111 protein-coding genes, 4 tRNA genes, 1 pseudogene and 1 riboswitch (2 of these 117 running past the window's edge) are annotated in these 110,916 nt (G+C 65.3%); of the genes and pseudogenes, 75 read left to right on the top strand and 41 right to left on the bottom strand.

The annotated features are described in order from the left end of the window. From QE393_RS17980 to QE393_RS17970, 3 genes are all read right to left on the bottom strand, one after another. Window positions 1-3,822 carry the 5' portion of a PAS domain S-box protein gene (locus tag QE393_RS17980; RefSeq protein WP_273806798.1) on the bottom strand. The gene continues 525 nt to the left of window position 1, outside the view, so only the first 3,822 of its 4,347 coding nucleotides appear in the window; the start codon lies at window positions 3,820-3,822; the stop codon falls past the left edge of the window. A gap of 39 nt (window positions 3,823-3,861) precedes the next feature. Then, window positions 3,862-5,643 (bottom strand): GspE/PulE family protein, encoded by a 1,782-nt coding sequence (locus QE393_RS17975; RefSeq protein ID WP_158895185.1) that lies wholly within the window; start codon window positions 5,641-5,643, stop codon window positions 3,862-3,864. A 188-nt stretch (window positions 5,644-5,831) separates the two neighbouring features. Next, window positions 5,832-7,181 carry an inorganic triphosphatase gene (locus QE393_RS17970; RefSeq protein ID WP_310044906.1) on the bottom strand — a complete coding sequence of 450 codons (1,350 nt, stop codon included), beginning with the start codon at window positions 7,179-7,181 and terminating at the stop codon, window positions 5,832-5,834. Between the two features lie 171 nt (window positions 7,182-7,352). On the opposite strand from QE393_RS17970, the gene argE reads away from it, so the two are divergent. Beyond that, window positions 7,353-8,513: an acetylornithine deacetylase gene (gene argE / locus QE393_RS17965; RefSeq protein ID WP_273806796.1), complete on the top strand. Its 1,161-nt coding sequence runs from the start codon at window positions 7,353-7,355 to the stop codon at window positions 8,511-8,513. Window positions 8,514-8,676: 163 nt separating this feature from the next. Next, window positions 8,677-9,975 carry an amino-acid N-acetyltransferase gene (gene argA / locus QE393_RS17960; protein WP_133860543.1) on the top strand — a complete coding sequence of 433 codons (1,299 nt, stop codon included), beginning with the start codon at window positions 8,677-8,679 and terminating at the stop codon, window positions 9,973-9,975. A 797-nt stretch (window positions 9,976-10,772) separates the two neighbouring features. Here argA and gshA read toward each other — a convergent pair. The 3 genes from gshA to QE393_RS17945 form a co-directional block, all read right to left on the bottom strand. After that, entirely contained in the window at window positions 10,773-12,350 is a 1,578-nt protein-coding gene (gene gshA, locus QE393_RS17955; RefSeq protein ID WP_273806795.1) for a glutamate--cysteine ligase, read from the bottom strand. Between the two features lie 210 nt (window positions 12,351-12,560). Beyond that, the gene (locus tag QE393_RS17950; RefSeq protein ID WP_273806794.1) at window positions 12,561-12,944 is read right to left on the bottom strand and encodes a PaaI family thioesterase; all 384 of its coding nucleotides are present in this window, start codon (window positions 12,942-12,944) and stop codon (window positions 12,561-12,563) included. Between the two features lie 2 nt (window positions 12,945-12,946). Beyond that, a complete protein-coding gene (locus QE393_RS17945; RefSeq protein ID WP_273806793.1) occupies window positions 12,947-15,265 on the bottom strand; it encodes a Tex family protein in 2,319 nt (772 codons plus the stop codon). Window positions 15,266-15,440: 175 nt separating this feature from the next. On the opposite strand from QE393_RS17945, the gene ompR reads away from it, so the two are divergent. Continuing rightward, the gene (gene ompR / locus QE393_RS17940) at window positions 15,441-16,175 is read left to right on the top strand and encodes a two-component system response regulator OmpR (RefSeq protein WP_027598251.1); all 735 of its coding nucleotides are present in this window, start codon (window positions 15,441-15,443) and stop codon (window positions 16,173-16,175) included. Between the two features lie 40 nt (window positions 16,176-16,215). On the opposite strand, the gene QE393_RS17935 is transcribed toward ompR, so the two are convergent. Next, window positions 16,216-17,088, bottom strand: coding sequence for an undecaprenyl-diphosphate phosphatase (locus QE393_RS17935; protein WP_158895309.1), 873 nt, complete (start codon window positions 17,086-17,088; stop codon window positions 16,216-16,218). A gap of 137 nt (window positions 17,089-17,225) precedes the next feature. On the opposite strand from QE393_RS17935, the gene QE393_RS17930 reads away from it, so the two are divergent. After that, window positions 17,226-18,545, top strand: coding sequence for an ATP-binding protein (locus QE393_RS17930; RefSeq protein WP_273806791.1), 1,320 nt, complete (start codon window positions 17,226-17,228; stop codon window positions 18,543-18,545). Between the two features lie 90 nt (window positions 18,546-18,635). Here QE393_RS17930 and rimK read toward each other — a convergent pair whose 3' ends face one another. Genes rimK through QE393_RS17915 form a run of 3 tightly spaced genes read right to left on the bottom strand, consistent with a single transcriptional unit; the run spans window position 18,636 to window position 20,806 of the window. Beyond that, window positions 18,636-19,541 (bottom strand): 30S ribosomal protein S6--L-glutamate ligase, encoded by a 906-nt coding sequence (rimK, locus tag QE393_RS17925; protein ID WP_027598254.1) that lies wholly within the window; start codon window positions 19,539-19,541, stop codon window positions 18,636-18,638. Further along, complete coding sequence (locus tag QE393_RS17920) at window positions 19,538-20,014, bottom strand: ATP-dependent zinc protease (RefSeq protein ID WP_145151788.1); 477 nt, start codon at window positions 20,012-20,014, stop codon at window positions 19,538-19,540. Before QE393_RS17920 ends, rimK begins: the two co-directional genes overlap by 4 nt. Window positions 20,015-20,029: 15 nt before the next feature. Beyond that, a complete protein-coding gene (locus QE393_RS17915) occupies window positions 20,030-20,806 on the bottom strand; it encodes an EAL domain-containing protein (protein WP_273806790.1) in 777 nt (258 codons plus the stop codon). Window positions 20,807-20,894: 88 nt separating this feature from the next. On the opposite strand from QE393_RS17915, the gene QE393_RS17910 reads away from it, so the two are divergent. From QE393_RS17910 to QE393_RS17655, 52 genes and pseudogenes are all read left to right on the top strand, one after another. After that, window positions 20,895-21,308, top strand: a complete 414-nt coding sequence (locus tag QE393_RS17910) for an RNA-binding S4 domain-containing protein (protein WP_273806789.1) — start codon at window positions 20,895-20,897, stop codon at window positions 21,306-21,308. A gap of 107 nt (window positions 21,309-21,415) precedes the next feature. Next, complete coding sequence (hslO, locus tag QE393_RS17905) at window positions 21,416-22,309, top strand: Hsp33 family molecular chaperone HslO (protein WP_273806788.1); 894 nt, start codon at window positions 21,416-21,418, stop codon at window positions 22,307-22,309. Window positions 22,310-22,413: 104 nt separating this feature from the next. Next, the gene (locus QE393_RS17900; RefSeq protein ID WP_310044901.1) at window positions 22,414-23,955 is read left to right on the top strand and encodes a phosphoenolpyruvate carboxykinase; all 1,542 of its coding nucleotides are present in this window, start codon (window positions 22,414-22,416) and stop codon (window positions 23,953-23,955) included. 220 nt (window positions 23,956-24,175) lie between these two features. Continuing rightward, a tRNA-Tyr gene (locus tag QE393_RS17895) sits at window positions 24,176-24,260 on the top strand. A gap of 23 nt (window positions 24,261-24,283) precedes the next feature. After that, a tRNA-Gly gene (locus QE393_RS17890) sits at window positions 24,284-24,357 on the top strand. Window positions 24,358-24,377: 20 nt separating this feature from the next. Further along, a tRNA-Thr gene (locus QE393_RS17885) sits at window positions 24,378-24,453 on the top strand. A gap of 84 nt (window positions 24,454-24,537) precedes the next feature. Beyond that, window positions 24,538-25,731 carry an elongation factor Tu gene (tuf, locus tag QE393_RS17880; protein ID WP_133860552.1) on the top strand — a complete coding sequence of 398 codons (1,194 nt, stop codon included), beginning with the start codon at window positions 24,538-24,540 and terminating at the stop codon, window positions 25,729-25,731. 54 nt (window positions 25,732-25,785) lie between these two features. Then, window positions 25,786-25,861: transfer RNA gene (locus QE393_RS17875), tRNA-Trp, on the top strand. A gap of 35 nt (window positions 25,862-25,896) precedes the next feature. Then, a complete protein-coding gene (gene secE, locus QE393_RS17870) occupies window positions 25,897-26,265 on the top strand; it encodes a preprotein translocase subunit SecE (RefSeq protein WP_183634094.1) in 369 nt (122 codons plus the stop codon). A gap of 11 nt (window positions 26,266-26,276) precedes the next feature. Continuing rightward, the gene (nusG, locus tag QE393_RS17865) at window positions 26,277-26,810 is read left to right on the top strand and encodes a transcription termination/antitermination protein NusG (protein WP_026083932.1); all 534 of its coding nucleotides are present in this window, start codon (window positions 26,277-26,279) and stop codon (window positions 26,808-26,810) included. A 112-nt stretch (window positions 26,811-26,922) separates the two neighbouring features. Next, window positions 26,923-27,354 carry a 50S ribosomal protein L11 gene (rplK, locus tag QE393_RS17860; protein WP_133860554.1) on the top strand — a complete coding sequence of 144 codons (432 nt, stop codon included), beginning with the start codon at window positions 26,923-26,925 and terminating at the stop codon, window positions 27,352-27,354. Then, the gene (gene rplA / locus QE393_RS17855; protein ID WP_133860555.1) at window positions 27,354-28,049 is read left to right on the top strand and encodes a 50S ribosomal protein L1; all 696 of its coding nucleotides are present in this window, start codon (window positions 27,354-27,356) and stop codon (window positions 28,047-28,049) included. The genes rplK and rplA overlap by 1 nt, the downstream gene beginning before the upstream one ends. A gap of 208 nt (window positions 28,050-28,257) precedes the next feature. After that, on the top strand, window positions 28,258-28,758 hold the full coding sequence (gene rplJ, locus QE393_RS17850) for a 50S ribosomal protein L10 (RefSeq protein ID WP_017641868.1): 501 nt from the start codon (window positions 28,258-28,260) through the stop codon (window positions 28,756-28,758). A 79-nt stretch (window positions 28,759-28,837) separates the two neighbouring features. Then, the gene (rplL, locus tag QE393_RS17845) at window positions 28,838-29,206 is read left to right on the top strand and encodes a 50S ribosomal protein L7/L12 (protein WP_059316466.1); all 369 of its coding nucleotides are present in this window, start codon (window positions 28,838-28,840) and stop codon (window positions 29,204-29,206) included. Window positions 29,207-29,430: 224 nt separating this feature from the next. Next, a complete protein-coding gene (gene rpoB, locus QE393_RS17840; RefSeq protein ID WP_273806961.1) occupies window positions 29,431-33,504 on the top strand; it encodes a DNA-directed RNA polymerase subunit beta in 4,074 nt (1,357 codons plus the stop codon). Window positions 33,505-33,566: 62 nt separating this feature from the next. Then, window positions 33,567-37,766 (top strand): DNA-directed RNA polymerase subunit beta', encoded by a 4,200-nt coding sequence (gene rpoC / locus QE393_RS17835; RefSeq protein WP_133860557.1) that lies wholly within the window; start codon window positions 33,567-33,569, stop codon window positions 37,764-37,766. 165 nt (window positions 37,767-37,931) lie between these two features. Further along, on the top strand, window positions 37,932-38,303 hold the full coding sequence (gene rpsL / locus QE393_RS17830; protein ID WP_007163089.1) for a 30S ribosomal protein S12: 372 nt from the start codon (window positions 37,932-37,934) through the stop codon (window positions 38,301-38,303). Window positions 38,304-38,389: 86 nt separating this feature from the next. Continuing rightward, window positions 38,390-38,863 (top strand): 30S ribosomal protein S7, encoded by a 474-nt coding sequence (gene rpsG, locus QE393_RS17825; protein ID WP_007163088.1) that lies wholly within the window; start codon window positions 38,390-38,392, stop codon window positions 38,861-38,863. A gap of 30 nt (window positions 38,864-38,893) precedes the next feature. After that, window positions 38,894-40,996 (top strand): elongation factor G, encoded by a 2,103-nt coding sequence (fusA, locus tag QE393_RS17820; protein ID WP_133860558.1) that lies wholly within the window; start codon window positions 38,894-38,896, stop codon window positions 40,994-40,996. 28 nt (window positions 40,997-41,024) lie between these two features. After that, complete coding sequence (tuf, locus tag QE393_RS17815) at window positions 41,025-42,218, top strand: elongation factor Tu (RefSeq protein WP_133860552.1); 1,194 nt, start codon at window positions 41,025-41,027, stop codon at window positions 42,216-42,218. 171 nt (window positions 42,219-42,389) lie between these two features. Beyond that, window positions 42,390-42,701 (top strand): 30S ribosomal protein S10, encoded by a 312-nt coding sequence (rpsJ, locus tag QE393_RS17810; RefSeq protein ID WP_003243886.1) that lies wholly within the window; start codon window positions 42,390-42,392, stop codon window positions 42,699-42,701. An 84-nt stretch (window positions 42,702-42,785) separates the two neighbouring features. Continuing rightward, entirely contained in the window at window positions 42,786-43,421 is a 636-nt protein-coding gene (rplC, locus tag QE393_RS17805; protein WP_007161251.1) for a 50S ribosomal protein L3, read from the top strand. Window positions 43,422-43,434: 13 nt separating this feature from the next. After that, window positions 43,435-44,037 (top strand): 50S ribosomal protein L4, encoded by a 603-nt coding sequence (rplD, locus tag QE393_RS17800; RefSeq protein ID WP_017640279.1) that lies wholly within the window; start codon window positions 43,435-43,437, stop codon window positions 44,035-44,037. Next, window positions 44,034-44,333: a 50S ribosomal protein L23 gene (gene rplW / locus QE393_RS17795; protein WP_007161249.1), complete on the top strand. Its 300-nt coding sequence runs from the start codon at window positions 44,034-44,036 to the stop codon at window positions 44,331-44,333. The genes rplD and rplW overlap by 4 nt, the downstream gene beginning before the upstream one ends. Window positions 44,334-44,345: 12 nt before the next feature. After that, window positions 44,346-45,167, top strand: a complete 822-nt coding sequence (gene rplB / locus QE393_RS17790; protein WP_007161248.1) for a 50S ribosomal protein L2 — start codon at window positions 44,346-44,348, stop codon at window positions 45,165-45,167. Between the two features lie 18 nt (window positions 45,168-45,185). Beyond that, complete coding sequence (gene rpsS, locus QE393_RS17785) at window positions 45,186-45,461, top strand: 30S ribosomal protein S19 (RefSeq protein ID WP_007161247.1); 276 nt, start codon at window positions 45,186-45,188, stop codon at window positions 45,459-45,461. 12 nt (window positions 45,462-45,473) lie between these two features. Next, window positions 45,474-45,806, top strand: a complete 333-nt coding sequence (gene rplV / locus QE393_RS17780; RefSeq protein ID WP_007161246.1) for a 50S ribosomal protein L22 — start codon at window positions 45,474-45,476, stop codon at window positions 45,804-45,806. 13 nt (window positions 45,807-45,819) lie between these two features. Next, complete coding sequence (gene rpsC, locus QE393_RS17775; RefSeq protein WP_007161245.1) at window positions 45,820-46,509, top strand: 30S ribosomal protein S3; 690 nt, start codon at window positions 45,820-45,822, stop codon at window positions 46,507-46,509. A 12-nt stretch (window positions 46,510-46,521) separates the two neighbouring features. Continuing rightward, window positions 46,522-46,935, top strand: coding sequence for a 50S ribosomal protein L16 (rplP, locus tag QE393_RS17770; RefSeq protein ID WP_017640282.1), 414 nt, complete (start codon window positions 46,522-46,524; stop codon window positions 46,933-46,935). After that, on the top strand, window positions 46,935-47,126 hold the full coding sequence (gene rpmC, locus QE393_RS17765; RefSeq protein ID WP_007161243.1) for a 50S ribosomal protein L29: 192 nt from the start codon (window positions 46,935-46,937) through the stop codon (window positions 47,124-47,126). Before rplP ends, rpmC begins: the two co-directional genes overlap by 1 nt. A 2-nt stretch (window positions 47,127-47,128) precedes the next feature. Next, window positions 47,129-47,395: a 30S ribosomal protein S17 gene (gene rpsQ / locus QE393_RS17760; protein WP_007161242.1), complete on the top strand. Its 267-nt coding sequence runs from the start codon at window positions 47,129-47,131 to the stop codon at window positions 47,393-47,395. 12 nt (window positions 47,396-47,407) lie between these two features. Continuing rightward, window positions 47,408-47,776 (top strand): 50S ribosomal protein L14, encoded by a 369-nt coding sequence (gene rplN, locus QE393_RS17755; RefSeq protein WP_007161241.1) that lies wholly within the window; start codon window positions 47,408-47,410, stop codon window positions 47,774-47,776. Window positions 47,777-47,788: 12 nt separating this feature from the next. Continuing rightward, window positions 47,789-48,103, top strand: coding sequence for a 50S ribosomal protein L24 (gene rplX, locus QE393_RS17750; protein ID WP_017640283.1), 315 nt, complete (start codon window positions 47,789-47,791; stop codon window positions 48,101-48,103). A gap of 19 nt (window positions 48,104-48,122) precedes the next feature. Further along, a complete protein-coding gene (gene rplE / locus QE393_RS17745; RefSeq protein ID WP_007161239.1) occupies window positions 48,123-48,662 on the top strand; it encodes a 50S ribosomal protein L5 in 540 nt (179 codons plus the stop codon). A gap of 13 nt (window positions 48,663-48,675) precedes the next feature. Then, on the top strand, window positions 48,676-48,981 hold the full coding sequence (gene rpsN / locus QE393_RS17740; protein WP_017640284.1) for a 30S ribosomal protein S14: 306 nt from the start codon (window positions 48,676-48,678) through the stop codon (window positions 48,979-48,981). Between the two features lie 162 nt (window positions 48,982-49,143). Then, complete coding sequence (gene rpsH, locus QE393_RS17735; RefSeq protein WP_017640285.1) at window positions 49,144-49,536, top strand: 30S ribosomal protein S8; 393 nt, start codon at window positions 49,144-49,146, stop codon at window positions 49,534-49,536. A gap of 11 nt (window positions 49,537-49,547) precedes the next feature. Further along, entirely contained in the window at window positions 49,548-50,081 is a 534-nt protein-coding gene (gene rplF / locus QE393_RS17730) for a 50S ribosomal protein L6 (protein ID WP_017640286.1), read from the top strand. A gap of 10 nt (window positions 50,082-50,091) precedes the next feature. Then, complete coding sequence (rplR, locus tag QE393_RS17725; RefSeq protein ID WP_007161235.1) at window positions 50,092-50,442, top strand: 50S ribosomal protein L18; 351 nt, start codon at window positions 50,092-50,094, stop codon at window positions 50,440-50,442. 3 nt (window positions 50,443-50,445) lie between these two features. Further along, entirely contained in the window at window positions 50,446-50,946 is a 501-nt protein-coding gene (gene rpsE / locus QE393_RS17720; RefSeq protein WP_007161234.1) for a 30S ribosomal protein S5, read from the top strand. Between the two features lie 2 nt (window positions 50,947-50,948). After that, entirely contained in the window at window positions 50,949-51,131 is a 183-nt protein-coding gene (rpmD, locus tag QE393_RS17715; protein ID WP_007161233.1) for a 50S ribosomal protein L30, read from the top strand. A 3-nt stretch (window positions 51,132-51,134) separates the two neighbouring features. Further along, window positions 51,135-51,569, top strand: coding sequence for a 50S ribosomal protein L15 (rplO, locus tag QE393_RS17710; protein ID WP_133860559.1), 435 nt, complete (start codon window positions 51,135-51,137; stop codon window positions 51,567-51,569). After that, window positions 51,570-52,901, top strand: a complete 1,332-nt coding sequence (gene secY, locus QE393_RS17705; protein ID WP_273806713.1) for a preprotein translocase subunit SecY — start codon at window positions 51,570-51,572, stop codon at window positions 52,899-52,901. 30 nt (window positions 52,902-52,931) lie between these two features. Next, window positions 52,932-53,048 (top strand): 50S ribosomal protein L36, encoded by a 117-nt coding sequence (gene rpmJ, locus QE393_RS17700; protein WP_002555468.1) that lies wholly within the window; start codon window positions 52,932-52,934, stop codon window positions 53,046-53,048. A 130-nt stretch (window positions 53,049-53,178) separates the two neighbouring features. Further along, window positions 53,179-53,535: a 30S ribosomal protein S13 gene (gene rpsM / locus QE393_RS17695; RefSeq protein ID WP_017640288.1), complete on the top strand. Its 357-nt coding sequence runs from the start codon at window positions 53,179-53,181 to the stop codon at window positions 53,533-53,535. 30 nt (window positions 53,536-53,565) lie between these two features. Next, window positions 53,566-53,955, top strand: coding sequence for a 30S ribosomal protein S11 (rpsK, locus tag QE393_RS17690; RefSeq protein ID WP_003281811.1), 390 nt, complete (start codon window positions 53,566-53,568; stop codon window positions 53,953-53,955). Between the two features lie 16 nt (window positions 53,956-53,971). Next, the gene (gene rpsD, locus QE393_RS17685) at window positions 53,972-54,592 is read left to right on the top strand and encodes a 30S ribosomal protein S4 (RefSeq protein ID WP_017640289.1); all 621 of its coding nucleotides are present in this window, start codon (window positions 53,972-53,974) and stop codon (window positions 54,590-54,592) included. Window positions 54,593-54,614: 22 nt separating this feature from the next. Continuing rightward, window positions 54,615-55,616 (top strand): DNA-directed RNA polymerase subunit alpha, encoded by a 1,002-nt coding sequence (locus tag QE393_RS17680; RefSeq protein ID WP_017640290.1) that lies wholly within the window; start codon window positions 54,615-54,617, stop codon window positions 55,614-55,616. A gap of 44 nt (window positions 55,617-55,660) precedes the next feature. Then, window positions 55,661-56,050, top strand: a complete 390-nt coding sequence (gene rplQ / locus QE393_RS17675) for a 50S ribosomal protein L17 (RefSeq protein ID WP_007161227.1) — start codon at window positions 55,661-55,663, stop codon at window positions 56,048-56,050. A gap of 192 nt (window positions 56,051-56,242) precedes the next feature. Beyond that, a pseudogene (locus tag QE393_RS17670) lies at window positions 56,243-57,701 on the top strand (catalase). 145 nt (window positions 57,702-57,846) lie between these two features. Continuing rightward, window positions 57,847-60,051, top strand: a complete 2,205-nt coding sequence (yccS, locus tag QE393_RS17665) for a YccS family putative transporter (RefSeq protein WP_310044893.1) — start codon at window positions 57,847-57,849, stop codon at window positions 60,049-60,051. Between the two features lie 93 nt (window positions 60,052-60,144). Beyond that, complete coding sequence (locus tag QE393_RS17660; RefSeq protein ID WP_310044891.1) at window positions 60,145-61,038, top strand: sugar nucleotide-binding protein; 894 nt, start codon at window positions 60,145-60,147, stop codon at window positions 61,036-61,038. Further along, the gene (locus QE393_RS17655) at window positions 61,031-61,960 is read left to right on the top strand and encodes an NAD-dependent epimerase/dehydratase family protein (protein ID WP_310044890.1); all 930 of its coding nucleotides are present in this window, start codon (window positions 61,031-61,033) and stop codon (window positions 61,958-61,960) included. Before QE393_RS17660 ends, QE393_RS17655 begins: the two co-directional genes overlap by 8 nt. Before the next feature lie 91 nt (window positions 61,961-62,051). Here QE393_RS17655 and QE393_RS17650 read toward each other — a convergent pair whose 3' ends face one another. From QE393_RS17650 to QE393_RS17630, 5 genes are all read right to left on the bottom strand, one after another. Further along, a complete protein-coding gene (locus QE393_RS17650) occupies window positions 62,052-62,741 on the bottom strand; it encodes an OmpW family protein (protein WP_273806764.1) in 690 nt (229 codons plus the stop codon). A 96-nt stretch (window positions 62,742-62,837) separates the two neighbouring features. Further along, window positions 62,838-63,332, bottom strand: a complete 495-nt coding sequence (locus QE393_RS17645; RefSeq protein WP_187980955.1) for a DUF3299 domain-containing protein — start codon at window positions 63,330-63,332, stop codon at window positions 62,838-62,840. Between the two features lie 13 nt (window positions 63,333-63,345). Further along, complete coding sequence (locus QE393_RS17640) at window positions 63,346-64,599, bottom strand: ABC transporter permease (RefSeq protein ID WP_310044888.1); 1,254 nt, start codon at window positions 64,597-64,599, stop codon at window positions 63,346-63,348. 1 nt (window position 64,600) lies between these two features. Further along, window positions 64,601-65,308, bottom strand: a complete 708-nt coding sequence (locus QE393_RS17635; RefSeq protein ID WP_273806767.1) for an ABC transporter ATP-binding protein — start codon at window positions 65,306-65,308, stop codon at window positions 64,601-64,603. A 7-nt stretch (window positions 65,309-65,315) separates the two neighbouring features. Then, entirely contained in the window at window positions 65,316-65,867 is a 552-nt protein-coding gene (locus tag QE393_RS17630) for a DUF2796 domain-containing protein (protein ID WP_310044886.1), read from the bottom strand. Between the two features lie 122 nt (window positions 65,868-65,989). On the opposite strand from QE393_RS17630, the gene QE393_RS17625 reads away from it, so the two are divergent. Next, window positions 65,990-66,346 carry a hypothetical protein gene (locus tag QE393_RS17625; RefSeq protein WP_310044883.1) on the top strand — a complete coding sequence of 119 codons (357 nt, stop codon included), beginning with the start codon at window positions 65,990-65,992 and terminating at the stop codon, window positions 66,344-66,346. A gap of 126 nt (window positions 66,347-66,472) precedes the next feature. Here the strand turns inward: QE393_RS17625 and trxA are convergent, their stop codons facing one another. The 3 genes from trxA to QE393_RS17610 all read right to left on the bottom strand — a co-directional run bounded on the left by trxA (window position 66,473) and on the right by QE393_RS17610 (window position 68,519). Further along, on the bottom strand, window positions 66,473-67,342 hold the full coding sequence (trxA, locus tag QE393_RS17620) for a thioredoxin (RefSeq protein WP_208693018.1): 870 nt from the start codon (window positions 67,340-67,342) through the stop codon (window positions 66,473-66,475). Window positions 67,343-67,410: 68 nt separating this feature from the next. Further along, window positions 67,411-68,058, bottom strand: a complete 648-nt coding sequence (locus QE393_RS17615) for a 50S ribosomal protein L11 methyltransferase (protein WP_310044881.1) — start codon at window positions 68,056-68,058, stop codon at window positions 67,411-67,413. Further along, window positions 68,055-68,519, bottom strand: coding sequence for a YbaY family lipoprotein (locus QE393_RS17610; protein WP_282288174.1), 465 nt, complete (start codon window positions 68,517-68,519; stop codon window positions 68,055-68,057). The genes QE393_RS17615 and QE393_RS17610 overlap by 4 nt, the downstream gene beginning before the upstream one ends. 179 nt (window positions 68,520-68,698) lie before the next feature. Here QE393_RS17610 and nrdR point away from each other — a divergent pair, with 179 nt between their 5' ends. The 10 genes from nrdR to ribA all read left to right on the top strand — a co-directional run bounded on the left by nrdR (window position 68,699) and on the right by ribA (window position 76,359). After that, on the top strand, window positions 68,699-69,169 hold the full coding sequence (gene nrdR, locus QE393_RS17605) for a transcriptional regulator NrdR (protein ID WP_007161213.1): 471 nt from the start codon (window positions 68,699-68,701) through the stop codon (window positions 69,167-69,169). Beyond that, window positions 69,166-70,284: a bifunctional diaminohydroxyphosphoribosylaminopyrimidine deaminase/5-amino-6-(5-phosphoribosylamino)uracil reductase RibD gene (gene ribD, locus QE393_RS17600; protein ID WP_310044879.1), complete on the top strand. Its 1,119-nt coding sequence runs from the start codon at window positions 69,166-69,168 to the stop codon at window positions 70,282-70,284. Before nrdR ends, ribD begins: the two co-directional genes overlap by 4 nt. A 56-nt stretch (window positions 70,285-70,340) precedes the next feature. Then, window positions 70,341-70,499: riboswitch (FMN riboswitch) on the top strand. A 142-nt stretch (window positions 70,500-70,641) separates the two neighbouring features. Then, on the top strand, window positions 70,642-71,304 hold the full coding sequence (locus tag QE393_RS17595) for a riboflavin synthase (RefSeq protein WP_273806775.1): 663 nt from the start codon (window positions 70,642-70,644) through the stop codon (window positions 71,302-71,304). 10 nt (window positions 71,305-71,314) lie between these two features. Further along, a complete protein-coding gene (gene ribBA, locus QE393_RS17590; protein WP_273806776.1) occupies window positions 71,315-72,403 on the top strand; it encodes a bifunctional 3,4-dihydroxy-2-butanone-4-phosphate synthase/GTP cyclohydrolase II in 1,089 nt (362 codons plus the stop codon). A 109-nt stretch (window positions 72,404-72,512) separates the two neighbouring features. Further along, entirely contained in the window at window positions 72,513-72,989 is a 477-nt protein-coding gene (gene ribE / locus QE393_RS17585; RefSeq protein ID WP_007161209.1) for a 6,7-dimethyl-8-ribityllumazine synthase, read from the top strand. Then, window positions 72,986-73,477, top strand: a complete 492-nt coding sequence (nusB, locus tag QE393_RS17580; protein ID WP_133860576.1) for a transcription antitermination factor NusB — start codon at window positions 72,986-72,988, stop codon at window positions 73,475-73,477. The genes ribE and nusB overlap by 4 nt, the downstream gene beginning before the upstream one ends. A gap of 14 nt (window positions 73,478-73,491) precedes the next feature. After that, window positions 73,492-74,448: a thiamine-phosphate kinase gene (gene thiL, locus QE393_RS17575; protein WP_310044874.1), complete on the top strand. Its 957-nt coding sequence runs from the start codon at window positions 73,492-73,494 to the stop codon at window positions 74,446-74,448. 22 nt (window positions 74,449-74,470) lie between these two features. After that, on the top strand, window positions 74,471-74,980 hold the full coding sequence (locus QE393_RS17570) for a phosphatidylglycerophosphatase A (protein WP_273806779.1): 510 nt from the start codon (window positions 74,471-74,473) through the stop codon (window positions 74,978-74,980). Window positions 74,981-75,007: 27 nt separating this feature from the next. Continuing rightward, window positions 75,008-75,640: a TIGR02281 family clan AA aspartic protease gene (locus tag QE393_RS17565; RefSeq protein ID WP_310044872.1), complete on the top strand. Its 633-nt coding sequence runs from the start codon at window positions 75,008-75,010 to the stop codon at window positions 75,638-75,640. Window positions 75,641-75,735: 95 nt separating this feature from the next. After that, entirely contained in the window at window positions 75,736-76,359 is a 624-nt protein-coding gene (gene ribA / locus QE393_RS17560; RefSeq protein WP_310044871.1) for a GTP cyclohydrolase II, read from the top strand. A gap of 33 nt (window positions 76,360-76,392) precedes the next feature. On the opposite strand, the gene dxs is transcribed toward ribA, so the two are convergent. From dxs to QE393_RS17545, 3 genes are all read right to left on the bottom strand, one after another. Next, window positions 76,393-78,324, bottom strand: coding sequence for a 1-deoxy-D-xylulose-5-phosphate synthase (dxs, locus tag QE393_RS17555; RefSeq protein ID WP_310044869.1), 1,932 nt, complete (start codon window positions 78,322-78,324; stop codon window positions 76,393-76,395). 150 nt (window positions 78,325-78,474) lie between these two features. Further along, the gene (locus QE393_RS17550) at window positions 78,475-79,353 is read right to left on the bottom strand and encodes a farnesyl diphosphate synthase (protein WP_310044867.1); all 879 of its coding nucleotides are present in this window, start codon (window positions 79,351-79,353) and stop codon (window positions 78,475-78,477) included. After that, the gene (locus QE393_RS17545) at window positions 79,350-79,592 is read right to left on the bottom strand and encodes an exodeoxyribonuclease VII small subunit (RefSeq protein WP_064308488.1); all 243 of its coding nucleotides are present in this window, start codon (window positions 79,590-79,592) and stop codon (window positions 79,350-79,352) included. The genes QE393_RS17550 and QE393_RS17545 overlap by 4 nt, the downstream gene beginning before the upstream one ends. A 263-nt stretch (window positions 79,593-79,855) precedes the next feature. Here QE393_RS17545 and ilvA point away from each other — a divergent pair, with 263 nt between their 5' ends. Further along, complete coding sequence (ilvA, locus tag QE393_RS17540; RefSeq protein WP_310044865.1) at window positions 79,856-81,397, top strand: threonine ammonia-lyase, biosynthetic; 1,542 nt, start codon at window positions 79,856-79,858, stop codon at window positions 81,395-81,397. A 221-nt stretch (window positions 81,398-81,618) separates the two neighbouring features. Here the strand turns inward: ilvA and QE393_RS17535 are convergent, their stop codons facing one another. The 6 genes from QE393_RS17535 to QE393_RS17510 form a co-directional block, all read right to left on the bottom strand. After that, window positions 81,619-82,680, bottom strand: coding sequence for a DUF748 domain-containing protein (locus tag QE393_RS17535; protein ID WP_310044863.1), 1,062 nt, complete (start codon window positions 82,678-82,680; stop codon window positions 81,619-81,621). A 454-nt stretch (window positions 82,681-83,134) separates the two neighbouring features. Then, window positions 83,135-83,662 (bottom strand): inorganic diphosphatase, encoded by a 528-nt coding sequence (ppa, locus tag QE393_RS17530; RefSeq protein WP_007161198.1) that lies wholly within the window; start codon window positions 83,660-83,662, stop codon window positions 83,135-83,137. Window positions 83,663-83,713: 51 nt separating this feature from the next. Next, window positions 83,714-84,550 carry a zinc-dependent peptidase gene (locus QE393_RS17525; RefSeq protein WP_310044861.1) on the bottom strand — a complete coding sequence of 279 codons (837 nt, stop codon included), beginning with the start codon at window positions 84,548-84,550 and terminating at the stop codon, window positions 83,714-83,716. 4 nt (window positions 84,551-84,554) lie between these two features. Then, window positions 84,555-85,202 carry a DedA family protein gene (locus QE393_RS17520; protein WP_273808215.1) on the bottom strand — a complete coding sequence of 216 codons (648 nt, stop codon included), beginning with the start codon at window positions 85,200-85,202 and terminating at the stop codon, window positions 84,555-84,557. Window positions 85,203-85,377: 175 nt separating this feature from the next. Further along, the gene (adhP, locus tag QE393_RS17515; RefSeq protein ID WP_273808214.1) at window positions 85,378-86,409 is read right to left on the bottom strand and encodes an alcohol dehydrogenase AdhP; all 1,032 of its coding nucleotides are present in this window, start codon (window positions 86,407-86,409) and stop codon (window positions 85,378-85,380) included. A gap of 253 nt (window positions 86,410-86,662) precedes the next feature. Continuing rightward, a complete protein-coding gene (locus QE393_RS17510; protein WP_133862354.1) occupies window positions 86,663-88,183 on the bottom strand; it encodes an aldehyde dehydrogenase family protein in 1,521 nt (506 codons plus the stop codon). A 248-nt stretch (window positions 88,184-88,431) separates the two neighbouring features. On the opposite strand from QE393_RS17510, the gene QE393_RS17505 reads away from it, so the two are divergent. Then, entirely contained in the window at window positions 88,432-90,324 is a 1,893-nt protein-coding gene (locus QE393_RS17505; RefSeq protein WP_310044858.1) for a sigma-54-dependent Fis family transcriptional regulator, read from the top strand. Between the two features lie 185 nt (window positions 90,325-90,509). On the opposite strand, the gene QE393_RS17500 is transcribed toward QE393_RS17505, so the two are convergent. Together QE393_RS17500 and QE393_RS17495 are read right to left on the bottom strand one after the other, a co-directional pair. Further along, window positions 90,510-91,670, bottom strand: coding sequence for a TDT family transporter (locus QE393_RS17500; RefSeq protein ID WP_310044857.1), 1,161 nt, complete (start codon window positions 91,668-91,670; stop codon window positions 90,510-90,512). A 129-nt stretch (window positions 91,671-91,799) separates the two neighbouring features. Continuing rightward, window positions 91,800-92,174: a hypothetical protein gene (locus QE393_RS17495; protein WP_208695053.1), complete on the bottom strand. Its 375-nt coding sequence runs from the start codon at window positions 92,172-92,174 to the stop codon at window positions 91,800-91,802. Window positions 92,175-92,379: 205 nt separating this feature from the next. Here QE393_RS17495 and mpl point away from each other — a divergent pair, with 205 nt between their 5' ends. From mpl to QE393_RS17480, 3 genes are all read left to right on the top strand, one after another. Beyond that, a complete protein-coding gene (gene mpl, locus QE393_RS17490; RefSeq protein WP_310044854.1) occupies window positions 92,380-93,735 on the top strand; it encodes a UDP-N-acetylmuramate:L-alanyl-gamma-D-glutamyl-meso-diaminopimelate ligase in 1,356 nt (451 codons plus the stop codon). Next, window positions 93,735-94,367, top strand: a complete 633-nt coding sequence (ubiX, locus tag QE393_RS17485) for a flavin prenyltransferase UbiX (RefSeq protein WP_026084064.1) — start codon at window positions 93,735-93,737, stop codon at window positions 94,365-94,367. The genes mpl and ubiX overlap by 1 nt, the downstream gene beginning before the upstream one ends. A 178-nt stretch (window positions 94,368-94,545) precedes the next feature. Further along, entirely contained in the window at window positions 94,546-94,818 is a 273-nt protein-coding gene (locus QE393_RS17480; RefSeq protein ID WP_310045647.1) for a YceK/YidQ family lipoprotein, read from the top strand. Here QE393_RS17480 and QE393_RS17475 read toward each other — a convergent pair. Continuing rightward, complete coding sequence (locus QE393_RS17475; RefSeq protein WP_273808209.1) at window positions 94,815-96,218, bottom strand: PLP-dependent aminotransferase family protein; 1,404 nt, start codon at window positions 96,216-96,218, stop codon at window positions 94,815-94,817. The genes QE393_RS17480 and QE393_RS17475 overlap by 4 nt on opposite strands. Before the next feature lie 145 nt (window positions 96,219-96,363). On the opposite strand from QE393_RS17475, the gene QE393_RS17470 reads away from it, so the two are divergent. Beyond that, the gene (locus QE393_RS17470; RefSeq protein WP_007161186.1) at window positions 96,364-96,492 is read left to right on the top strand and encodes a hypothetical protein; all 129 of its coding nucleotides are present in this window, start codon (window positions 96,364-96,366) and stop codon (window positions 96,490-96,492) included. Here the strand turns inward: QE393_RS17470 and QE393_RS17465 are convergent. From QE393_RS17465 to QE393_RS17450, 4 genes are all read right to left on the bottom strand, one after another. After that, window positions 96,480-96,956, bottom strand: a complete 477-nt coding sequence (locus QE393_RS17465; RefSeq protein ID WP_273808208.1) for a YbaK/EbsC family protein — start codon at window positions 96,954-96,956, stop codon at window positions 96,480-96,482. The two genes, QE393_RS17470 and QE393_RS17465, sit on opposite strands and share 13 nt — an antisense overlap. Window positions 96,957-96,996: 40 nt before the next feature. Beyond that, complete coding sequence (locus QE393_RS17460; RefSeq protein WP_310044852.1) at window positions 96,997-97,410, bottom strand: type II toxin-antitoxin system VapC family toxin; 414 nt, start codon at window positions 97,408-97,410, stop codon at window positions 96,997-96,999. Then, a complete protein-coding gene (locus QE393_RS17455; RefSeq protein ID WP_273808206.1) occupies window positions 97,410-97,634 on the bottom strand; it encodes an antitoxin in 225 nt (74 codons plus the stop codon). The genes QE393_RS17460 and QE393_RS17455 overlap by 1 nt, the downstream gene beginning before the upstream one ends. Before the next feature lie 65 nt (window positions 97,635-97,699). Then, window positions 97,700-99,076, bottom strand: a complete 1,377-nt coding sequence (locus QE393_RS17450; RefSeq protein WP_273808205.1) for an L-serine ammonia-lyase — start codon at window positions 99,074-99,076, stop codon at window positions 97,700-97,702. A 126-nt stretch (window positions 99,077-99,202) separates the two neighbouring features. On the opposite strand from QE393_RS17450, the gene QE393_RS17445 reads away from it, so the two are divergent. Then, window positions 99,203-100,138 (top strand): LysR substrate-binding domain-containing protein, encoded by a 936-nt coding sequence (locus tag QE393_RS17445; protein ID WP_273808204.1) that lies wholly within the window; start codon window positions 99,203-99,205, stop codon window positions 100,136-100,138. 173 nt (window positions 100,139-100,311) lie between these two features. Here QE393_RS17445 and QE393_RS17440 read toward each other — a convergent pair whose 3' ends face one another. From QE393_RS17440 to QE393_RS17430, 3 genes are all read right to left on the bottom strand, one after another. After that, complete coding sequence (locus QE393_RS17440; protein WP_007161182.1) at window positions 100,312-100,953, bottom strand: oxidoreductase; 642 nt, start codon at window positions 100,951-100,953, stop codon at window positions 100,312-100,314. A gap of 88 nt (window positions 100,954-101,041) precedes the next feature. After that, window positions 101,042-102,580, bottom strand: a complete 1,539-nt coding sequence (locus tag QE393_RS17435) for a C13 family peptidase (protein WP_310044850.1) — start codon at window positions 102,578-102,580, stop codon at window positions 101,042-101,044. A gap of 20 nt (window positions 102,581-102,600) precedes the next feature. Continuing rightward, a complete protein-coding gene (locus QE393_RS17430; RefSeq protein ID WP_273808202.1) occupies window positions 102,601-104,100 on the bottom strand; it encodes an AhpA/YtjB family protein in 1,500 nt (499 codons plus the stop codon). Window positions 104,101-104,289: 189 nt separating this feature from the next. Between QE393_RS17430 and serB the strand changes: the two genes are divergently transcribed. After that, complete coding sequence (gene serB, locus QE393_RS17425; RefSeq protein ID WP_310044847.1) at window positions 104,290-105,444, top strand: phosphoserine phosphatase SerB; 1,155 nt, start codon at window positions 104,290-104,292, stop codon at window positions 105,442-105,444. A gap of 90 nt (window positions 105,445-105,534) precedes the next feature. Here serB and QE393_RS17420 read toward each other — a convergent pair whose 3' ends face one another. The 4 genes from QE393_RS17420 to QE393_RS17405 form a co-directional block, all read right to left on the bottom strand. Beyond that, window positions 105,535-107,610, bottom strand: coding sequence for an EAL domain-containing protein (locus QE393_RS17420; RefSeq protein ID WP_310044846.1), 2,076 nt, complete (start codon window positions 107,608-107,610; stop codon window positions 105,535-105,537). Window positions 107,611-107,650: 40 nt separating this feature from the next. Continuing rightward, a complete protein-coding gene (locus QE393_RS17415; RefSeq protein WP_310044843.1) occupies window positions 107,651-109,411 on the bottom strand; it encodes a molecular chaperone in 1,761 nt (586 codons plus the stop codon). Window positions 109,412-109,478: 67 nt separating this feature from the next. Then, entirely contained in the window at window positions 109,479-110,387 is a 909-nt protein-coding gene (asd, locus tag QE393_RS17410) for an archaetidylserine decarboxylase (protein ID WP_310044841.1), read from the bottom strand. Between the two features lie 16 nt (window positions 110,388-110,403). Then, window positions 110,404-110,916, bottom strand: partial view of a rhodanese-like domain-containing protein gene (locus tag QE393_RS17405; RefSeq protein ID WP_310044839.1) — the 3' portion only. It continues 297 nt past the right edge of the window; only the last 513 of its 810 coding nucleotides appear in the window; its start codon lies off the right edge, out of view — the gene reads right to left on this strand; the stop codon is at window positions 110,404-110,406.

Below are 110,916 nucleotides of genomic sequence, written 5' to 3'. Positions count from 1 at the left end.
CAGGCCAAGCCCTGTGCCCTGGCCGGCCGGCTTGGTGGTGAAGAAGGGCTCGAAGGCCTTGGCCTTGACCTCCGGCGGCATGCCGGTGCCGGTGTCGGCCACGCTCAGGCGTACGTAGTCGCCGGGTGTCAGGGATTCGCGCGCGGCGGCCTCGGCGTCCAGGCTGAGGTTGGCGGTGGCGATGCACAGCTCGCCGCCGGCGGGCATGGCGTCGCGGCCGTTGATGACCAGGTTGAGCAGGGCGTTTTCCAGCTGGTGGGTATCGCTGTGGGCGAGCCAGGCGATCGGTGCGAGATCCAGGCGCAGGGCGACGTTTTCGCCCACGGTGCGTACCAGCAGGTCTTGCAGCGAGGCGACCAGCTGGTGCACGTCCACCGGCTGCGGATCCAGGGTCTGACGGCGGGCGAAGGCCAGCAGACGATGGGTGAGGGCGGCGGCGCGGTCGGCCGAATTGACCGCGGCGTTGATGTAGCGATCCAGGTCCTGGGTGCGGCCGTTGGCGATGCGCAGGCGGATCAGGTCGAGGGCGCCGACGATGCCGGTGAGCATGTTGTTGAAGTCGTGGGCGATGCCGCCGGTGAGCTGGCCGATGGCTTCCATCTTCTGCGACTGGCGCAGGGCTTCCTCGGTGCGCTCGCGCTCGTAGATCTCGGCGATCAGCCGCGCGTGGCTGCGTCCCAGCTCCTGGGTACGTTCGGCGATGCGCTGCTCCAGCTGGTCGGTGGTCTGCCGCGCTTCGGTGACGTCCACGCCACAGCCCACCAGGCCGTGGAATTCGCCGTCGAGCTCCAGTCGCGGGGTGCCCTCCAGGCGCAGCCAGCGCCATTCACCCTGGGCATTGCGCACCCGCACCTCGGCGCGCAGTGCGCTGTGGGTGGCGACGGCCTGCTTGAAGGCGCCCTCGAAGGCCGGGCATTCGCTGTCCGGGAGCAGGGCGCTCCAGCCCTGGTCGTGCAGATCGGCGTCGTGCAGATCGAATTCGCTGGCGAAGCGCTGGTTGACGAATTGCAGCTGGCCGTCGGCATCGCAGGCCCAGATCAGTACCGGGGCACTGTCGGCCATGAGGCGGAAGCGGCCCTCGCTCTCGCGCTGGGCGTCCTGGGAGCGCTGCCGGCAGATGGCCGACCAGAGCCGGTCGGTAACGTCGCGCAGGAATTGCACCTCACCTTCCGTCCACAGCCGGGCGCGCTGGTCGTGGGCGACGAACAGCGCGCGCAGGCGGCCATCCTCGTAGAGCGGGATATCGACCAGCGCCGCGATCTCCAGATCGAGCAGGCGCTGGGCATTAGCCTGGGCGCGCGGATCCTGGCTGACGTCGTCGATGACCAGGGGCGCTGCGCCGTCCTGGTTGCCCAGGCTGTCGGAGGCGAGCAGCGGATAGGCCAGGGCCTGGTCGAAGCTGCCGTTGGGCGTCCACATCTGCTGCGGGACGAAGGCGCCGCTGCTCTCGTCCAGACGGGCATAGCCGACCCGGCGCAGGCCCAGCCGCGTACCGACCAGTTCCAGGGCGGCGGCGACCCCGGCGCTTTCCGGATCGCCCTCGCGCAGGCGATCGCCCAGCTCGATCAGGGCATGCTGGCGGGCCTCCGCCTCGCGGCGCTCCTCGATCTGCCGGCGCAGCTGGCGATTGGTCTCGCTGATGCGATCGGCGTCGTGGCGTTCGCGGGTGATGTCGCGCGCGATACCCACCAGTCGGCGGCGCCCACCGGGCTCCAGGCGTTCACGCCCGCGGATGCTCAGCCATACAGGCTCGCCCTGGCGCGAACCGCGTACCCGAAAGGTCAGCCGCAGGTCATAGGCATTGCCACCGCCCTGGATGGCGGCCGTCACATAGGCGCGTACCCGGGGCGCATCGGCCGGATGCAGGGCGTGCAACAGGGCCGCGCCGCGCATCGTGCAACGGCGCTCGCCCGCTCCGACCAGATGGGCGAGGCGGGTATCCCAACTGATCAGGTCGCGGTCGATGTCATAGTCCCAGACACCGAGGTCGGCGACGTCCATGGCCAGGGCAATGCGCTGCTCGGCCAGGCGCAGGGCGTCGGCCGCGGCGGTGCGCTCGATGACGATGCGGATGCGCTCGGCCACCTCACGCACCAGGGCCACGTCGCCGATGGTCCAGTGACGCGGCGTATCGGCATAGAGGAACAGCAGACCGACCAGCTGTTCCTCGGCAAGCAGGGGCACCACCAGGCCGGCGCGTACGCCATGGTCCACCAGTTGGGCGCGCATCTCGCCCAGGCGGCTGTCCTGGGCGCTGTCTTCCACGCTGACGATGATGCCGCGGCGCAATTCCTGCACCGCCGAGGTGTGCCAGTGACCGAGGCTGGGCAGGTTGAGACGATGGGTTCGCCCCTGTTCGAGCCAGTCGCTGTCGATGGTCAGGCTGCCGTCGCGACCGACCCGGGCATAGCCGATGCGCTGCACGGCCAGCAGATGGCCGAGGCTGTCGCCCAGCACCGAGGCGACTTCGCCGGTGTGGGTCACGCCATGCAGCAGGTCGCCCAGTTCGAGCAGGAAGCGCTGGCGATCGTGGCTACGGATACGTTCGCTGAGATCGACGAAGGTGCAGATGGCGCCCTGGACCTCGCCGTCGCGCCAGAGCGGCTGGGCACGCCATTCCACTGGCAGCAGACTGCCGTCCTCACGCAGCAGGGCGTCGGCGGACAGGTGCAGGGTGGCGCCGGCGCTGGCGGCGCGCTGCAGGGCTCGGGCGCCATCCTCGCTGCGGGCGGAGCTGAGGCGGGTGTCCAGGCGTTCGCCGAGGATGTCGCGCTCCTCGGGCAGGCCGAGCATCTGCCGGAAGGCGCGGTTGCAGAGGGTGGCGCGCCCCTCGCGATCCAGGGCGCAAAAGCCCTCGTGGGTCGATTCGAGGAGCAGATGGGCAAAGGCCTCGCTCTCCCGCAGCGCCGTTTCCGCCCGCTTGCGGCTGTCGATGTCCTGGGCCACGCCGACCCAGTGCTCGATCTCGCCGCTGGCGTTGGTGAATGGCATGGTGCGGGTTTCGAACCAGCGGTAGCGGCCCTCGGCATCGCGCAGCTGCAATTCGAGGCTGCCGGCAACTCTCTGCTCGCGCACCTCGCGCCAGCGCAGCAGCAGCTGCGGACGCTGCTGGGGATGGATGGCATCGGTCCAGAGATCGGGATCGGCGACCACGTTGGCCGGACTCAGGCCGCTGTATTCGTACCAGTAGCGATTGGCGTATTCGAAGCTGCCATCGGGCCGCGCGAACCAGATGATCTGCGGATTGACGTCCATCAGGGCGCGGTAGTGGGTTTCGTCGAGGGTGCTGTGCCGCGCCGGCGACGCCGTCTGCAGCCGGGCCTCGAACAGGCGCAGCACCTGGCGCGCCAGGCGTTCGAGGCCGGTCAGGCGCGCGGCGCTCAGTTCGCGCGGTTGCCAGTCGAGCACGCAGAGCGTGCCGAGAAAGACGCCTTCGGCCGTTCGCAGGGGAGCCCCGGCATAGAATCTCAGTCCGGCCGGATCCCTTACCAGGGGGTTGTCGGTGAAGCGCGGGTCCTGGCTCAGGTCTTCGATCTGCCGCGCTTCCCGGGCAGCGTGCAGGTACTGGCAGAAGGACAGGGCCAGGGGGATTTCCGCCACGCCCAGGCCGCGTTCGGCGATGAACAGCTGCTGCTCCTCGCCCAGCAAGTTGATCGCGACGATGGGGGTTTCGCAGAGGGTGGCGGCCAATTCCACCAGATCGTCGAGCGCCGGCTCCGGCTGGCCGTCGAGCAGGCCATAAGCCGCCAGGACCTCCTGGCGACGGCGTCGCTGCTCGGCGTCCTCGGCACCCACGGCAGGGTTCACGACGGTTGTCTGCACGGCTGGCTATCCTTGTTCCGCTCGCGGGCTGCTAGGGCCTTAACGTTCGCTCTGGGGCGTGACGCGCAGGACTTCTTCCACGGTGGTGAAGCCGGCGGCGATCTTTTGCGCGCCGGACAGTCGCAGGCTGCGCATGCCTTCCTTGAACGCCTGTCGCCGCAGCGCGGTGATGTCGGTATCCGCCGTCACCAGTTCGCGCAGACTATCGGAGAGGGTGAGGATTTCGTATACCCCGGCACGACCGCGATAGCCGGTGTCGCGACACTCCGGACAACCCACCGGCTGCATGGCGCCAGTGGGCAGCGGCGCGTTCCAGGGCTTGGTCAGTTCCTGCCAGGTGGCCGGGTCCAGCTCGGTGGGCGTCTTGCAGGCCGGGCAGAGGGTGCGCACCAGGCGCTGGGCCATGACGCCCAGCACCGTGGCGCGGATCAGGTAGTAGGGCACGCCCAATTCGATCAGCCGGCTCACCGAGCTGGGGGCGTCGTTGGTGTGCAGGGTGGAAAGCACCAAGTGCCCGGTCAGCGCCGCCTGGATGGCCATCTCGGCGGTTTCCAGGTCGCGGATCTCGCCGATCATGATGATGTCCGGGTCCTGCCGCATCAGCGCCCTGACGCCACTGGCGAAGGTCACCTCGATGTTGTGCTGCACCTGCATCTGGTTGAAGGCGTCTTCCACCATCTCGATGGGGTCTTCAATGGTGCAGACGTTCACCTCGGGCGTGGCCAGCTGCTTGAGGGTGGTGTACAGCGTGGTGGTCTTGCCCGAACCGGTGGGGCCGGTGACCAAGATGATGCCGTTGGGCTGCCCGGTCATGCCGGCCCAGCGGCGCAAGTCGTCGGCGGAGAAGCCGAGCTGGTCGAAGCTCTTGAGCAGCACGTCCGGGTCGAAGATCCGCATCACCAGCTTTTCGCCGAAGGCGGTGGGCATGGTCGACAGGCGCAGTTCGACCTCCTTCTCGCCGGCCATGCGCGTCTTGATCCGGCCGTCCTGGGGCTTGCGCTTCTCGGCGACGTTCATGCGGCCGAGGTTCTTGATCCGGCTGACCACCGCCAGGGTGACCTGGGCGGGGAACTGGTAGACGGTGTGCAGCACCCCGTCGATGCGAAAGCGCACCGCACCCTGTTCGCGGCGCGGCTCGACGTGGATATCACTGGCGCGCTGCTGGAAGGCGTACTGGAACAGCCAGTCGACGATGTTGACGATGTGGGCATCGTTGGCATCCGGCTCGCCATCGGCGGCGCCGAGATTGACCAGTTGCTCGAAGTTGCCGACGCCGCTGGTCTTCTGCTCCACCGCCGAGGCGCCGGTGACCGAGCGGGCCAGGCGAAAGAATTCCTGGGTATAGCGGGTGATGTCGGCGGGGCTGGCCACCACGCGCTTGATCGGCCGCTGCAGCACATGGGTGAGGTTGCTTTCCCAGCTGTGCACGAAGGGCTGGGCGCTGGCCACCGTCACCTCGTCCGGACTCACCGCCACGGCGAGGATCTTGTTGCGCTGGGCGAAGGCGTAGGACATCAGCGGGGTGACCGAGGCCACGTCCACCTTGAGCGGATCGATGCGATAGAAGGGCTGGCCCGAATACTCGGCGAGCCAGCGGGTGAGGCTGTCCAGATCCAGCTTGCGCCCTGGGCGACTAAGGTCGTCCACGCTCTGCGCCGCGAGGAATTCCAGCGGATGCTGCTGCGGATTGGCCGAGCCACGGCGCAAGAGCAGGCACTGCTCGGCGGTCTGCTGATCGATCCGCTGCTGGCTGACCAGCTCGCGCAGGATGTCGCCCAGGTCGAGCCAACGATCAGCGGAAGGGGAAGCTATGGCGGACATCTGGACTCCTTGGAAAGGTGGTCGCACCGGGGTGACACCCGGCGCCTGACCGGGGACGACCCGCCTGCCGTACCCGCCAGGTTGGTCGCCTCCTCCAGCATAGCGATTTTGTATTAAGGAATCGCTCGCGGCCTTGTGCCATCAGGATGGACGGCCGGATGCACCAGGCGTTCCCGCCGTCCGGCGGCTCAGGCCAGGGCTTTCCAGGGCGCCAGGCCATAGACCAGGCGCGCCTGTTCGGCGACGCCGGCGAGGTCGCCATGGGCGCTCAGCGGCGCCAGCTTGCCCAGCTCGCCATACAGCCGATCGGCTTCGGGCAGGTCCAGGGCGCCACGCGCCAGGTGCAGCCAGACCTGCATCCGCTCCAGCCGCGGCAGCTGCTGCTGGATTAGCTCGGGCTCGGTGATGGCGCGCGGCAGCGGCAACTCGGCCGCTTCCTGGGCCAGGAAGCGCGGCAACCATTGGCCGAGGGGCGTCACGCCCTGGCGTTCGCCACGGCCGGTACGGCCCTGGATCCAGGCGCGCTGATGCAGCCAGCGCGCGGCGCGCAGGGAGAACAGGCCCCAGCGCGGCTGTTCCAGCTCGGCGGCGAAGCGCTGCGGTGCCTGGCGGCGGGCCTCCTCGTCGTCCTGGCCGATGGCGGCCAGCGGTCGCCAGTCGGCGAGCAACTCGTCGAGGGCCTGGCGCAGGTCGCGGCTGGTGGCCCGCGGGGCGGCCTGGCCGAGACTGCCGAGTAGGGCGCGCAGGTCGATCAGCTGGTGCACCCAGTCCACCAGCAGGCGCCAGTGGCCGTTCCAGCGATACTGCTCGGCCAGGCGCTGGCTGCCGGCCAGCAGGTGCCAGCCGAGGCGGGCGACGGCCTCGTCCAGCGGCGTCTCGGCGTCCAGTTCCGGCGCGGACAGATAGAGGGTGTAGCTCGATGCATCGTGCAGCCGATAGCCGCGCTCGGCCTTGCTGATGTCGCAGGGCATCAGCGGGAATTCGGCGGCCAGTTGCTCGGCCAGTTCCAGCAGCGCGGCCGGTTCACCCTGACGCAATTCCAGCTCGACCTCGGCGATGGCCTCGCGCTGGTCACCGGCACGCACCTCGCCCTGGTCGAGGGCGACCTCGATGATGGTCCGCGCCTTGCCCCGGCCCCAGGCGATCTCCGCGGCGTCGCGGACGAAGTCGGTGTCGAACACCGGCTGCAGGCGGCGCAGGTCCAGGTCGGCCAGCTCCGCCGGCCAGCAGCTGTCGTCGAACAGCGCGGTGTCCAGGGTGGCATCGGCCAGCGGCCACTCCCATTCATTGCGCTCGGACAGCCCAGCCAGGCTCTGGCCACGACTCTTGAGTGTCTGGATGAAGCGCTCGCCATCACGCCGCACGCGCAGGGCGACCTTGGCATGGGCCAGGTCGCGGGTGTCGGTGTCGTAATAGCAGTTGGAGAGTTCGTGGCGCTGCCAGCCCTCCTTGCAACGCTTCTTCAACAACGGATGAGCGCGCAGGGCGTCGAGGGTGGCCGCACTGGCGCGCAGCTTGATTTCGGTTTCTTTGGCCATTGGAGGATCCTGGCGCCGGAAGAGAACGGTCCGGCTCCGTGCCGAGCGCGTCATGACAACGGACGGCGAGAACGTGGCCGCTAGTTTAGCCGGTCCGCGTCGCCAAGGCCCATGAAGGTTTCATCGCGCGGCGGATGGCGCCATGATGGAGGCGTGACCAGGAGGCCCCGCATGACCCTGCCCGCGCTGAAAGCAATGTTCTCCACCCTCATCGCCGAAAGCTCGGTGAGCTGCACCCAGCCGGCGCTGGACCAGTCCAATGCCGGCGTCATCGCCCGCCTGAGCGACTGGTTCGGCGCCCTGGGCTTCGCCTGCGAGACCCAGGAGGTGACCCCGGGCAAGTTCAACCTGATCGCCACCTTGGGCAGCGGGCCGGGCGGCCTGGTGCTGGCCGGCCATACCGATACCGTGCCCTACGACGCCGCGCTCTGGCAGGCCGACCCCCTGCGTCTGCGTGAAGCCGACGATCGCTGGTACGGCCTGGGCAGCTGCGACATGAAGGGCTTCTTCGCGCTGATCCTCGAGGCGGTGCGCGAGCTGGATCCGCGCCAGTTGCGCCAGCCGCTGATCGTGCTCGCCACCTGCGACGAGGAATCCTCCATGGACGGCGCCCGGGTGCTGGCCGAGGCCGGCCGCCCCCTGGGCCGCGCCGCGGTGATCGGCGAGCCGACCGGACTGCGGCCGATCCGCTTGCACAAGGGCATCCTCATGGAGCGCATCGACATCCTCGGCCAGAGCGGCCACTCCTCCGATCCGAGTCTAGGCCACAGCGCCCTGGACGCCATGCAGGCGGTAATGGGCGAGCTGCTCGATCTGCGCGCTCAGTGGCAGCGCGAATACCGCAATCCGCTGTTCCTGGTGCCGCAGCCGACCCTCAACCTGGGCTGCATCCATGGCGGCGACAACCCCAACCGTATCTGCGGCCAGTGCGCCCTGGAATTCGACCTGCGCCCGTTGCCGGGCATGCAGCCCGAAGCCTTGCGCCAGGCCATCCGCGGGCGGCTGCTGCCGGTCGCCGAGCGCTTCGGGGTGCGGATCGACTACCAGCCGCTGTTTCCCGCCGTGCCGCCCTTCGAGCAACCGGCCGAGGCCGAGCTGGTGCGCCTGGCCGAACGCCTGACCGGTCACCAAGCCGAGGCCGTGGCCTTCGCTACCGAGGCACCCTATCTGCAGGCGATCACCCAGGAGGTGCTGGTACTCGGCCCCGGCGACATCAGTTGCGCACACCAGCCCGAGGAGCACCTGGCGCTGGCGCGGATCGCGCCTACCGTCACGCTGCTGCAGCAACTGATCGGCCACTACTGCCGGGGCGAGGCCGCGGCTGTCCGATGAACAGACCCATGCGCCCGGCGTGACTTTTTGTAAACTTCAGGCGGTCTACTGACGCTGCCTGCCCATCCGCTCCCTGTCGAGGAACCTCCGTGCTGCGACGACGCTGAACGCCCTGCCTGCCCTCGTTCACCCTCCCGCCTATCCACCAAGGGTCTTCGTCTCGATGCACGATTACGTCAACTGGCTCCGCCACGCCTCGCCCTATATCAACGCCCACCGTGACGCCACCTTCGTCGTCATGCTGCCCGGTGACGGCGTCGCCCATCCCAACTTCGGCAACATCGTCCACGACCTGGTGCTGCTGCACAGCCTGGGTGTGCGCCTGGTGCTGGTGCACGGTTCGCGCCCGCAGATCGAATCGCGCCTGGCCGCCCGTGGCATCGAACCGCGCTTCTACAACGACCTGCGCATCACCGACGGCCCGACCCTGGAAGCGGTGATCGACGCCGTCGGCAGCCTGCGCAGCGCCATCGAGGCGCGGCTGTCCATGGACATGGCCGCCTCGCCCATGCAGGGCTCGCGCCTGCGGGTCGCCAGCGGCAACCTGGTCACCGCGCGCCCGGTCGGGGTGCAGGACGGCGTCGACTTCCACCACACCGGCGAAGTCCGTCGCATCGACCGCCGCGGCATCGGTCGCCTGCTCGACGAGCGCACCATCGTGCTGCTTTCGCCCCTGGGCTATTCCCCCACCGGCGAGACCTTCAACCTGGCCTGCGAAGACGTCGCCATGCGCGCCGCCATCGACCTGGGCGCCGACAAGCTGGTGCTCTACGGTGCCGAACCGGGCCTGCTGGACGAACACGGCGCCCTGATCCGCGAAATCGGCCCGCAGCAGATCCCCACCCATCTGGCACGCCTGGGCAGCTCCTACCAGGCCGAGTTGCTCGACGCCGCCGCCCAGGCCACCCGTGGTGGTGTGCGGCGCTGCCATATCGTCGGTTACGCCGAAGACGGCGCCCTGCTCACCGAGCTCTTCACCCGCGCCGGCAGCGGCACCCTGGTGGCCCAGGAACCCTTCGAGACCCTGCGCGAGGCGACCATCGCCGACGTCGGTGGCCTGATGGAGCTGATCCGCCCGCTGGAAGAACAGGGCATCCTGGTGCGGCGTTCCCGAGAGGTGCTGGAGCGCGAGATCGAGCAATTCAGCATCGTCGAACGCGAAGGCCTGATCATCGCCTGCGCGGCGCTCTATCCCATCGCCGACTCGGCGGCGGGCGAGCTGGCCTGCCTGGCGGTCAATCCCGACTACCGCCACGGCGGCCGCGGCGACGCCCTGCTGGCGCGCATCGAGCAACGCGCCCGCGAGCGTGGCCTCGGCACCCTGTTCGTGCTCACCACCAAGACCGCCCACTGGTTCCGCGAACGCGGCTTCGAGCCCAGCGGCGTGGAGCGCCTGCCGGCAGCACGGGCGTCGCTGTACAACTTCCAGCGCAATTCGAAGATTTTCGAGAAGGGGTTGTAAGGGCGCGCTCGTAGGTTGGGCTGAGACGGCTGCATCGTCGAAGCCCATACCGCCAAGCCCCACCGTCATCGCGGCCATGGGCCGCTCCTAAAGATTCAAGGCACGCCTGTAGGAGCGGCCCATGGCCGCGATAGCGCCAGTCCCAACGGAAACCGCTGCAAGGCGGAGCTGGCACTTCCTGCATCGATGCTGGAAGTGCCCTCATCAACCATCGCTTCGCCCGCTGGCGCCTAGGTTCGTAGCGTGGAAAACCGTGCAGCGTTTTCCACCAATGGGCACCTTTGCTCTCAGTGGACAAGGCTGCGCCGTTGTCCACGCTACGGGCTACGGGCTACGGGCTACGGGCTGTTCAGGGCTCTTCAACCAGAACTGCCAGGCTGGCGAATCGCCCCGCTCAGGAGGGCGAGCGCCAGTGTCGTGGAGTGGGTCGAGCCGCATGGATGCGGCGAGAGGTCTAACGGGCCATGGACGGCCCGTGTAGGCCGACCCCGGACGGCGCTGGCGTGAGCACAACGTAGCGCAGCGGAGTAACAGCCGCAGGCTGGCCCGAAGGGCGAGCAACGCGAGTCACCTGGAGCGTAGCGTAGGGCCGGATGGTCGGAGCAAGCGTCTTTGCTTACTTTTGTCCGGGACGCGTAGTCCAGGGCGCGTAGCCGTGACTGAAAAAAGTGAGTCGCCTGGGTGGGCGAAACAAGAAACACCAGCAAGGCTCAATGAACAGCTAGGGCACCAACAAGCTCTTTGGCACCATAACGTTGGGCTTCGACGATGGAGCCGTCTCAACCCAACCTACCTGCCTACACCCCAATCGTCGCCAGAATGCTCGCCTGATAGGCCGCCACGAAGGTGTCGAAATCCCCCTGGGGCGCCGCCTCGATCTCCGCCTGCTCCTCCAGCGACTGGCGCGCCATCTGTGCATAGCCCTCGCGCTCGCCATCGTTCAGCGGGTGGCTGGCGAAATAGGCCGCATGGGCCTCGCTCTGGCGCAGGCCGAATTCGGCGAAGCTCTCGCCGCGTTCGCGCAGCTCCTGCAGCACCCGCGCCGAAGGCGTGAGACGGACGTCGGCGACCTTCTGCCGTTGCACCGCCACCGCCCGGCGATGGGCGTCGCCGCCCAGGCTGGCGTCCAGGGTCTCGGCGCAGCGCTCGATCTGGTCGAGCATCTCCGCCGCCCAGTCGATCATGGTCACCGAGGCGCCATGGCGCTGCAGACGCAGACCGGGCTTGCGGCCTTCACGCACCACGCTGGCGAAGTTGTCGGTGCATTCGCTGCACTCGCCGTTGAGCGGCGGGCTGCCTTCCAGGGCGCAATAGAGCAGGAAGGCGTCGAGGAACAGCGCGGCGGTGGTATCGATGCCTAGCGGCAGGAAGGGATCGATGTCCAGGCAGCGCACCTCGATGTACTGCACACCACGCGCCATCAACGCCTGCACCGGGCGTTCGCCGCTGCGGGTGACGCGCTTCGGGCGGATGGTGGCGTAGTACTCGTTCTCGATCTGCAGGATGTTGGTGTTGAGCTGCACCCATTCGCCGTCCTGATGCGTACCGATCTCCGCATAGGGCGGGTAGGGCGTGCCCACCGCGCGTCTCAGGCTCTCGGTGTAGGTGGTCAGGTCGTTGTAGTCCGGCGTCAGGCTGGCCTGGGCGTTGCTCTGGTAGCCCAGGTCGCTCATGCGCAGGCTGGTGGCATGGGGCAGGTACAGGGTCCGCTCGTCGAGGGTCTGCAGCAGATGTGGCCGGCCACGCAGGAAGCCCGCGTCCAACGCCGGCGAGGCACCGAACAGGTACATCAGCAGCCAGCTGTAGCGACGGAAGTTGCGGATCAGGGCGATGTAGCGGGCCGACTGGTAGTCGCGGGCATCGCGGGCGTCACCCTCCTGCTGGCGCAGGAGTTCCCAGGCCGCTTCCGGCAGCGAGAAGTTGTAGTGGATGCCGGCGATGCACTGCATGGTACGGCTGTAGCGCAGGGCCAGGCCGCGGCGATAGACGTGCTTGAGCCGGCCGATGTTGGAGCTGCCATAGTCGGCGATGGGGATCTCGTCCTCGGCCGGCAGCGCGCAGGGCATGGAACCGCTCCAGAGGCGCTCGCCATCGAGTTCGGCGACCGCGGCGCGGTGCACCCGGTCCAGGGCGTCCAGCACCTCGGGCGTGCGGGTGCCGGTGGGGGTGATGAATTCCAGCAGCGCCTCGGAATAGTCCGTGGTGATCTGTGGGTGGGTCAGGGCCGAGCCCAGCGCCTGGGGATGGGGACGCCGGGACAGGTCGCCACGGGCGTCCACCCGCAGGGTCTCGCGCTCGATGCCGTGCAGGCACTCGGTCAGGAGGGAGGGATCAGCGCCGAGCAGGGCCAGGCGGCGGGACAGGATATCGCTCAAGTTGACTTCCTTTGGCGGTACTCGCCCCGGGCAGGGTAGAAGAAACCGACTGAAATGGGGGTTGCCGGCCAGGGCCGACGCGGGGGCAGCAGTCACTGCTGCGGTCCGGGTTCAAGCCTCAGACCGCAACCCGCTCAGTTGTCTCCCAGCGTAGCTCAGGCGGCGGCAAAGGGCGATATGCGCCGCTTCGCTACCGCCCGATCCGGCCGGTCACAGGCAGGCGAAGGTCGCCTGGGCCAGCGCGATCAATTTATCGCCCTGATGCACCTGGGCTTCCAGCACATGGGTCTTGCGGCCCGGGTGGATCACCCGGGCGCGGCAGACCAGCTCGCCTTCGCTCACGCCACGCACGTAGTTGACCTTGCACTCCAGGGTCACGCTGCCGGCCTGGCCGTCGAACAGGCTGTGGCTGGCCTGGCCCAGGGCGGTGTCGATCAGCGAGAAGATGGCACCGCCGTGCAGCTTGCCGTGCAGGTTGATGAGCCTGTCCTGCACGCTCATGCGCACCTCGGACTCGCCACCCTCGGCCTTGTGGATGGTCATGCCCAGCAGGGTGCTGAAGGCGCTGTCCTTGCCTGCGAGAGATCCGCTCATACCTATTTCCTCAGTTGCTTGGCATTGGCGAACAGCGACGCCATGGCCTGGTTGGCCGGAGCCGGTTGATTCTGACGCGGTGCGCCCTTGTCGGCGCGGGGCTTGCCACCGTTACCGCGGGCCTGACCGCCAGGCTTGCCGTCGACCTTCTCGCCGGGGGTGTCGCCCATGCGCATGGACAGGCCCACGCGATTGCGCGGCACGTCCACCTCCATCACCTTGACCTTGACGATGTCACCCGCCTTGACCACCTCATAGGGGTCCTTGACGAATTTCTCCGACAGCGCACTGATGTGCACCAGGCCGTCCTGATGCACGCCGATGTCGACGAAGGCGCCAAAGTTGGTGACGTTGGTGATGACGCCCTCCAGCACCATGCCGGGCTTGAGGTCGGAGAGTTTCTCCACGCCGTCCTGGAACACCGCGGTCTTGAATTCCGGACGCGGGTCGCGACCGGGCTTGTCCAGTTCCTGGAGGATGTCGGTCACCGTCGGCAGGCCGAAGCTCTCGTCGGTGAACTTCTTCGGATCCAGGCGCTTGAGAAAGGCCGAGTCGCCGATCAGCGAGCGGATGTCACGGCCGGTGTCGGCGGCGATGCGCTGCACCAGCGGATAGGTCTCCGGGTGCACCGCCGAGGCATCCAGCGGATTGGCGCCGCTCATGACGCGCAGGAAGCCGGCGGCCTGCTCGAAGGTCTTCTCGCCCAGGCGCGGCACCTTCTTCAGCGCCTCGCGGGTGGCGAAGGCACCATTGGCGTCGCGGAACTGCACGATGTTCTGCGCCAGGGTCGCGTTGAGACCGGAGATCCGCGCCAGCAGGGCGGCGGAGGCGGTATTCACGTCCACGCCCACGGCGTTCACGCAGTCTTCCACCACGGCGTCCAGGCTGCGCGCCAGCTTGAGCTGGGAAACATCGTGCTGGTACTGGCCGACACCGATGGACTTGGGCTCGATCTTCACCAGCTCGGCCAGCGGATCCTGCAGGCGGCGCGCGATGGACACGGCGCCACGCAGGGAGACATCCAGGTCGGGGAATTCCCGGGCGGCGAGTTCCGATGCCGAGTACACCGAGGCGCCAGCTTCGCTGACCATCACCTTGGTCAGGCCCAGGCCCGGGTACTTGCTGATCAGCTCGCCGGCGAGCTTGTCGCTCTCGCGGCTGGCGGTGCCGTTGCCGATGGCGATCAGATCCACGCCATGCTTGGTGCAGAGCACGCCGAGGGTGGCCAGGGTCTGGTCCCACTGATTGCGCGGGGCATGGGGATAGACCGTGTCGGTGGCCAGCAGCTTGCCGGTGGCATCCACCACGGCGACCTTGCAGCCGGTGCGCAGCCCCGGGTCCAGCGCCAGGGTGGTGCGCGGACCGGCTGGTGCGGCGAGCAGCAGGTCGTGCAGGTTGCGGGCGAAGACCGCGATGGCCTCTTCCTCGGCCTTTTCGCGCAACTCGCCGAGCAGATCGGTTTCCAGGGATGTATAGAGTTTGACCTTCCAGGTCCAGCGCACCACCTCGGCCAGCCACTTGTCCGCGGCGCGACCTTCGTTCTTCAGGCCGAAGTGCGCGGCGATCAGCCCTTCGCAGGGATGGGCGATGCCCGGGCCTTCTTCGCCGAGCTTGAGCGCGGCGCTGAGGATGCCTTCGTTGCGGCCACGGAAGATCGCCAGGGCGCGGTGCGACGGCACCGCCTTGAAGGATTCGTCGTGCTCGAAGTAGTCGCTGAACTTGGCGCCTTCGGTCTCCTTGCCGGGCACCAGGCGTGCGCTGAGGATGGCGTCCTGCTGCAGGACGCCACGCAGCCGCGCCAGCAGGTTGGCGTCCTCGGCGAAGCGTTCCATGAGGATGTACTTGGCGCCCTCCAGGGCAGCCTTGGTGTCCGCCACGCCCTTGTCCGCATCGACATAGGCGGCCGCCTCGGTCTCCGGCGTCAGGGTCGGATCCTGTAGCAGCGCGTCGGCCAGCGGGCCGAGGCCGGCTTCCAGGGCGATCTGGCCCTTGGTGCGGCGCTTCTGCTTGTAGGGCAGGTAGAGGTCTTCCAGGCGCGTCTTGGTGTCAGCCAGATTGATCTCGCGGGCCAGTTCGGGGGTCAGCTTGCCCTGCTCCTCGATGGCGGCCAGTACTGCGCCACGGCGTTCTTCCAGCTCGCGCAGATAGCGCAGCCGCTCTTCGAGATGACGCAGCTGGGTGTCGTCCAGGCTGCCGGTGACTTCCTTGCGGTAACGGGCGATGAAGGGCACGGTCGACCCTTCGTCGAGCAGGGCCACGGCGGCGGCGACCTGTTGCGGGCGGGCGCCGAGCTCTTCGGCGATGCGGCTATTGATATCCATCGGGCTACCTGGCTTGCACGAGAAAAAGCGGGCCGCAGTATACCCGAGCCCGCCGAAGCCCTGCCTCCCGTGCCGGCACTGCCGCCCCAGCGCGGGCAAAATCTGCTAACAATGGCCCAATGCCGCGGTCGGATGGCCTACGGCATAATCCAGTGCTAGATCACAAGGAGATATTATGAGCACCCCCGTTGCCCCGGAAGGTGAAAAGATCCTGGTCGTCGACGACGACGCCCGGCTGCGCCGCCTCTTGGAGCGTTTTCTGGCCGAACAGGGTTATCGCGTACGCACGGTCGAAAGTGCCGAACAGATGGACCGCCTGCTGGCCCGCGAGGTCTTCAACCTGGTCGTGCTGGACCTGATGATGCCTGGCGAAGACGGCCTGTCCGCCTGCGGTCGACTGCGCGAGAGCGGCAACCGCATCCCCATCATCATGCTGACCGCCAAGGGCGACGAAGGCAGCCGCATCCAGGGTCTCGACCAGGGCGCCGACGATTACCTGGCCAAACCCTTCAACCCACTGGAGCTGGTAGCCCGGATCAAGGCCGTGCTGCGCCGTCAGGCCCCGGTGGTGCCCGGCGCGCCTGCCGGTACCGACGAGGTGGTGACCTTTGGCGACTATGCCCTGCACCTGGCCACCCGCGAACTCAAGCGCGGCGAAGAGACGCACATGCTCACCACCGGTGAATTCGCCGTGCTCAAGGCACTGGTCGACCACGCCCGCGAGCCGCTGACCCGCGACAAGCTGATGAATCTGGCCCGCGGTCGCGAATGGGATGCCCTGGAGCGCTCCATCGACGTGCAGATCTCGCGCCTGCGCCGGATGATCGAACCCGATCCGTCCAAGCCGCGCTATATCCAGACCGTCTGGGGCGTGGGCTACGTCTTCGTGCCGGACGGCGCCGGCAAGTAAGGCAGGTAGCCGGGGCATCGCGCCCCGGCTAGGTGGTGGCTCAGGCGAACAAGCCTTGATGCACGCCCACCAGCAGGAAGATCCCCAGCAGCGCGCGATAGATGATGAAGGGCCAGGTCGAGAAGCGTTCCAGAAAGCGCATCAGGCCCCAGATCGCCGCGAACGCCGACAGACTCGCCACCAGCAACCCCACCAGCAGCAGCGACCAGGCCTCGGCCGGGATGTGCGCGTGCCAGAGCACCACCAGTTCCTTGAGTCCGGCCAGGGCGATGGCCGGCAGGCCGAGCAGGAAGGAGAAGCGCGCGGCTTCCTCGCGACGCAGATTGAGGAACATGGCGGCGGTCAGGGTCGAGCCGGAACGGGACACGCCCGGAATCAATGCGCCGACCTGGGCGATCCCCACGATCAGCGCATCGCGCAGACGCATCTGCGAGATGTCTCTGTTGTGCCGGCAGATCCGTTCCGCCAGCGCCAGCAGGGCGGCCATCGCCAGGCAGGCGTAGCCGATGACGCTGAGGCCCCGCAGCGGCGAGTCGCAGGCATTGAGCAGGGGCGCCAGCAGGAGGCCGGCGATGCAGATGGGAATGGTCGCCAGTACGATCATCATCGCCAGCAGGAAATCCGGGCTGTCGAAGTCGCGCTGGCGTACCGCGGCCAGGCTGCCGCGGGTCACGCCGCTGACATCGCGCCAGAAATAGCTGATCACCGCGGCCAGCGCCGCCATCTGCATGGCAGCGGAAAAGGCCGAGCCGGGATCGCGCCAGCCGAGCAGGGCGGGAACCACCCGCATGTGCGCCGTAGACGAAATGGGAAGCAGCTCGGTGATACCCTGCACCACGCCAAGAAAGGCGATCTGCGCGTAGCTGAGCGAGGCGAAGCCGATGTCCAGGCCGGTCTGGCAGATGTCGGACACGAGAGAACTCCAGATTGAAGGGAAGAAATGGACGAGCAAATGTATCCGAATGTGTCCGCGTCCGGTTGCCTATCTGGACCCTGCAATCCAAGAGGTTGTGATGGCTTTCGCGCCGTTTTGCGCGGAAATCCTGGTCGATGAAGGCGCCCGGCTGGTTTCCCCAGAGTTTCTTCGCCCGCTCGCTGTGGATGGTCCTGCTCGCGGTGCTGTTTTCCAAGGCGCTGACCCTGGTCTATCTGCTGCTCAATGAGGACGTTCTGGTCGATCGTCAGTACAGCCATGGCGCGGCCCTGACCCTCCGTGCCTACTGGGCCACCGCGGAAACCGAGCGGCCGCGCATCGCCCAGGCCGCCGGCCTGCGCTACGAGTCACCCGAGACCGTGCCCGCTGGGGAATACCACTGGCCCTACAGCGAGATCTTCGAGCGCCAGATGAAGCAGGAGCTGGGCGAGGAGACCGAGGTGCGGGTGCGGGTCCAGCATGGTCCGGCCATGTGGGTCCTGGCGCCCTCCCTGGGGCCGGACTGGATCAAGATCCCGCTCATGGCCCATCCCTTGCGCGGGCAGCACATCTGGAGCGTGCTGGGCTGGTTTTTTGCCATCGGCCTGCTGTCCACCGGTGCCGCCTGGGTCTTCGTCCGGCAGCTCAACCAACCGCTGCGCCGCCTGGTGAATGCGGCGCGCGAGCTGGGCAAGGGCCGCAGCGTGCGCCTGCCGGAAACCGATGCGCCCAGCGAGATCCAGGACGTCTACCACGCCTTCAACCAGATGGCCGAGGACGTCGAACAGGCCGGCCGCGAGCGCGAGCTGATGCTGGCCGGGGTCTCCCATGACCTGCGCACGCCCCTGACCCGGCTGCGCCTGGCGGTGGAGCTGATGCCACCGGCCGAGCGCGAAGAGGCCGAGGACATGATCCGCGACATCGAGGACATGAACGCCATCCTCGACCAGTTCCTCGCCTTCGTCCGCGATGGTCGCGACGAACCGCAGGAGCTCACCAATATCAACGAGCTGGCCCGCCAGGTGGTGGCGCCCTACAACCAGGAGGAGGAGCGGGTACGGCTGATGCTGGACGTGCTGCCACCCTTGCCGGTGCGGCGCATTTCCTTCAAGCGGCTGCTGACCAACCTGGTGGAAAACGCCCTGCGCCACGGCGGCGGTGGCGTCATCGAGGTGGTTGGGCAGGTGGCGGGCTCCGCCACGGCGCCCTATGTCGCCCTGAGCGTAATGGATCGCGGTCCCGGCATTGACCCCAAGGACCTGCAGGACATCTTCAATCCCTTCACTCGCGGCAATCGCGCCCGCACTGTCAGCGGTTCCGGGCTGGGCCTGGCGATCGTCAAGCGCATCGCCGCGCAGCACGGCGGCAGTGCCGAACTGCGCAATCGCGAAGGTGGCGGGGTAGAAGCCCGGGTACTGTTACCCCTGGGCCTGCTGCTACCCCGTAGCGCCAGCTGACAAGGGACGCTATCGCGACCGCCATGGCCGCGATCACTGCGTAGGTCGGGCTGAGCTTTAGCGAAGCCCAACACCCCGCGCCAAGCGCCTTCAGCCCTTGCCCTTGGTCCGCGTCAGTCCCGGCTCCGCGTTCTTTTCCAGGTACTCGATGATGATCCCGGCCACGTCCTTGCCGGTGGTCTGCTCGATGCCTTCCAGGCCGGGCGAGGAGTTGACCTCCATCACCAGCGGTCCGTGATTGGATCTGAGGATATCCACCCCGGCCACGCTCAGCCCCATGGCCCGAGCCGCACGCAGGGCGGTCATGCGTTCCTCGGGGGTGATCTTGATCAGGCTGGCGGTACCGCCGCGATGCAGATTCGAGCGAAATTCCCCCGGTGCCGCCTGGCGTTTCATCGCGGCGATCACCTTGTCGCCGACCACGAAGCAGCGGATGTCCGCGCCACCCGCCTCGCGGATGTATTCCTGCACCATGATGTTCTGCTTGAGCCCCATGAAGGCCTCGATCACCGACTCGGCCGCCTTCTCGGTCTCGCACAGTACCACCCCGATACCCTGGGTGCCTTCCAGCACCTTGATCACCAGGGGGGCGCCGTTGACCATCTGGATCAGGTCCGGCACGTCGTCCGGCGAGTGGGCGAAGCCGGTGACCGGCAGGCCGATGCCCTTGCGCGAGAGCAGCTGCAGGGAACGCAGCTTGTCGCGCGAACGGCTGATGGCCACGCTCTCGTTGAGCGGAAAGACGCCCTGCATCTCGAATTGGCGCAGCACCGCGCAGCCATAGAAGGTCACCGAGGCACCGATGCGCGGGATGACCGCATCGAAGCCTTCCAGCGGTTTGCCGCGGTAATGGATCTGCGGCTTGTGGCTGGCGATGTTCATGTACGCGCGCAGGGTGTCGACCACGACCACCTCATGGCCGCGGCTGACGCCGGCTTCGACCAGGCGCCGGGTGGAATACAGATTGGGATTACGCGAGAGAACGGCGATTTTCATGGGGCACCGGAGGCCGGAGAAAGGGACAACTGGGGTTTGTCTTGCGCATAGGAGACGGCCGGATTCACCAGCAGGCCACCATCGATCAATGCCTTGGACCCGAGCAGCATGCGATAGCGCATGCTCTTGCGGCAGGCCAGGGTGAATTCCACCGGCCACTGGCACTCGCCCAGGGCCAGCAGGGTACGGATGACATAACGCGTCTGAGCTATGCCGTTGGAGCTGCGAATGGTCTTCTTCGCCACCAGGGGGGCTTCGCAATGGCGATGACGGGACTGAACCAGCGTCCCCAGGTGCACAGTGAATCTCACCCAGCGTTCCTTGCCGCGCATGAACGGCTGAACTTCCGTCGCATGCAGCGCCGAGGTACTGGCGCCGGTATCGATCTTGGCTCTCAGGCCCACCACGCCTAGATCGGGCAGGGCCACCCATTCACTCAGGCCGATAATGACCGGTTCGGCGGAATTGCTCATCGCTGCTCCTTGAAATCAGTGGCCTCCGCCTAAATGTTGCGGATCAATGAGCTGTTTGAAGGCTGGCTTGGCGAACAGATATCCCTGCATCAGCTCGATGCCGAGGTCACGCAGGCAATCGCGTTCGGCCACGGTCTCCACCCCTTCGGCGATCACCTGGGTACCCAGTTCGCGGCACATGACGATCAGGTTGCGCACGATGGTCCGCCGTACCTGATCCCGATCGATGTGGCGGATGAGCGCCATGTCGAGCTTGACCAGGTCCGGCTGGAATTCGGCCAGCAGCGTCAGGCCGGAATGACCGGCGCCGAAGTCATCGATGGCGGTCTTGAAACCGAACTGCTGGTACTCGCGCAGGATGTGCGTCAGATGGTCACTCGCGACGTGTTCGGTTTCCACTGTCTCGAAGATCAGCCGTTCCAGCGGAAAGCCATGCTCGCGCGCGGCGGCCAGGGTACTGCGAATGCACAACTCCGGGCGGTAGACGGCGTTGGGCAGGAAGTTGATCGACAGGCTCTCCTGCATGCCCAGGGCCGCCGCGGTGGCAATGGCCTTGGTGCGGCAAAGCTGGTCGAAGCGATAGCGGTTGCTGTCGGTCACCTGGTTGAGTACGGACAGCGCGCCTTCGCCGCCTGGTCCGCGCACCAGCGCTTCCCGGGCGAAGACCGCGCCCTTGCCCAGATCCACGATGGGCTGATAGGCGAAGTCGAAGTCGAAGCCCAGGGGTTCCGACTGCTGGCACCCCGTGCAGCGGGTCTGGCCGGTCAGGTCGGAAGGAAAGAATGTGGTCATGGCTCTCCAGAGGCGCGCTTGCAGCGTCGGTCCGATGGTTTAGAGTTCTTGAGAAGAGTCTAAGACCCAACAGGGGACCTTTTATTCGATGTATGCAGTAGATCACACTGAAGAACGGATTCGCCTCGATAAATGGCTATGGGCCGCGCGTTTTTTCAAGACCCGCGCGCTGGCCAAGGCGGCCCTGGAAGGCGGCAAGATCCAGTGCCGTGGCGAGCGCTGCAAGCCCAGCAAGGAGCCGCGCATCGGTGACGTTCTCACCATCCGTCAGGGCTATGACGAAAAGACGGTGGTGATCGTCGCCCTGTCGCAGAACCGCCGGGGCGCGCCCGAAGCCCAGCAGCTCTATACCGAGACGCCGGAAAGCCTCAAGGCGCGCGAGCAGGCCGCGGCCGCCCGCAAGGCCGGCAACCTCGGCGTGCAGACCGATGGCCGTCCCACCAAGAAGCAGCGGCGCCAGATCCATCAGTTCCGCGAGTACGTCCATCCGTTCGACGACTGAGTTCGTCGCGGCTCGCCGGAGCCTCTCAATGGCCAGGTCCGCTCGCCGGTCCTGGCGTGCGCCGTGAATGCCACGCTTCGCGGCCTCCTTCCTTATATAGGTAGTTCATGACTTCCCACGATTTCACCCAACGTTTCCTGTTTGACGAAACCGATGTCCGCGGCGAACTGGCCACCCTGGATCGCAGCTATGTCGAGGTCCTCGCCAAGCATGCCTATCCGGAGCCCGTGGCCCAGCTGCTGGGCGAGATGCTCGCGGCGGCCGCGCTGCTGTGCGGAACCCTCAAGTTCGAAGGGCTGCTGGTACTGCAGGCGCGCTCCAGCGGTCCCATCCCGCTGCTCATGGTCGAGTGTTCCAGTGAGCGCGAGGTGCGCGGCATCGCGCGCTACGAAGAGGCCGAGATCACCGCGTCCGCCTCCTTGAGTGAGCTCATGCCCGATGGCGTCCTCGCCCTCACCATCGACCCGCGCCATGGTCAGCGCTACCAGGGTATCGTCCCGCTGGAGGGCGCGAATCTGGCTGAGTGCCTGTCCGGCTATTTCGCCACCTCCGAGCAGCTGCCCACCCGTTTCTGGCTGAACGCCGATGGCCGCCGCGCCCGCGGCCTGCTGCTCCAGCAATTGCCGCCGTCGCGGATCAAGGATGCCCAGGCCCGTCAGGACAGCTGGGAGCATGTGGTCACCCTGGCCGACACCCTCACGGCCGAAGAGCTGCTGGGCCTCGACAACGAAGTGATCCTGCACCGCCTGTTCCACGAGGAAAAGGTGCGCCTGTTCGACGAGCAGCCAGTGGCCTTCAGCTGCAGCTGCTCCCGTGGCCGCGCGGCCAATGCCCTGATCAGCATGGGCCAGCCGGACGTCGAGAGTCTGCTCGACGAACAGGACGGACAAATTCGGGTCGACTGTCAGTTTTGCAATGAACAGCAGGTATTCGACGCTGCCGATATCGCGCAGATTTTTGCGGGCGGCGGCACGCAAACCCCGGGAAATACCCGGCACTAGCCGTTGCAAAAGCCCGAAGGCTTTCTGGCATAATCCCGCAACGTGTAGTTCTGCCGTGTAAGAGCTACAAGCATGAGGAACGGCCCAGGGCCATGGGGAACGAAATGACGAAAGCCAACGTGTATACCGATATCAGCGTCGCGCAGTTAGTGGAAGAGTCCCTGCGACGTGGCGAAGGAGAGCTGGCCGCCAATGGCTCGCTGGTCGTCAAGACGGGGCATCGCACGGGGCGTTCGCCGGTAGATCGCTTTATCGTCGAGGAAGCCTCCACGCGCGATGCCATCCACTGGGGGCCGATCAACCGTGCCTTCCCGGAGGAGAAGTTCGCACCGCTGTGGGAGCGCGTGAGCGCCTACCTGGACGGGCGTGATCAATTCGTCTCCCATGTGCATGTAGGCGCTGACGTAGAGCACTACCTGCCCGTCGTCATGCGTACCGAGACCGCCTGGCACAACCTGTTCGGCCGCTGCCTGTTCATCAATACGGCCGAATACAATCCCCAGTCCAAGCCGGCCTGGGAGATCATCAACGCGCCCGAGTTCGTCTGTGAGCCCGCGCGTGACGGCACCAATTCCGACGGTACCGTCATCATCAACTTCGCGGCCCGCAAGGTGCTGATCGCCGGTATGCGCTACGCCGGCGAGATGAAGAAGGCCATGTTCTCGGTGCAGAACTTCCTGCTGCCGGAAAAGGACGTGCTGCCGATGCACTGCGCGGCCAACGTGGGCGAGGAGGGTGACGTCACCCTGTTCTTCGGTCTGTCCGGTACCGGCAAGACCACCCTGTCTGCCGACCAGAGCCGCTACCTCATCGGTGATGACGAGCACGGCTGGGGCGTGGGCACCGTCTTCAACATGGAAGGCGGCTGCTACGCCAAGTGCATCGACCTGTCCGAGAAGAACGAGCCGGTCATCTGGAAGGCCATCCAGTTCGGCGCCGTCTTGGAGAACGTGGTCCTGGATCCCCAGACCCGTCACCCCGACTATGCCGACGACAGCCTGACCCAGAACAGCCGTGCGGCCTATCCGCGCGAACTGATCGACAAGCGTGCCGAGCACAACCTCGGTGGCGAGCCCAATGCGGTCATCTTCCTGACCTGCGACCTCACCGGCGTCCTGCCCCCGGTATCCATCCTTAATAATGAGCAGGCGGCCTACCACTTCTTGTCCGGCTACACCGCCCTGGTCGGTTCGACCGAAATGGGTTCCGGTCCCGGCATCAAGTCGACCTTCTCCACCTGCTTCGGCGCGCCCTTCTTCCCGCGTCCGGCAGCCGAGTACGCCGATCTGCTGATCAAGCGCATCCAGGGCTTCGGCTCCAAGGTGTACCTGGTCAACACCGGCTGGACCGGTGGCGGTTACGGCGTCGGCAAGCGCTTCAACATCCCGACTACCCGAGCGGTCATCGCGGCCATCCAGAGCGGTGCCCTCATCGGTACCGAGACCCGTCACGTCCCGGTCATCAATCTCGACGTCCCGGTCGCCGTTCCCGGCGTGGACAGCGTCCTGCTCAATCCGCGCGACACCTGGCAGGATGTTGCTGCCTATGACGCGGCGGCACGCGAGCTGGCGGGCAAGTTCGTCGAGAACTTCAAGAAGTTCTCCGGTGTATCCGAAGGCATCCTGGCCGCCGGTCCCCAGCTGTAAGCAGGGCTGGTTGTCTGCAAGCAAAGGCCCGCCGCTAGGCGGCCTTTGTTTTTTAAGCTTTTTTTACGCCTTGGGGTTGCATGGTCCGCTGCGATTGCATAAACTGCGCCCGCTTTCGCTGATAACGCTAGCGAGCGAGGCGAAAGCATTGATTGTTAAGGAGATTTTAAAAAGATCCTTGACAAGAGGAGGGCAGATGAAGAAAATGCCGCCTCACTTTGGAGGGGTTCCCGAGTGGCCAAAGGGATCAGACTGTAAATCTGACGTCGCAGACTTCGAAGGTTCGAATCCTTCCCCCTCCACCAGATTGTTAGAGCGCTTAGGCTCTGCGGGTATAGTTCAGTGGTAGAACCTCAGCCTTCCAAGCTGATGATGCGGGTTCGATTCCCGCTACCCGCTCCAGTTTGACTGGCAAATGTTTCGCTCATGTAGCTCAGTTGGTAGAGCACACCCTTGGTAAGGGTGAGGTCAGCGGTTCAAATCCGCTCATGAGCTCCATCTTAAAAAGGCAGATATGAAAATATCTGCCTTTGTTTTAATGGCGGCATTGCTTTGCTCAATTCGTGAAGGGAGAGAGTGTCGATGGCTAAAGAAAAGTTTGAACGTAACAAGCCGCACCTGAACGTGGGCACCATCGGTCACGTCGACCATGGCAAGACCACTCTGACCGCTGCGCTGACCAAGGTCTGTGCCGACACCTGGGGCGGTTCCGCTCGTGGTTTCGACCAGATCGACAACGCGCCGGAAGAAAAGGCTCGCGGTATCACCATCAACACCTCCCACGTTGAGTACGACTCGGCGATCCGTCACTACGCGCACGTCGACTGCCCCGGCCACGCCGACTACGTGAAGAACATGATCACCGGTGCTGCCCAGATGGACGGCGCGATCCTGGTTTGCTCGGCTGCTGACGGCCCCATGCCGCAGACCCGCGAGCACATCCTGCTGTCCCGCCAGGTAGGCGTTCCCTACATCGTCGTGTTCCTGAACAAGGCCGACATGGTTGACGACGCCGAGCTGCTGGAACTGGTCGAGATGGAAGTTCGCGATCTGCTGAACACCTACGACTTCCCGGGCGACGACACCCCGATCGTGATCGGCTCCGCGCTGATGGCGCTGAACGGCAACGACGACAACGAAATGGGTACCTCTGCCGTGCGCAAGCTGGTCGAGACCCTGGACTCGTACATCCCCGAGCCCGAGCGTGCCATCGACAAGCCGTTCCTGATGCCGATCGAAGACGTGTTCTCGATCTCCGGTCGCGGCACCGTGGTAACCGGTCGTGTCGAGCGTGGCATCGTCCGCATCCAGGAAGAAGTCGAGATCGTGGGCATCAAGGCCACCGTCAAGACCACCTGCACCGGCGTTGAAATGTTCCGCAAGCTGCTGGACGAAGGCCGTGCTGGCGAGAACGTCGGCGTGCTGCTGCGTGGCACCAAGCGTGAAGACGTGGAGCGTGGCCAGGTTCTGGCCAAGCCGAACACCATCAAGCCGCACACCAAGTTCGAGTGCGAAGTGTACGTGCTGTCCAAGGAAGAAGGCGGTCGTCACACCCCGTTCTTCAAGGGCTACCGTCCGCAGTTCTACTTCCGCACCACCGACGTGACCGGTAACTGCGAGCTGCCGGAAGGCGTCGAGATGGTGATGCCGGGCGACAACATCAAGATGGTTGTCACCCTGATCGCTCCGATCGCGATGGAAGACGGCCTGCGTTTCGCCATCCGTGAAGGCGGTCGTACCGTCGGCGCCGGCGTGGTTGCCAAGATCATCGAGTAATCGATTGATCTTGGTCTGTCAGGCCGGCATAATGGTCGGCCTGATTCAAGTTACAGGCCAGTAGCTCAATTGGCAGAGCGGCGGTCTCCAAAACCGCAGGTTGGGGGTTCGATTCCCTCCTGGCCTGCCAGATTCCCATCTGGCACTCCTTACAGGATTCATGCAATGAGCATCAAGGCGGAAGCCAAAGAGTCGCGCTTCGATGCGCTGAAGTGGCTGGTGGTTGTCGTTCTGGTAGCGATCGGTGTTGTTGCCAATCACTACTTCGCTGCTCAGTCCATCCTGTATCGAGTGGTAGGTCTGTTGGTGCTGGCAGCTGTCGCTGCCTTTGTTGCCCTGCAGACCGCCAAGGGGCAAGCCTTCTTCGGCTTGCTGAAAGACGCCCGTACCGAGATTCGCAAGGTTGTCTGGCCTACCCGGCAAGAGACCACTCAGACCACGCTGATCGTGGTTGCCGTGGTGCTCGTGATGGCTTTGTTGTTGTGGGGGCTCGACTCCCTGCTCGGTTGGCTGGTTTCCACGATTGTTGGTTGAAAGGGTTCGCCGTGGCTAAGCGTTGGTACGTCGTGCATGCCTACTCGGGTTACGAGAAGCATGTCATGCGTTCGTTGATCGAGCGCGTCAAGCTGCACGAAATGGAAGACGAGTTCGGCGACATTCTCGTGCCCACCGAAGAAGTGGTGGAAATGCGCAATGGCCAGAAGCGCAAGAGCGAGCGTAAGTTTTTCCCGGGATACGTCCTGGTGCAGATGGAGATGAACGAAGGGACCTGGCACCTGGTCAAGGACACTCCTCGCGTCATGGGCTTCATCGGTGGTACCGCCGACAAGCCGGCACCCATCACTGATCGTGAGGCGGACGCGATTCTGCGTCGTGTCTCCGACAGCAGCGACAAGCCCAAGCCGAAGACCCTGTTCGAAGCAGGCGAGACGGTTCGGGTGGTGGACGGTCCGTTCGCCGACTTCAACGGCGTTGTCGAGGAAGTCAATTACGAAAAGAGCCGCATCCACGTGGCGGTACTGATCTTTGGTCGGTCGACCCCTGTGGAGCTCGAGTTCAGCCAGGTCGAAAAGGTCTAGGTTGTTCGCATCCCTCACCCCGTAGCCCAGGCTGCGGGGTTTTGTCGTCACTGGGATATAGCAAGTAATTGGGGAGCCCTGCGGGGCGTCGAACCCATCATTGGAGTAGCACATGGCTAAGAAAATTCAGGCTTACATCAAGCTGCAGGTTAAGGCCGCTCAAGCCAACCCGAGCCCGCCAGTCGGTCCGGCGCTGGGTCAGCACGGCGTCAACATCATGGAATTCTGCAAGGCGTTCAACGCCCGCACCCAGGGCATGGAGCCCGGTCTGCCCACCCCGGTGATCATCACCGTGTACAGCGACCGTAGCTTCACCTTCGAAATCAAGAGCACCCCGGCCTCCGTGCTGCTCAAGAAGGCTGCTGGCATCAAGAGCGGTTCCGCTCGTCCCAACAGCCAGAAGGTCGGTACCGTCACCCGCGCCCAGCTGGAAGAGATCGCCAAAGCCAAGAATGCCGATCTCACCGCCGCCGATATGGACGCCGCCGTGCGTACCATCGCCGGTTCCGCTCGTAGCATGGGTCTGAATGTGGAGGGCGTGTAATGGCCAAGCTCACTAAGCGTCAAAAGGCTTTCGCCGAAAAAATCCAGGCTGGCAAGCAGTACGGCTTCGAAGAAGCTGCAGCCCTGCTGGCCGAGCTGTCCACCATCAAGTTCAAGGAGTCCATCGACGTCTCCGTGAACCTGGGTGTGGATCCGCGTAAATCCGACCAGGTCGTTCGTGGCGCCACCGTGCTGCCCAACGGCACTGGCAAGTCGGTTCGCGTTGCCGTGTTCACCCAGGGTGCCAACGCCGAAGCTGCGCTGGCTGCCGGTGCCGAACGAGTCGGCATGGACGACCTGGCTGCCGAGATGAAGGGCGGCGACCTGAACTACGACGTGGTCATTGCCTCGCCGGACGCCATGCGCGTTGTCGGCCAGCTGGGTCAGCTGCTCGGCCCGCGCGGTCTGATGCCCAACCCCAAGGTTGGCACCGTGACCCCGGACGTCGCTACCGCCGTCAAGAATGCCAAGGCTGGTCAGGTACGTTTCCGTACCGACAAGAACGGCATCATCCACGCTTCCGTTGGCAAGATCGATTTCGAGCCCGTGAAGCTGAAGCAGAACGTTGAAGCTCTGCTGGCCGACCTGAAGCGCCTGAAGCCCTCGACCTCCAAGGGCATCTACGTCAAGCGCATCACCCTGAGCTCCACCATGGGCCCGGGTCTGCAGATCGACCAGGCTTCCCTGGAAGCCTAAGCAAGATACAAGTCGCCGTGCCTTCGGGCGCGGCGCCAAGATTGGGGTCCCTGCCTGGCGGGGGCTGTCCAAGACCGTAGGGGACGCAGGTCTTAAACCGGGGAAACCCCAGCCTACGCAGATGGTGCTCCCGATTCGGTTACCGAGTCAGACACCAAAACGCCGCCCAGTCCATCGGGCGAAACGGTAACATCCAGGAGTTAAACCCGTGGCAATCAAACTCGAAGACAAGAAGGCTATCGTCGCTGAAGTCAACGAGGCTGCCCAAGGTGCCCTGTCCGCTGTCGTGGCCGATGCCCGTGGCGTGACTGTGGGTGCCATGACCGGACTCCGTAAAGAGGCCCGCGCGGCTGGTGTCTATGTACGTGTCGTACGTAACACCCTGCTGCGTCGTGCCGTTGAAGGCACGTCTTTCGACGTTCTCAACGACACCTTCAAGGGCCCGACCCTGATCGCGTTTTCCCAGGAGCATCCGGGCGCTGCCGCCCGTATCTTCAAGGATTTCGCCAAGGGTCAGGACAAGTTCGAGATCAAGGCCGCCGCGTTCGAAGGCAAGCTCATCCCGGCTAACCAGATCGACGTACTGGCAACCCTGCCGACCTACGACGAAGCTGTGTCCCAGCTGATGAGTGTCATCCAGGGCGCTACCAGCAAGCTGGCTCGTACCCTCGCCGCCATTCGCGACCAAAAGGAAGCTGCCGCCGCCTAATCGTGCGTGCTGCGTTTCCTGCAAGTCTTTCTTATTATTTGCGGCCTGAAGCCGCACCCTGTTATAGGAATCTAGAGTCATGGCTCTGACCAACGAAGACATCATCAACGCCGTATCCGAAATGTCCGTCATGCAAGTGGTGGAACTGATCAAGGCGATGGAAGAGAAGTTCGGCGTGACCGCCGCTGCCGCCGCTGCCGCTGGCCCGGCTGCTGCCGCTGCCGTCGTCGAAGAGCAGACCGAATTCACCATCATGTTGACCGAAACCGGCGACAAGAAAGTGAACGTCATCAAGGTCGTTCGTGAACTGACCGGTCTGGGCCTGAAAGAAGCCAAGGCTGTCGTTGACGGCGCCCCGGGCGTGGTCAAGGAAGGCGTCTCCAAAGAGGAAGGCGAAGCTGCCAAGAAGGCTCTGGAAGAAGCAGGCGCCAAGGTCGAGCTCAAGTAAGTTCGGTTCTTGCGTCTACAGCCGCAACGTTTCACGTTCGGCTGATGGCTGGTGGCGAACGCCACCGGCCTTTTGCCGTTTTGTACAGAGCGAGCATATCCGCCTGACAAGATGCGCTGTATCCACCTCGCTCTCGGGGTGCGGCAAACCAAGGGTTTGCACGATTTTCCGGCTGCTCCCGTCGGAGAGGCCAAACAAGCTGGTGACCAAGCTGGGGAACGCTGATGGCTTACTCATACACTGAGAAAAAACGTATCCGCAAGGACTTTAGCAAGTTGCCGCACGTCATGGACGTGCCCTATTTGCTGGCTATCCAACTGGATTCGTACCGCGAATTCCTGCAGGCGGGCGCAGGCAAAGACCAGTTCCGCGATATCGGCCTGCATGCGGCCTTCAAGTCCGTTTTCCCGATTATCAGCTATTCCGGCAATGCGGCCCTGGAATACGTCGGCTATCGCCTGGGCGAGCCGGCTTTCGATGTGAAGGAATGCGTCCTGCGCGGCGTGACTTTCGCCGTCCCGCTGCGGGTCAAGGTTCGCCTGATCATTTTCGACCGCGAGTCGTCGAACAAGGCGATCAAGGACATCAAGGAGCAGGAAGTCTACATGGGGGAAATTCCCCTGATGACCGAGAACGGTACCTTCATCATCAATGGTACCGAGCGCGTCATCGTGTCCCAGCTGCACCGCAGCCCGGGCGTGTTCTTCGACCACGACCGCGGCAAGACCCACAGCTCGGGCAAGCTGCTGTATTCGGCACGCATCATTCCCTACCGCGGCTCCTGGCTCGATTTCGAATTCGATCCCAAGGACGCCGTGTTCGTGCGTATCGACCGTCGCCGCAAGCTGCCGGCCTCGGTACTGCTGCGCGCGCTCGGCTACAGCACCGAAGAGGTGCTGGATGCGTTTTATGACACCAACACCTTCCATATCAAGGGTGAGATGCTGACGTTCGAGCTGGTGCCCCAGCGCCTGCGCGGCGACATCGCCAGCTTCGACATCAAGGATGGCAGCGGCAAGGTGATCGTGGAGCAGGGCCGTCGGGTGACCGCTCGCCACATCAACCAGCTGGAGAAGTCCGGTCTGAGCGAGCTGGAAGTGCCCTTCGATTACGTCATTGGCCGTACCACCGCCAAGGCCGTCGTGCACCCGTCCACCGGCGAGATCATCGCCGAGTGCAACACCGAACTGACCCTGGACATGCTGGCCAAGATGGCCAAGGCCAATGTCGTGCAGTTCGAGACGCTGTACACCAACGACATCGACTGCGGTCCGTTCATCTCCGATACCCTGAAGATCGACTCCACCGGCAACCAGCTGGAAGCCCTGGTCGAGATCTACCGGATGATGCGTCCTGGCGAGCCGCCAACCAAGGAAGCTGCCGAGACCCTGTTCAACAACCTGTTCTTCAGCGCCGAGCGTTACGACCTGTCCGCCGTCGGCCGCATGAAGTTCAACCGCCGTATTGGTCGCGACGCCATCGAAGGCTCGGGTGTGCTGAGTCGCGAAGACATCGTCGACGTGCTCAAGACCCTGGTCGACATCCGTAACGGCAAGGGCATCGTCGACGACATCGACCACCTGGGTAACCGCCGTGTCCGCTGCGTCGGTGAAATGGCCGAAAACCAGTTCCGCGTAGGCCTGGTGCGGGTAGAGCGTGCCGTCAAGGAACGCCTGTCCATGGCCGAGAGCGAAGGCCTGATGCCGCAGGACCTGATTAACGCCAAGCCGGTGGCCGCCGCGATCAAGGAGTTCTTCGGTTCCAGCCAGCTGTCCCAGTTCATGGACCAGAACAACCCGCTGTCGGAAATCACCCACAAGCGCCGCGTCTCCGCACTCGGCCCGGGCGGTCTGACCCGTGAGCGTGCTGGCTTCGAAGTCCGAGACGTACACCCGACGCACTACGGCCGGGTCTGCCCGATCGAAACGCCGGAAGGTCCGAACATCGGCCTGATCAACTCCCTGGCTGCCTATGCCCGCACCAACCAGTACGGCTTCCTCGAGAGCCCGTACCGCATGGTCAAGGACGGCGTGGCCACCGACGAGATCGTCTTCCTGTCGGCCATCGAAGAAGCCAACCACGTGATCGCCCAGGCCTCCGCAGGACTGGATGAGAACAACCGGCTGATCGACGAGCTGGTAGCCGTGCGTCACCTGAACGAATTCACCGTCAAGGCGCCCGAAGACGTCACCTTGATGGACGTTTCGCCCAAGCAGGTAGTCTCCGTCGCCGCCTCGCTGATTCCGTTCCTCGAGCACGACGACGCCAACCGCGCGCTGATGGGTTCCAACATGCAGCGTCAGGCCGTGCCGACCCTGCGTTCGGACAAGCCGCTGGTCGGTACCGGCATGGAGCGCAACGTCGCCCGTGACTCCGGCGTCTGCGTCGTGGCCCGTCGTGGTGGCGTGATCGACTCCGTCGATGCCAGCCGTATCGTGGTGCGCGTCAACGATGACGAAGTCGAGACCGGTGAAGCCGGCGTCGACATCTACAACCTGACCAAGTACACCCGTTCCAACCAGAACACCTGCATCAACCAGCGTCCGCTGGTGAGCAAGGGTGATCAGGTGGCCAAGTTCGACATCCTGGCCGATGGCCCCTCGACCGACATGGGCGAGCTGGCACTGGGTCAGAACATGCGCGTGGCCTTCATGCCCTGGAACGGCTTCAACTTCGAAGACTCCATCTGTCTGTCGGAGCGCGTGGTCCAGGAAGATCGCTTCACCACCATCCACATCCAGGAACTGACCTGTGTGGCCCGTGACACCAAGCTCGGCCCGGAGGAGATCACCTCCGACATCCCGAACGTGGGTGAGGCTGCGCTGAACAAGCTGGACGAGGCCGGTATCGTCTACGTCGGTGCCGAAGTCGGTGCCGGCGACATCCTGGTCGGCAAGGTCACGCCCAAGGGCGAAACCCAGCTGACTCCGGAAGAGAAGCTGCTGCGCGCCATCTTCGGCGAGAAGGCCAGCGACGTGAAGGACACCTCCCTGCGTGTGCCCACCGGCACCAAGGGTACCGTCATCGACGTCCAGGTCTTTACCCGTGACGGCGTCGAGCGCGACTCCCGCGCCCTGGCCATCGAGAAGTCCCAGCTCGACGAGATCCGCAAGGATCTGAACGAAGAGTTCCGCATCGTCGAAGGCGCGACCTTCGAGCGTCTGCGTCAGGCCCTGGTCGGTCAGGTCGCCGAAGGCGGCCCGGCGGTCAAGAAGGGTGCCGTCATCACCGACGAGTACCTGAACGGCCTCGAGCGCGGTCAGTGGTTCAAGCTGCGCATGGCGGAAGATGCTCACAACGAGCAGCTGGAAAAAGCTCAGGCCTACCTGTCCGACCGTCGCCAGCTGCTGGATGACAAGTTCGAAGACAAGAAGCGCAAGCTGCAGCAGGGCGATGACCTGGCTCCGGGCGTGCTGAAGATCGTCAAGGTCTACCTCGCCATCAAGCGCCGCATCCAGCCGGGCGACAAGATGGCCGGTCGTCACGGTAACAAGGGTGTGGTCTCGGTGATCATGCCGGTCGAAGACATGCCCTACGACGCCAACGGCACGCCGGTGGACATCGTGCTGAACCCGCTGGGCGTACCTTCGCGGATGAACGTCGGTCAGATCCTCGAAACCCACCTGGGCCTCGCGGCCAAGGGCCTGGGCGAGAAGATCAACGTGATGATCGAAGAGCAGCGCAAGGTTGCCGAACTGCGCAGCTTCCTGCACGAGATCTACAACGAGATCGGTGGCCGTCAGGAGAAGCTCGACGACCTGAGCGATCAGGAAGTCCTCGACCTGGCGAAGAACCTGCGCGGCGGTGTTCCCATGGCCACGCCGGTGTTCGACGGTGCCAAGGAAAGCGAGATCAAGGCTATGCTGAAGCTGGCCGATCTGCCGGAGAGCGGCCAGATGCGTCTGTACGACGGCCGCACCGGCAATGCCTTCGAGCGCACCACCACCGTCGGCTACATGTACATGCTCAAGCTGAACCACCTGGTGGACGACAAGATGCACGCCCGTTCCACCGGTTCCTACAGCCTGGTTACCCAGCAGCCGCTGGGTGGTAAGGCGCAGTTCGGTGGTCAGCGTTTCGGGGAGATGGAGGTCTGGGCACTGGAGGCCTATGGCGCGGCTTACACCCTGCAGGAAATGCTGACGGTGAAGTCGGACGATGTGAACGGCCGGACCAAGATGTACAAGAACATCGTGGACGGGGATCACCGCATGGAGGCCGGCATGCCCGAGTCCTTCAACGTACTGATCAAGGAAATCCGCTCGCTCGGCATCGATATCGAACTGGAAACCGAATAACACGAGACCCTAGAGGAGGCGACCGCGCGGCGGTCGCCTCCGGTCCGTGAGGAGGAAAGGCCTTGAAAGACTTGCTCAATCTGTTGAAAAACCAGGGTCAACTCGAGGAGTTCGATGCCATCCGTATCGGTCTGGCCTCGCCCGAGATGATTCGTTCCTGGTCGTTCGGTGAAGTGAAGAAGCCGGAGACCATCAACTACCGTACCTTCAAGCCCGAGCGCGATGGTCTGTTCTGCGCCAAGATCTTTGGCCCGGTCAAGGACTACGAGTGCCTGTGCGGAAAGTACAAGCGCCTCAAGCACCGCGGCGTGATCTGCGAGAAGTGCGGCGTGGAAGTCGCCCTGGCCAAGGTGCGCCGCGAGCGCATGGGTCACATCGAGCTGGCTTCGCCCGTCGCCCACATCTGGTTCCTGAAGTCGCTGCCGTCGCGTATCGGCCTGCTGCTGGACATGACCCTGCGTGACATCGAGCGCGTGCTCTATTTCGAGAGCTACGTGGTGATCGATCCGGGCATGACCACCCTCGAGAAGTACCAGCTGCTGAACGACGAGCAGTACTTCGAGGCACTGGAAGAGTTCGGTGACGACTTCGACGCCCGCATGGGTGCGGAAGCCGTGTTCCAGCTGCTCGGCGCCATTGATCTGGAGCACGAGATCGGCCGCCTGCGCGAAGAGATTCCGCAGACCAACTCCGAGACCAAGATCAAGAAGCTGTCCAAGCGCCTGAAGCTGATGGAAGCCTTCCAGGGCTCCGGCAACAAGCCGGAGTGGATGGTCATGACCGTGCTGCCCGTGCTGCCGCCGGACCTGCGTCCGCTGGTACCGCTGGATGGCGGCCGCTTCGCGACCTCCGACCTGAACGACCTCTATCGTCGCGTCATCAACCGGAACAACCGCCTCAAGCGGCTGCTCGACCTCGCCGCGCCCGACATCATTGTGCGCAACGAGAAGCGCATGCTGCAGGAAGCTGTTGACGCCCTGCTGGACAACGGCCGTCGCGGCCGTGCCATCACCGGTTCCAACAAGCGCCCGCTGAAGTCCCTGGCCGACATGATCAAGGGCAAGCAGGGTCGCTTCCGTCAGAACCTGCTGGGCAAGCGCGTCGACTACTCCGGTCGTTCCGTGATCACCGTGGGCCCGACCCTGCGTCTGCACCAGTGCGGTCTGCCCAAGAAGATGGCGCTGGAGCTGTTCAAGCCCTTCATCTTCGGCAAGCTGGAAGCCCGTGGCATGGCGACCACCATCAAGGCCGCCAAGAAGATGGTCGAGCGCGAACTGCCCGAGGTCTGGGACGTTCTCGCCGAAGTCATCCGCGAACACCCCGTGCTGCTCAACCGCGCCCCGACCCTGCACCGTCTGGGTATCCAGGCGTTCGAGCCGGTCCTCATCGAAGGCAAGGCCATCCAGCTGCACCCGCTGGTCTGCGCCGCGTACAACGCCGACTTCGACGGTGACCAGATGGCCGTGCACGTGCCGCTGACGCTGGAAGCCCAGCTGGAAGCGCGCGCCCTGATGATGTCGACCAACAACATCCTGTCGCCCGCCAACGGCGAGCCGATCATCGTGCCGTCGCAGGACGTGGTGCTGGGTCTGTACTACATGACCCGTGAAGCCATCAACGCCAAGGGCGAAGGCCGCGTGTTCGCCGACCTGCAGGAAGTCGATCGCGTCTTCCGTGCCGGCGAAGCCGCCCTGCATGCCAAGGTCAAGGTGCGCATCAACGAGACCATCCGTCACAAGGACGGCAGCTTGACCAAGAACACCCGCATCGTCGACACCACCGTCGGCCGCGCGCTGCTGTTCCAGGTCGTGCCTGCCGGCCTGCCGTACGACGTGGTCAACCAGTCGATGAAGAAGAAGGCCATCTCCAAGCTGATCAACCACTGCTACCGCGTGGTGGGTCTCAAGGACACCGTCATCTTCGCCGACCAGCTGATGTACACCGGCTTCGCCTATTCGACCCTGTCCGGCGTCTCAATCGGCGTGAACGACTTCGTCATTCCGGATGAGAAGGCGCGCATCATCGATGCCGCCACCGCCGAGGTGAAGGAGATCGAGAGCCAGTACGCCTCCGGCCTGGTAACCCAGGGCGAGAAGTACAACAAGGTGATCGACCTCTGGTCGAAGGCCAACGACGAAGTGTCCAAGGCGATGATGACCAATCTCTCGAAAGAGAAGGTCATCGACCGCGAGGGCAAGGAAGTCGACCAGGAGTCCTTCAACTCCATGTACATGATGGCCGATTCCGGCGCCCGGGGTTCCGCGGCCCAGATTCGTCAGCTCGCCGGCATGCGTGGCCTGATGGCCAAGCCGGACGGCTCCATCATCGAGACGCCCATCACCGCCAACTTCCGTGAAGGCCTGAACGTACTCCAGTACTTCATCTCCACCCACGGTGCCCGTAAGGGTCTGGCGGATACCGCACTGAAGACCGCGAACTCCGGTTACCTGACCCGTCGTCTCGTCGACGTGGCCCAGGATCTGGTGGTGACCGAAGTCGATTGCGGTACCGAACGCGGCCTGATCATGACGCCGCACATCGAAGGCGGCGACGTGGTCGAGCCCCTGGGCGAGCGCGTTCTGGGTCGAGTCATCGCCCGTGACGTGCCCAAGCCGGGTACCGACGAGATCATCGTGCCGGCCGGCACCCTGGTCGACGAGCGCTGGGTCGAGTTCCTCGAGCTCAACAGCGTCGACGAAGTCGTGGTGCGTTCGCCGATCACCTGCGAAACCCGTCATGGCATCTGCGCCAAGTGCTACGGTCGCGATCTGGCTCGCGGTCACCAGGTCAACATCGGTGAAGCGGTCGGCGTCATCGCCGCCCAGTCCATCGGTGAGCCGGGTACCCAGCTGACCATGCGTACCTTCCACATTGGCGGTGCGGCCAGCCGGACCTCCGCGGCCGACAGCGTCCAGGTCAAGAACGGCGGTGCCATCCGTCTGCACAACCTGAAGCACGTCGAACGTGCCGATGGCGCCCTGGTTGCCGTGTCCCGTTCTGGTGAGCTGGCCATCGCCGACGACTTCGGTCGTGAGCGCGAGCGCTACAAGCTGCCCTACGGTGCGGTGATCTCGGTCAAGGAAGGCGACAAGGTCGACGCTGGCGCCATCGTCGCCAAGTGGGACCCGCACACCCACCCCATCGTCACCGAGATGGACGGTACCGTGGCCTTCGTCGGCATGGAGGAGGGCATCACCATCAAACGCCAGACCGACGAACTGACCGGTCTGACCAACATCGAGGTGCTCGACGCCAAGGATCGCCCGACTTCCGGCAAGGACATCCGTCCGGCGGTCAAGCTGATCGACGCCAACGGCAAGGACCTGCTGCTGCCGGGTACCGACGTACCGGCCCAGTACTTCCTGCCGCCGAACGCGCTGGTCAACCTGAGCGACGGTGCCAAGGTGCATGTGGGTGACGTTATCGCCCGTATCCCCCAGGAAACCTCCAAGACCCGCGACATCACCGGTGGTCTGCCCCGCGTGGCCGACCTCTTCGAAGCGCGTCGTCCCAAGGAGCCGGCAATCCTGGCGGAGATCAGCGGTACCATCTCCTTCGGCAAGGAAACCAAGGGCAAGCGTCGTCTGGTTATCACCCCGACCGATGGCACCGACCCCTACGAGGAGCTGATTCCGAAGTGGCGTCACCTGAACGTCTTCGAAGGCGAACAGGTAAGCCGCGGCGAAGTCATCTCCGATGGTCCGAGCAACCCGCACGATATCCTGCGTCTGCTGGGTGTCAGCGCGCTGGCCAAGTACATCGTCAACGAGATCCAGGACGTGTACCGCCTGCAGGGCGTGAAGATCAACGACAAGCACATCGAGACCATCCTGCGGCAGATGCTGCGCAAGGTCGAAGTGAGCGACACCGGCGACTCGAGCTTCATCAAGGGCGATCAGGTCGAACTGACCCACGTCCTGGAAGAGAACGAGCAGCTGGTCGGCAATGATCGTTTCGTCGCCAAGTACGAGCGCGTCCTGCTGGGTATCACCAAGGCTTCGCTGTCCACCGAGTCCTTCATCTCGGCCGCTTCCTTCCAGGAGACCACCCGTGTCCTGACCGAAGCCGCCGTGACCGGCAAGCGCGACTTCCTGCGCGGCCTGAAGGAAAACGTGGTGGTGGGCCGCCTGATCCCGGCCGGTACCGGTCTGGCGTACCACAGCGAGCGCAAGCGTCAGCGCGAACTCGGCAAGCCGCAGCGCGTGAGCGCCAGCGAGGCCGAAGCCGCCCTGACCGAAGCGCTGAACTCCAGCGCCAGCTGAGTTCGGTAGCAGGTCCCGCTTGACAAAGCCCCCGGCGCCCTAGGCGTCCGGGGGCTTTGTCTTGACTGGGGCGCCCAAGCTCTTTAGACTTTCGTTCCCCGAAAATGGGCAGGACTGACGTTCTGCTATTTCGTTTATGTCGCAAGACAATCAGTGGAGCTATAGATGGCAACTATCAACCAGCTGGTGCGTAGTGCACGCAAGCGTATCGTCGAGAAATCCGACGTGCCTGCGCTGCAAAACTGCCCGCAACGTCGTGGCGTGTGCACCCGCGTGTACACCACCACTCCCAAGAAGCCCAACTCCGCACTGCGGAAGGTCTGCCGTGTACGTCTGACCAACGGCTTCGAAGTCACCTCCTACATCGGTGGTGAAGGTCACAACCTGCAGGAACACAGCGTCGTGCTGATCCGCGGTGGCCGGGTCAAGGATCTGCCGGGTGTGCGTTATCACACCGTGCGCGGCTCGCTGGACACCACCGGTGTGAAGGACCGCAAGCAGGGCCGTTCCAAGTACGGCACCAAGCGTCCGAAGTAACCACCTTTCTTTTTGTTCGAGTCGATAAGAGTAAGGTCGGGCAACGAGTCCCGAGCTAACCTGAAGACCGTTTTGAGGGCTTATCAATGCCAAGACGTCGTGTAGCGGCCAAGCGCGAAATACTTGACGATCCGAAATACGGAAGCCAGATCCTGGCCAAGTTCATGAACCACGTGATGGAGAGCGGCAAGAAAGCCGTCGCCGAGCGTATCGTTTATGGTGCTCTGGACAAGGTCAAAGAGCGTTCCAAGAATGCCGAACCCCTGGAAGTTTTCGAAAAAGCGCTCGACGCCATCGCTCCGCTGGTCGAAGTGAAGTCCCGCCGTGTCGGCGGTGCTACCTACCAGGTGCCGGTTGAGGTTCGTCCTTCCCGTCGTAATGCCCTGGCCATGCGCTGGCTGGTGGACTCCGCGCGCAAGCGTGGTGAGAAGTCCATGGCTCTGCGCCTGGCGGGTGAACTCATGGACGCTTTTGAAGGCAAGGGTGCCGCAGTCAAGAAGCGCGAAGACGTGCATCGCATGGCAGAAGCCAACAAGGCCTTCTCGCACTACCGCTTCTAAGCCTAGCGCTTCCAATCAAGCGAGGACCTTATGGCTCGTACAACCGCTATTAACCGCTATCGGAACATCGGTATCTGCGCCCACGTGGACGCAGGTAAGACGACTACTACCGAGCGGATTCTGTTCTATACCGGCGTGAACCACAAAATGGGTGAGGTTCACGACGGCGCTGCGACCATGGACTGGATGGTGCAGGAGCAGGAGCGTGGTATTACCATCACCTCCGCTGCCACCACCGCGTTCTGGTCCGGTTCGACCAAGCAGTACGACAAGTACCGCGTAAACATCATCGATACCCCCGGCCACGTGGACTTCACCATTGAGGTGGAGCGTTCCCTGCGCGTGCTGGACGGTGCGGTCGTGGTGTTCTGCGGTACCTCCGGTGTCGAGCCCCAGTCCGAAACCGTATGGCGTCAGGCCAACAAGTACGGCGTCCCGCGCATCGTCTACGTCAACAAGATGGACCGTGCCGGTGCCAACTTCCTGCGCGTCGTCGAGCAGATCAAGAAGCGCCTGGGCCACACTCCGGTCCCGGTTCAGCTGGCCATCGGCGCGGAAGAGAACTTCCTGGGCCAGATCGACCTGCTGAAGATGAAGGCCATCTTCTGGAACGATGACGACCAGGGCATGACCTACCGCGAGGAAGACATTCCTGCGGACATGCTGGCCGATGCCGAGCAGTGGCGCTCCAACATGGTCGAGGCTGCGGCCGAAGCCAACGAAGAGCTGATGAACAAGTACCTGGAAGGCGGCGAGCTGTCGATCGACGAGATCAAGGCCGGCCTGCGTCAGCGTACCATCGCCTGCGAAATCGTCCCGGCCGTTTGCGGTTCCTCGTTCAAGAACAAGGGCGTGCCCCTGGTTCTGGACGCCGTGATCGACTTCCTGCCGGCGCCGGTCGAGATTCCCGCGATCAAGGGTACCAACCCGGACAACGAGGAAATCCACGACGAGCGTCACGCGGACGATAACGAGCCCTTCTCGGCTCTGGCGTTCAAGATCGCTACCGACCCCTTCGTGGGTACCTTGACCTTCGCCCGCGTCTACTCGGGTGTACTGAGCTCCGGTGACTCCGTCATCAACTCGGTGAAGGGCAAGAAGGAGCGCGTCGGCCGTATGGTGCAGATGCACGCCAACACCCGTGAAGAGATCAAGGAAGTTCGTGCTGGCGATATCGCCGCCCTGATCGGCATGAAGGACGTCACCACTGGTGACACCCTGTGCTCGATCGAGAAGCCGATCATCCTCGAGCGCATGGACTTCCCGGAGCCGGTGATCTCGGTGGCCGTCGAGCCGAAGACCAAGGCCGACCAGGAAAAGATGGGCATCGCACTGGGCAAGCTGGCCCAGGAAGATCCCTCGTTCCGCGTCAAGACCGACGAAGAGTCCGGTCAGACCATCATCTCCGGCATGGGCGAGCTGCACCTGGACATCCTGGTGGACCGCATGAAGCGCGAATTCGGCGTGGAAGCGAACATCGGTAAGCCTCAGGTCGCCTACCGTGAAACCATCCGCAACACCTGCGAGATCGAAGGCAAGTTCGTTCGCCAGTCGGGTGGTCGTGGCCAGTTCGGTCACTGCTGGATTCGCTTCGCGCCGGCCGACGAAGGTCAGGAAGGTCTGGAGTTCGTCAGCGAAGTCGTGGGCGGTGTGATTCCGAAGGAATACATCCCGGCGATCCAGAAGGGCATCGAAGAGCAGATGAAGAACGGCATCGTTGCCGGCTATCCGCTGCTCGGCCTGAAGGCCGCTGTGTTCGACGGTTCCTACCACGACGTCGACTCCAACGAGATGGCGTTCAAGATCGCTGCCTCCATGGCGACCAAGCAGCTCACCCAGAAGGGTGGTGCCGTGCTGCTCGAGCCGATCATGAAGGTCGAGGTCGTGACCCCGGAAGACTACATGGGCGACGTCATGGGCGACCTGAATCGTCGTCGTGGCCTGATCCAGGGTATGGAAGACACCGTGACCGGCAAGGTCATCCGTGCCGAGGTTCCGCTGGGCGAGATGTTTGGCTACGCTACGGATGTCCGCTCCATGTCTCAGGGTCGCGCAAGCTACTCCATGGAGTTCTCCAAGTACGCCGAAGCTCCGTCGAACATCGCCGAAGCCATCATCAAGAAACAAGCTTAATCAGCGCTTTGACTAGAGGTTTTATCTCGTGGCTAAAGAAAAATTCGAACGTAACAAACCGCACCTGAACGTGGGCACCATCGGTCACGTCGACCATGGCAAGACCACTCTGACCGCTGCGCTGACCAAGGTCTGTGCCGACACCTGGGGCGGTTCCGCTCGTGGTTTCGACCAGATCGACAACGCGCCGGAAGAAAAGGCTCGCGGTATCACCATCAACACCTCCCACGTTGAGTACGACTCGGCGATCCGTCACTACGCGCACGTCGACTGCCCCGGCCACGCCGACTACGTGAAGAACATGATCACCGGTGCTGCCCAGATGGACGGCGCGATCCTGGTTTGCTCGGCTGCTGACGGCCCCATGCCGCAGACCCGCGAGCACATCCTGCTGTCCCGCCAGGTAGGCGTTCCCTACATCGTCGTGTTCCTGAACAAGGCCGACATGGTTGACGACGCCGAGCTGCTGGAACTGGTCGAGATGGAAGTTCGCGATCTGCTGAACACCTACGACTTCCCGGGCGACGACACCCCGATCGTGATCGGCTCCGCGCTGATGGCGCTGAACGGCAACGACGACAACGAAATGGGTACCTCTGCCGTGCGCAAGCTGGTCGAGACCCTGGACTCGTACATCCCCGAGCCCGAGCGTGCCATCGACAAGCCGTTCCTGATGCCGATCGAAGACGTGTTCTCGATCTCCGGTCGCGGCACCGTGGTAACCGGTCGTGTCGAGCGTGGCATCGTCCGCATCCAGGAAGAAGTCGAGATCGTGGGCATCAAGGCCACCGTCAAGACCACCTGCACCGGCGTTGAAATGTTCCGCAAGCTGCTGGACGAAGGCCGTGCTGGCGAGAACGTCGGCGTGCTGCTGCGTGGCACCAAGCGTGAAGACGTGGAGCGTGGCCAGGTTCTGGCCAAGCCGAACACCATCAAGCCGCACACCAAGTTCGAGTGCGAAGTGTACGTGCTGTCCAAGGAAGAAGGCGGTCGTCACACCCCGTTCTTCAAGGGCTACCGTCCGCAGTTCTACTTCCGCACCACCGACGTGACCGGTAACTGCGAGCTGCCGGAAGGCGTCGAGATGGTGATGCCGGGCGACAACATCAAGATGGTTGTCACCCTGATCGCTCCGATCGCGATGGAAGACGGCCTGCGTTTCGCCATCCGTGAAGGCGGTCGTACCGTCGGCGCCGGCGTGGTTGCCAAGATCATCGAGTAATCGATTGATCTGAAACGAAAAAAGGCCCCTAGGGGCCTTTTTTCTTGCCTGGTGAAATTGACAGATGGCAAAAGAGGCGTTCTTGACAGCCGCTGGCGACATCCTTAGAATTGCGCCTCCTTTAATCGGGCACCTTTTTGTCCGAGAGGAAAGCTTGGAGTCTGAGGTCAAATGCAAAATCAACAAATCCGTATTCGGTTGAAGGCTTTTGATCATCGCCTGATCGATCAATCCACCCAGGAAATCGTAGAAACTGCGAAACGTACTGGTGCTCAGGTGCGTGGTCCGATTCCTCTGCCTACCCGCAAGGAACGTTACACAGTGCTGATTTCTCCGCACGTCAACAAGGACGCTCGTGACCAGTACGAAATTCGTACCCACAAGCGTGTGCTCGACATCGTTCAGCCCACCGACAAGACCGTCGATGCGCTGATGAAGCTCGATCTCGCCGCTGGCGTTGAAGTGCAAATCAGCCTCGGCTGAGACCGTCAAGGTTTCAGTCGTGTAACGCTCTGAAATGGGCGGCCATAGCGGGTGAAAGCCCCGTACACTCAAGAGGTTCTCAACATGACGATTGGTTTAGTCGGTCGTAAATGCGGTATGACCCGCGTTTTCACCGAAGAAGGCGTTTCCGTTCCGGTCACGGTCATTGAGATCGAGCCGAATCGCGTAACCCAATTCAAGAGCGAAGAAACCGATGGCTATCGCGCCATTCAGGTAACCGTGGGCGAGCGTCGTGCTTCCCGCGTGACCAAGGCGCAAGCCGGTCACTTCGCCAAGGCCAGCGTTGCTGCTGGTCGTAGCGTCCTCGAATTCCGCCTGGAAGACGGTGAGTACAAGGCAGGTGACGAAGTTACCGTAGCTCTGTTCGAAGCCGGTCAGATGGTTGATGTCACTGGTCAGTCCAAAGGTAAGGGCTACGCCGGTACCATCAAGCGCTGGAACTTCCGTGGTCAGGACAACACCCACGGTAACTCCGTTTCCCACCGTGCACCTGGTTCCATCGGCCAGTGCCAGACTCCTGGTCGAGTGTTCAAGGGCAAGAAAATGTCCGGTCACCTGGGTGCGGAGCGTGTAACCGTTCAGTCGCTGGAAGTCGTGCGTGTAGACGCCGAGCGCAACCTGCTGCTGGTCAAGGGTGCCGTCCCCGGCGCGCCGGGTGGTGACGTGATCGTGCGTCCCGCTGTCAAGGCCCGTGGTTGAGAGGAGAGAGAACATGCAACTCAATGTGAATGGCTCTCAAGCTATCGAAGTCTCTGAGCACACCTTCGGCGGTGAATTCAACGAGACCCTGGTTCACCAGGCAGTCGTGGCCTACATGGCTGGCGGTCGTCAGGGCACCCGTGCCCAGAAGACCCGTTCCGAAGTCCGTGGCGGCGGCAAGAAGCCCTGGCGTCAGAAGGGCAGCGGTCGTGCCCGTGCCGGTACCATCCGCAGCCCCATCTGGCGCTCCGGTGGCGTGGCTTTCGCAGCCAAGCCCCAGGATCACAGCCAGAAGCTGAACAAGAAGATGTACCGCGCTGCACTGCGCTCCATCCTCGCCGAGCTGGTCCGTCTGGATCGTCTGGTCGTGGTTGACGACTTCGCCGTCGACGCGCCCAAGACCAAGACCCTGGTCAGCAAGCTGGACGGCCTGGGCCTGAGCGACGTGCTGATCGTGACCGACGCTGTCGACCAGAATCTGTATCTGGCCGCCCGCAACCTGCCTTTCGTCGACGTGCGTGATGTCCAGGGTTCCGACCCGGTCAGCCTGATCGCCTACGACAAGGTGCTGGTCACTGTGTCCGCCGTGAAGAAATTCGAGGAGCTGCTGGCATGAACCAGGAACGCGTATTCAAAGTGCTGCTTGGCCCGCACATCTCCGAGAAGGCCACCATGCTGGCGGACAGCCAGAAGCAGTTCGTATTCAAGGTTGCCACCGATGCAACCAAGCTGGAAATCAAGAAGGCCGTCGAACAGCTGTTCGAGGTCAAGGTTCGCAGCGTCAGCACCCTGAACGTCCAGGGCAAGACCAAGCGTACCGCTCGTGGTCTGGGCAAGCGTAACGACTGGAAAAAAGCGTACATCGCGCTCCAGCCGGGCCAGGATCTCGACTTTTCCAGCAGCGCCGAGTAATCAGGGGGCATCATGGCAATCGTAAAATGCAAGCCGACCTCCGCTGGCCGCCGCTTTGTGGTCAAGGTGGTCAACTCTGATCTGCACAAGGGCGCGCCTTACGCTCCTTTGCTGGAGAAGAAGAGCAAGTCCGGCGGCCGTAACAACAATGGTCGTATCACCACTCGTCACATCGGCGGTGGTCACAAGCAGCACTACCGTCTGGTCGATTTCCGTCGCAACAAGGATGGCATCCCTGCCGTCGTTGAGCGTATCGAATACGATCCGAACCGTACTGCACACATCGCTCTGCTGAAGTACGCCGATGGCGAGCGTCGCTACATCATCGCCCCCAAGGGCGTTGCTGCCGGTGACCAGCTGCTGTCCGGCGCTGGCGCGCCCATCAAGGCTGGCAACAACCTGCCGCTGCGTAACGTGCCGGTCGGTAGCACCATCCACGGTATCGAGCTGAAGCCTGGCAAAGGCGCTCAGATCGCTCGCTCCGCGGGTACCTCCGCTCAGCTGGTCGCCCGTGAAGGCGCCTACGTCACCGTGCGCCTGCGCAGCGGTGAAATGCGCAAGGTGCTGTCCGAGTGCCGTGCCACCCTGGGCGAAGTGTCCAACGGTGAGCACAGCCTGCGTTCGCTGGGTAAGGCCGGTGCCACCCGCTGGCGTGGTGTGCGTCCGACCGTTCGTGGTGTTGCCATGAACCCGGTCGATCACCCGCATGGTGGTGGTGAAGGTCGTACTTCCGGTGGCCGTCATCCGGTTTCGCCATGGGGCGTCAAGACCAAGGGTCTCAAGACGCGCTCCAACAAGCGTACCGACAAGATGATTGTCCGTCGCGGCAAGTAATCAGTAGAGGATTCGACTGTGCCCCGTTCTCTGAAGAAAGGTCCTTTTATCGATCTTCACCTGTTGAAGAAGATCGAAGTCGCGGTGGAAAAGAACGAACGCAAACCGATCAAGACCTGGTCGCGTCGTTCGATGATCCTGCCGCAGATGGTCGGTCTGACCATCGCTGTGCACAACGGTCGTCAACATGTCCCCGTTCTGGTGAACGAAGACATGGTCGGCCACAAACTCGGCGAGTTTGCTGCTACCCGCACCTATCGCGGTCATGCGGCTGACAAGAAAGCCAAGCGTTAAGGGGTAAGGAAGATGGAAGTAGCCGCTAAGCTGTCGGGCGCTCGTATCTCCGCCCAGAAAGCCCGCTTGGTCGCCGACCAGATCCGCGGGAAGAAGGTGGGCGAAGCGCTCAACCTGTTGACTTTCAGCAGCAAGAAAGCCGCTGAAATCATGAAGAAGGTGCTGGAGTCGGCTGTTGCCAACGCCGAGCACAATGAAGGCGCCGACGTGGACGACCTGAAGGTTTCCACTGTCTTCGTAAACGAAGGTCGTTCGCTCAAGCGCATCATGCCGCGTGCCAAAGGTCGTGCTGATCGCATCGTGAAGCGGTCTTGCCATATCACGGTCAAGGTTGCGGACAAGTAACGGAGTCGATCAGATGGGTCAGAAAGTACATCCCAATGGCATTCGCCTGGGTATCGTCAAGGAGCACACTTCGGTCTGGTACGCGGATAAGCGCACTTATGCGGACTATCTGCTGGCCGACCTGAAGGTTCGTGAGTACCTCCAGGACAAACTAAAAAGCGCGTCCGTAAGCCGTATCGATATTCATCGCCCGGCTCAAACCGCACGCATCACCATCCACACCGCCCGTCCCGGTATCGTGATCGGCAAGAAAGGTGAGGATGTCGAGAAGCTGCGTCAGGACCTGACCGCAAGAATGGGTGTGCCTGTGCACATCAACATCGAAGAGATCCGCAAGCCGGAGCTCGACGGTGCCCTGGTTGCGCAGAGTGTTGCGCAGCAGCTTGAGCGTCGTGTGATGTTCCGTCGTGCCATGAAGCGCGCCGTGCAGAACGCGATCCGCATTGGTGCCAAAGGCATCAAGATTCAGGTGAGCGGTCGTCTGGGCGGTGCTGAAATCGCCCGTACCGAGTGGTATCGCGAAGGTCGTGTGCCCCTGCACACCCTGCGTGCCGATATCGACTACGCCACTGCGGAAGCTCACACCACTTACGGTGTGATCGGTGTGAAGGTCTGGATCTTCAAGGGTGAGGTCATTGGTGGCCGCCAGGAAGAGCTCAAGCCCGTCGCCCCGGCTCCGCGCAAAAAAGCTGCTGCTAAGTAAGGAGTACGCAACATGCTGCAACCCAAGCGTACAAAATTCCGCAAGCAGATGACCGGCCACAACCGTGGTCTGGCTCATCGCGGTAGCAAGGTCAGCTTCGGCGAGTACGCGCTGAAGGCTGTCGGCCGTGGCCGTCTGACCGCTCGCCAGATCGAATCCGCACGTCGTGCGCTGACCCGTCACGTGAAGCGTGGCGGCAAGATCTGGATCCGCGTCTTCCCTGACAAGCCTGTCACCAAGAAGCCTCTCGAAGTGCGGATGGGTAAAGGTAAGGGTAGTGTCGAGTACTGGGTAGCCCAGATCCAGCCGGGCAAGGTCCTGTACGAGATCGAGGGTGTTTCCGAGGATCTGGCTCGTCAGGCATTTGCCCTGGCCGCTGCCAAGCTTCCGCTCGAAACCTCCTTTGTTAAGCGGACGGTGATGTGATGAAAGCGAAAGATTTGCGTGAGAAATCCGTAGAGGAGCTGAACGAGCAGCTTCTCAACCTGCTGCGTGACCAGTTCAATCTGCGTATGCAGAAGGCAACTGGCCAGTTGGGTCAGTCTCACATGCTCTCGCAAGTGAAGCGCGACATCGCTCGCGTCAAGACTGTGCTGAACCAGCAGGCAGGTAAGTGATCATGGCTGAAGCTGAAAAAACTGTCCGTACGCTGACCGGCCGAGTGGTCAGCGACAAGATGGACAAAACCGTCACCGTACTGATTGAGCGTCGCGTCAAGCACCCGATCTACGGCAAATACGTGAAGCGTTCCACCAAGCTGCACGCTCACGACGAAACCAATCAGTGCCGCATTGGTGACCTGGTCACCATTCGCGAAACCCGCCCGCTGGCCAAGACCAAGGCGTGGACCCTGGTTGACGTCGTCGAGCGCGCCGTTCAGGTATAAGGGTAGAGAGCCATGATCCAGACTCAATCCATGCTTGACGTCGCCGACAACAGCGGCGCTCGTCGCGTGATGTGCATCAAGGTGCTCGGCGGTTCCCACCGCCGTTACGCCGGCATTGGCGATATCATCAAAGTCACCGTCAAGGAAGCAATTCCGCGCGGCAAGGTGAAGAAAGGTCAGGTGATGACTGCAGTCGTCGTGCGTACCAAGCACGGCGTCCGCCGCACCGACGGTTCCATCATCCGCTTCGACGGCAACGCCGCGGTTCTGCTGAACAACAAGCAAGAGCCGATTGGCACCCGTATCTTTGGGCCGGTGACCCGTGAACTTCGCTCCGAGAAGTTCATGAAGATCGTCTCCCTTGCCCCCGAAGTGCTGTAAGGAGTAGCCGACATGCAAAAGATTCGTCGTGACGACGAGGTAATCGTCATTGCCGGCAAGGACAAGGGCAAGCGTGGCAAGGTGCTGAAGGTGCTCGCCGATGACCGTCTGGTCGTTGGTGGGGTCAACCTGATCAAGCGCCACACCAAGCCCAACCCCATGCTGGGTGTTCAGGGTGGCATCGTAGAGAAAGAAGCCCCTCTGCATGTCTCCAACGTTGCCATTTTCAACTCCGAGACCAACAAGGCTGACCGCGTTGGTTTCAAAGTCGAAGACGGCAAGAAGATTCGTATCTTCAAGTCGACCCAAAAAGCGGTCCAGGCCTGAAGCTGCTAGGTAGATCACCATGGCTCGATTGAAAGAGATTTATCGGAAGGAAATCGCGCCCAAGCTGAAAGAGCAGCTTCAGCTGGGTAACGTGATGGAAGTTCCGCGCATCACCAAGATCACCTTGAACATGGGTCTGGGCGAAGCAGTCGGTGACAAGAAAATCATCGACAACGCTGTAGCTGACCTAGAAAAGATCGCTGGTCAAAAGCCGGTCGTGACTTATGCCCGCAATTCCATTGCTGGCTTCAAGATCCGCGAAGGCTGGCCGATCGGCGTCAAGGTGACCCTGCGTAGCGATCGCATGTATGAATTCCTGGATCGTCTGCTGTCCATCTCCCTGCCGCGCGTGCGTGACTTCCGCGGCCTGAATGCCAAGTCCTTCGATGGTCGCGGCAACTACAGCATGGGCGTGAAAGAGCAGATCATCTTCCCGGAAATCGATTACGACAAGATCGATGCGCTGCGTGGTATGGACATCACCCTGACCACCACCGCTCGTACCGACGAGGAAGGCCGTGCGCTGCTGCGCGCGTTCAACTTCCCGTTCCGTAACTGATTGAGGTCTTCAGATGGCTAAGCAAAGCATGATTAACCGCGAGCTGAAGCGTCAGCAGACGGTTGCCAAGTACGCCAAGAAGCGCGCCGAGCTGAAGGCGACCATCGGTAATGTCAACGCCTCCCCCGAGGATCGTTGGAATGCCCAGGTCGCCCTGCAGAAGCAGCCCCGTGACGCCAGCGCCAGTCGCATGCGTAACCGCTGCCGCCTGACCGGTCGTCCGCACGGCGTGTACCGCAAGTTCGGTCTGTCCCGCATCAAGCTGCGTGAAGCAGCCATGCGCGGTGACGTGCCCGGCCTGGTGAAGGCCAGCTGGTAACAGCTCGCGCCTTTCATCGCGGTAATTGAATCAAGCCCCTTTTGGGGCTTGATTCGTTTCAGGCCGATGTCTAGAATGCTCGGCTCGCCCGAATCGGCCTATTGCCGAGGGGTGATTTTGAGAGCCGGTAGGCTCAATTTCTGTATTAGGAGCTAATAGCCCATGAGTATGCAGGACCCGTTAGCAGACATGCTAACTCGTATCCGTAATGCCCAGATGGCTGAAAAGGCCGTTGTGAGCATGCCTTCTTCCAAGCTGAAGGCTGCCGTTGCCAAAGTCCTCAAGGACGAAGGTTACATCGCGGATTTTCAGGTCAGCGCGGAATCCAAGCCGTCGCTGTCTATCGAGCTGAAGTACTTTGAAGGCAAGCCTGTCATCGAAGAGCTGAAGCGTAGCAGCCGTCCCGGTCTGCGCCAGTACAAAGCCGTTGACCAGCTGCCGAAAGTGCGTGGCGGTCTGGGTGTGTCGATCGTTTCCACCAACAAAGGTGTGATGACTGATCGCGCGGCCCGTGCTGCTGGTGTTGGCGGCGAAGTGCTCTGCACAGTCTTCTAAGGGGAATCAGCATGTCTCGCGTTGCTAAAAACCCGGTAAGACTGCCTGCAGGCGTCGAAGTTAATCTGGCCGGTCAGGCTCTTTCGATCAAGGGTGCCAAGGGCGCTCTGGAACTGAAGGTCCATCCGTCCGTTGAAGTCACTCAAGAGTCCGGTGAGCTGCGTTTCGCTGCTCGCAATGGCGATCAGCAGACCCGTGCGATGGCCGGCACTACCCGTGCCCTGGTCAACAACATGGTGGTCGGCGTCAGCCAGGGCTTCGAGCGCAAGCTGCAACTGGTCGGTGTGGGCTACAAGGCCCAGGCCAAAGGTCAGGTGCTGAACCTCGCTCTGGGCTTCTCTCACCCTGTGGACTACGACCTGCCGCAAGGCATCACCGCAGAAACCCCCAACCAGACCGAAATCCTGATCAAGGGTATCGACAAGCAGCTGGTCGGCCAGGTTGCGGCTGAGATTCGTGGTTTCCGTCCGCCGGAGCCTTACAAGGGCAAGGGTGTACGGTATGCCGACGAAGTCGTCCACCGTAAAGAAGCCAAGAAAAAGTAGGGCATAGCAAATGACCGTCAAGAAAGAAACCCGACTGCGTCGCGCTCGCAAGGCTCGCCTGAAGATGCGCGAGCTGGAAGTGGTCCGTCTGTGCGTGTACCGCTCTTCCCAGCACATCTATGCCCAGGTCATCGCGGCCGATGGCAGCAAGGTCCTGGCCAGCGCTTCTACGCTGGACAAAGAACTGCGCGAAAGCGCTACCAGCAACGTCGAGGCGGCCAAGAAAGTTGGTCTGCTGGTCGCCGAGCGTGCCAAGGCCGCTGGCGTTACCCAGGTGGCCTTTGATCGTTCTGGCTTCAAGTACCATGGTCGCGTCAAAGCGCTGGCCGACGCTGCTCGTGAAGGCGGGCTGGAGTTCTAAGTCATGGCAAATAACGATCAAAAGCGCGACGAAGGCTATATCGAGAAGCTGGTTCAAGTTAACCGCGTAGCCAAAACCGTGAAAGGCGGCCGTATCTTCGCCTTCACCGCTCTGACCGTGGTTGGCGATGGCAAAGGCCGCGTTGGCTTCGGCCGTGGCAAGGCCCGTGAAGTGCCTGCCGCCATCCAGAAGGCTATGGAAGCTGCTCGCCGCAACATGATCCAGGTGGATCTGAACGGCACCACCCTGCAGTACCCGGTCAAGGCCGCCCATGGCGCCTCCAAGGTGTACATGCAGCCCGCTTCCGACGGTACCGGCATCATCGCCGGTGGTGCCATGCGCGCCGTCCTGGAAGTCGCTGGTGTGCAGAACGTCCTGGCCAAGTGCTACGGCTCCACCAACCCGGTAAACGTTGTGTACGCGACCTTTGAAGGTCTCAAGCACATGCAGGCGCCGGAAGCTGTTGCTGCCAAGCGTGGCAAGAGCGTCGAGGAGATTCTCTGATCATGGCTAACGCAACCGTCAAGGTCACGCTGATCAAGAGCGTCCACGGCCGTCTGGCCAATCACAAGGCTTGCGTCAAGGGTCTCGGCCTGCGTCGCATCGGTCACACCGTCGAAGTTCAGGACACCCCTGAAAATCGCGGCATGATCAACAAGGCCTACTACCTTCTGCGTGTGGAGGGTTAAGTCATGAAACTGAATGATCTGCGTTCCGCTCCCGGCGCTCGCCGCGAGAAGCTGCGTCCCGGTCGTGGTATCGGTAGCGGCCTGGGCAAGACCGGTGGCCGCGGCCACAAGGGTCTGACCTCCCGTTCCGGTGGCAAGGTTGCCCCCGGTTTCGAGGGTGGCCAGCAGCCGCTGCACCGTCGTCTGCCGAAGTTCGGCTTCGTCTCGCTGAAAGCCCTGGACCGTGCCGAGGTTCGTACCTCCGAGCTGGCCAAGGTCGATGTCGATGTGGTCGATCTGCAGGCGCTGAAAGACGCCAATGTGATCAGCCGCGACATCAAGCGTGTCAAGGTTGTGCTGTCCGGCGACGTCACTCGTGCCGTCACCCTGAAGGGCATTCGTGCCACCAAGGGCGCACGTGCAGCCATCGAAGCAGCTGGCGGCAAGATCGAGGAATAAATGGCTAAGCAAGGTGCTCTCTCTGCGCTCAGCAAGACCGGTGGTATGTCCGAGCTGTGGACCCGCCTCCGATTCCTGTTCCTGGCGATCATCGTCTACAGGATCGGTGCGCACATCCCTGTTCCGGGTATCAATCCCGATCAGCTGGCCGCACTGTTCAGGCAGAACGAGGGGACCATTCTTAGCCTCTTCAACATGTTCTCTGGCGGTGCGCTGGAGCGGATGAGCATCTTTGCACTGGGGATCATGCCGTACATCTCGGCCTCGATCATCATGCAGCTGCTTACCGCGATCACCCCACAGCTGGAGCAATTGAAGAAAGAGGGTGAGTCTGGTCGTCGCAAGATCAGCCAGTACACCCGTTACGGCACGCTGGTTCTGGCGCTCGTTCAGGCCACCGGGATGTCGGTAGGACTCGCCAGTCAGGGCGTCGCGTTCAGCGTGGGCTTCAGCTTCTATTTCGTCGCTGTCACCACGTTTGTCGCCGGCGCGCTGTTCATGATGTGGCTGGGTGAGCAGATCACCGAGCGCGGTATCGGCAATGGCATCTCGATGCTGATCTTCGCCGGTATCGTCGCGGGCTTGCCCCGCGCCATCGGGCAGTCCTTCGAGTCGGCACGGCAGGGCGATATCAACATCTTCGCGCTGATCATGGTGGGTGTGGTGGCGGTTGCCATCATCGCCTTCGTGGTGTTCATCGAGCGTGGGCAGCGTCGCATTGCCGTGCACTACGCCAAGCGTCAGCAGGGCCGCAAGGTCTTCGCGGCGCAGAACAGCCATCTGCCGCTCAAGGTGAACATGGCCGGGGTCATCCCGGCGATCTTCGCCAGCAGCATCCTGCTGTTCCCGGCATCGCTCGGTTCGTGGTTCGGTCAGTCCGAAGGTCTCGGCTGGTTGCAGGACGTGGCTCAGGCCATCGCCCCCGGTCAGCCGCTGAACATCTTGCTGTTTAGTGCAGGGATCATCTTCTTCTGCTTCTTCTATACGGCGCTGATGTTCAACCCCAAGGACGTGGCCGAGAACCTGAAGAAATCCGGAGCGTTCATCCCGGGTATTCGTCCTGGTGAGCAGTCCGCACGCTATATCGATGGCGTGCTGACCCGACTGACCATGTTCGGTGCCCTGTACATGACGGCGGTGTGCTTGTTGCCCCAGTTCCTGGTGGTCGCGGCGAACGTGCCGTTCTATCTCGGTGGGACGTCGTTGCTGATCGTGGTGGTAGTGGTCATGGACTTCATGTCTCAGGTCCAATCCCATCTCGTATCTCATCAATACGAGTCCCTGATGAAGAAAGCCAACCTGAAGGGCTACGGCGGCGGCATGATGCGCTGATCCGTTACCCGTAAGGTTAGAGGAGTTGTCATGAAAGTTCGTGCATCGGTCAAGAAGCTGTGCCGTAACTGCAAGATCATTCGCCGCGAAGGCGTCGTGCGAGTGATCTGCAGCGCTGAACCGCGTCACAAGCAGCGCCAAGGCTGAGTGTGAATCACGCGTCTAACCCGGCAGCTAGTGTGCTGCCGGGTTGATCATTTGTTCCTACAGCGTTAATATCGCGCGCCCTTTTCTTGGCTTCCGGGGCGTCGGTAGCTGTCAATTGGAGTTTTTCTGAATGGCCCGTATTGCAGGCGTCAACATTCCAGATAACAAACACACTGTTATCTCGCTGACCTACATCTATGGTGTCGGTCGCACCACCTCTCAGAAGATCTGCGCGGCCACCGGCATCCAGCCGACCGCCAAGATCAAAGAACTGAGCGACGAGCAGGTCGATCAGCTGCGTAACGAGGTCGCCAAAATCCTCACCGAGGGTGACCTGCGCCGCGAAATCAACATGAACATCAAGCGCCTGATGGATCTGGGTTGCTACCGCGGTCTGCGTCACCGCCGTGGTCTGCCGGTCCGTGGTCAGCGCACCAAGACCAATGCCCGTACCCGCAAGGGCCCGCGCAAGCCGATCCGCAAGTAATCGCATCCGCGAATCGACAGGAATCTAGTCATGGCAAAACCTGCTGCTCGTCCTCGTAAGAAAGTCAAAAAGACAGTGGTTGATGGCATCGCCCACATCCATGCGTCTTTCAACAACACCATCGTGACCATCACCGATCGTCAGGGCAATGCATTGTCCTGGGCGACCTCCGGTGGCTCCGGCTTCCGTGGCTCCCGTAAGAGCACCCCGTTCGCTGCCCAGATTGCAGCCGAACGTGCCGGCCAAGCCGCTCTGGAATATGGTCTGAAGAATCTGGACGTGAACGTCAAAGGTCCCGGCCCCGGCCGTGAGTCCGCTGTTCGCGCCCTGAATGCCTGTGGTTACAAGATCGCCAGCATCACCGACGTGACGCCTATCCCGCATAACGGGTGCCGTCCGCCGAAGAAGCGTCGCGTGTAATAGGAGACAGTGAGAAATGGCTCGTTACATTGGTCCCAAGTGCAAACTGTCCCGCCGCGAAGGCACTGACCTCTTCCTGAAGAGCGGCGCTCGTGCCCTCGACTCGAAGTGCAAGCTGGAAACCGTTCCTGGCCAGCATGGTCAGCGTCGCGGTCGTCTGTCCGACTACGGTCTGCAGCTGCGTGAAAAGCAGAAAGTCCGCCGTATCTATGGCGTCCTCGAGCGTCAGTTCGCCGGTTACTACCAGGAAGCTGCCCGTCGCAAGGGCGCTACCGGTGAAAACCTGCTGCAACTGCTCGAATGCCGTCTGGACAACGTGGTGTATCGCATGGGCTTCGGTGCCACTCGCGCTGAATCGCGCCAGCTGGTCTCCCACAAGTCGATCACCGTCAACGGTCAGACCGTCAACATTCCCTCCTATCAGGTCAAGGTCGGCGACGTCGTCGCGGTCCGTGAAAAGGCCAAAAACCAGCTGCGTATCGCTCAAGCTCTCGAGCTGTGCGGCCAGCGTGGCCGGGTTGAGTGGGTCGAAGTGAGCACCGAGAAAAAGGAAGGCACCTTCAAGAGCGTGCCGGCCCGTGGTGATCTCTCCGCCGACATCAACGAAAACCTGATTGTCGAGCTCTACTCCAAGTAAGGGCTAGAAAGTAGGTGCATCCATGCAGAGTTCGGTAAATGAGTTCCTGACCCCCCGCCATATCGATGTGCAGGCGGTTAGTCAGACCCGTGCCAAGATCACCCTCGAGCCTCTCGAGCGTGGTTTCGGCCATACCTTGGGCAACGCGCTACGGCGTATCCTGTTGTCCTCCATGCCTGGCTGCGCGGTAGTCGAAGCAGAGATCGACGGTGTTCTGCACGAGTACAGCGCCATCGAAGGCGTGCAGGAAGACGTGATCGAGATCCTGCTCAATCTCAAGGGTCTGGCCATCAAGTTGCACGGCCGTGACGAAGTCACCCTGAGCCTGAGCAAGAAAGGTCAGGGGCCGGTTCTGGCCTCTGACATTCAGGTCGATCACGACGTCGAGATCGTCAACGGCGATCACGTCATCGCCCACCTGGCGGACAACGGTTCGCTGAACATGAAGCTGAAAATCGCTCGCGGTCGTGGCTATGAGCCCGCCGATGCGCGTCAGAGCGAAGAAGACGAAACCCGCGCAATCGGTCGTCTTCAGCTCGATGCTACGTTCAGCCCGGTTCGTCGCGTGGCCTATGTGGTGGAAAACGCCCGGGTCGAACAGCGTACCAACCTGGACAAGCTCGTGCTTGACCTGGAAACCAACGGTACCCTGGATCCGGAAGAAGCCATCCGTCGTGCCGCCACTATCCTGCAGCAGCAGCTGGCAGCCTTCGTCGACCTCAAGGGCGACAGCGAGCCGGTCGTGGTCGAGCAGGAAGACGAGATCGATCCGATCTTGCTGCGTCCGGTGGACGATCTGGAACTGACCGTTCGTTCGGCCAACTGCCTCAAGGCGGAGAACATCTACTACATCGGTGACCTGATTCAGCGTACCGAAGTGGAGCTGCTCAAGACCCCGAACCTGGGCAAGAAGTCCCTGACCGAAATCAAGGACGTTCTGGCCTCGCGTGGTCTGTCGCTCGGTATGCGCCTGGACAACTGGCCCCCTGCAAGCCTTAAGAAGGACGACAAGGCTACTGCCTGATCGTCATTGTTCACCGAACGATAGTTTGGGAAGGAATTTCAATCATGCGTCATCGTAAAAGTGGTCGTCATCTGAGCCGCACGAGCGCACATCGCAAGGCCATGTTCCAGAACATGGCTGTGTCGCTGTTCGAGCACGAGCTGATCAAAACTACCCTGCCGAAAGCCAAGGAACTGCGCCGCGTTGCCGAGCCGCTGATCACCCTGGCCAAGGAAGACAGCGTCGCCAACCGTCGTCTGGCTTTCGACCGCACTCGTTCGAAAGCTGCCGTTGGCAAGCTGTTCAACGACCTGGGCAAGCGCTATGCCAACCGTCCGGGTGGCTACCTGCGTATTCTGAAGTGCGGCTTCCGCGCTGGCGACAATGCGCCCATGGCGTACGTCGAGCTGATCGACCGTCCGGTCGGCGGCACCGTAGAACAAGCTGCTGAATAAGTAGCGCTGTTCTGGAAAAGGCCGGGCTCTTGCCCGGCTTTTTCATGCCTGCCGTTTGGCCGGACTCCAGGCAGTCTCTGTCGACTTGTATTTTCTATCAGGATGCTAGGATCAATAAATTAGTCCTAAAGTATTGCCTTGGCGATACTTCTCCCACGCTATCAGCAAGCACTATGCAAAGGGAGACAGCCTGTGACCGATACCAAGATCCTCACCACCGCCAGCGGCATTCCGGTGGCCGACAACCAGAATTCCCGTACCGCCGGCCCACGCGGTCCGCTGATGCTCGACGACTTCCATCTGATCGAGAAGCTGGCCCACTTCAATCGTGAGGTCATTCCCGAGCGACGCGTGCACGCCAAGGGTTCCGCGGCCTATGGCACCTTTACCGTCACCCAGGACATCACCCACCTCTCCAGCGCCAAGCTGTTCGCCAGCGTCGGCAAGCAAACCGAGACCATCCTGCGCTTTTCCACCGTGGGCGGTGAGCGCGGCTCGGCGGATACCGAGCGCGATCCGCGTGGCTTCGCCCTCAAGTTCTACACCGAGGAAGGCAACTGGGACATCGTCGGCAACAACACCCCGGTGTTCTTCATCCGCGATCCGCTCAAGTTTCCCGACTTCATCCACACCCAGAAGCGCGATCCCTGGAGCAATCTGAAAAGTCCGCAGATGATGTGGGACTTCTGGTCGCTGTCGCCGGAATCGCTGCATCAGGTGACCATCCTGTTTTCCGATCGCGGCATTCCGGATGGCTATCGCTTCATGCATGGATTCGGCAGCCATACCTTCAGCCTGATCAATGCCCAGGGCGACCGGCACTTCGTGAAGTTTCACTTCAAGAGCCAGCAGGGGATCAGGAACCTGGCGCCGACCGAGGCCGCACGTCTGGCCGGGAGCGATCCGGACTACAGCCAGCGCGACCTGTTCCAGGCCATCGAACGCGGCGAATTCCCGCGCTGGAAGCTGTGCATCCAGGTGATGAGCGAGCAGGAAGCGGCCGGTCGCGCCGAAAATCCCTTCGACGTGACCAAGGTCTGGTCACAGCAGGACTATCCCTTGCAGGAGGTTGGCCTGCTGGAGCTCAATCGCAATCCGCAGAACTACTTCGCCGAGGTGGAGCAGGCGTCCTTCGCGCCAAGCAACGTGGTGCCGGGCATCGGCCTGTCGCCGGACCGCATGCTGCAGGGACGGGTGTTCGCCTATGCCGATGCCCAGCGCTATCGGGTGGGAACCAACTACCAGCAGTTGCCGGTCAATGCGCCGCGCTGTCCCTATGCCAACAACCAGCGTGACGGGGCCATGAGATTCGATGGCAATGGCGGTTCCCAGCCGAACTACGAGCCCAACAGCTATGGCCATACGCCCAGGCAGGCGCCGCAGTATCGCGAGCCGGCACTGAATTTCGCCGGTCCGGCCGATCGCTACGACCACCCGGGTGGACGAGGATTACTACAGTCAGGCCGGTGCGCTGTTCCGCCTGATGAACGCGGACCAGCAGGCGTTGCTGATCGACAATATCGTCGGTGCCATGGCTTCGGTGACCCGGGATGTCCAGCTGCGGCAGATCGGTCACTTCCTCAAGGCCGATCCTGCCTATGGCATGGGTATCGCCAAGGGACTGGGGATGGATCCCAGCGAAGTGGCCTGACCTGGGAGGTAGAAGGAGCCCGGCGGATGCCGGGCTTTTTTTCGCCGGTAAAAAAGTGCGGGAAAGGCTGTCTCGGACGCCACTTGCGACGTCGCAATGCTAAGGTTCGCATCAAGCGCGAAAACACGAGGCTCGCTCTCCCGTCATGACTGTGTTTGGAGTGTCTTTGCGCCAGCTCTGGGCGCACGAAAAGGCCAGCTATGGCGTTCGCGTCTTTGTCGCCCTGAGCGGCGCCATGGCCGTCTGCTGGTCGCTGGGTGACCTGCGCGCCCTGTCGCCGGTGTTTCTCGGCATCATCGCCAGCGCCCTGGCGGAAACCGACGACAGCTGGCTGGGCCGTCTCAAGTCGCTGGTGGTCACGCTGCTGTGTTTCGCGGTTGCCGCCTTCGCGGTCGAACTGCTGTTTCCCTATCCCTGGATCTTCGTGGTGGGCCTGGGCCTGGCCACCTTCAGCCTGACGATGCTCGGCGCCATCGGCGAGCGCTACGCGTCCATCGCCCAGGCCACGGTGATCCTGTCGATCTACGCCATGATCGGCGTGGATCAGCGGCTGGGTACCCAGGTGCCATTGTGGTACGAGCCGGCGCACCTGCTGGCCGGGGCGCTGTGGTACGGCCTGCTCTCGGTACTCTGGTGCGCGCTGTTCGCCCACCAGCCGGTGCGGCAGAATCTGTCCGCGCTCTATGGCGAACTGGAGACCCTGCTCCGGCTCAAGGCGGAGATGCTCGAACCGGTGCGCGGGGTGGACCTGCATCGGCGGCGGGTACTGCTGGCCCAGCAGAACGGCAAGGTGGTGCAGGCGCTGAACCAGGCCAAGGCGACCATCCTCAATCGCTTCGGCCGCTCGGGGCGGCCGGGCGCGCGCTCAGGGCGCTACTTCCGCCTGTATTTCATGGCGCAGGACATCCATGAGCGCGCCAGTTCCTCGCACTATCCCTACAGCGCCCTGACCGAGGCGTTCTTTCACAGCGACATCCTCTTTCGCTGCCAGCGCCTGCTCAAGCTGCAGGCCGCGGCCTGTCGCAACATGGGCGAGGCGATCCGCCTCGGTCAGCCCTTCGAATATGGCCAGCAGAGTCAGCAGGGGCTGATTGATCTGCAGGCCTCGCTGGAATATCTCAAGCAGCAGCAGAATCCGCGCTGGCGAGGCCTGCTGCGCTCGCTGGACCTGCTCGGGCACAATCTCTCGACCCTGGAGCGCCAATTTTCCGAGGCGGGCAACAGCGACTCGGGGGCGGCGGATCTGGACACCAGTCTGCTGGATCCGGCGGCGCGCTCGCTGCGCGAGGTGTTCCAGCGTGTCCGCCTGCAGCTGACCCCGACCTCGCTGCTGTTCCGCCATGGCCTGCGCATGGCGCTGGCGCTGATGGCCGGCTATGGCGTGCTGCACCTGATCCACCCGGTCAACGGCTACTGGATCCTCCTGACCACGGTGTTCGTCTGCCGGCCGCAGTACGGGGCGACCCGGGTGCGGCTGGTGCAGCGGATCGTCGGCACGGTGATCGGCCTGTTGCTGGGCAGTGCCTTGCTGGAGCTGTTCGCCCAGCCGGAGATCCAGCTGCTGCTGGCGCTGGTCGCCGGTCTGGTGTTCTTCATCACCCGGACCGATCGCTACACCGTCGCCACCGCGGCCATCACCCTGATGGTGCTGTTCTGCTTCAACCAGGTGGGCAATGGCTTCATGCTGATCTGGCCGCGACTGCTGGACACCCTGCTGGGTTGCCTGATCGCGGTGCTGGCGGTGTTCTTCGTCCTGCCGGACTGGCAGGGACGCCGCCTGCACCTGGTGATGGCCAACACCCTGCGCACCAACGCGCTCTATCTGCGCCGGTTGCACGAGCAGTACCGCACCGGCAAGCGCGACGACCTCGATTACCGCGTGGCGCGGCGCAACGCCCACAATGCCGATGCGACGCTGTCGGCGGCGCTGGCCAACATGCTGCGCGATCCCGGGCATTTCCGGCGCAACCTGGAAGCGGGCTTTCGCTATCTGGCGCTGTCCAACACCTTGCTGGGTTATCTGTCGGCCCTGGGCGCGCATCGCCGCCAGCTGGAAGCGGCCGAGCACGATGCCCTGGTGGAGCGCGCCGTGACCCGTATCGCCGAAGGCATGGAAGCCATTGCAGCAGCGGTGGCGGAGCGGCGCAGTCTGCCGCCGACCGCCGAAGAGGAAAGCAGCCTGGCCGACGAACTGGAGGCCGCGGCGGATGACAACGACGACGGCTATCGACTGGTGTGCACCCAGCTGGCGCTGATCTGCCGGCTGCTGCCCAATCTCAAGAGCGCCGCCAACCATACCCTGCGCGAACAAACCCGCGAGGAACCGGCAGCGGTTGCCGCCGGTGCTTGAGCAAGGTTGGCGCGACGCGCTATGTTGACCGATGTCCGTCGAATCTTTCGACGCCTGTCCAAGCTGGTTTGAAGGCTGTTCCAACACATGCGTATGCGTCTTCTAGTAGTGGGCGGGGAGAGCGCCCTGGGCAAGGCGCTACTCGCCGCCGGTGCCGAAGCGGGCATCGAATTCGTCGCCCCCGAGACTCCTGCGGAGGGCTGGTACGCTGCCGGACTGACCGAGGTCCTCGACCGGGTACGGCCGGGAGCGGTGATCAATCTCGCCTACTACCGCGACTGGTTGCAGGCCGCGGACTTCGATCCGGCCCTGATGCAGCGCCAGGCGCTGGCCGTCCAGCGCCTGGCAGGGCTCTGCCAGCACTATCAGATTCCGCTGATCCAACCGTCCAGTTATCAGCTGTTCGATGGCTCGCGCGTGGCCGGCTATAGTGAAAAGGATCTTCCACGGCCCCCCGGGGCACGTGGCGAAGCGCTCTGGCGGGTCGAGCAACTGGTGCGGGCGCTGTGCCCGATGCATATCCTGCTGCGCCTGGGCTGGGTGCTGGACGACTCCCGCGACGGGCGCCTGGGGCGTCTGCTGCTGCAGCTGGACACCGAGCAGGTGGCACCGATGGCGGGCGACCGGCGCGGCAATCCGACCACCGTGGGCGATGCCGCCCGGGTGTTGCTGGCCGTGGTCAAGCAGCTCGACTGCGGCGCGCCGCTCTGGGGGACCTATCACTACGGCGCCCAGGAAGCGGTGTCGGAGCTGGGCCTGGCCGAGACCGTCGCCCAGCTCTGGCAGGAATTCGACCGGCCGGTGCGCTGCGAATGGCAGGAGGTGACGCACCTCGAGCGTGCGGATGCCGCGGAAGAGCCACAACAGGGGGTGTTGATCAGTCGCAAGCTGCTCAACACCTTTGGAATCAAGGCGCGGCGCTGGCAGCAGGAACTGCCCGCGCTGTTGCAGGGCTTTCGGCAGGACGAGGTAGGTTTCCATGAGTGATGCGCCCATTCTGATCACTGGCGGTGCCGGTTTCATCGGTTCCCATCTGGCCGACGCGCTGCTGGCGCGGGGCAGGCGGGTGCGGGTGCTGGACGATCTGAGCACCGGCAAGCGCGAGAATTTGCCGCTGGACGATGAACGTATCGAGCTGCGGGTGGGCGACGTGGCCGATACCGCGACGCTGGAAGCCGCAGTGGCCGGCTGCGCAGCGGTGGTGCACCTGGCCGCGGTGGCCTCGGTGCAGGCATCGGTGGAAGACCCGGTGGGTACCCACCGAGCCAATTTCATCGGCACCCTGAATCTGTGCGAGGCCATGCGCAAGGCCGGCATCAAGCGCGTGGTCTATGCCTCCAGCGCGGCGGTCTATGGCGCCAACGGTCAGGGCCAGGCCATCGACGAAGAGCTGCCCAAGGCGCCCCTGACGCCCTATGCGGCCGACAAACTGGCCGGCGAGTACTACTTCGACTTCTATCGCCGCGAGCACGGGCTGGAGCCGGCGATCTTCCGCTTTTTCAATATCTACGGCCCGCGTCAGGATCCGTCTTCGCCCTATTCCGGGGTGATCAGCATCTTTACCGAGCGTGCCCGCCGCCAGACGCCGATCACGGTGTTCGGCGACGGCGAACAGACCCGCGATTTCGTCTATGTCGCCGATCTGGTGGGCATCCTGGTGCAGGCACTGGAAGCCCCGCAGGTCACGGCTGGCGCGGTGAACGTGGGGCGCGGCGAGACCATCAGCCTGAACGGCCTGCTGGCGGAGATCGGCCAGGTGCTCGGTGGCCTGCCGGAGGTGACCCATGGAATCGCGCGGGCGGGGGACATCCGGCATTCGAAGGCGGATAACCGCCGCCTGCGCGAGCGTTTCGATTTCAGCCAGCCCACCGGCATGGGGGCGGGGCTGGCAGCGCTGCTACGGGACTAGCAGGCGAGGCCAGGGGCAAGCCCTGGCCTGTCGGGCTTCGACGCTGGAGCCGTCTCGGCGCCAAGCGACGGCGCGGGTGGTTGGCGGTGACCTAGAAGCGATAGCCCAGGCCGACCATGTAGACCCAGGGATCCACGTCCAGATCGACCTTGGCGCGGGCGCCGAGGGCGGTGTTGTCGACGTGGGCGGTGGTGGCGATGTCGATGTAGCGGACCTGGGCGTTGAGCATCACCCGGTCGGTGAGCATGAGATCGGCGCCGACCTGGGCGGACCAGCCCCAGGAGTTGTCGGCGCGGAAATTGTCGAAGCCGGCCGCGCTGGCGCCGCTGCCGACGTGCTCGTCGTAGATCCAGGTGTAGTTGAGGCCGGCGCCGACATAGGGCTGGAACGTGGCCTTGGCGTCCAGCGGGTAGTAGACCAGGCTCAGTGTCGGCGGCAGGTGCTTGAGGCTGCCCAGCTTGCCATTGGCGGCGTCGAGCCCGGTGCCCTTGATGTTGACCTGGTGCTCGAAGGGCGTGGCCGCGAGCAATTCCAGGCCCAGGTGGTCGGTGAGCATGTAGGCGACGTTCAGCCCCAGCTGGGTGTCGCTGTCCATGGTCGCCTTGCCGCCCAGGTTGGCGCCACTCAGGGCGCCTCTGTCGATCTTGACGTCGGAGCTGCGCTCGTGGGGATCCACGGTGATGGCGCCGGCGCGCAGGATGATGTCGCCGGCCTGGTGGGCCTGGGCGAAGGGGGCGGCCAGCGCGAGGGCGAGCAGGCTGAGACGGAAGAGAGGACGCATGGCGAGGGCTCCGAAGGCATTGAAAAATGGCTGGGAGCAGCCTAGCGAAGCCGGAACGGCGGACTCTTGATCTCGCTCAAGCGCAGGGCAGATCCCTCAGGAGCCGTCGCCCTTGAGGATGTAGGGCTGGATGCGCTGGGCCTGCAGCCAGTAGCCGGCGACGGCCACCTCGCTGCGCTGGGTGCCTACGCCGAGGCGGCCTTCCACCCAGTAGGGCAGGTGCAGCTTGGACAGCCAGAGGTCGTGGCTGCCCTTGACGTAGACGATCTGGTTGCCGGGCGGCGGCGGTACGTGGATGCAGGCGCCGTAATAGGGGACCAGCAGGAATTCGGTGACCTCGCCTTCCTCGGTGACCATCAGCGGCACCACGTAGCCGGGCAGGCGCACCTCCTGGCCGTCCAGGGCGGCCACCGTGGGCGCGTCCGGCCAGGGCTGGCTTGCGGCCGGGCCGTCTTCGCCAAGGCCGTGGTCTACGCTGCCGGGATTGAAGCGCGGTGCATCGGCCGGCACCAGTTCGCGCCAGGCGAGTTGGCGGGGGTCGGCCTGGGCCCAGGACAGCCAGCAGAGCAACAGCAGGAGCGCCAGGCGCATGGGGAAGCCTCGTCTACAAACGCACGGACAACCCGTCCGTGAGGGCCTGGCGACAGCCGCGCCAGGCCGGAATGCAGCCGAGCAGCAGCGCCGCGAGCAGGATACCGCCGAGCAGTTGCCCATCGTAGAGCGAGGGCCAGTCCAGCGGCAATGCCAGGCCGTATTCCGCCAGCAGCCAGGGCCGGCCCAGGGCGATGGCGCCATAGAGCAGTGCCAGCCCGGCGAGACAACCGGCCAGGGTGAGGGCCAGGGCTTCGGCCAGCAGCAGGCCGAACAGATGGCGCGGCTGGGCACCCACCGAGCGCAGGATGGCCATCTCCCGGCGTCGCTCGTTGAGGCTGGCGAGCAGGGCGGTGAGCATGCCCACCAGCCCAGTGAGCACCACGCACAGCGACATCACCAGCAGCGCCTGCTCCGCCGTGCCGAGCAGACCCCAGAGTTCCTGCAGGGCCACGCCGGGCAGGATGGCCAGCAGCGGCTCGCCGCGGTAGTCGTTGACCGCGCGCTGCACGGCAAAGGTGGCCACCCGGCTCTTGAGGCCGACCAGGGCGGCGGTGAGGTCCTGGGGCGTGAGATCGCGCCGGCGCACCTCGGCGTCGCTCAGCGAAGGCCCGGGCATGCCGCCGCGCCAGTCCAGGTGCAGGGCGGTCATGCCGCTCAGCGGGATGTGCAGGGAGCGGTCGACGGGGGTGCCGGTGGGGGCGAGGATGCCGACCACGGTGAAGGGGTGGTCGCTGTGCTCGGTCAGGCTGATGGTGGCGACACCATGGGCCAGCACGACCCTGTCGCCCAGTTGATAGTGCAGCGCCTTGGCCACCTCGGCGCCCAGCACCACCTCGAAGACGTCGTTGAAGGGGCGACCCTGGGCCAGCCGCAGCGGCTGGTTGCGCCCGTAGTGATAGTGGGCGAAGTAGTTGCCGTCGGTACCCAGCACCCGGTAGCCGCGGTGGGAGTCGCCGAGGGACAGCGGGATGGTCCAGGCGACGCGGGGATCGGCGGCGAGCTTCGCGTAGCTCTCCCAGCGGATGTTGTTGGTGGCATTACCGATGCGGAACACCGAGTAGAGCAGCAGATTGACCGCGCCGGAGCGTGCGCCCACCACCAGGTCGGTGCCGGCGATGGTGCTGGCGAAGCTGGCCTTGGCCTCGGTGCGCAACCGTTCGACGCCCAGCAGCAGGGCTACCGAGACGGCGATGGTGAAGACGGTGAGCAGGGCGGTTGCGCGGCGATTGCGCAGGCTGGCCCAGGCCAGTTGGAGAAGGGGCATCCTAGGTCTCCGGCAGGGCGGCGTTGAGCTGGGCCAGGGTCAGGTGGCGGTCGAAACGACTGGCCAGGCTGCGGTCGTGGCTGACGAACAGCAGGCCGGCGCCGGCGGCGGCACACTCGGCGAACAGCAGCTGCAGGAAGGCATCGCGGTGATCGGTGTCCAGCGCCGAGGTGGGTTCGTCGGCGATCACCAGCTCCGGCTGGCCGATCAGGGCGCGGGCGGCGGCGACCCGCTGCTGCTGGCCGATGGAGAGTTCACGAGCCGGGCGTCGGGGCAGGTCGGGATCGCTCAACCCCAGGGCGCGGAGCAGGGTCAGGGCCGCACCCTGCGGATCGCCGTGCCGCCCGGTGGCGCGCTCGCGGCGCAGCGCCGAGAACCGGCAGGGCAGCAGGACATTGTCCAGCACCGAGAGAAAGGGCAGCAGGTTGAATTGCTGGAAGAGAAAGCCGGTGTGATCAACGCGAAAGCGATCGCGTCGGGCGGTGGTGAGGACTCCCAGGTCTTGACCGAGCAGGCGCACCTGACCGCGACTGGGGCGCTGCACGCCACCCAGCAGGCCGAGCAGGGTGGTCTTGCCACTGCCCGAGGGACCCTCGAGAAACAGCGCCTCGCCGGGTGCCAGCTGGAAGCGCCGGATGTCCAGGCACTCCGCCTGGCCCGGCCAGGCGAAGCCGAGGTCCTGGATCTCGACCAGCGGGGCGGCGGTCACGACCGCCTTACCATTTCAGCTGCGGTTGCTTGGCGGTCAGTTCGGCGCCTTGCTGACCGCTGGCGACGATGGCCTGGACCTCGACACTGTGACTGTTGGGGAAGCGGGCGAACCAGCCGGAGAGATCCAGGCTGGCGAGCGCGCCCGGCTTGCTGCAGCTGAAGCTCATGCTGGCGTCCACGTCGAGATGGCCGCTGGCGCTGGCGTCCTTGGCGAACAGCGGGCTGATGGCGCTGGCTTCGGTCAGGCGGCAATCGGCTGCCGCGGGCAGCTTCACCAGCGCCTGGGGATTCTCCAGGCTCTGGCGCAGGGCCGCGACGGCGTCCTCTTCCTGCTGGTTGCGCGGGGCATGTTCGAAGCCCAGCAGATCGGCCGCCGGACTGCGCCACTGCAATTCGAGGCCGGTATCGGTCTGGGCCAGGTCGAGGTGGGATTCGCCGTGCACATGAGCGCCCAGGGCACCGTGCTCGTGTTCGTCATGGTCACTGTCGGTGCCATGGGCAAAGGCCGGTTGAGCGAGCGCGGCAGCGAGGCAGAGGGTCAGCAGGGGCAGGCGCATGGATGGCTTCCAGTGGGCGGAAAGGCGCTATGTTATGTTGTTGCATTTGCGTGCCGCAAGCTCGGTTTGGCGTCGGCCGGTGGCTGTGGGAGCATGGGCCTCTGCACGACGAGGAGAACACCATGGTACGCATTCGCGGAACCATCGGCAGCCAGCCCGTGGATCTCACGGTGGAACTGGACGAAGCCGACTGGCAGCGCCTAGCCGCAGCCCTGCAGCCGACGCCGGCGTCCCTCCCTGCGGCGGCGGTGGCCGCTGTCCCCAGCGGGCCCAAGTCGGGCGGCGACATGCTCTGGGACCAGGTGGTGAAACTGCTCAGCCAGGCGGGCCGCCTGAGCGGGCCGGACATCCTGGTGGCCCTGGAAAAGCTGACCGGCAATCTGGGCGTGGCCAAGCAGTTGCTGGTACGGCTGAGGCACAGTCCCCAGGTGCGCATGGAGCGGGTGGGGGAGGCGCAGTTCTATATCTGGCAGGGATGAGGCTGGGGGGTAGGTGAGCGGAAACGCTGCGCGGTTTGCCACGCGACGAAAGGTCCACAGCGCCAGGCGGGCGCTGGCTGTGGACAAGGCTGCGCCTAGGGCGACGCAGCCGCTATCGATAGGCGCTTAGTACAGCGCCTGGTACAGGCGGCGGCGATAGGTGGCGACCAGGGGGTGATCGTTGCCCAGCAGATCGAAGACCTGCACCAGGGTCTTGCGCGGCAGGTCGTCACCGTAGCCGCGATTGCGGCGGAACAGGTCCAGCAGACCATCCAGGGCCGGTTCATATTGCTGGCGGGCCAGTTGCTGCACGGCCAGCTGGTAGGCGGCTTCGTCATCACCGGCATCGCGTGCCAGGCGACTCTTGAGGTCAGCCACCTCGGGCAGGCTGGCGGCCTGGCGCAGGAAGGTCAGCTGGGCCCGGGCGCCGGCCAGCGCCTGCTTGTGCTCATCGCCCTTGACCGCGTCCAGCACCGCCTGGGCATCGTCCAGTTCGTTGCGCTCGGCCAGGCAACGGGCATAGAGGATCAGCGCCAGGGCGTCACTGTTGTCTTCTTCCAGCAGCGCCTTGAGCAGTGCCTCGGCCTCGGCGAAGCGGCCCTCGGCGAACAGTGCCTGGGCGGCGTCCAGCGGATCTTCCTCGGCCGGCGGCAAGGCCTGGACATGGGGTTCGAGCAGCGCGCGGATGGCCGATTCGGGCTGGGCGCCGGCGAAGCCGTCCACCGGCTGGCCATCCTTGAACAGCACCACGGTGGGCAGGCTGCGGATGCCAAATCTCATCACCAGCTCCTGCTCGATGTCGCAGTTGACCTTGGCCAGGTGCAGGGCGCCGCCATAGGACTCGGTGATCTTGGCCAGCAGCGGCATCAGCACCTTGCAGGGCGCGCACCACTCGGCCCAGAAGTCCACCAGCACCGGGGTGCTGAAGGAGGCGTCGATGACCTGTTGCTGGAAGGTGTCGAGGGTGGCGTCGAAAATGTAGGGGACCTGGCTCATGGCGGACTCGGCAGACGAAAGATGCACTATAGGTGGGGGCGTCGGGCTTGGAAACAAGGCAGGCCAGCTCAGCCCCGATAGAGCGCCACGCGGCGGAATTCGTCCGGCTCGGCCAGATCCGGCAGGGTGCAGGCCTGGAGTTCGGCGAGGCGGGTCAAACCGGGGTGGGCCAGGTCGCGTACCCGCGAGTCGGCCAGCAGGATCCGCCCGGCGCGAGCCTGCAGGAGGTCCAGTAGCGGCAGGTTGGCACGGTCGTAGAGCACATCGGCGGCTAGGATGAGATCGAAGCGCTCGGTGCTGGCACAGAAATCGTCCAGCGTCTCGATCTGCACGGCGTTGGCCTGGGCATTGGCGCGGCAGGCTTTCAATGCCAGCGGATCCAGGTCGCAGCAGACCACCCGCGCCGCGCCGGCCCGCGCGGCGGCGAGTCCGGCGATGCCCGAGCCGCTGCCGAAATCCAGCACCTGGCGCCCGGCGACGTGCCCGGGATGGGCGGCGATCCAGCGCGCCAGCGCCAGACCGCTGGCCCAGCAGAAGGCCCAGTAGGGCGGTGCCTCCAGCAGGCGCTGGGTTTCCGCGGGGGAAAAGGCCCGCGCCATGTTGGCCGGATCGATCAGCCACAGCGACAGGTCGCTGTCGGGCAGGGCCTGCAAGGAGAGACGGGCGTCGCCCAGCAGGGCCGTGAGCGCGACGGCGAGGTCGGCAGGGGGCGTCACGGGGTCTGGTTCAGCACCAGTTCGCCCAGATTCTGCGTGGTCGGTCCGCCGACATTCACCGGCGGCAGATAGCTGGCCAGTTGCCCGGCCTGGATCAGGCGCGCGTGGAATTCCACCTTGAGATCCGGGCGGGTGGGAAAGATCTCGGGATTGAAGGGCAGGCGGAAGGCCAGGGGCGCGCCCTTGCCGGTCACCGTCTCGCTGGCCAGCAGGCGCTGCGGCAGGCCCTTGGCGTTGACCGCCAGCAGGGCGATCTCGACCTGGGCACCCGCCGGGACCAGACCCTGGGCATTGCGCAGCACCCCGGAGATCTCGCGCAGATTGGCCGGAGTGGGGGCACCCGCCACCGGAACCGGCTCGTCGGCCGGGGTGGTGGGCTGCGGCGGCGTGGTTTCGGGTGGGCTGGAGCAGGCCGCGAGCAGACCGGTGAACAGCAGGGGCAGGAGGACGCGTGGGGTCATGGCGGGATCCGGAGGTCGCGGCCGGCGAGGGCTGCACGGGAGGCTGGAGAGGTCGTCGAACACAGGGCGCTCTTATAGCCCGGCGGCCCCTGGCTGTCGATTCGTCAGGCACCCGGAGGTTCCCGGCAGGGAGTGATCGGGTACCATGAAGGCTTTCCCTTCCGGCGATCGACTCTCCCATGCATTGTCCCTTCTGCGGCGCCCACGACACCAAGGTCACGGATTCCCGGCTGGTCGCGGCCGGCGAGCAGGTGCGCCGGCGGCGTGAGTGCCTGGCCTGCCAAGAGCGTTTCACCACCTTCGAGACCGCCGAGCTGGTGCTGCCACGGCTGATCAAGCAGGACGGCACCCGCCAGCCCTTCGACGAGGACAAGTTGCGCGCGGGCATGCAGCGTGCCCTGGAGAAGCGGCCGGTCAGCGTCGAGCGCCTGGAAGAGGCCATCGCCCTGATCAAGCATCGCCTGCGCGCCACCGGCGAGCGCGAGATCCGTTCGCGGGTGGTGGGTGAGCTGGTGATGGACGAACTGCGCAAGCTGGACCAGGTGGCCTATATCCGCTTCGCCTCGGTCTATCGGCAATTCCAGGACCTGGCCGAGTTCCGCGACGAGATCGAGCGCCTGGCCCAGGATCCGGGCAAGCAGCCGGTATGAGCGACATGGGGAGCGACGAATTCTGGATGGCCCGCGCCCTGGCGCTGGCCGCCTGCGGCCGCTACAGCACGGCGCCCAATCCGCGGGTGGGCTGCGTCATCGTCCGCGACGGCCAGATGGTGGGCGAAGGCTGGCATCGCCAGGCCGGCGGTCCCCATGCCGAGGTGCACGCGCTGCGCCAGGCAGGGGAGGCGGCGCGTGGCGCCACTGCCTATGTGACGCTGGAGCCCTGCAGCCATCATGGCCGCACCCCGCCGTGCGCGGATGCCCTGGTAGGCGCCGGCGTGGCCGAGGTGGTGGCGGCCATGACCGATCCCAATCCGCTGGTGGCCGGGCGCGGCCTGGCGCGCCTCGCCGCCGCCGGCATCGCCACCCGCGCCGGGGTGCTGGAAGCCGAAGCGCGAGCGCTCAATGCCGGCTTCATCCAGCGCATGCTGACCGGGCGGCCCTTCGTGCGGGTCAAGCTGGCCCTGAGTCTGGATGGCCGCACCGCCATGGCCAATGGCGAAAGCCAGTGGATCACCGGTCCGGCGGCGCGCCAGAGCGTCCAGCGGCTGCGCGCCGAGGCGGGGGTGGTGATCACCGGCGCCGATACCGTGCTGGCCGATGGCGCCCGCCTGACCGTGCGTCAGGCCGAGCTGGGCCTGAGCGGAGACGAACTGGAACGGGCCACCCTGCGCACGCCGCAGCGGCTGCTGGTGGACGGCCGTGGCCGGGTGCCGCTGGATGCACCCTTCTTTCAGGCCGGCGCGGCACGGGTCGCCGGTATGGCCGCCGCGGCGCCCGCCTATGCGGCGGCCGGTCACGACTACCTGGCGCTGCCCGGTACCCAGGGCCGGGTCGACCTGACGGCCCTGCTGACCCGCCTGGGCAGCGAGCAGGTCAATGACGTCCTGGTGGAAGCCGGGCCGCGCCTGGCCGGTGCCTTCGCCCAGGCCGGGCTGGTCGATGAATATCACCTGTTCCTGGCGCCCAAGTTCCTCGGCTCCAGCGCCCGGCCGCTGCTGGACTGGCCGCTGGCGCACCTGGCCGAGGCCCCGCGGCTGGAGATCCTCAGCGTCACGCCGGTGGGCGCCGACCTGCACCTGATCGCCCGACCGGCCAGGGACACCTGACGCCCCTGGCCCCGCGGCGGCGAACTGTGTTACAAAACCTGCGCCGCCCTCGGGTGGCGAGTTCTCAGGGCGGGGTGCAATTCCCCACCGGCGGTAACGCCCGATCAGTCGGGACGAGCCCGCGAGCGCTCTCTCGTCCTCTGCGGCGGGAGAGGTCAGCAGACCCGGTTGGATTCCGGGGCCGACGGTCATAGTCCGGATGAGAGAGAACGGGATAGCCTCGCCTGGCAGGGGTGCGAGCCCCTCGTCCGTCTGATTTCCCTTCTGTCCGTACGCCCTGTTTTTTCACCGAAACAGGAGTTCGTCGATGTCTAGCTGCACCGCCTTTCTGGCTCTACCTCTTGGAGGCCTGAGCTGATGTTTACCGGAATCATCGAAGCCCTCGGCGAGATCCGCGCGCTCACGCCCAAGGGCGGAGACGTGCGCCTCCATGTCGCCACCGGCAAGCTCGACCTTGCCGACGTCAAGCTCGGCGACAGCATCGCCGTCAACGGAGTCTGCCTTACCGCCGTGGACTTGCCCGGCGACGGCTTCTGGGCCGACGTCAGTCGCGAAACCCTCAGCCTTACCAGCCTGGGCGGCCTCAAGCCCGGCAGCAAGGTCAACCTGGAAAAGGCGCTGATGCCCACCAGTCGCCTCGGCGGCCACCTGGTCAGCGGCCACGTGGACGGTCTTGGCGAAGTGGTCTCCCGCGCCGATAACGCCCGCGCCGTGCAGTTCCGCCTGCGTGCCCCGGCCGAGCTGGCCCGCTACATCGCGCTCAAGGGCTCGATCACCGTGGACGGCGTCAGCCTCACGGTGAACGCGGTAGACGGCGCCGAATTCGAGCTGACCATCGTCCCCCACACCCTCGGCGAGACCATCATGGCCGACTACCGCCCCGGGCGCCGGGTGAACCTGGAGGTGGACCTGCTGGCCCGCTACCTGGAGCGCCTGCTACTGGGCGACAAGGCCGCCGAATCCGCCAAGGGCGGCGTCACCGAACATTTCCTCGCCGAACACGGCTATCTGCAGCGCTAAGGACGACACCGTGGCACTTTCCAGCATCGAAGACATCATCCAGGACATCCGCGCGGGCAAGATGGTCATCCTCATGGACGACGAGGACCGCGAGAACGAAGGCGACATCATCATCGCCTCCGAATGCGTCACCGCCGAACACATCAACTTCATGGCCCGCCACGCGCGGGGGCTGATCTGCATGCCCATGAGCAAGGGCCTCTGCGAGCGCCTCAACCTGCCGATGATGGCCAGCCGCAACGCCTCCGGCTTCGGCACCAAGTTCACCGTCTCCATCGAGGCCGCCGAGGGCATCAGCACCGGCATCTCCGCCGCCGACCGCGCCCGTACCGTGCAGGCCGCCATCGCCAGGGACGCCAAGGCCGGCGACGTGGTCAGCCCTGGCCACATGTTCCCGCTGATGGCCCAGCCCGGCGGCGTGCTGGCCCGTGCCGGCCACACCGAAGCCGCCTGCGACCTGGCGCGCATGGCCGGTTTCGCCGAGAGCGGGGTGATCTGCGAGGTGATGAACGACGACGGCACCATGGCCCGTCGCGACGAACTCGAAGCCTTCGCCGAGCAGCACGGCCTCAAGGTTGGCACCATCGCCGATCTGATCCATTACCGCCTGCTCCACGAGCACACCGTCAAGCGCATCGACGAGCAGCAGCTGGAGACCGAGCTCGGTCCGTTCAAGCTGGTGACCTACCGCGACGAGGTGGAGGGCGACGTCCACCTGGCGCTGATCCGTGGCGACCTGGCCGGCCAGGAGCTGCCGCTGGTGCGGGTGCACAACATGGATCCGCTGCGCGACCTGCTGCAGGTGCAGCAACCGGGTCGCTGGAGTCTGCGTGGCGCCATGGAGCGCGTGGCCCGCGAGGGCACCGGCGTGGTGCTGCTGCTCGGTCACTCGATCGAGGGCGACGACCTGCTGGCCCACCTGCGCGAGCCGCTGCCGGTGCCCAAGGCGCTGTCCACCTACAGCACCGTCGGCGCCGGTTCGCAGATCCTCCGCGACCTGGGCATTCGTCAGATGCGCCTGCTCAGCTCGCCGATGAAGTTCAACGCCATATCCGGCTTCGACCTGGAAGTAGTAGACTATCTGCCTCCTGAAGAATGACCCTTCCGCCTGGCGCGCCCCGCCCGGGTGGTGCGGCGCGCTTCACCTGGATTTCCACGGACGGCCTGGCATTGCCGGCCGTCCGGCTCTTTGACAACTGGACCCGCACATGAACATCAAGACCTTTGAAGGCACCTTCATCGCTCCCCAGGGCCGCTTCGCCCTGGTGGTCGGTCGTTTCAACAGCTTCGTCGTCGAAAGCCTGCTGCAGGGCGCCATCGACGCCCTGGTGCGTCACGGCATCAAGCCGGACGACCTGACCATCATCCGCGTCCCCGGCGCCTTCGAGATCCCGCTGGCGGTGCAGAAGATCGCCCAGCGCGACGAATTCGACGCCATCATCGCCCTCGGCGCGGTGATCCGCGGCGGCACCCCCCACTTCGAATACGTAGCCGGCGAGTGCACCAAGGGCCTGGCCCAGGTCTCCATGGAATTCGGCGTACCGGTGTCCTTTGGCGTCCTCACCGTCGACTCCATCGAACAGGCCATCGAGCGCTCCGGCACCAAGGCCGGCAACAAGGGCGCCGAAGCGGCCCTGTCCGCTCTGGAAATGGTCAGCCTGCTGGCGCAGCTGGAGGCCAAGTGAGCGGCGATCTGACTCCGCCCGCGGCCGGCAAGCCCGCGGGCAAGAAGGCCCCCACCGGCAAACTGGCTGCTCGCCGCGAAGCGCGCAGCCTGTCGGTCCAGGCCCTGTACCAGTGGCACATGGCGGGCCAGGCGATCAACGAGATCGAGGCGCAGTTTCGTGTCGACAACGATTTCGCCAAGGTCGACGGCGCCTACTTCCATGAAGTCCTGCATGGCGTCCCGGCCAACAAGAGCGAGATCGACGGTCTGATCCTGCCCTGCCTGGACCGTGCCATGAACGAGGTGGATCCGGTCGAGCTGGCGGTGCTGCGGCTGTCCTGCTACGAGCTGCTCAAGCGTATCGACGTGCCCTATCGTGTGGTGATCAACGAGGGCATCGAGATGGCCAAGATCTTCGGCGCCACCGACGGCCACAAGTTCGTCAACGGCGTGCTGGACAAGCTGGCGCCCAAGCTGCGCAGCGCCGAGTTGCGCGGCAAGCGCTGATCGCCCACGCCGGCATGGGTGAATTCGAACTCATCCGTCGCTATTTCGCCGCGGCGCCCTGCGCGCGCGGCGGTCCCGGCGTGGCGCTGGGCATCGGCGACGACTGCGCGCTGCTGGCACCCGCTCCGGGTGAGCAGCTGGCGGTCTCCACCGACACCCTGACCGCCGGGGTGCATTTCCCCGATCCCTGCCCGGATGCCCATGGCCTCGGCCAGCGCGCCCTGGCGGTGAGCGCCAGCGACCTGGCCGCCATGGGCGCCGCGCCCCTGGGTTTCACCCTGGCGTTGACCCTGCCGAGCGTCGAAGCCGCCTGGCTGGAAGGCCTGGCGGCAGGCCTCGCGCAGATGGCCGAGCAGTGCGAACTGCGCCTGGTCGGTGGTGACACCACCCGCGGTCCGCTGTCCCTCACCCTCACGGTCTTCGGCCAGGTGCCGGCCGGTCAGGCGCTGCTGCGTAGCGGCGCCCGCCCGGGCGATCTGCTGTGCCTGGGCGGTGCGCCGGGCGAGGCGGGCGGGGCCTTGCCCTTCGTCCTCGGCCAGCGTGCAGCGGAGGGCGACGCCAGTCGGCACCTGCTGGCGCGCTACTGGGCACCCCAGCCGCAATTCGAACTCGGCCTCTGGCTGCGCGGGCGAGCGACGGCGGCCCAGGACGTCTCCGATGGCCTGGTCGCCGATTGCGGCCACATCGCCGCCGCCTCCGGCGTCCGCCTGGTCGTGGAGACGGCGCGGCTGCCGGTGAGTCCGGCGCTGGCCGCGCTGTTTCCGGCCGACGAGGTACTGCGCCTGGCCCTCGGCGCAGGCGACGACTACCTGCTGGTCTTCACCCTGCCGCCGGACCAGGCGCCGGCCCTGGCCGCCGCCTGGCCCCAGGCACAGGTGATCGGACGGGTCGAGGCGGGCAGCGGCGTTTTGGTGCTCGCCGCCGACGGCCAGCCGCTGACCCCGATACACACCGGTTTCCAACATTTCTAGCGCTCCGGCGCGGAGTCCTCTCTTGAGCGAACAGCAAGCCCCCGCCCAGCCGGTCCCCCTGTCGGTCTGGCGTGATCCCTGGCACTTCCTGGCCTTTGGCCTGGGTTCCGGCACTCTGCCCAAGGCGCCCGGTACCTGGGGGTCGCTGATCGCCTTGCCCTTCGTGCCGCTCTGGCAGTTGCTCAGCGGCTGGAGCTATCCGCTGCTGCTGGTGCTGCTGACCGTGTTCGGCTGCTGGCTGTGCGGCAAGGTTGCCCGGGAGCTGGGCGTGCACGACCACGAGGGCATCGTCTGGGACGAGATGGTCGGCATCTGGATCACCTTCTGGCTGGCGCCTCCGGGGTTGATCTGGCTGCTGGTGGGTTTCGTCGCCTTCCGCGTACTAGACATCTGCAAGCCCTGGCCAATCCGCTGGCTGGATGTCAATGTCCGCGGCGGCGTCGGCATCATGGTCGACGATGTACTGGCCGGCATCCTCGCCTGGCTGGTGGTTCAGGGATTACACATCGGTTGGGGTCATCTCGTCGGCTGACGAGACGCAGGCCCAAGGAGCAGGGCAGTGAAAAGACTGGGCGCGTGCGGCCTCATCTGGGCCGTCGGTACGCTCGCCTGGGCGCAACCCCAGGTCAGGGTCGTGGGGTTGTTCAACGGCGCGGCGGTGGTCAACGTCAATGGCCAGCGCAAGCTGTTGCGGGTTGGCCAGCGCCTGGACGAGGTCGAGGTGGTCAGCGCGGATTCCCAGCAGGCGGTGCTGCGCATCGATGGCCGGACCCAGACCTTTGCCCTCGATCGCGAATACAGCGACGGCTACAGCGCGCCCCAGCGTCGCGAATTCAGCGTGCCGCGCAGCAACAACGGTCATTACCAGGTCACCGCCAACGTCAATGGCCGTCCGGTGTCGCTGCTGGTGGACACCGGCGCGACCAGCGTCGCCCTGAGTGGCGCCCAGGCCGATCAGCTGGGCATCAGCTACCGTGACGGCACCCCGGGCTGGGTGGAAACCGCCAGTGGTCACGCCCGCGCCTGGCGTACCACGCTCAAGCAGGTGCGCCTGGGCGATGTGGAGGTGGTCGGAGTGGACGCCATGGTCTTGGAGGGCAACTACCCCAGTCAGGGCCTGTTGGGCATGAGTTTCCTCAACCGCGTCGGCTGGCGCGAGGCCCAGGGCATTTTCTACGTGCAGGCGCGCTGATAGATCATCGGGTATCGACGTCATAACCCCTAGCGATGACGCCGGGTCCGGGGAAAAGGTTACAATGTACGTCTTTCCCCGCCAGGAGCCTGCAGGTGTCCGTCGTCTTTGTCGCCGCCTCCCAATTGCCCACCCCTTTCGGCCTGTTCACCATGCACGGTTTCCTCGACGAGACCGATGGCAAGGAGCACGTCGCCCTGACCTTCGGTGATGTGGCCGATGGCGAGCCGGTGCTGGGCCGCCTGCATTCCGAGTGCCTGACCGGCGATGCGCTGTTCAGCCTGAGATGCGACTGCGGTTTCCAGCTGGAAGCGGCGCTGCGCGCCATCGCCGAGGCCGGGCGCGGCGTACTGCTCTATCTGCGCCAGGAAGGGCGGGGCATCGGCCTGCTCAACAAGATCCGCGCCTATGAGCTGCAGGATGCCGGCGCCGATACCGTAGAAGCCAACGAGCGCCTGGGCTTCGGCGCCGACCAGCGCACCTATGCGCTGTGCAAGCCGATGCTCGACCATCTGGGCATCACCTCGCTGCGGCTGATGACCAACAATCCGCGCAAGGTGAAGGCGCTCGAGGTGCTGGGCATTCCGGTCGCCGAGCGGGTGCCGTTGCAGGAAGGACTCAATCCGTACAATCGCCGCTACCTGCTGACCAAGGCCGGCAAGCTCGGCCACATGCTCGGCAATCTGCACCAGAACGAAGATATGGAAAAGGCGCCCTAGGGCGCCTTTTTACTGGCCAGCGGCTGGCTGCGCTCAGGCTTCCCTGCGCAGACCGGCCGGGGTCAGATCCGCCCGTGCCAGGCGCTCACGCACCGCGCGTTCGATCCCGGCGACGTCCAGACCGCACTCGGCGAGCATGTCGGCCGGCTTGGCATGTTCGATGTAGCTGTCCGGCAGCCCCAGGTTGAGCACGGGCTGGACCAGGGCATTGGCCTGCAGGAATTCGTTGACCGCACTGCCGGCCCCGCCCATGACGCTGTTTTCCTCGACGGTGACCAGCAGGTCGTGGTCGGCGGCGAACTGGCGGATCAGGGCTTCGTCCAGCGGCTTGACGAATCTCATGTCGGCCACGCTGGCGTCCAGGCGCTCGGCGACCTGCAGGGCCTCGGCCAATTGCACGCCAAAGACCAGGAAACCGACCGTGGGGCCGCTCTTCAGGCTGCTCTGGCGACGCACCACGCCCTTGCCGATGGGCAGGGGCTCCAGGCCCGGATCGAGGGCGGCGTTGGGGCCGCTGCCTCGGGGGTAGCGCACCGCGGCCGGGCCCTGGTGGCGATAGCCGGTGGTGAGCAGGCGGCGCAGCTCGTTCTCGTCGCTGGGCGCCATGATCACCATGCCGGGGATGCAGCGCAGGTAGGACAGATCGAAGCTGCCGGCGTGGGTCGGGCCGTCTTCGCCGACCAGGCCGGCGCGGTCGATGGCGAAGAGCACGTCCAGGTTCTGTACCGCCACGTCGTGGATCAACTGGTCGTAGCCGCGTTGCAGGAAGGTGGAATAGATGGCCACCACCGGCTTCATGCCATCGCAGGCCAGGCCCGCGGCCAGGGTCACCGCGTGCTGCTCGGCGATGGCCACGTCGAAGTAGCGCTCGGGATAGCGTTCGGCGAAGCGGATCAGGTCGGAACCTTCCTTCATCGCCGGGGTGATGCCCACCAGCTTGGTATCGGCGGCGGCCATGTCGCACAGCCAGTCGCCAAAGATGTTGGAATATTTGGGCGCACCCGGGCGCTTGGGCTTGGCGTCCAGCGGCTCCAGCTTGGTGATGGCGTGGTAGCTGATGGGATCGGCCTCGGCGATGGACAGGCCCTTGCCCTTGCGGGTGATGACGTGGAGAAACTGCGGACCCTTGGCATCGCGCAGGTTGCGTAGGGTGGTGACCAGGGTCGGCAGGTCGTGGCCGTCGATGGGGCCGATGTAGTTCCAGCCCAGTTCCTCGAACAGGGTGCCGGGTACCAGCATGCCCTTGGCGGCTTCTTCGGTGCGGCGGGCGATTTCCCAGGCGCCGGGCAGCTTGGAGAGGGCCTTCTTGCCGTTCTCGCGCAGGTGCTGGTAGGTACGGCTGGAAAGCAGCCGCGCCAGGTAGTTGGACAGGCCACCGACGTTGCGCGAGATGGACATGTCGTTGTCGTTGAGTACCACCAGCATGTTGGCGCCGGTATCCGAGGCGTGGTTGAGCGCCTCGAAGGCCATGCCGGCGGTCAGGGCACCGTCACCGATCACGGCGACCGACTTGCGCTCGAGCCCCTGCAGCTGGGCGGCGATGGCCATGCCCAGGGCAGCGCCGATGGAGGTGCTGGAGTGGCCGACACCAAAGGTGTCGTACTCGCTTTCGCTGCGACGCGGGAAGGCGGCCAGGCCGTCCTTCTGGCGCAGGCTGGCCATGCCTTCGCGGCGGCCGGTGAGGATCTTGTGCGGATAGGCCTGGTGGCCGACATCCCACACCAGCCGGTCTTCCGGGGTGTTGAAGACGTAGTGCAGGGCCACGGTCAGCTCGATGACGCCCAGGCCGGCGCCGAAATGACCGCCGGTCTGGCCCACGGTCCACAGGAGAAAGGCGCGCAGTTCGTCGGCGACGGCTTCCAGCTCGGTGTCACCGAGCTGGCGCAGCTGCACTGGCGAGTCGATGCGGTCGAGCAGGGGCGTCGCGGGACGCTGGCGGGGAATCTCGTGAAACGTCTTGGGCATCTGGCTGATCACTTTGCGCAGAGAATTAGGCAGTTTACCCGATGCCCGCGTGGCATCCCAACAGCGGGCAGGGCGTCTTGTTATGCCCCTGTGACAACGGACCCGGGGGCAAATGCGGCCCGGGTCACGAGTTTTTCCGCCGGAAAGCGGCTAGCTACGCCTGGCGACGATGTAGCAGGCCAGGGCGCGCAGGGGTTCGGCCGGCGTACCCAGCGGCTCGATGGCGGCCAAGGCGGTGTCGCGCAGCTCCAGGGCATAGGCCTTGGCGGCGTCCAGGCCGAGCAGCGCCGGGTAGGTCGGTTTGTCGCGGGCGAGATCGGCGCCCTGGCGTTTGCCCAGCGTCTGCGTATCGCTTTCGATGTCGAGCACGTCGTCCCAGACCTGGAAGGCCAGGCCGATGGCCTCGGCGTAGCGGGCCAGGGCCTCGCGCTCGGGGGTACCGGCGGCTTCGCTGGCCAGGGCGCCGAGTTGCACGCTGGCGGCGATCAGGGCGCCGGTCTTGTGCAGGTGCATGGTCTCCAGCGCCGGCTGGTCGATGCGCCGGCCGACCGACTCCAGGTCGATGGCCTGGCCGCCGACCATGCCCGCCGGACCGCTGGCGCGCGCCAGTACCGCGACCATCTCCAGCCGCACCGCGGCATCCTGGGGCGCCGTCAGCAGGGTCTCGAAGGCCAGGGTCTGCAGACCGTCGCCGGCAAGGATGGCGCAGGCCTCGTCATAGGCCTTGTGGGTGGTGGGCCGGCCGCGGCGCAGGTCGTCGTCGTCCATGGCCGGCAGGTCGTCGTGGACCAGGGAATAGGCGTGGATCAGCTCCACCGCACAGGCGGCCTGGTCGGCACGCGCCGGATCGCCACCCAGGGCTTCGCAGGCGGCATAGACCAGCAACGGCCGTACCCGCTTGCCGCCACCCATGACGCTGTAGGCCATGGCGGCATAGAGCCGGGCGAGTTCGGCGCGGGGGGCGGTGAACAGCGGGGCGAGGGCGTTATCGACGCGGGTCTGGCAGCGTTGCTGGTAGGCCTCGATCATGCGTCGTCCCCGACCGGGGCGAAGGGGGCGGCGGTGAGTTCGCCGTCCTTTTCCAGCAGGATCTGCACCTTCTGCTCGGCCTGGGCCAGGGCGCCCTGGCATTCGCGGGTCAGGCGGATGCCCTGTTCGAAGGCGCCGAGGGAGTCCTCCAGGGACAGCTCGCCGCTCTCCAGGCGTTCCACCAGGGTCTGCAGTTCGGCCAGGGATTGTTCGAAGTCGGGAGCTTTCTTGCGGGCCATCGGGATTCTCGGCAGAGGCGATCGGGTCGCGGGAAGTTGGCAACAGGGCGGCCATTGTGCCACAGCCATCGGCGCCGCTTGACGCCGTGCCCGGCCAGGCCCTAGGGTAGCGGTCATGAAAACGCGCAGCCTCCAACGCCCCAGCATTATTACCGCCATTACCTGATGGCGGGACAGCGTTAGCTGCGCAACCAGATCCGCCCAAGAGGCGGGTTTGTACTTTCTGACTCCTGGGCCCCGACGAAACACCCCAGGAGCCCGCCATGACCGCCCAGGAACCCGCCACCGATCTCTTGCAGCGCTATGCCCGCAAGATCCTCGAAGCCCCCGTCTACGACGTGGCGATCGAAACGCCCCTGCAGCCGGCGCGGGCGCTGTCCGAGCGACTGGGCTGCCAGGTGCTGCTCAAGCGCGAAGACCTGCAGCCGGTGTTTTCCTTCAAGATCCGCGGCGCCTACACCAAGCTGGCCAGCCTCTCGGCCAGCGAGAAGGCCCGCGGGGTGATCACCGCCAGCGCCGGCAACCATGCCCAGGGCCTGTCCCTCGCGGCCCGCGAGCTGGGCGTGCGGGCGATCATCGTCATGCCGCGCACCACGCCGGAGCTCAAGGTCATCGGCGTGCAGTCGCGTGGTGGCGAGGTGGTGCTGCACGGCGACGCCTTTCCCGAGGCCCTGGCCGAGGCGCTGCGCCTGGTCGAGGAGCAGGGCTATACCTTCGTGCCGCCCTATGACGACCCCGACGTCATCGCCGGCCAGGGCACCGTGGCCATGGAGATCCTGCGCCAGCATCCGGGGCGGCTCGATGCCATCTTCGTCCCCGTGGGCGGGGGTGGCCTGATCGCCGGCATCGCCGCCTATGTGAAATACCTGCGGCCCGAGATCAAGGTCATCGGTGTCGAGCCGGACGATTCCAACTGCCTGCAGCAGGCCATGGCGGCGGGTGAGCGGGTGGTGCTGCCGCGGGTAGGACTGTTCGCCGATGGCGTGGCCGTGGCCCAGATCGGCCATCACACCTTCGAGATCTGCCGGCGCTACGTCGACGAGGTGATCACGGTCAGCAGCGACGAGATCTGCGCGGCGATCAAGGACATCTACGACGACACCCGCTCCATCACCGAGCCCTCGGGCGCCCTGGGCGTGGCCGGGATCAAGAAGTACGCCGAGCGTGAGGGCTCCAGCGGCCAGGTGCTGGTGGCCATCGATTCCGGCGCCAACATCAACTTCGACCGCCTGCGCCACGTGGCCGAACGCGCCGAACTGGGCGAGCAGCGCGAAGCCATCATCGCCGTGACCATCCCCGAGCGGCCAGGGAGCTTCCGGGCCTTCTGCGAAGCCCTGGGCCGGCGGCAGATCACCGAATTCAACTACCGCTACCACACCGGCGAAGAGGCGCACATCTTCGTCGGCGTCCAGACCCATCCGCAGCGCGATCCGCGCGAGGCGCTGTTGCAGGGGCTGCGCGACCAGGGTTTCCCGGTGCTGGACCTGACCGACAACGAGCTGGCCAAGCTGCATATCCGCCACACCGTGGGTGGCCATGCCGCGCGGGTGGGCCAGGAGCAGGTGTTCCGCTTCGAATTCCCCGAACGCCCGGGCGCGCTGTTCGACTTCCTCGAAAAGCTGGGCGGACGCTGGAACATCAGCATGTTCCATTACCGCAACCACGGCGCGGCGGACGGCCGGGTGTTCGCGGGGCTGGAAGCCGGCCAGGCCGAGCGGCCGGAGCTGCTGGCGACGCTGGATGCCATTGGCTATCGCTATTGGGACGAGACGGAGAATCCGGCGTATCGGTTGTTCATTGGATAGACCGAGTCAGAGGGATAGCGGCCATGGCGGTCCGCAAATGTGGTCAATTCCGGAGATTGGAGTATCGCCAAATCGCGGCCATGGGCCGCTCCTACCTCGTACCTACGGTCATACCTGAGCCTGTAGGAGCGGCCCATGGCCGCGATTGGCACTGGGGCCTATCAGTGGAAAACGCTGCGCGGTTTTCCACGCTACGAAGCCCGGACACAAGACGCTGGACCTCAATCCGCGTCGTAGCGGGCGCTGAAGGCCCGCACGAAGGCGTTGCGCAGGATATTGAAGAAGGCCTGCAGCGGGCTGATGTTCTGATCCTTCACGCTGCCGGAGAGATCTACCCGGGTGGCGAACTGATCGCGGGGCTGGTTCTTGAGCAGCGTCTGGGCGGTGCCGACCACGGCTTCCCAGGCGCTTTCCAGGGCGTTCTTGTTGCGATTCTCGACGTCCTGCTGCCAGTCGAAGATGTCGACGTTCTTCATCAGGGGTTTGACGTAGCCGCTGAGCCGGCCATCCACCGCCTTGGCTTCCACCACCACGTCGCCGCTGCCGGTGCGGAAATCGAACTTGCCATAGGCGCGGGCGAAGTCGTTGAGCTTGGGCAGGTCGATGTCGGTGACCCTCAGGCGGAAGTCGAAGTCGGTGAAGTCCTTGAAGGGATCGAAACGAGCGCTGGCTTCCAGCGGCGCGCTGCCGAGCACGGCGGCCTTGCCTTCGAAGTGGGCGATGCGTTTGCCCTGGGCGTCGGCGGCGTTGGTCAGGTTGTAGAGGCTGGCGTTGACGTCGGTGGCCGCCAGATTCACCTGGGGCTTGGAATTGAAGTTGCGAAAGGTCACCCGCCCATTGACCACCCGTACCTCGTCGAGGGTGATGGAGATCAGCTTGTCGACCTGGTCCTGCCAGTCGGTGCCAGCACCGGTCTGCGACTGTTCCTTGCGCGTCCCGCCGTCGACGAAGTTGAGTTCGGGACGATCGAAGAGGAGGCGCCCGACGATGGCATGGTCCCGCCACAGCGAACGCCAGCTCACCGCGATGTCGATGCTGGGCGCCTTGAGAAAGGGTACCGGCACCTTGCCGTTGACCTTGACGATCTCCAGCCCCTCGATGCGATAGGCGCCGCGCCACCAGGCCAGGTCCACGTCGGTGACCTGGCCACGATAGTCGCCCATGTCCGCCAGCTTGTCGTTGAGGTAATGGCGGATCAGCAGCGGCGCGGCCAGGTGCAGGCACAGCAGCAGGACGACCAGGCCGATGAGGAGGTAAAGCGGCAGACGCAGGCGGCGGGACATGATGGCGACTCGGGACGGACCTATCCCCGGTCGACCCTGAGTAACGGGTCTGAGTTTCTCGTGAGTTTGCCTGGCGACCTGACCCGGGGAGCTGACATGGGCGAAAGGCTCTGCCTGGGCGGCCTGCATCCGTACCGGTCGTCGCTCCGCTGCGCCTGGTGTGCGCTACTCGAACGGCAGGCGCAAAAAAGCCGGCTTGTGGCCGGCTTTAGAGGGCGGGTTGAGCTGATTTTTGGTGAGCCCGGCCCGCCCGGGTTGCCCTTGCCGGGCAGATGAGAAAGAGGCCTGGGGCCTCCGGCGGCGATCGGCAGATGGCTGATCGGCGCAGGGTCGCGGATGGCGACGAGGCGTGCAGGGTAGTCGCTTTGCCGCCGGATAGGAAGCCCGGGATGGCCGGTGTGACGTCCGGAAACAGAAAAGCCCGGCGAGCCGGGCTTTTCGAAAGGAGCGTGGATCAGCCCTTGTAGGCGGCCACGGCCTTGGTGATCTCGGCGCGGGCGGCGTCGGCGTCGCCCCAGCCTTCGACCTTGACCCACTTGCCCTTCTCCAGATCCTTGTAGTTCTCGAAGAAGTGCTTGATCTGCTCCAGCAGCAGGGCCGGCAGGTCGGTGTATTCCTTCACGTCCTTGTAGAGGACGCTCAGCTTGTCGTGGGGGACGGCGATCAGCTTGGCGTCACCACCGGCTTCGTCGGTCATGTGCAGCACGCCGACCGGACGGGCGCGGATCACGGCGCCAGGGGCGACCGGGTAGGGGGTCACGACCAGCACGTCCAGGGGATCGCCATCGTCGGCCAGGGTGTTGGGGATGTAGCCGTAGTTGGCCGGGTAGAACATGGGGGTGGCCATGAAGCGGTCGACGAAGAGGGCGTCGCTGTCCTTGTCGATCTCGTACTTGATCGGCGCATGGTTGGCCGGAATCTCGATGGCGACGTAGATGTCGTTCGGCAGGTCTTTGCCGGCGGGAATCTTGCTGTAGCTCATGAACGGGTCCCTCTGGTCGGTTGGGAAAAGTGGCCGGGAGTATAGGCGCTTTCAGATCGGGGTTCGAGCCTCGGACCCCGGGGGTGTCGGCTGCTGCACGCTCGCCAGGCTGACGGCGAGGCGCTGGCGCGGATCCTGGCGGAACAGCTGCTGCAGCTGTCCGTAGACCGCCGGATAGTGTTCGCCGAGCAGGTCGGGCGCGCTGAAGAAATACTCGCAGGCGACCGCGAAGAATTCCTCGGGGCTTTCCGCCGCATAGGGGTCGAGCGAGGTCTCGGCGTCCGGATCGGCGTCGAGCTGGCGGTTGAGGTCGTCATAGGCGCCTTGCAGGGCGCTGGTCCAGGCCGCCTGGGGCATGCCTGGGTGCAGTGGTGGCTGACCGTTGCACAGGCCGCCGGCGAGCAGGTCGAGGAGGTGGGCGAATTCGTGGATGACCAGGTTGTAGGCCTCCCAGCCGCCACTGGCCTGGATGCCGGGCCAGGCCAGCACCACCTGGCCGCGATCCCAGGCTTCGCCGTCGCGCTCCTCGTCCCATTCGTGCTCCAGGCCGCCCTCGTCGCGATGGCGCTGGGGACTGACGAAGGCGTCCGGGTAGACGACGATCTCGCGGACGTTGGGGTAGAGCGCCGCTTCCGGCAGGTGCAGCAGCGGCAGCAGGGCTTGGGCGGCCAGCAAGAGGCGGTCGCCGTCGTCCAGTTCCAGGCCCTGGAGCAGGGTAAGGCGCTTCTCGGCGAGAAACAGCACGCAGTGCTCGCGCAGCCAGGCGTCTTCCGCGACGGTCAGGCCATCGAGGATCGGCAGGCGCTGACGCAGGCGCGCCCAGAGCTCGTCGGCGATGGCGACCCGCGCAAGCAGGCGCCGCTCGCGCCAGGCGCGCCAGAAACCCAAGGACTCAGATTCCGCTCTGGACCGCGGCGCGTCGGCTCTTGATCAGGCCGAGGATCATCGGCAGCAGGGAGATGCCGATGATGGCCAGCACCATCAGGGTGAGATTCTGCTTGATGAAGGGCACGTTGCCGAAGAAGTAGCCCAGGCTCACCAGACCGCCGACCCAGAGCAGCGAGCCGAGCACGCTGTACGCCAGGAAGTAGGGATAGTGCATGCGGCCGACGCCGGCCACGAAGGGGGCGAAGGTACGGATGATGGGCAGGAAGCGCGCCAGGGTGATGGTCTTGCCGCCGTGGTGCTCGTAGAAGGCCTGGGTGCGCAGCAGATAGTCGCGGCGGAACACCTTGGAATGGGGATTGCTGAACAGCTTGTCGCCGGCGAAGCGACCGATCAGGTAGTTGGTGCTGTCGCCCGCCACCGCGGCGAACATCAGCAGTCCGGCCAGCAGATAGGGGTCCATGTCGCCGAGGGCGGAGAGCGCGCCGGCGATGAACAGCAGGGAGTCGCCGGGCAGGAAGGGCATGACCACCAGGCCCGTCTCGCAGAAGATCACGGCGAAGAGAATGGCGTAGATCCAGGTGCCGTACTGGGCGACCAACCCGCTGAGATAGACGTCGAGGTGCAGGATCAGATCGATCGGGTTGAATTCCATGGGGCGTGCCTACCGTGGTTGCGAGGGTCCGGCGGCGATTATAAAGGCAGCCGGGACCGGGTTTTGTGGCCTGGTCGAGATCGGCGCCGGGAAAAAACGCCAGCCGCTCAGAGGTCAGGGTAGGGCAAAGGTTCAGTCCCGCGCCCGGATGGGCGCGGGAGTGGCGAGCCGGTTCTCAGCTCAGCGCCATGTCGATCACCACCCGACCCTCGATGCCGCCGCCGTGCATGCGGGCGAAGATGTCGTTGATATTCTCCAGCGGTTCGGCGCTCACCGTGGCCTTGACCTTGCCCTCGCCGGCAAAGTCCAGCGCCTCCTGCAGGTCCAGGCGGGTGCCGACGATGGAGCCGCGCACCGTGGTGCCGTTGAGCACCATGTCGAAGATCGACAGCGGGAAATCGCCCGGCGGCAGGCCATTGAGGGCGATGGTGCCGCCGCGGCGGGTCATGCCGATGGCCTGTTCGAAGGCCTTGGGCGAGACCGCCGTGACCAGGGCGCCGTGAGCGCCGCCGATCTCCTTCTTGAGGTAGGCCGCCGGATCCTGCTCGCGGGCGTTGACCGTGACCTCGGCGCCCAGCCGGCGGGCGAGGTCGAGCTTCTTGTCATCCACGTCCACCGCCGCCACGTTGAGGCCCATGGCCCGGGCGTACTGCACCGCCATGTGGCCAAGCCCGCCGATGCCGGAAATCACCACCCAGTTGCCCGGCTTGGTATCGGTCATCTTCAGGCCCTTGTAGACGGTGACCCCGGCGCAGAGGATGGGCGCGATCTCGACGAGGCCGACGTTGTCCGGCAGGCGGCCGACGTAGCCGGCATCGGCCAGGGTGTATTCGGCGAAGCCGCCGTTCACCGAGTAGCCGGTGTTCTGCTGGGATTCGCAGAGGGTCTCCCAGCCGCCCAGGCAGTGTTCGCAGTGGCCGCAGGTGGAATACAGCCAGGGCACCCCGACCCGGTCGCCTTCCTTGACATGGGTGACCCCCGCGCCTACTGCCACCACATGGCCGACGCCTTCGTGGCCGGGGATGAAGGGCGGATTGGGCTTGACCGGCCAATCGCCCTGGGCGGCGTGCAGGTCGGTGTGGCAGACGCCGCTGGCGGCGATCTTGACCAGCACCTGACCGGCACCCGGGGTCGGCACCTCGACTTCGCGGAATTCCAGGGGTTTGCCAAAGGCGGTGACGACAGCGGCTTTCATTGTTTTGGGCATGACGAGTCCCTCATGGAGGCATGATGCGTGGATGAAGCCAGACGGGGCCTGCGCCGGGACGCACCTGTCCACCACGGGCGGCCGTTGCGTCTAGCGTCGGCCACCCACGGGGAAGGGGTGTTGATCCAGGTCAGGCGGGAGGCGCGCCCCGACGTCCTGCTGAGGCGCGCGATCCAGGCGTCGTCTTCGCGGAGCGGCGTTGGCTCCGGGGCACAGTCAGTGGCGGCCGTACCCCGGGGTCTGCCGGTCGCTCCTAGAAGAAGCCCAGCGGATTGATGTCGTAGCTGACCAGCAGATTCTTGGTCTGCTGGTAGTGGTCGAGCATCATCTTGTGGGTTTCCCGGCCGACGCCGGATTTCTTGTAGCCACCGAAGGCGGCGTGAGCGGGATAGAGGTGGTAGCAGTTGGTCCAGACGCGACCGGCCTTGATGCCGCGGCCCATGCGGTAGGCGCGGTTGATGTCGCGGGTCCAGACGCCGGCGCCGAGGCCGAACTCGGTGTCGTTGGCGATGGCCAGGGCCTCGGCTTCGTCCTTGAAGGTGGTGACGCCGATTACCGGGCCGAAGATCTCTTCCTGGAAGACGCGCATCTTGTTGTGGCCCTTGAGCAGGGTCGGCTGGATGTAATAGCCGCTGGCCAGGTCACCCTGCAACTTCTCGACGTTGCCGCCGGTGAGGAATTCGGCGCCTTCCTCGCGGGCGATCTCCAGGTAGGAGACGATCTTCTCGAATTGCTGCTGGGAGGCCTGGGCGCCGACCATGGTGTCGGTGTCCAGCGGATCGCCACGCTTGATCTGGGCGATCTTCTTCATCACCGCTTCCATGAAGGGGGCGTAGATGGATTCCTGCACCAGGGCGCGCGAGGGGCAGGTACAGACCTCGCCCTGGTTGAAGAAGCCCAGGACGAGACCTTCGGCAGCCTTTTCGATGAAGCTCGGCTCGGCCTGCATGATGTCTTCGAAGTAGATGTTGGGCGACTTGCCGCCCAGCTCCACGGTGCTGGGGATGATGTTCTTGGCCGCGCAGGAAAGGATGTGCGAACCCACCGGGGTGGAGCCGGTGAAGGCGATCTTGGCGATGCGGGTGCTGGTGGCCAGGGCCTCGCCGGCCTCCTTGCCATAGCCCTGCACCACGTTGAGCACGCCGGGCGGCAGCAGGTCACCGACCATCTCGACGAACAGGGTGATGGACAGTGGGGTCTGCTCGGCGGGCTTGAGCACCACGCAATTACCGGCGGCCAGCGCCGGGGCCAGCTTCCAGGCGGCCATCAGCAGCGGGAAGTTCCAGGGGATGATCTGGCCGACCACGCCCAGCGGCTCGTGGAAATGGTAGCTGGCGGTGTTGTCGTTGATCTCGGCGGCGCTGCCTTCCTGGGCGCGGATGCAGCCGGCGAAGTAGCGGAAGTGGTCGGCAGCCAGGGGCACGTCGGCGTTGAGCGTCTCGCGCACCGCCTTGCCGTTGTCCCAGGTTTCGGCGACGGCCAGTTTTTCCAGATTCTGTTCGATGCGGTCGGCGATCTTGAGCAGGATCAGCGAGCGGTCCTGCACCGAGGTGCGGCCCCAGGCATCGGCGGCGGCATGGGCGGCGTCCAGGGCGCGCTCGATGTCGGCGGCGTCGGAGCGGGGAAATTCACCGATCACCGAGCCGTTCACCGGGGAGGTGTTGGTGAAGTACTGGCCTTTCACCGGGGCGACGAATTCGCCGCCGATGTAGTTGCCGTAGCGGGCCTGCAGGGTCAGCAGGGCATCTTGGGTGCCGGGAGCTGCGTAGCGCATGGTGGGTCTCCTGTTTGTTCTTGTAGGAAGAGCGGCGCTCCGATCCTGAGCAAGGCGCGGGCCAAGTCGGGCGAACCCGCATGGTTGCGGCCTTGCAGTCTTTTCCGGGGAAAGCCGCCACCTGCCACTGTGACAGAGGTGTCACCCCTTGGCGTGACAGCCTGTCACCTGGGGGTGACAGAGTGCCCAGTCCGCCCGATTTGGCCTATGCTGGGGGCCGCGCAGACGCCTCGCGGAGGACAACAACAATGGCCGCCATCCCGTCCGATCGTCATGCCAGCCAGGTGCTCGAACTCGCCCGCGGCGCCGTCCTCGACGGTCCGGCCAGCGATCCGGCGATCGCCCGCTCCTGGCGGCGCTGTCTCGACGAGCACCAGCTGGACCCGGCCGCTCCGGTAGCGCCCTGGGTGCTGGAGCGCGCCCGCTTCGACGAGCACCGCCAGCGCCAGCAGCGGGTCTTGCAGATTGCCCGCGGCCAGATGAATTCCCTGCACCAGCAACTGGGCGGCGCCGGCCATGCCGTGCTGCTCACCGATGCCCGCGGGCTGATCCTCGATTGTGTCACCGCCGAGGCCGAGCGCGAGACCTTCCAGCAGGCCGGGCTCTGGCTGGGCGCCGACTGGAGCGAGGCCTGCGAGGGCACCAACGGCATCGGCACCTGCGTCGTGGAGCGCCAGGCGCTGACCATCCACCGCGACGAACACTTTCGCAGTCGCCATACCCAGCTGACCTGCTCGGCCAGTCCGGTCTTCGATCCGGCTGGCGAGCTGCTGGCGGTGCTGGATGTTTCCACCGCTCGCCAGGAAGCCTCGCGCCAGGGCCAGTTCCACACCATGGCGCTGGTCAATCTCTCCGCCAAGCTGATCGAGAGCTGCTATTTCCTCGATCGCTACGCCGACGGCTATCTGCTGCGCTTCCATGCCCAGGCGGCCTATGTCGGCCTGCTCAGCGAGGGCCTGCTGGCCTTTGATGACGAGGGGCGGATCAATGCCGCCAACGAGACCGCCCTGATGCTGCTGGGGCTGGCGCGCAGTGCGGTGCTTGGGCAGCGGATGGAAAGCCTGTTCGAGTTGCGGCAGGACGACCTGCTGGAGCGCGCCCGCCCGCAACCCAGCGCCTGCTGGGCACTGCGTGGTCGCCAGGGCCAGGGCTTCCATGGCCTGGTGCGCGGCCCTCAGGTGCGGCCGGTCACCCCGGTGGCAGTGCCCAAGGCGCCCCTGCCCAGCGGCATCTGCCTGGCCGATCCGGCCCTGGCGCGGGATTTCACCCGGGCGCTCAAGGTGCTGGAGCGCGACGTGCCGGTGCTGCTGCACGGCGAGACCGGCACCGGCAAGGAAGCCTTCGCCAGCGCCCTGCACCGCGCCAGCAGTCGCGCCGGCCAGGCGTTCGTCGCCCTCAATTGCGCGGCCATCCCGGAAACCCTGATCGAGAGCGAGCTGTTCGGCTATCGCGGCGGCAGTTTCACCGGGGCGCGCAAGGAGGGCATGGCCGGCAAGTTGCAGCAGGCCGATGGCGGCATCCTCTTTCTCGACGAGATCGGCGACATGCCGCTGGCCCTGCAGACCCGACTACTACGGGTGCTGGAAGAGCGCCAGGTGGTCCCTCTCGGCGGTGGCGCACCGCGTGCCCTGGACCTGCGCCTGGTCAGCGCCAGTCACCGCGATCTGGAGGCCCTGGTGGCCGCTGGCGGCTTTCGCGAAGACCTCTATTATCGCCTGCGCGGTCTGGTAGTGACCCTGCCGGCGCTGCGTGAGCGCAGTGATCGCGGCGAACTGCTCGATCTGCTGCTGGCCGAGGAGGCCCGCGGGGAGTCGATCCGTCTCGATCCGGCCGCCCGTGCCTGCCTGCTCGCCCAACCCTGGCCCGGCAACGTCCGTCAGCTGCGTACCGTGTTGCGCACCCTGGTGGCCCTGAGCGAAGACGGTCATATCGGCCTGGACGAGCTACCTGCCGATTGCCGTGGCGCCCGGCTGCCCCTGCACGCCAGCGCGGCGCCGGTCGACAGCGCCCGCGAGGAGCTGCGTGCGGTGCTGGACGACTGCCACTGGCAGATGACCCGCGCCGCCAAGCGCCTGGGGGTGAGTCGCAACACCCTCTATCGCTGGCTGCACCAGCACGGCCTGCAGCGTCCCCAGGACTAAGAGCCTGTTCAACGTCTGCTGCGCGTCGGCCAAACGGCGTTGAAAATGGCCTGGAAGGCCAGCCCCGTCGGAATGCTCAGTTGCTCTTTGTAAACTCGAGCGCGAGTCCGATCCGCTTCCTCAGCTATTTTCGCGGGGCCACCTAGGCCTTGTTTGTCTCTAGCTCGCGAGCCTTTGAAAAGGCTCTAACGCGCCTTTTTGCCCAGGTGGGCGATGCAGGGCGAGACGAACAGACTGCCCTGGTAGGCGCCCGCCAGGGTGCGGCTGGCGACTAGGAGCCATAGCAGGGCCAGCAGCAGCACCAGCACGGCGCCCAGGCCGGTGAAGAAGGGTGCGGCCAGGGCCTCGCCCAGGCGCAGGGTGGCCAGGGCATAGACACCCAGGGGAAAGGTGAAGCCCCACCAGCCCAGGTTGAAGGGCATGCCCTCCCGGGCCTGGCGCTGGGTCACCAGCACCGCCAGCGCCAGCCACCAGAGTCCCAGGCCCCAGAGCAGCACCGCGCCCAGCAGGCCCAGGCCCTGGACGATCTCGCCAATGCCGACCAGGCCATGGGCGTCGAACACCGCGGGCGCAGCGCGGCCTAGCACCAGTAGCCCCAGTGCGCCGGTGGCGATCGGACCCAGCGCCAGCCAGCTCGATGCCGCCATGCTGGCCGGCGGCAGTTTGTGCAACGCCAGACGCAACAGCAGGATCACCAGCAGGCTGAGGGCGACCGGCACCGAATAGGCCCAGAGCACATAGCTGGCGACGATTATCGTGAATTGCTCGCCGGCCGCCAGGTGCGGTACCAGCAGGCCACCACTGGCCGCCGCCACCTCCGCGGCCACCACCGGCAACAGCCAGACGGCGGTCATCTGGTCGATGCGATGCGCCTGGCGGGTGAACATCAGATAGGGGATCAGCACTCCGCACGCCAGCGCCATGGCCGCATCCAGCCACCAGAGGCCGAGCGCCAGGGGCAGCACCGCCGCGCCCCAGCGCGGCAGGCCGAACAGCAACAGGCCGTTGATCAGCGTGGCCAGGCCCATGGGGATGGTGCCGATGAACATCGAGACGGTGGCGTGGGCGAAGATTTCGCGGGCCTGGTCGAAGAACAGCAACCAGCGCGCGGCATAGAGGCCGCCGAACAGACAGAACAGCAGTACATCGAGCAGCCAGAGGCTCTCGGCGAGGACATGCAATCCAGGAAACCGCCAGGGAAAGGCCGCCAGGGCGAGCGCCAGCACACCGGTGCCCATGGTCACGGCGAACCAGTTGGGGGTGAACTGGCGGATGACCTCCAGTGGGCGGTCGAGCTGGCTGAAGGGTCTGAGTGCCTGCTCGGGGACAGCGGCGAAAAGCGGCATGGCAGGGCTCCTGAAGGGAAGGCCTTCAGGCTAAGCCTGTGCGCTTATCATTAAAAATGAATGATTATGAAATATTAAACCATTTGATAGATAAGGCGCTGCCCTTGCTTGCCAGGCAGCGCCCGGGCATCAGGGCTTGGCCACGTGCCAGACCTGATTGACGCCATCACCGCTGGTATCGCCCGGCTTGCTGTCCTTGACCCAGGTGTAGAGCGGCTTGCCCTGGTAGGCCCATTGCTGGCTGCCGTCGTCGCGCGTGACCAGGCTGTAGCCATCGGCGGCCTTGGCGCCCGCTTCGGCTGTCAGCGGTGGCCAGTTCTGGGCGCAGGGACCGTTGCAGGCGGACTTGCCCGCGCTGTCCTTGGCGAAGGTGTAGAGCGTCATGCCCTTACCGTCGACGAGCACCTTGCCCAGGGCGGTGTCGGCGACCTTGGTCGGGGCGGCGGCCAGGGCCAGGCTGGCGAAGGAGAGGGTTGCAGCGGTGATCAGCAGGTGTTTCAGCATGGTCGACCTCTTGTGCTTGTTATCAAGGCGAACGGACCTACGGCTATGGGCATCCGGAAAGCCAGGGATGCCTTGCGCACTCTAGTCGAAATCCTGCCGGCCGGGGCAGGCGCAGCGCCGGGTATCCGCGACGGCCATCGCTCCGGCGGCGCGGCCCCCCGTGCTAACCTTGCCGCCGTTCAATCTGCAGCGGAGCCCGCCTGTCATGCACATCCACATCCTCGGTATCTGCGGCACCTTCATGGGGTCGCTCGCGGTACTGGCCAAGGAAGCCGGCCATCGCGTGACCGGCTCCGACGCCAACGTCTATCCGCCCATGAGCACCCAGCTGGAGACCCAGGGCATCGAGCTGACCCAGGGCTACGATCCGGCCCAGCTCGATCCGGCGCCGGACCTGGTGGTGATCGGCAACGCCCTGTCGCGTGGCAATCCGGCGGTGGAATACGTGCTGGACCAGGGGCTGCCCTATGTCTCCGGTCCCCAGTGGCTGGCCGAGCACGTGCTGCAGGGCCGCTGGGTGCTGGCGGTCGCCGGGACCCACGGCAAGACCACCACCACCAGCATGCTGGCCTGGGTGCTGGAGCACGCCGGCATGAGTCCGGGCTTTCTCATCGGCGGGGTGCCGCAGAATTTCGGCATCTCGGCGCGCCTGGGCGGCACGCCCTTCTTCGTGGTGGAAGCCGACGAATACGACAGCGCCTTCTTCGACAAGAGATCCAAGTTCGTCCACTACCGGCCGCGGACCACCATCCTCAACAACCTGGAATACGATCACGCGGACATCTTCCCGGATCTGTCAGCCATCGAGCGGCAGTTCCACCATCTGGTGCGGACCATCCCCAGCAGCGGCCTGATCATCCACCCCACTGCCGAAACGGCGCTGGTGCGGGTGCTGCAGATGGGCTGCTGGACCCCGGTACAGACCACCGGCGAGGGGGGGCAGTGGCAGGCCCGCCTGCTGGCCGAGGACGGCTCGCGCTTCGAGGTGCTGTTCGACGGCGAGGTACAGGGCACGGTGAACTGGGAACTGACCGGCCAGCACAACGTGGCCAATGCCCTGGCCACCCTGGCGGCGGCTCGTCATGTCGGCGTGGTGCCCGGTATGGGCGTCGCCGCCCTGAGTGAGTTCCGCAGCGTGAAGCGGCGCATGGAGAAGGTCGCCGAGGTGCGTGGCGTGACCGTCTACGACGACTTCGCCCATCATCCCACCGCCATCGCCACCACCCTGCAGGGGCTGCGTGCCCGGGTCGGCAGCCAGCGGATCATCGCCGTCATCGAGCCGCGCTCCAATTCCATGAAGCTGGGCGCCCACCGTGACGGCCTGCCGGCCAGCGTCACCGGCGCCGACAGCGTCATCTGGTACGCCCCGCCGAATCTGGGCTGGGACCTGGCCGGGACGGCCGCGGCCTGCGCCGTACCGGCGGTGGTCTGCGACTCCCTGGAGGCGATCATCGCCCGGGTCCAGGCCGAGCTGGACGGCCCCACCCACGTGGTGATCATGAGCAACGGCGGTTTCGGCGGCCTGCACGGCAAGCTGGCCGCGGCCCTGGAGCAGGCATGATGGCCGGCCCGGAACGCATCACCCTGGCACTGACCGGCGCCTCCGGCTCCCAGTACGGCCTGCGCCTGCTGGACTGCCTGGTGCAGGAGGAGCGCGAGGTGCACTTCCTCATCTCCAAGGCCGCGCAACTGGTGATGGCCACCGAGACCGACGTGGTGCTGCCGCCCAAGCCCCAGGCCATGCAGGCCTTTCTCACCGAATACACCGGCGCGGCGCCGGGCCAGGTGCGGGTGTTCGGCCAGAGCGACTGGATGGCGCCGCCGGCGTCCGGCTCCAGCGCCCCGGCGGCCATGGTGGTCTGCCCCTGTTCCACCGGCACCCTCTCGGCCATCGCCACCGGGGCCAGCAACAACCTCATCGAGCGCGCCGCCGACGTGGCCCTCAAGGAACGCCGGCAGCTGGTGCTGGTGCCGCGCGAGTCACCGTTCTCCAGCATCCACCTGGAGAACATGCTCAAGCTGTCCAACCTGGGCGTGACCATCCTGCCGGCCTCGCCGGGCTTCTATCACCAGCCGCAGACCCTCGACGACCTGGTGGACTTCGTGGTGGCGCGCATCCTCAACACCCTAGGCATCCCCCAGGACATGCTGCCGCGCTGGGGCGAACATCACCTGTCCGGCAACGATGATTAGGTTCTGTACGAAAAGTCGCCGAACGAAGGTCAGGCAAGGCAAAAATCAGCGAGGAAGCGGACCGGGCTCGCGCTCGAGTTTACGAATGGTAAATGAGCATTCCGAGCTGATTTTTAACGCAGCATCACCGAGCGCAGGCAGTTTTCGTATAGAACCTAGGGCCGTCGCGCGCCTTGGTCTGCTGCTGGTAACCGTGCTGGTCCTCGGTGGCTGCGCCACGGCGCGCACCCTGGACGCCGCCAAGCCCGGCGCACCGGTGGTCTATGCCGGTAGCCGGCTGGACCTCTATGCGCTGCAGGGTGGCTGCTGCGCCCAGGAGCGCTTCGGCGCTGAGGCGCCGGCCTGGCCGGTGCTGGACCTGCCCGCCAGCGCCCTGCTCGACACCCTGTTATTGCCGCTGTCCCTGCCGGCCGCCATTGGTGGGCGGGGCAGCGTGCGGGGCGGGCTCTAGAACGCCTTCAGCAACTCGCCGAGCCTGGCCATGGCCGCCTCGCTGCGCGCGTCCCAGGGATGACCGCAGTTGAGTCTGATGCAGTTTCGAAAGCCCTGCTGCGCGGAAAAGATCGGCCCTGGCGCCAGGCTGATGCCCTCGGCCAGCGCCTGGCGATACAACGCCAGGCTGTCCACGCGAGAGGGCAGTTCGAACCAGAGGAAGTAGCCGCCCCGGGGCCGGCTGACGTGGGTGTCGGCGGGAAAATGGCGCCGCGCCGCGGTCAGCATGGCCTGGCGCTGGCGGTCGAGACTCAGGCGCAGGCGACGCAGGTGGCGATCGTAGCCGCCATGCTGCAGATAGTCGGCCAGGGCGGCCTGGGCCGGCATCGAGGGGGTGATGGTGGTCATCAGTCGCAGTCGTGCGACGGCACCTGCCTGGCGGCCGGCGGCGATCCAGCCGATGCGATAGCCGGGCGCCAGGCACTTGGAAAAGGAGCCGCAGTGCAGCACGAGGCCGTCGCGGTCGAAGCGCTTGACCGGGCGGTGCGGTTCGCTGCCGCTGTAGAGCTCGGCATAGACGTCGTCTTCCAGCAGGGGCACCCGATGGCGTTGCAGCAGGCCATAGAGGCGCTGCTGGGCATGGTCGTCGAGACTGACCCCGGTGGGATTCTGCAGGCCGCTCATGAACCAGCAGGCCTTGATCGGCAGGCGGTTCAGGGCCTCTTCGAGGGCATCCAGGTTGAGGCCGCGCTCGGCATCGACGGGAATCTCCACCGCCTTGAGCTGCAGCCGCTCCAGCACCTGCAGGCTGGCGTAGAAGGCCGGGCTTTCCACCGCCACCAGATCACCGGGGCGGGTCAGACTCTGCAGGCCCAGGTTGAGGGCCTCCAGGGCGCCGTGGGTGATCACCAGTTCTTCGCCGACCTCGGGCATGCCGGCCAGGCCGTAGCGCCGGGCGATCTGCCGCCGCAGTTCGGGATGGCCGGGGGTGATGTAGGCGGTGAGGTCCTGGGCGGGCAGGTCGCGCAGGCCGTGGGCCATGCTGCGGGCCAGGCGCGCCAGGGGAAAGAGATCGGGGCTGGGAAAGGCCGAGCCGAAGGGCACGATGTCCGGGTCCTGCAGCGACTGCAGCACCGAATAGACCAGGTCGCTCACCGCTACCTCGGTGCCTTCCAGGGGCGCCAGCAAGGGCGCCGCGTCCCGCGCCCGGGCCGGTTCGCGGACGAAATAGCCGGATCGCTCGCGGGCCTCGATCAGGCCGCGACTCTCCAGCAGATAATAGGCCTGGAACACCGTGGAGGGGCTGATGCCGTGGGTCTGGCTGGCGTTGCGCACCGACGGCAGCCGCTCGCCGGGGGCGAGGACGCCGCGGGTCATCAGGGTGGCAAGCTGGTCGGCGAATCTTTCGTAGCGCTTCATGCAGAGCCAGGGCAGGGGAGACCGTCACTATAGCGAGCACGGCTCCATCTGATCCGGTTTTTCCTGTGTCTACCTGCTGCTGTAACGCGAGCGTCTTGAGGCCTAAGCTTTACCCATCCCTTTCTGGCATCCCTCGGAGGCAGCCATGGACGATGGTATCTTCATGATTCTCTTCAGCCTGCTCGCGCTCATCCTGCTCGGCGGCGGCTACTACGCCTGCGTGGTGCTGAACAAGGACCGGCGCGACGTGGAAAAGAACGATCAGCTGCGCTGATCGCCCAGCGCGCAGACATCCACCCAGCGCGCCTCGCTGAGGGCGGCCAGCCGCTCCGGAGTGAGGCGCACGCAGCTGTGGATGGCACCCGCGGCCGGGAGCACCTCGTCGAAGGCTTTCAGCGACTCATCGCAATAGACCGGCAGCGGGGTGGCCAGCCCGAACGGACAGACGCCACCCACCGGATGCCCGGTAAGGCCCTCCACGGTGGCGGCATCGAGCAGCTTGGCCTTGCCACCGAAGGCGGCCTTGAGCTTGCGGTTGTCCAGGCGTGCATCACCGCGAGCCACCAGCAGCAACAGCTGCTCTCCGACCTTGAGTCCCAGGGTCTTGGCGATCCGCCCCGGCTCCACGCCATGGGCGGCCGCCGCCAGGCTGACGGTCGCGGTACTGGTGGTGGCCTCGAGGATCTCGAGGTCAGGCGCGATGCGCGCGAGGTGCTGGCGGACGGAGTCGAGGCTCATGGGCGTTCCTGGTGTCTAGGTCAGAGCCGACCCTGCCGTTTCAATCGGCTGCTGTCCAGTTCTCACAAGCCAGATCAGCGACCCGGCTGAATTCCCGCAGATTGTTGCTGACCAGGATCAGTGCCCTGGCGCGGGCATGAGCGGCGATCCACAGGTCGTTGTTGCCGATGATCTTGCCCTGACGCTCCAACTCGGCGCGAATGGCGCCATAGTGCTCGGCACAACCCCTATCCAGCTCAAGTACAGCGATCTGCTGCCGGAGTTGTTCCAGGATCGCCTGGGTGCGCTTGGGTTGCTGACTCTTGGCCGCGCCATGACAGAGCTCGCCCCAGGTGATCGCGGACATCGCCAGCTCATCGCGGCCGTGCCGGGCAAAACGTTCGCGGACCTGCGGCGGATTGTGCTTGGCGATGTAGATGCAGATGTTGGTGTCGAGCAGGTAGCGAGCAGCCACTAGAGCTCTTCCCGCCCCTGGGGTGGACTATCTTCCCGTTCCAGCGTCGCCAGTGACAGCGCGGCCAGGGTATCGAAGATATCGGCGGCATCTGGCCGCAGCTCCCGCAGGACGATTTCGTCGCCGCGGCGGAAGATTTCCACCCGATCCGATTCGAAGCGAAACTCCTTGGGCAGGCGCAAGGCCTGGCTGTTACCGGACTTGAACACACGGGCTTCGGCCATGGACGGCTCCTCAAGACGTATATACATGTGAGTATATACGCCGCGCTGGAGCGATCAAGCGTCTATCAACACTCCACGAAGGTCACGGCCAGGCCGCCGCGCGAGGTTTCCTTGTACTTGCTGTGCATGTCCGCGCCGGTTTCCTTCATGGTTCGGATCACTTGGTCGAGGGAGATGAAGTGCTCGCCGTCGCCGCGCAGGGCCATCTGGGCGGCATTGATCGCCTTGACCGCGGCGATGGCGTTGCGCTCGATGCAGGGCACCTGCACCAGGCCGCCGACCGGATCGCAGGTCAGTCCCAGGTTGTGCTCCAGGCCGATCTCGGCGGCGTTTTCCAGCTGCGCCGGACTGGCGCCCAGCACCTCGGCCAGACCGGCTGCAGCCATGGCGCAAGCCGAGCCGACCTCGCCCTGGCAGCCTACCTCAGCGCCGGAGATGGAGGCGTTCTTCTTGCACAGGATGCCGACCGCGGCAGCGGCCAGCATGAAGCGCACCACGTCGTCGTCACAGGCATCGGGATTGAATTTCATGTAGTACATCAGCACCGCCGGGATGATCCCGGCCGCGCCGTTGGTGGGGGCGGTGACCATGCGCCCGCCGGCGGCGTTCTCCTCGTTCACCGCCAGGGCGAAGAGATTGACCCATTCCATGGCGGAGAGGGTGGAACCGATGACGTTGGGCTTGCCGATGGCCTGCAGACTCTGGTGCAGGCGGGCGGCGCGCCGGCGCACCTTGAGGCCGCCGGGCAGGATGCCCTCGTTGGCGAGACCGTTCTGCACGCATTCGCGCATCACGTTCCAGATGCGCAGCAGGCCGCTGCGGATCTCGTCCTCGGAGCGCCAGCTCTTTTCGTTGGCCAGCATCAGCTCGGCCACGCCCAGGCCATGGCTGCGACACAGGTGCAGCAGCTCGGCGCCGCTGGAGAAATCATAGGGCAGTTCGGTGGTGTCGTTGTCCAGCACGCCGCTGGCGGCCTGGGCGGCGTCCACCACGAAGCCACCGCCGATGGAGTAGTAGGTCGCCTCGGCCACCTCGCCGGTGGCGCCAAAGGCGGTCAGGGTCATGGCATTGGGGTGATAGGGCAGGCTCTCTTCCAGCAGCAGCATGTCTTCCTGCCAGTCGAAGTGGATCGCCTGGCGCCCGGCCAGCAGCAGCTGGCGCTCGTTGCGCAGGGCTTCGATACGCGGCTCCACGGCAGCGGGATCGACGCGATCCGGCCATTCGCCCATCAGGCCGATCAGGGTGGCGCGGTCGGTGCCATGGCCGACGCCGGTGGCCGACAGCGAGCCATAGAGGCGCACCTCGACCCGCTTGACCTGCTCCAGCAGACCTTCGTCGACCAGGCGCTGGGCGAACAGGGCGCCGGCCCGCATCGGGCCCACGGTATGGGAGCTGGACGGACCCACGCCGATTTTGAACAGGTCGAAGACGCTGATGGCCATGTCGGTAATCCCTGATTGAGCTTGAATGGTCGCCAGACAAGGTGCTGGCGGATGGCTCATAGTGGTGATAAGCCTCCAACTCGCACAAACGAAAGCTTCTAAGCGATCCTTTAGCGGAACTCATCGATGAGCCGGATCCTCAATGCCCAAACCCAGGCCTGGTTGCAGGTGTTCGTCTGCGCCGCACGCCATCTCTCCTTCACGCGCTGCGCCGAAGAGCTGCATGTGACGCCTGGCGCCATCAGCCAGCAGATGCGTCAGCTGGAGGAGCGCCTGGGCTTCAAGCTGTTTCACCGGGTGGCCCGTGGCCTGGAGCTGACCGCCGAGGGCCAGCGCCTGGCGACCACCCTGAACCAGGCCTATGGGCTGATCGACGCCGAATTGCGCCGCCTCAATGCCGGACAGTTCGGCGGCGTGGTGCGGCTCAGGTCGATTCCCTCGTTCCTGGGCAAATGGCTGACCCCGCGGCTGCCGCGGCTGCAGGCACGCTTTCCCGATCTGCAGCTGCGGCTGGTGGCCGAGGACAGCAGCTGGTCGCTGCGCGAGGGCGAATTCGACCTCGCCATCGATCTCAACGACGGCAGCTATCCGGGACTGGCCTCGACGCCCCTGATGGAGGAGGAGATCTTTCCGGTCTGCGCCCCCAGTCTGCTGGAGGGACGGCCAGCACTGCAGCAGCCGGAGGACCTAGAGTTCTATCCGTTGCTGCACGACATCACCGCCTGGCGCGGCAGCTACGAATACGCCGAATGGGAGTTCTATCTCGCCAGCATCGGCGCGCCGGCGCTGGATGTGCGGCGCGGCCACACCTTCAACCGCAACCACCTGACCATCGAGGCGGCCATCGCCGGCATGGGCGTCGCCATCGCCCGCCGCGCGCTGATCACCGACGAACTGGCCCGTGGCGTGCTGGTGGTGCCGCCCTTCGGCCGCTCAGTGCCGGCGCATAAGAGATACATGCTGCTATATGCCCAGGGCGCCCTGGCCGATCCTCGCCTGCGCGCCCTGCACGACTGGCTGGTGCAGGAAGTCGACCAGATGGTGCTGGCGCAGCCGGCGTAGGAGCCACTGTCTGATCGCGACCAGATTGCTCTGCCGATGCGGCCGCTCCTGGAGTCCGGCGTAGGTTGGGTTGAGCGCGGCGAAGCCCAACAGTGTTTGCCTCGGCACCGGCATGTTGGGCTTCGACGATGGAGCCGTCTCAGCCCAACCTACGGTCGATAGCGGCCAAGCCCTCAACGTCCCAGCTTGCGCAGCTCGTCGGATTCCACCACCCGCACGCCCTTGCCTTCTTCCAGGGCCAGGCGCCACAGCGCACGGGCCAGGACGGCGGCTTCGATGCCGTGCCATTTGCCAGGCAACCACTGCGACAGGGGGGCGGCCAGGCGCTCGCCGAGGCGTTCTTCCTGGCGCTGGCCGATCAGCAGCGACGGCCGCGCCAGGGTCAGTTGCGTCCAGCCCTGGGCACGCAGGGCTTCTTCCAGCTCGCCCTTGACCTTGTTGTAGAAGATCGAGGACTGGGAGTCGGCGCCGATGGCGCTGACCACGATGTAGTGGCGGGCTCCCAGTTCCAGGGCGCGCTGGCCGACCGCCAGCGGCAGGCCGTAATCCACGGCACGAAAGGCCGCTTCTGAGCCAGCCTGCTTCATGGTGGTGCCCAGGCAGCAGAAGGCCACGTCCAGCGGACCTTCCAGGGTAGGCAGCAGGCTGTTGAGATCACCCACCGGATTGTCCAGCCGGGCGTGCTCCGCCAGCGGACGGCGGGTCGGCGCCAGCACCCGGGGGACCGTCGGCTCGTTGAGGAGGCGGTCGAGCAGGTGTTCGCCGGTCAGGCCAGTGGCGCCGGCGATGAGGGCATGCTGAGGCGTCAGGTACACGGGGCTCTCCTTGTAGCGGCGACCGCTGATGTCAGGTTGGACCTCAGACGTTCCGGTTGTTCGTCAAAGCCCTGGTCAAAGCGGGCAGTCAGCGACTCGCGCGCCAGGCACGCCACTTCTGCAGGACGGCCGGCGGCGCCCAGAGCTGGGGCTCGGACGGATCGAAGCCTTCGGTCTTCTCGCGTACCGACACGGTGTCGCGGGCACGCTGGAAGGCCTGCTCGGGATCGTCGGTGTGCTGGAAGGCCTCGGCGAACAGGGCGCGGCCGAAATAGGTGAAGTCGGCTTCGTCGGTGCAGCCGAAGGAGGTGCGATCGGCCTTGGAAGCGGTCATCACCAGGGTGTGGTCGTCCTGCAGTTGCGGGATGAAGCCGCCGCTGTAGCAGCTGGAGACGATGATCAGCTTGTCGCGGCCGCGCAGGGGCGCGAGCAGGCGGCCGAGCTCCGCTGCCGGCAGGCTGGAGAGGTCCAGGCCCGGCTGGGAGAGCACCAGCTGATGGTCGGCCGAGCCATGGCTGGTCAGGTAGATGAGGATCAGGTCCTCCGGGCCGGTGCGCTGGGCCAGCGCCTGCAGGCTCTGGTAGAGATTCTCGCGGGTGGCCAGCGGATGGTCGCTGCGGATGTCCTTGGCGTTGATCAGATGGACGACGTCGCGGGCACCCCAGGTGGTGGTCAGGAAGTTGGCCACATAGGTGGCTTCGCGCTGGAACACGCCCTGGCCACCGTCACCGGCCAGGACCAGGCCATAGAGTTCGGTGGCGGGGGTGGACGCCGGGATCTGCTGCAATTCCTGGTCGAGCACCTTGCCCTGGTCGAGCAGGGCGCGTTCCAGGGGATCGGCGATGTACTGGCCCTGGTCGTCGCGGATGCGCTTGCCGCCCTCCCAGAGACCCCGTTCCACCTGGCCGTCGGCGCGCGTCAGGACGCCCATGCCGGCATAGACGCCGTCGGCGAAGTTGCCGCGGTAGACGCTGCCGTCGCTGTTGGTGAGCACGCCCTGGCCGTCGAACTTCCAGTTGCGAAAGGCACCGCGATACTGGCTGCTGTCGCTGCCGACGAATTCGCCGTTGCCGGTCAGCTCGCCGCCACTGAAGCGCCCGCGCCAGAGATCACCGCCGGCACTGCGATAGACGCCAGCGCCTTCGAACTGGTCGTCGACGAATTCGCCGTCATAGCGATCGCCGCCCGGCTCCTGCCACTGGCCGACGCCGTTGAGGTGGCCGTCGTTGAAGGTGCCGATGGTCTGGGTGCCGTCGCTGTCGAGCTTGGAGCCCTGGCCCTGCATGCGACCGTTGACGAAGCTGCCGTGGTATTCCCAGCCGCTGCTGCTGATCAGGTTGCCCTGGCCATGGTAGAGACCGCGGCGAAAGGTGCCCTGGTAGTAGGTGCCGTCGGCGAATTGCTGCTCGCCGGGCCCCTCGGCCAGGCCGTCCTTGAAGCGGCCCTTGAGCCAGTTGCCATTGGGCCACTCGATGCGTCCGCTGCCATTGAGCAGGCCGCTGACGATTTCGCCGGTATAGACCCCGCCATCGGGCAGTCTCACGCTGCTCGCATTGGGCGCCGCCTGGACAGCGCAGGCCGCCAGCAACAGCGCGGCAAGGGCGAGACGGGGCAGGAGGGCGCTCATAGGTGGGGTCGGCGGGCGCGTTACCGCGCCTCGAGCCGGACCAGGTGACGCTCCAGCGTCGCGGAGTAGGGTTCCAGGAGACGTTCCACGCAACTGGCCCCGGCGGGGCTGGCGATGGTGCGGATACGGGCGCGTTTACGCAGCAGCTCGTCCTCGGCGATGCTCTGCTCGACCAGCAACAGGTTGCGACTGTGGCGACTCAGCGCCTGGGCATTGCGTACGGTGGTGTTTTCCAGCAATTGGGCAAGCTCCAGGCCGGCGAGGCGTTCGCCCTGCGTCAGACCCAGTTGCAGCTGCAGGGTTGCACCGCTGCCGACCACTTCCACCTGCAGCGCATGACCGAGGGCGCGCATGATCTCGCCGCAGCAGAGCGCGCGGGTCAGGTAGTCGTCGTCGTCGCTGCGTTCGTGGAAGAGGATCAGGCTGCCGCCATCCTTGAGGGTGTGGAGTTCGCCGTCGTAGAGCTCGGTGGCCTGCTGCAGGCAGTCGCGATAGCGCTCCAGCAGCTGTTCGAGGCGGCTGCGTGGCAGCCGGCTGAGCTGGTCCTGGGCGCCGAGCTGGATGGACAGCACCGCCGAGGTGACGATGTCGGGCTCGGTGGGCACCGCCGGGGCCGGGGTGGGTGGCGGTTCGGTAAAGGACTCAGGTACCAGCTCGGCGAAGGCATCGGCGTCCAGTTCGCTGTCGGCACCCGCGGCGGGCGCCTTGCGCGCGGCCGGTCTGGCGGCGGCAGCCTTGCGTGCGGGCGGCTTGACGCTCAGGCCACCCTGCTCGTCGGCGAAGGGATCGTCGTCCTCGGCCTCGGCCACTTCCGCCTTGGGCGGCTTGGGCGGGACCAGGCGACTTTGCAGCTGGCGGGCCAGGTCGCCCAGTTCGTCGAGACGGCCGGCGCCCGGTGCGGGGTCATCGGGATCGCGTAGCCAGACGCGCAGTTCCAGCAGCGGAATCGACAGCTGACGACCCAGCCGCAGGCTGAGAATCAGCGTGAGCGCCAGCAGGATCAGGCCCAGCAGGCCCATGTTCTGCAGGCTGACCATCATCGGCTGCTGGAACTGGTCCATGTCCAGCGCCAGGCGCACCTGACCGGCGGTGACGTCCTGGAAGCGGATCGGCGTGCTGTAGATGCCATCGGTGGCGGTCAGCAGCCCCTGGCTCGGGCGCGTGCCGGACTCGGCCAGCACCCGGTTGTCCGGGCTGTAGACCGCGGCATGGGCCACCAGCGGATTGCGCGCCAGGTTGCTCAGCAGCACGTTGAGGCTGAGATTGTCGTTGGCCACCAGCAATTCGGCGGCGGAATTGGCCGTCTGGGTCACCAGGCTCTGGCCGACGGCGTCGGCCTGCTGCTGCATGGCATGGCGGAACTGCATGCTCATGATGCCGGCATAGATCACCAGGGCAGCCGCCACCAGCAGCAGGCTGTGGGAAACGATGCGCAAGGCCACCGGCACACGACGCTGGCGCAGGGCTCGGTAGATCAGCAGGAAGAAATTATCGGGCTTGACGGTCGCGGGGCGGGTCACAGAAATCGTTTCTTTGGACAAAAAATGTGCGGCCAGTATAACCAGCGCGCCAGGGGTGCGAAAACGGCGAATGCAGGGCTTCGCCCGCAAAAGAGGCCGGCGGTGGACTCACTCCGCCAGCCGGTGCCCACGGCTCGGCACCGCCGAGGCGAAAGGGTAGACTGCGCGCTTTTCCGCGAGGGGATCGCCATGCAAGACGTTATCGGACTCCAGGCCGTGGGCATCCTGCCCGCCGACTGGCTGGCTGCTCTCACCGGCGCCCTGGCCGCGGCCGGTGCCCGGCTGGAATCGCTGCAGCAGCAGGGTCTGGACAACAGTGCCGCGGTGACCCTGCTGGTCAGTCCGACGAGTGCCGGCGTGGCGCTGGGTCAGGCGCTGCAGGCCCTGGGTCTGCAGGTGGCGCCCCTGGCGCAGCCCGCGCCGGACACCGCCGAAGCCCATGTCCTGACGCTGATGGGTCGCACCCTGGCCGATCTGCCGCTGACCCGCCTGGCCGCGCTGTGCCGCGAGCAGGGCCTGAACATCCACGCCATCCGTCCCCTGAGCGAGCCGGGCGCGACCGCGCGCGCCGCCCTGGAGCTGCGCGTCACCGGCGAGCCGCACGAACCCCAGGCGCTGCGCGCAGGCCTGCTGGCGCTGGCCCAGGAAGGCCAGGCCGACATCGGCTGGCAGCCGGATGAGCTGCAGCGTCAGCATCGCCGGCTGGCGGTGTTCGACATGGACAGCACCCTGATCCAGGCCGAGGTCATCGACGAGCTGGCCAAGGCCGCCGGTATCGGCGAGCGGGTCGCGGCCATCACCGAGCGCGCCATGCGCGGCGAGATCGACTTCCGCGCCAGCTTCAGCGAGCGCATGGCGCTGCTGCAGGGCCTGTCCGAGGAGGTGCTGGAAGACATCGGTGCCGGGCTGCGCCTGACCGAAGGGGCGGAGCGGCTGTTCGCCGAGCTGAAGCGGCTGGGCTACAAGACCGCCATCCTTTCCGGCGGCTTCACCTACTTCGCCCACCAGGTGCAGGCGCGGCTGGGCATCGACTATGTCTATGCCAACGAACTGGAGATCGTCGACGGCAAGCTGACCGGTCGTGCCGTCGAGCCCATCGTCGATGCCCAGCGCAAGGCCGATCTGCTGCAGGAACTGGCTAGCCGCGAAGGCCTGACGCTCGAGCAGACCATCGCCGTGGGCGATGGCGCCAACGACCTGCCGATGCTGGCCCTGGCCGGTCTGGGCGTGGCCTTTCGCGCCAAGCCGCTGGTGCGCCAGTCCGCTCGCCAGTCGGTGAGCGTGCTGGGCCTGGATGGCGTGCTCTATCTGCTCGGCGTGGAAGATCGCCATACCCGGGCCTGAGCCTGCCCTCGCGGCCGCTCCTGCGTTTGCCTCGCGCATCCGCAGGAGCGGCCCATGGCCTCGATGAAGCTGTCCCAGGCTGGATCGCCGCTACTCGGCCTGGAACTCGTAGTCCATCGCCTGGCTGGGCTCCTGCAGGTAGTAGCCCTGGATGAAGTGCACCCCGACCTGCCAGAGCTGGGCCAGCACGCTGGCGCTCTCGACGAAGGGGGCGATGGTCTGGACGTTCTGCGCGCTGAGTTCGGCGACCAGGGCCTTGAGGCGCTCCTGCTGGTCCGGTTGCGCCAGGTCCTTGATCAGATTGCCCGACAGCTTGACGTAATCCGGTACCAGCAGGCGCAGCGCCGCCAGCGGCGGATCGCCGGCGGCAAAACCGCTCAGCGTGACCGGATGACCCTGGCGACGTAGTCGCTGCGCCATGGCCAGGGCCTGCTCCGGCTGGGCCAGCAGGTCTTCTTCGCTGAGCTGGAAGATCACCGCCTCGGCGTCCAGCTGCTGCGCCTGCAGGGTTTCCCGCAGCCAGGGCAACAACTCCAGATCGCCCAGGGTCGCCCCCGAAAGATGCACGAAGATGCGCGTGCCATGACCGCGGGCGCGGTGCTCGCCGAGCTGGCGCATGGCCTGGTGGATCACCCAGCGATCGATCTGGCCGCTCAGGCCGCTGTCGCGGGCGGTGCGGGCGAATTCGGCCGGTGAGACCTCTTCACCCTGCGGATTGATCAGGCGCAGCAGCGCCTCGTAGTACTCGTGGCTGCCGCCGCGCAGGCCGATCACCGGCTGGAACAGCAGGCGGAAGCCGTTCTGCTGCAAGGCCTGCTTGACCATGGCCACCAGATTGCCGCGATTGGCGGCGGCGGCCAGCTCTTCCTGGGGGTCGTAGCGTTTGCAGGCATTGCCGCCGCGCTGGGCGACCTGGCGCGCGGAGCGGTGCGCGCGGTCCACCAGGTCGCCGGCGCTCTTGGTATGGCTGTCCAGGCTGACCACGCCGATGGAATAGCTGATGGCCAGGGTGCGCCCGGCCAGGGTCAGCGGCTGGCGCTCCTGGCGGCCGAGCAGGCGCTCGAAGGCAGTGTCCAGGCTGGCGTCGGCCGCCTGCGGCAGGAGGGCGGTGAAGGCGTCGTCGGCGAAGCGCGACAGGGTCACCAGGGTGCCGAAGTGTTCGCGCAGGCGCTCGGCCAGGACCACCAGCAGTTCGTCCATGGCGCCTATGCCCAGCTCGGCCACCAGGGTCGGATAGCGATCGATGCTCAGGTAGGCGAAGCTGGCCGGCGCGCCGAGCCGGGCGTGTTCCAGGGCATCCTCGAGCAATTCGAGCATGCGGCTGCGATTGAGCAGACCGGTCAGGATGTCCTGGAAGCGCACCTCGCGCAGCTGTTCCTCGAGGGCCTCGGCGGCCGGGGCCGCGCGTTCCTCGCGCAGGTGCAGCTGCACGCAGGGTTCGTCGAGATAGATGGCCGGCGTCAGGCGCAGGCGCACGCCAAGGGTGCTGCCGTCCTGGCGGACGCACCGGCAGTCCAGTTCGAGGGGGCGGGGATCGTCGCGCAACTGGCGAAAGGCCTCGCGCAGCGCCGGCTGGTCGGCGGCGGCGATGAGGTCCATCAGCGGAGTGATTTCCAGGTCTTCCGCGGAGGGATAGCCCAGCAGTTCCACATAGGCCGAGTTGACATGGATATGCAGCCCGTCGTGGACATAGGCGACCGCGTCCACGGCGTTGGCCAGCAGCAGCTGGCAGCGCTGCTCGGCCTCGGCCAGCGCCTGTTCCAGGCGCCGGCGTTCGTGGCGCTCGGCCAGGTTGCCGAGTTCGCGCAGGCTGGCCAGCAGCAGGTGCTCGTCGTTGTCGCTGGCGATGCCGTCGCGGGCGCCCAGGCGCAGGGCATCGAGCACCGCCGCGGGATCGTCCGGCGCCACCCGCTGGATGACGGCGAGCTGGGGTACGCGGCGACGCAACTGGCGCAGGGCGGCCAGGCTGTCGAGCTCAGGCGAGGGTGGGGCAAGGATGGCGAGGTCCCAGGACTGGGACAGCAGTTCGTCGAGACCCGCGGGGTCGGCCAGGCGCTGGGCCCGCGTCGCCCGTCCGGCATTGCGGAACAGGCTGACCAGGCGTTCCGCCTCGTTCTGCGATGCTTCGAGCAGCAACAGGCGGATCGCGCTGTGTTCGGCGGCCATGGTCTATTCGCGCCTTGGCGATAACGATGATTTATCGAAGCTACAGAGACTTCCATAACGAGTCAAAGTCTTCTTCCTGACGCGCGCCGCCGCCAGTGGATCCGCCGCTGGGCTGCGTACCGCTCTGCTCCAGCAGGTGATATTCGAAGACGCTGAAGCTGACCGTCATGCTGCGCCGCCGGTCGAGCATGCCGCGCTGCTCGTTGCCCTGCTGATTGATCTGCACCTTGCTGCCTTCCTGGAAGGGCAGTCGCGGTGCGATCAGCGTCGGCGCCTGGTCGATGGCCTTGATCTCCGGCAGGAGCAGGGCGCGCAGGTACTGACTGTTCTGCTCGGCCTTGCGCAGCAGCTGCAGCCCACAGGGGCGCGCAGTGGGCGCCAGCAGTTCGACGCCCATCTGGGTCCCGCTGCCGGGCACCTGGCGGACCCAGCGCACCACCGCCGGGCCCCAGTTGTGATCCTCGGGCAGGCGCACGCCGAGCAATTCGCCGGCCTGCAGTTGCTCGGGCACCTCGCCGCTCCAGCTCAGGCAATAGCCGCCCGGACTGTGGTTGACCACCTGCACCGCATGGATCGGAAAGGCGGGACTGGCCCCCTCGCCTTCACCGGGCAGGGCGTCGTAATGGATTTCTTCCAGGCCCTCGGCGCTCCAGTCCAGGGCATCGGGGGTCCGGGTGTCGGCGTCGAAGGCCAGCGACCAGACGTCTTCCTTGGGCTTGGGCGTAAAGGTGTCCGGCGCGACCACGGCCGACAGGCGCAGGGTGTCGGCGAACACCTGGCCACCCGAGAGCTGGTAGTGCAGGGCGCTCATGCCGATGCAGACCTGCACCTGACCCTGGCCGGGCATGCGCTGGAAGGCGCGATCCGCCTCCTGGCCCCAGGCCCCGACGAGGTGTTGCAGCAGATCCAGGGACAGATCGCCGTGCACCGGCAGGCGCGCGCGGGGGCGCTGCTCCGGGGCCAGCGCCAGGTAGTCTTCGATGGCCTGCACCAGTTGCTGCGGGGCGAGGCCGAGAAGACCGCTGAGATTGGCTTCGCGCAACAGCGAGCGATAGCGCGGCGGGGCGTCGATCTGCGGCGCCACCACCATCAGGGTGCCGTTCTGCTCGGGACCCTGCAGGCGGATCAGGCTGGCCCAGTCGTCCAGGTGCAGCGTCAGCTGGGCGATGTGGCTCTGGCGCAACTGGTTGCAGCGCGCGGCGCCGAACAGCAGGGCGGCGCCATAGGCCTGGGTGATGGTCTGGCTGCCGTCGCCGGGCAGCAGTTCATCGCGAATCTTCTGATTGTGCAGGCCGGTGGTCACCGCCAGCCGGTAGAGCTGGTGCAGCTCCAGCCAGAGGTTGTCGTGCACCGGGGTATAGAGCTGGGCGGCGCGGATCAGCGGCCCGAGCAGGGCGCGCAGGGCACGCTGGATGGCGGTCGCGAGCAGCGTACTGCGTTCGCCACGGTCGCTTTCCTCGACCACGATCAGCTTGTAGCCGGCCGCCAGCAGGTTCTGCAGCGCCTGGCAGAGATTGGCTACCTTGCGCGAACGCTCGTCGAGCACGATGGCCTGGTTGAGCACATGGCGTTCCAGCAGCTGACAGACCCGCTGCACGTCCGGGCGCAGGGATTCGAGCAGGCGCAGACGCGCTTCCGGCGTCAGGACCAGCCGATTGAGCTCCAGCAAACCCTGGTAGAGCAGCCGGGCGAATTCGCCCAACTTGGCCCGCGGCAATTGCTCCAGCCAGCGCTTGAGGCCGGCCGGGGTGGCGTCACAAAACGTCAGGCTGCGCTGATCGGGCGTCGGTACCCGCAACATGAGCTGTGGCCTTTTGCTATCCATTCGCCGCGCACACTCCTGTTTCGATGGGCAATGAACCGCGCATCTAGGCGAGAGGCCCTGGCTCGGAAACGGTGGTCAAGGGGGTCGACGTGGTCGGAACCCCCAGCAGTTGCCCCATGTTGACGGTGGACAGGGCGCCGAGTTCAGCGGACCATTTCACCGCGTCCGGGCCAAACAGCACGATGGCGGTGGAGCCCAGCTTGAAGCGACCCAGCTCGTCGCCGGTGCCCAGGGTGATGGGTGCGCGCGCGGCCTCGTCGTAGGCGAAGCGCTTGAGTTCGCGCTTTGGCGGCGTGACCAGACCGGCCCAGACCGTCTCGATGCTGGCGACGATCATGGCGCCGACCAGGATGACCGCCATGGGCCCCACGGCGGTATCGAAGATGCACACCACCCGCTCGTTGCGGGCGAACAGCTCGGGCACGTTCTCGGCGGTGAGCTGGTTGACCGAGAAGATGCGCCCGGGCACATAGACCATCTCCTTCAGGGTACCGGTGAGCGGCATGTGCACCCGGTGATAGTCCTTGGGCGACAGGTAGATGGTGGCGAAATGACCGCCCATGAAGGGCGCGGCGCGCAGGCCGTCGCCGCCGAGCAGCTCCAGCAGGCTGTAGCTGTGGCCCTTGGCTTGGAAGATGCGGCCGTGCTCGATGCGGCCGAGCTGGCTGATGGCGCCGTCGCTCGGACTGACCACCACGCCGGCTTCGGCCGGCAGCGGGCGGGCGCCGGGCTTGAGGGCGCGGGTGAAGAAGGCGTTGAAGTTCTCGTAGGCGGTGGGGTCTTCCACCTGGGCCTGGCGCATGTCGACGTCATAGTGACGGACGAACCAGCGGGTCAGCAGATTCTTGAACCAGGGCACCCGGCACTCGGCGAAGCCACCGATCAGCCGCGACAGCAGATGGTGCGGCAGCAGGTGCTGGGCAAGGATGAACAGACGGTCTTGCAGTTTCATGAGAGGTCCTTGGCAATCATTCGATGGGGGTGTCGGGGTGGTTGCCCCATTCGCCCCAGGAGCCGGCATAGGCTTTGACGCGCGGATAGCCCAGGGCCTTGGCCGCGAGATAGGTGAAGCCGGATCGGTGATGGGTCTGGCAGTGGGTGATGATTTCCTTGTCGCGGGTGATGCCCAGGCGCTCCAGTTCGGCGGCCAGGTCTTCACGGATGCGCAACTGGCGCTCGCGATCCATGCCGGCGGTCCACTCGAAGTTGATCGCGCCGGGGATGTGGCCGCCACGGGCGGTCAGCACCTTTTCGCCGCGGTATTCATCGGCGCCCCGGGCGTCCCAGATGGCCAGGTCCTCGGCGCCCAGCCGGCTCTGCAGGTAGGCACGGCTGGCGGTGGGCTCCTCGTGCAGGGTCAGGGCGACCGGCGCCCCGGCCGTGGCGGGGACCGCCGTGCTCAGCGGCAGGCCGGCGGCGATCCAGCCCTGGCGCCCACCGTTGAGGTAGTGATAGTGGCCGTACCCGATGACGTCCAGCAG

The sequence above is a fragment of the Pseudomonas sp. SORGH_AS_0211 genome (assembly GCF_031453455.1).
GTDB classification, from domain to species: Bacteria; Pseudomonadota; Gammaproteobacteria; order Pseudomonadales; family Pseudomonadaceae; genus Chryseomonas; species Chryseomonas aestiva.
Note: the sequence above shows the minus strand (reverse complement) of the source record. Positions and strands in the feature narration are given on the sequence as shown.

What these genes read in the sequence shown, in the direction of transcription:
- QE393_RS17975 (WP_158895185.1), bottom strand. Translation starts at nt 5,643, where the DNA reads ATGTCCGCCATAGCTTCCCCTTCCGCTGATCGTTGGCTCGACCTGGGC.
- QE393_RS17970 (WP_310044906.1), bottom strand. Translation starts at nt 7,181, where the DNA reads ATGGCCAAAGAAACCGAAATCAAGCTGCGCGCCAGTGCGGCCACCCTC.
- argE (WP_273806796.1), top strand. Translation starts at nt 7,353, where the DNA reads ATGACCCTGCCCGCGCTGAAAGCAATGTTCTCCACCCTCATCGCCGAA.
- argA (WP_133860543.1), top strand. Translation starts at nt 8,677, where the DNA reads ATGCACGATTACGTCAACTGGCTCCGCCACGCCTCGCCCTATATCAAC.
- QE393_RS17950 (WP_273806794.1), bottom strand. Translation starts at nt 12,944, where the DNA reads ATGAGCGGATCTCTCGCAGGCAAGGACAGCGCCTTCAGCACCCTGCTG.
- QE393_RS17945 (WP_273806793.1), bottom strand. Translation starts at nt 15,265, where the DNA reads ATGGATATCAATAGCCGCATCGCCGAAGAGCTCGGCGCCCGCCCGCAA.
- ompR (WP_027598251.1), top strand. Translation starts at nt 15,441, where the DNA reads ATGAGCACCCCCGTTGCCCCGGAAGGTGAAAAGATCCTGGTCGTCGAC.
- QE393_RS17930 (WP_273806791.1), top strand. Translation starts at nt 17,226, where the DNA reads ATGAAGGCGCCCGGCTGGTTTCCCCAGAGTTTCTTCGCCCGCTCGCTG.
- rimK (WP_027598254.1), bottom strand. Translation starts at nt 19,541, where the DNA reads ATGAAAATCGCCGTTCTCTCGCGTAATCCCAATCTGTATTCCACCCGG.
- QE393_RS17920 (WP_145151788.1), bottom strand. Translation starts at nt 20,014, where the DNA reads ATGAGCAATTCCGCCGAACCGGTCATTATCGGCCTGAGTGAATGGGTG.
- QE393_RS17915 (WP_273806790.1), bottom strand. Translation starts at nt 20,806, where the DNA reads ATGACCACATTCTTTCCTTCCGACCTGACCGGCCAGACCCGCTGCACG.
- QE393_RS17910 (WP_273806789.1), top strand. Translation starts at nt 20,895, where the DNA reads ATGTATGCAGTAGATCACACTGAAGAACGGATTCGCCTCGATAAATGG.
- hslO (WP_273806788.1), top strand. Translation starts at nt 21,416, where the DNA reads ATGACTTCCCACGATTTCACCCAACGTTTCCTGTTTGACGAAACCGAT.
- QE393_RS17900 (WP_310044901.1), top strand. Translation starts at nt 22,414, where the DNA reads ATGACGAAAGCCAACGTGTATACCGATATCAGCGTCGCGCAGTTAGTG.
- tuf (WP_133860552.1), top strand. Translation starts at nt 24,538, where the DNA reads ATGGCTAAAGAAAAGTTTGAACGTAACAAGCCGCACCTGAACGTGGGC.
- secE (WP_183634094.1), top strand. Translation starts at nt 25,897, where the DNA reads ATGAGCATCAAGGCGGAAGCCAAAGAGTCGCGCTTCGATGCGCTGAAG.
- rplK (WP_133860554.1), top strand. Translation starts at nt 26,923, where the DNA reads ATGGCTAAGAAAATTCAGGCTTACATCAAGCTGCAGGTTAAGGCCGCT.
- rplA (WP_133860555.1), top strand. Translation starts at nt 27,354, where the DNA reads ATGGCCAAGCTCACTAAGCGTCAAAAGGCTTTCGCCGAAAAAATCCAG.
- rplL (WP_059316466.1), top strand. Translation starts at nt 28,838, where the DNA reads ATGGCTCTGACCAACGAAGACATCATCAACGCCGTATCCGAAATGTCC.
- rpoB (WP_273806961.1), top strand. Translation starts at nt 29,431, where the DNA reads ATGGCTTACTCATACACTGAGAAAAAACGTATCCGCAAGGACTTTAGC.
- rpsL (WP_007163089.1), top strand. Translation starts at nt 37,932, where the DNA reads ATGGCAACTATCAACCAGCTGGTGCGTAGTGCACGCAAGCGTATCGTC.
- rpsG (WP_007163088.1), top strand. Translation starts at nt 38,390, where the DNA reads ATGCCAAGACGTCGTGTAGCGGCCAAGCGCGAAATACTTGACGATCCG.
- fusA (WP_133860558.1), top strand. Translation starts at nt 38,894, where the DNA reads ATGGCTCGTACAACCGCTATTAACCGCTATCGGAACATCGGTATCTGC.
- rpsJ (WP_003243886.1), top strand. Translation starts at nt 42,390, where the DNA reads ATGCAAAATCAACAAATCCGTATTCGGTTGAAGGCTTTTGATCATCGC.
- rplC (WP_007161251.1), top strand. Translation starts at nt 42,786, where the DNA reads ATGACGATTGGTTTAGTCGGTCGTAAATGCGGTATGACCCGCGTTTTC.
- rplD (WP_017640279.1), top strand. Translation starts at nt 43,435, where the DNA reads ATGCAACTCAATGTGAATGGCTCTCAAGCTATCGAAGTCTCTGAGCAC.
- rplW (WP_007161249.1), top strand. Translation starts at nt 44,034, where the DNA reads ATGAACCAGGAACGCGTATTCAAAGTGCTGCTTGGCCCGCACATCTCC.
- rplB (WP_007161248.1), top strand. Translation starts at nt 44,346, where the DNA reads ATGGCAATCGTAAAATGCAAGCCGACCTCCGCTGGCCGCCGCTTTGTG.
- rplV (WP_007161246.1), top strand. Translation starts at nt 45,474, where the DNA reads ATGGAAGTAGCCGCTAAGCTGTCGGGCGCTCGTATCTCCGCCCAGAAA.
- rpsC (WP_007161245.1), top strand. Translation starts at nt 45,820, where the DNA reads ATGGGTCAGAAAGTACATCCCAATGGCATTCGCCTGGGTATCGTCAAG.
- rplP (WP_017640282.1), top strand. Translation starts at nt 46,522, where the DNA reads ATGCTGCAACCCAAGCGTACAAAATTCCGCAAGCAGATGACCGGCCAC.
- rpmC (WP_007161243.1), top strand. Translation starts at nt 46,935, where the DNA reads ATGAAAGCGAAAGATTTGCGTGAGAAATCCGTAGAGGAGCTGAACGAG.
- rpsQ (WP_007161242.1), top strand. Translation starts at nt 47,129, where the DNA reads ATGGCTGAAGCTGAAAAAACTGTCCGTACGCTGACCGGCCGAGTGGTC.
- rplN (WP_007161241.1), top strand. Translation starts at nt 47,408, where the DNA reads ATGATCCAGACTCAATCCATGCTTGACGTCGCCGACAACAGCGGCGCT.
- rplX (WP_017640283.1), top strand. Translation starts at nt 47,789, where the DNA reads ATGCAAAAGATTCGTCGTGACGACGAGGTAATCGTCATTGCCGGCAAG.
- rplE (WP_007161239.1), top strand. Translation starts at nt 48,123, where the DNA reads ATGGCTCGATTGAAAGAGATTTATCGGAAGGAAATCGCGCCCAAGCTG.
- rpsN (WP_017640284.1), top strand. Translation starts at nt 48,676, where the DNA reads ATGGCTAAGCAAAGCATGATTAACCGCGAGCTGAAGCGTCAGCAGACG.
- rpsH (WP_017640285.1), top strand. Translation starts at nt 49,144, where the DNA reads ATGAGTATGCAGGACCCGTTAGCAGACATGCTAACTCGTATCCGTAAT.
- rplF (WP_017640286.1), top strand. Translation starts at nt 49,548, where the DNA reads ATGTCTCGCGTTGCTAAAAACCCGGTAAGACTGCCTGCAGGCGTCGAA.
- rplR (WP_007161235.1), top strand. Translation starts at nt 50,092, where the DNA reads ATGACCGTCAAGAAAGAAACCCGACTGCGTCGCGCTCGCAAGGCTCGC.
- rpsE (WP_007161234.1), top strand. Translation starts at nt 50,446, where the DNA reads ATGGCAAATAACGATCAAAAGCGCGACGAAGGCTATATCGAGAAGCTG.
- rpmD (WP_007161233.1), top strand. Translation starts at nt 50,949, where the DNA reads ATGGCTAACGCAACCGTCAAGGTCACGCTGATCAAGAGCGTCCACGGC.
- rplO (WP_133860559.1), top strand. Translation starts at nt 51,135, where the DNA reads ATGAAACTGAATGATCTGCGTTCCGCTCCCGGCGCTCGCCGCGAGAAG.
- secY (WP_273806713.1), top strand. Translation starts at nt 51,570, where the DNA reads ATGGCTAAGCAAGGTGCTCTCTCTGCGCTCAGCAAGACCGGTGGTATG.
- rpmJ (WP_002555468.1), top strand. Translation starts at nt 52,932, where the DNA reads ATGAAAGTTCGTGCATCGGTCAAGAAGCTGTGCCGTAACTGCAAGATC.
- rpsM (WP_017640288.1), top strand. Translation starts at nt 53,179, where the DNA reads ATGGCCCGTATTGCAGGCGTCAACATTCCAGATAACAAACACACTGTT.
- rpsK (WP_003281811.1), top strand. Translation starts at nt 53,566, where the DNA reads ATGGCAAAACCTGCTGCTCGTCCTCGTAAGAAAGTCAAAAAGACAGTG.
- rpsD (WP_017640289.1), top strand. Translation starts at nt 53,972, where the DNA reads ATGGCTCGTTACATTGGTCCCAAGTGCAAACTGTCCCGCCGCGAAGGC.
- QE393_RS17680 (WP_017640290.1), top strand. Translation starts at nt 54,615, where the DNA reads ATGCAGAGTTCGGTAAATGAGTTCCTGACCCCCCGCCATATCGATGTG.
- rplQ (WP_007161227.1), top strand. Translation starts at nt 55,661, where the DNA reads ATGCGTCATCGTAAAAGTGGTCGTCATCTGAGCCGCACGAGCGCACAT.
- yccS (WP_310044893.1), top strand. Translation starts at nt 57,847, where the DNA reads ATGACTGTGTTTGGAGTGTCTTTGCGCCAGCTCTGGGCGCACGAAAAG.
- QE393_RS17660 (WP_310044891.1), top strand. Translation starts at nt 60,145, where the DNA reads ATGCGTCTTCTAGTAGTGGGCGGGGAGAGCGCCCTGGGCAAGGCGCTA.
- QE393_RS17655 (WP_310044890.1), top strand. Translation starts at nt 61,031, where the DNA reads ATGAGTGATGCGCCCATTCTGATCACTGGCGGTGCCGGTTTCATCGGT.
- QE393_RS17650 (WP_273806764.1), bottom strand. Translation starts at nt 62,741, where the DNA reads ATGCGTCCTCTCTTCCGTCTCAGCCTGCTCGCCCTCGCGCTGGCCGCC.
- QE393_RS17645 (WP_187980955.1), bottom strand. Translation starts at nt 63,332, where the DNA reads ATGCGCCTGGCGCTCCTGCTGTTGCTCTGCTGGCTGTCCTGGGCCCAG.
- QE393_RS17640 (WP_310044888.1), bottom strand. Translation starts at nt 64,599, where the DNA reads ATGCCCCTTCTCCAACTGGCCTGGGCCAGCCTGCGCAATCGCCGCGCA.
- QE393_RS17630 (WP_310044886.1), bottom strand. Translation starts at nt 65,867, where the DNA reads ATGCGCCTGCCCCTGCTGACCCTCTGCCTCGCTGCCGCGCTCGCTCAA.
- QE393_RS17625 (WP_310044883.1), top strand. Translation starts at nt 65,990, where the DNA reads ATGGTACGCATTCGCGGAACCATCGGCAGCCAGCCCGTGGATCTCACG.
- trxA (WP_208693018.1), bottom strand. Translation starts at nt 67,342, where the DNA reads ATGAGCCAGGTCCCCTACATTTTCGACGCCACCCTCGACACCTTCCAG.
- QE393_RS17610 (WP_282288174.1), bottom strand. Translation starts at nt 68,519, where the DNA reads ATGACCCCACGCGTCCTCCTGCCCCTGCTGTTCACCGGTCTGCTCGCG.
- nrdR (WP_007161213.1), top strand. Translation starts at nt 68,699, where the DNA reads ATGCATTGTCCCTTCTGCGGCGCCCACGACACCAAGGTCACGGATTCC.
- ribD (WP_310044879.1), top strand. Translation starts at nt 69,166, where the DNA reads ATGAGCGACATGGGGAGCGACGAATTCTGGATGGCCCGCGCCCTGGCG.
- QE393_RS17595 (WP_273806775.1), top strand. Translation starts at nt 70,642, where the DNA reads ATGTTTACCGGAATCATCGAAGCCCTCGGCGAGATCCGCGCGCTCACG.
- ribE (WP_007161209.1), top strand. Translation starts at nt 72,513, where the DNA reads ATGAACATCAAGACCTTTGAAGGCACCTTCATCGCTCCCCAGGGCCGC.
- thiL (WP_310044874.1), top strand. Translation starts at nt 73,492, where the DNA reads ATGGGTGAATTCGAACTCATCCGTCGCTATTTCGCCGCGGCGCCCTGC.
- dxs (WP_310044869.1), bottom strand. Translation starts at nt 78,324, where the DNA reads ATGCCCAAGACGTTTCACGAGATTCCCCGCCAGCGTCCCGCGACGCCC.
- QE393_RS17550 (WP_310044867.1), bottom strand. Translation starts at nt 79,353, where the DNA reads ATGATCGAGGCCTACCAGCAACGCTGCCAGACCCGCGTCGATAACGCC.
- QE393_RS17545 (WP_064308488.1), bottom strand. Translation starts at nt 79,592, where the DNA reads ATGGCCCGCAAGAAAGCTCCCGACTTCGAACAATCCCTGGCCGAACTG.
- ilvA (WP_310044865.1), top strand. Translation starts at nt 79,856, where the DNA reads ATGACCGCCCAGGAACCCGCCACCGATCTCTTGCAGCGCTATGCCCGC.
- QE393_RS17535 (WP_310044863.1), bottom strand. Translation starts at nt 82,680, where the DNA reads ATGTCCCGCCGCCTGCGTCTGCCGCTTTACCTCCTCATCGGCCTGGTC.
- ppa (WP_007161198.1), bottom strand. Translation starts at nt 83,662, where the DNA reads ATGAGCTACAGCAAGATTCCCGCCGGCAAAGACCTGCCGAACGACATC.
- QE393_RS17520 (WP_273808215.1), bottom strand. Translation starts at nt 85,202, where the DNA reads ATGGAATTCAACCCGATCGATCTGATCCTGCACCTCGACGTCTATCTC.
- adhP (WP_273808214.1), bottom strand. Translation starts at nt 86,409, where the DNA reads ATGCCCAAAACAATGAAAGCCGCTGTCGTCACCGCCTTTGGCAAACCC.
- QE393_RS17510 (WP_133862354.1), bottom strand. Translation starts at nt 88,183, where the DNA reads ATGCGCTACGCAGCTCCCGGCACCCAAGATGCCCTGCTGACCCTGCAG.
- QE393_RS17505 (WP_310044858.1), top strand. Translation starts at nt 88,432, where the DNA reads ATGGCCGCCATCCCGTCCGATCGTCATGCCAGCCAGGTGCTCGAACTC.
- QE393_RS17500 (WP_310044857.1), bottom strand. Translation starts at nt 91,670, where the DNA reads ATGCCGCTTTTCGCCGCTGTCCCCGAGCAGGCACTCAGACCCTTCAGC.
- QE393_RS17495 (WP_208695053.1), bottom strand. Translation starts at nt 92,174, where the DNA reads ATGCTGAAACACCTGCTGATCACCGCTGCAACCCTCTCCTTCGCCAGC.
- mpl (WP_310044854.1), top strand. Translation starts at nt 92,380, where the DNA reads ATGCACATCCACATCCTCGGTATCTGCGGCACCTTCATGGGGTCGCTC.
- ubiX (WP_026084064.1), top strand. Translation starts at nt 93,735, where the DNA reads ATGGCCGGCCCGGAACGCATCACCCTGGCACTGACCGGCGCCTCCGGC.
- QE393_RS17475 (WP_273808209.1), bottom strand. Translation starts at nt 96,218, where the DNA reads ATGAAGCGCTACGAAAGATTCGCCGACCAGCTTGCCACCCTGATGACC.
- QE393_RS17470 (WP_007161186.1), top strand. Translation starts at nt 96,364, where the DNA reads ATGGACGATGGTATCTTCATGATTCTCTTCAGCCTGCTCGCGCTCATC.
- QE393_RS17465 (WP_273808208.1), bottom strand. Translation starts at nt 96,956, where the DNA reads ATGAGCCTCGACTCCGTCCGCCAGCACCTCGCGCGCATCGCGCCTGAC.
- QE393_RS17455 (WP_273808206.1), bottom strand. Translation starts at nt 97,634, where the DNA reads ATGGCCGAAGCCCGTGTGTTCAAGTCCGGTAACAGCCAGGCCTTGCGC.
- QE393_RS17450 (WP_273808205.1), bottom strand. Translation starts at nt 99,076, where the DNA reads ATGGCCATCAGCGTCTTCGACCTGTTCAAAATCGGCGTGGGTCCGTCC.
- QE393_RS17445 (WP_273808204.1), top strand. Translation starts at nt 99,203, where the DNA reads ATGAGCCGGATCCTCAATGCCCAAACCCAGGCCTGGTTGCAGGTGTTC.
- QE393_RS17435 (WP_310044850.1), bottom strand. Translation starts at nt 102,580, where the DNA reads ATGAGCGCCCTCCTGCCCCGTCTCGCCCTTGCCGCGCTGTTGCTGGCG.
- serB (WP_310044847.1), top strand. Translation starts at nt 104,290, where the DNA reads ATGCAAGACGTTATCGGACTCCAGGCCGTGGGCATCCTGCCCGCCGAC.
- QE393_RS17420 (WP_310044846.1), bottom strand. Translation starts at nt 107,610, where the DNA reads ATGGCCGCCGAACACAGCGCGATCCGCCTGTTGCTGCTCGAAGCATCG.
- QE393_RS17415 (WP_310044843.1), bottom strand. Translation starts at nt 109,411, where the DNA reads ATGTTGCGGGTACCGACGCCCGATCAGCGCAGCCTGACGTTTTGTGAC.
- asd (WP_310044841.1), bottom strand. Translation starts at nt 110,387, where the DNA reads ATGAAACTGCAAGACCGTCTGTTCATCCTTGCCCAGCACCTGCTGCCG.